The organism is Bacillus sp. TH17, assembly GCF_016651125.1.
Lineage (GTDB): Bacteria > Bacillota > Bacilli > Bacillales > Bacillaceae_G > Bacillus_A > Bacillus_A mycoides.
The window spans coordinates 288,358-403,700 of record NZ_JAEKEN010000003.1; the positions used below are offsets into that span (position 1 = coordinate 288,358).

Here is a 115,343-nt window from a genome sequence, read left to right on the forward strand (position 1 = left end):
TCCCCTTAAGCTCGACTGTTTTTGTTATTCGCTCATGTTTCAAATTATCTGTGAATATCGTTACCTTTTGTCGCTCATTTCCATCATTGGAATTCAATTTCACTTTTATACTCAAGGTATATTTAGAGAATGGTAATACTTGATCTTGAATATAAGTCCAAGTATCTCCATTTGTACCAATCATACCAGCTTTCCCTGTGATACCTCCATTTACAATACCACCTAGGTTAATCCAATTTAACCGTTGATCGTCAAAATTATCCCGCGCTATCACTTGATCCCGTTCCACAGGTTCTAATTCAATTTGATCTAAGGAGAATTTACCTTGTGAATTTTCCAATTTCAAATCATGTGCACCTTTTGTTAACTTAACAATAGGGCCTTCTACAATCTTGTAAGAACCATATTCTCCTTTAACAGTGTCCGCTGAATTTCCAGTAATAGGAATATTAGTGTCATCTATTTTTGCATAGTTACCACCAGGTTTTCTATGTGAAAGACTGATTTTAGAATTCTCGTTAGCTGCAACCTTATATCTAATTTTATATTCCTGTTCTTTAGAAATTTCGACGCCATATGCTAAATAAGAATTGGTAGTATCAGTTTTCATCGCTTTTTGCTTAGCATGTATAGATTCCACTTGTGGTTGAAAATTGCTCATTCCACGGTTATACTTTGCAGCTGGGATTGTTGTTATCATATTTGTCATTAGATAAGTGGACGACTGTGTAAGATTCTTGTCGACAAACCCAAATACTACTGCATCAATACCTTCAAATCCTGGATAGGTACTTCTGTTAAATGCGTGAATTTGAGAAAGTTTTTGATTCGGATATTCAAAAATATCTTCTTTGTATGATCCGCCTGAAAAATATCTACCAAAGTAAGGGTTATCTCCCCCAGTATCAAATTTAAAGTCAATATAATTAGGAGTACGGCTTGATTGCGCCTTAACTCTAGTAATCGGATTATCAGAAGGATTTATAAGAGTCTTTAAAGCCCCCCCACTTGTATTTCCAGTCCATCCAGGAGTAGTCCAATTGGAACCACCATTCTGCTTATCAGAAAACCATGGTTGAATAGCATCAATACGATCAAAGGATCGTATATCAAGCTTGTGCAGATCCCCTTTATATTCTTGAGAATCTAGGATCTTTTGTATGTTTTCCCATGTTGTTCCTTCCCCTGTTCCTCCTTGTGGTATGACTGCGCCTTTAATAGAAGAATAAATTTGCCTAGAATTTTCTTGCATTACGCCTTTAGAATATGTTTCAGGATTTGTTGCTGGAAACAAGTCTACAAAATCTAAAACGCTTAATGTATATTCCCTTACATAATCATTAATATGATTCCATCTGTCAGTATTTCTATTTGGTTGTTGCGTATTAATCTCTTCAGCTTCTTTTTTCCTTTTTTCCAATCCATCATTATATACTTTCATAGCATAATTCGTATATTCTTGAATAAGTTTTTTCTGATTATCCTTATATCCTTGCCATTGATCTTTATCCATTCCCCATTCTTCACCATATAAAATCATATCTCTCTGTAATAAGAGATGAGCATTTGCAGCTTGCACAAAGATTGGAGCTGTTATTTGTTGATATACAGAATCATTTGATTTTTCAGGCGTTTGAATAACAGCAATAAACTCTTTCAACTTCCTATCTGCTGCTCGGACAGCTTCAATCACTGGTGTGCCAGGCTCTTCTACTCTTTTTAAGCTATTTTCACTGTCATTATATATTTGGAGAACCCGTTGATACTCTTTTATCGCTGACATAGCCCCATTAAATTCAGCACCCATAAGATATTTATGATAATCATTTATTTTACTATCTATTTTTTCATCGATGTATGTTTCTAATTGCCTCCACATATCCGTTCCGTTAGCATCATTAGTAGGAATAAACACACTCCAAATACTTGCTAAAAGACTAGCTGGTGGTGGTAATAATGATAATCCTGTTGTCATCATGCCTTTTAGAAAAGAAATAGTACCCGAACCAGCATCCCCTTTGTTCTTAATATTGACTAATAAAGGTTGCCACTGATTGTTATTAAATGCATCTATAAATTGTGAAAAAGTTACTCCCTTATAAGGGTTCTCAAACCAACCATATGAATCTATCGGAAGGCTATTTTGATTAATATTTTTTGTTTGATTTTCTTGTAAATCTTCTTTTTGTTCATTTTCTGCAAATGCCGTATAAGCAGTTGGAATGTAGGTTCCAGCAAATACACCCGTAGCTAATGCGATAGATAATATTTTCTTTTGTTTCTTTGTCATAAAATCCCCCGTTCCCATAAGTAAATCCCCTTATGCTTTGTTCTTTGGGTGCTTCTGATACAAAAATTCAGAAATATTTTCTTGTCAAATTCATGCCTATAGTCTTGAGAATAGAAGAAGTATACTCTAATTTCATTGGGATATAGTCTTAATAGTAATGATTGACACAACATTTAGCAATTCTATGAAAATCCCCGCCTTTGATAGCTATTATGTTTATTTAAAAGTGTATTTTTAAATATTCCTCTTAATAAACGTAGTAAAAAAAGAAAATTTAATGTGAAAATCATACACTAAAGGTTAACTATCATTTAAAAAGACATAATATTATAACTTTTCTTACATTTATTGAGTTTTAATAAAAGGGCTAGCGACTCGTTGACTAATCCAGATATAAATGGTGGCTAAATCTGACCCAGAAAACTTACGTTTCTGCTTTACAAACCCAAGTTCTCTTGCAAGTTCTTCTAAAAATACAGGTGTCACATATCGTTGTAATTCCTCTACAAATGGTTGTAGTTCATCTTGAATCGAGAGATTCATCAAAAAAAGTCATCCTTTCTAAATAAGCTAGATTAGAAAGGATGACTTTTTTTGGTACTTGAGGGTAGTGAACTACTCGCCACTTAGCAAAGCTTGAAGTGGGAGCTTCTCAGTTCCACGACGAAAGTACCCTTTCGTCTCCCTGAGCGTTACTTCGGGGTGTTCCACCCCTAGATGTCCAACGCTTGGACGCTCTTTTGGTACGGTTGATATTTTACGCAGGAACCGAATGGCTTGGTTTTCGCACTCTATTTTCTTCCTGCAACCTCATATATCAAGTTATCAAAGAACTTCATATAGCTAGTTTATCAAAAGTTTTTGGATATGCCAAACCGAAATTCATCTCCCACCTACCGTTGGGCAACGCCCTTCACACGCTTGAGGAAGGAGAATTCTTTCGGGGAATTCATTAAAATATTATATTTTTAAAAACAAATAACATCCAGGCTAACTAAAAAAGATAGATGTAAGTTAATATACTACTTTTACGTTTTTATATAATTCTAGTTTTTTATTAGTCCAAACATTTCATATTGTTACCACATACAATATGAAATGTTTGAATTGTATTATATTAATCAAAACTTAAAGTTAGGAGGGCTTAATATGGCAGAATGTACAGGTTTGGCTTGTTTTTTATTCTCTTCGTGGCCAACAGGAACGGTTGTTACAATTACCACTAAATCAGGACAAATTATTGGACCTGCTACTTTTTCATTGTTCTTTCCGACTATTTGTGCGGTTGTATTAGTTGAAGAAGATGTGATAACCCCCTCTTCTACCAATACCATATTCATAAGTTGTGAAGATATAGAAAGTGTTACTTTAACCACCCCTTAAGATGCTTCAAGTGGTTAAAGTTCAATCCATAGTTAAGACATTCTAATGAATGTCTTAACTATGGATAATCTAATCAAAATGCTCCAAAATGTATTGTTCCATTGTATCTATCATTTCAATAAGTTGCTTTAAACTGAATTTTTTCCCTTCTAAAGGTTACTTGTCTACACATCCCTCTACATACTTTCATATGATATAGTATATTGTTTAAAGGAGGGATAAATTTGTTCTTATGTAATTTATTTCGTTGTTCAGGTGGAGTCTGTAGTATTTTTAAAAATTTACAACCAGGCGAAGTCGTTACTGTGACTGGTAAATCTGGAAATATTATTGGACCTGCTATTTTTACAAATTTTAACCCTAATACTTGTATCGTCACATTAGAAGAGGAAAATTCAGTTACTCCTCCTACTACAAGTATTACTAAGATCAGTTGTAAAGAAATAGAAAGTGTTACATTTATCTCATAATATATTTTAAACCTAAAGCAGGGATTGAAATATGAAACTCTTATACATTACTTCTGGTTACTCAAAAATCTATCAATATCTAGATCAAAGCATACAGAGAACACTTATCGATCAAAATTTCGAATGGTTAGCAGTACAGCCGAGTGAATTAATAGAGCAATTGGATTTCATTACAACAACGTTTCATCCTGATATTGTTTTCACCTTATTAGGTAATCATCTACCACAAAAAGCAATTCAATATTTTAAAAAAAGGAACATTAAATTAGCTGTCTGGTTAACAGAGGACCCATTTTATATAGATACCTCTCTTCTTCTATTAAATAACTTTGATTTTATATTTACTATTGATAGTGAAGCACTTAAATATTATTCAGGTTTAGGATATACCAATGTATACCACTTACCATTAGCAACTAATATAGATGTATTTAAGCCTGGTCTAAAAAATTCGAAATATAAAAGTGAAATATTGTTCATTGGATATCCTTATCCAACCCGAGTAAAATTGATGCAGTTTCTTTTGGAAAAAACCCCTTATCACTATACTGTTATTGGTCAACACTGGAGAAATAAGTTAATTAAAAAATGGAAAAATCACCGAAGAATTAAAATTATAGAAGAATGGATTCCACCTCAAGAAGTTGCACTCTATTATAATAACGCTAGTCTTATATTAAACCCTCATCGTAGTCATCTATTTTCACAGAATAAAAATAAAAATAAAGTAAAAAATAATACCATTAATAATCGTACGTTTGATATTGCAGCTTGCCAAGGCTTTCAAATTATTGAAGAAAAATCTGACCTTTCATCTTTCTTCAATAAAGATGAAATTATATCCTATAATAGCTTTGAGGACTGTTTAAATAAAGTATTTTTCCATTTGAATGATACGATTTCGAAAAGATTAATGGTCGAAAAAATTCATACAAAAGTTATTACACAGCATACTTTTCATGAGAGAATCCATTTTATTACGACTATTTTACAATCACAACTTCATTAGGTTATTAAATTAAAAATATCTTTTCTTCTATAATCATTCTGAATAAATTAAAATGCCTTTTCATTAAATTGAAAAGGCATTTTAATTTATTCAACGAATTCCTAGTAGTATCTAATTGTACCCTATCAAATAAGATCCCACGAAACAGGCGTTCCTTTTTCAATGTCCTTATTCGCTTTCTTTCCGATAATTTTGGATAGGTGTTTTGGTAATAAGCCATTACCTGGTCTAATAGCTTTAATATTTTCTATCGTGAAAGCCTCTCCCGCCTTTATGTTTTCTACAACATATAATGACCTTCTAAATTTTAAAGAATCTTTTTCTAAATCAGTAGGGCCATAATATACTTTCCCCAAAGATTCCCATGCTTTTTCAGTTTCGCTTACTAATAATTTAAATTCAGCAGGTTCCATTGAAAAATCAGCGTCAACTCCTCCATCCGATCTCGAAAGCGTTAAATGTTTCTCAATTACTGTGGCTCCCAAGGCGACACTCGCTACAGATACTCCTACCCCAAGTGTATGATCAGACAAACCTACTTCACATTTAAATAACTCCTTCATATGAGGTATCGTAGCTATATTTGTAGATTTCGGAGATGCAGGATACGTACTTGTACATTTTAATAGAATTAATTCTTTACATCCCTCTTCTCTCGCAGCTCTTACTGTTTCATCTAATTCAGCAATAGAAGCCATACCTGTCGAAATGATTATTGGTTTTCCTGTCGTTGCTACTTTACGTATGAGGGGAATATCAGTATTTTCAAAAGATGCGATTTTATAACAAGAAACATTCAATGATTCTAGAAAATCTACAGCAGTTTCATCAAATGGAGTACTAAATGGTATCATTCCTAATTCTATACAGCGATCAAAAATGGGTTTATGCCACTCCCATGGTGTATATGCTTCTTTATATAAATGATAAAGTGTTTTACCTTTCCATAAGCTTTTCGTATCCTGAATTAAAAAATCACCATTTTCTATATTTAAAGTCATTGTATCTGGTGTATATGTTTGAATTTTAAATCCTTGTGCTCCAGCCTCTGCTGCTGCCTCTACAATTTGCAAGGCTCTATCTAATGATTGATTATGATTCCCTGACATTTCTGCAATAATAAATGGTGGCGAGCTATTGCCAATCTCTCTACCCCCGATATATAAATTACTCATATTTTTCACCTTCAATTTCTGTTTTTATAGCTTCTTTCCTTTCCATCCATTGTTCATAAAAAAGGGTCATTGTAATAACGTCGATAAATTCATTATCCCTGAAAATATGGTTCACATATCTTCCATCTTCCTGGAAGCCGAGTTTCTGATGAAAGTTTAAACTAATACGATTTGATTCTAATATTTCTGCACATACTTTTTGTATGCCATTTGTTTCAAAAATATAGTCTAATGCTACTATACCTAATACAGTTCCAGCACGCCTTACACTCTGTTTATCTCCTATATAAAATCCCCAATTACAAGTTCGATCTATTTTATTTATTTTTGTAAAATTAACAAATCCAATTGGCTTTTCTTTATATATTAGTAATCTTGCAATCATTGTTTCATCATATTTTAGTTTTTCAAACCATTTATAGTGTTCGTCTATTGTTATTTTATGATCTTCGTACATAACAGAACGAATTTCTTCTGTATTCCTCCACTTTAAAATAAGATTTAAATCTTTCTTTTCTATACATTTCAAATGGAATTTTTCAATGTTTAACATACTATCCTCCTAAAATAATTTTTGTTATTTCATCCGAATTACTGGCACACTTTATGGCAAGAGCCTTATTAGACATTTCTCTCACTTTATCTGAATCTGTTAAAAGTTTGTTTAGACATTTCGTAATGGTTTCATCTGAAACACTTTCAGCTGTACCGATATTCCATGTAGCTCCGGCCTCCGCCACAGCTTTGGTTACTTCTATTTGATTTTGTGCAGTTGTAATTGTTATAGAAGGTAATCCAAGAAAACAGCGCTCCCATGTTGTTGTGCCCCCAGCTCCTATCCCTAAATCCGCTCGTATCATAAACTCTTCAATATTCTCTATTTGACAATAAAATGAAGCGTTTGAAATGCTCTTGCAATAATTTTGAATATCTTTCTTATGAGGATTTTGGCTTCCTACCACTACATCTATTTTTAAAGTATCACTATTAATATTTTGTATAGCTCTTAACGTTTTTAATGTCTCATTCGTTACATCGTGCCCACCAAAAAATATAAAAATATGTTCAACCGCACCCGTTCTTTTTCGTAAAAATTTCTTAGCAGAATGGAACTCTGGCCGTAATATGGCATATTTAGGTCCTAATTTTATTAAAGAGTGCTCTGGTATTAATTCTTTATAGCGTTCATTAAGACTCTCGTATAGATTTTGATCTAATAACAATTCACAATCATGTACTCGATCTGCAAGATCATCGATTACCATAATCTTTTTTACAGTTTTTCTTAAAGCAGTTTCCCACTTTTCATCTAATCCATAATGATCAACAATTAACCAATCAAAATTGGGAAGTTGCGACAAAATATCCTTGGTCTGTCGTGCATCAACAAACCAATGACATTTTAACCAATCCAAATAACTCCCGTGTACTGTACTTAAGAAATTCGTATTTTCACCATCTGCATCTAACAAAAACACATGAAATCCCTTATTTAAAATATATTGCTGCAAATCACCTTGCAGCTTACGACAAATGAAATAAACTTGAGCACCTTTATTCCGTAACTCATGGGCCAGTGTTAAGCAACGCATAATATGACCGGTACCTATTTCAATAGATGCGTCGGCGCGAAAGGCAATTTTTTTCTCAAGCAAGTTACTCCCTCCTCACTAAAAGCACTACAATTTATTAATTTATAATTTCGTTTCTCTATTTAACTCATCCACTAATGATTGTTGATTTGCCCATTTCAATTTCACATGACTATTGATTTGAATAAGTTCAGGATTTCGAAGGATATAATCTTTTATTTGATGAAAAAATAAAGGTTTAGATTTTACATTCAGACTTTTATAAAGTTCATTGAACATATCTAAATCTGGTTGTTCATCTAATGTTAACCTCCAAGTAGGGTAACAAAATGGCGGAGGGAGTTTTACTATATTGACCCGGAATAAATGTGGATTATTAATAAAATAAAACGGAAGGTATTCTGCATAGGTTAAAGTTTTTGGGGTTTGTAGCAATCGTTCGATTGCCTCTAAAGTAAAAATATCGCCTGCTGTTCCGACAGGTAACGTACTTAACTCTGCCTGTGTATAGTCTGCACCGCTTTTCAAATGTTGATCTAGTAAAAAAGTATTAATTTCTGGTGATACAACTGGGCAATCTCCGGTAATCCGTATTACAATATTTGCCTTTTCTTGTTTTGCAGCTTGGAATATGCGATCAGCGGTATTTTCTGGATCACCCCTGAAAATCTTAACTTTCCCATCTAAATCAAATTTTTCCAAAGGATCATCTTGTGCAATATCTGAAGTAGCAAGTATGACCTGGTGTTTCCCTGGAATAGCTAATGTATTTATAAGACATCGTTCAATGGAAGGAACTCCATGTATTGGCAATATTGCCTTTAAAGGTAACCTAGTAGATTTTAACCTACAAAGTACAATAATTACTACTTTAGGAGGTTCAATAACCTCTTTCGTTAATGGAGTTCCTGCTTGCAAATTATATAAAGCTACTTGAGGTAATAATTCCTCAAACTGAAGCTGGTTCAGTGCATTTTCAACGATACCTAGTTCCATATCAACTTTATTAGCTGTAATGATTTCTCCTTTTTTTATATCAACTTTTGTTACTGCTCTTAACAACTTTTTGTTTCGCAATTCTAATAACACCCCTTTCATTTAATGTTTAGCAACTCTATAAAACGAAAGAACTTTTCTTACTGCTTTTATTACATCCCCTACATCACCTTTTGTCATTTTAGGAAATAGAGGAAGTGTAATAATTTCCTCATATAAATTTTCGGCTTGTGGACAAAGGCCTTTTCTATAACCCAAATTTTGATAAAACGGTTGTAAATGTACGGGTATATAGTGCACATTCACACCAATATTTTCTTTTTGTAATGCCTCATAAATTTCTTTTCGATTACCCTTTAATAATTTAGTATTTAACCGAATGATATAAAGGTGCCAACTTGAGTGGGTTTGGGGCAATTGCTTTGGTATGATGATTTCAGGTAAACTATTAAATTCTTTATTATAAATGTCTACATATTTCTTTCTAATCTTAATAAAAGAATCTAATTTACTTAACTGTGATAAGCCAAGAGCAGCCTGTATATCAGTCATCCTGTAGTTGTAACCCAAAAATTGCATTTCATAATACCAAGGCCCATGATTATCAAGAAGTTTTTGAGGATTCCTTTCAATTCCATGTGTACGAAATTGAACAAGCTTTTCATAAAGCAAAGTATTATTTGTAGTAATTACTCCACCCTCTCCTGTTGTAATATGTTTCACAGGATGAAAGCTAAACATTGTCATATCACCAATTGAACCAATCTTTTGGTTTTTATAAGTGGCTCCTAATGCATGTGCTGCATCTTCAATGATAATCAAGTTATTCTCATTTGCTATTTTTTTTATTTTATCTAATTCTACAGGCTGCCCAGTAAAGTGTACGGGAATAATAGCCTTTGTTTTGTTTGTAATCTTTTCCTCTATAGACTTAGTACTGATATTGTATGTTTCATAGTCTATATCAGCGAAAACTGGCTTTCCACCCTGGTATAAAATACAATTTGCACTTGCTACAAATGTCATTGAGGTTGTAATTACTTCGTCTCCCTCTGTGATTCCAGCTGCATAGCAGGCAGCATGCAAAGCAGCTGTACCACTTGAAAAAGAAACAGCGTAATTTGCCCCAACGTATTTTGCTATAGCCTCCTCAAACTGTTGAATCGTTGGTCCTGTCGTTAAAAAGTCTCCTTTTAATATATCTATAACTGCCTGAATATCATGGTCATCAATTTGTTGTTGACCATAAGGCAAATATGTTCCTCTAACAGGATTTCCCCCATGTATACCGAGAATTTCCCTGGCCATTATTCTTTCTCCTTAGGGTTAATTTTTAAAGATTTAATCCACTCTTCTGTTTTAATAACTCCATCTTCTAAAGAAACTTTCGGTTCCCAATTTAATATTGTTTTTGCTTTTTCATAGTTACATAATAATTTTTGAATTTCACTTTGTGGATGGATATGAGTTACATGTTGAATACTTACTTTATTTCCCGAAATCAATTCTGCTAATTTATTAATTGATATATCTTGTCCTGTTCCTGCGTTGATAATATGACCATTTGCTTTAGAAGAATAGCCTGCTTTCACAACGAAATCTGCACAATCTTCAACGTATAAAAGGTCTCTCGTTTGTTTCCCATCTCCATAAATATTTACTGGTATTTTATCTAATTTATTATTTATAAAAATGGCAACAACCCCACCTTCACCTCCAGTTTTCTGGAATGGTCCGTACGTATTAAATGGACGAATTACCACAACTGGAAGCTTATAAGCATAATAGTAAGATAGAACCATATTTTCAGCAGCTATTTTTGATCCAGCATATGGAGAAGCTGGTTTAATGGGGTCTAATTCTGATATTCCTTGTGCATTAGTAGCTTTATCATATACCATACAAGTACTCATAAAGACCATTTTGACATTATGCTTATGACATTGTTCTAACAAATTAAAAGTACCTATTGTATCATTTTCAAAAGTCGTTCTAGCATCATCTATACTATCTTGAACATTAATACTTGCTGCTAAATGATAACAAAGGTCAAATGAATGATTTTTAAATAATTGGTCAACCAATTTTTTATCTTTAATATCTCCTTGTATACATTGCTTCAAGTTTAAATCATAAACGAACTCGATAATATTTGCTGTAGTTGAATTCGCTAAATTGTCTAATATCCATACTTCATGCTTATCTTGCAATAATCGCTTTACAACCCACCTACCAATAAATCCTGCACCACCAGTTACTAATATTTTCATAATTTCTCCCCTCCTGCTAGTAGTTGCTGGTTTATAATCAAATTTCTAAGTTCTTCTTTTGAAATCGCATCTTGATGATCTGAGCGATAAAATCCTGGCTTCGCGCTATTGGCATTTTCATATTGAGCACCTTTTTTTAGTGGACTTGGTATGATAAACATATCCGGTAATTCAAAAGCCTGTAAAGATTCATCATGTGTCATAAGTTCTTCATACATTTTTTCACCAGGTTTTAATCCAATTTCTTCAATCTTAATACTATCTTTGGACAAACTATACAACTTTGTAACTTCTTCTATCATCACTTCACTTAAATCTTTTAATGAAATAACTGGCATTTTCAATATGAAAGTTTCACCGCCCTTTGCTATTTTCATTGCTTCAATGGTTAACATCGTTGCTTGTTTCAGTGTCATCATAAATCTGCTCATACTAAGATCAGTTACAGTTATTTTGTGATTTTCTTTAATTTGATTTTCAAATAAGGGAATAACAGAACCTCTCGATCCCATAACATTTCCGAAACGTACACTTGCAAATATTGTTTCACTAGATCCTTTTGAATATTCCGCTGATGTTATCAATCTTTCAGCTGTTAGTTTTGTTGCACCATAATTATTTGTTGGTGAAATTGCTTTATCAGAGCTTGTGAAAATCACCTTTTTTACTTTCTGGGCAATTGCTGCTTTTATTACATTTTGTGTTCCAAAAATGTTGGTCAATACCGCTTCAAACGGATTATATTCACAAAATGAAACATGCTTCATCGCCGCAACATGGAACACATAATCAATATTTTCCATTGCGCTATATAGGCGATCATAATTTCGAATATCCCCAATTAAATAGCGAATATTTTGATTTTTACCCCTAAACTCTTCTTGTAATAAAAATTGATTATATTCACTTCTACTAAAAATTCTTATAACTTTTGGCTTTCCCTCTAAAACATTAGAAAGAATGCTTTTTCCAATTGTTCCTGTTCCACCAATAATTAAAACGTTTTTATTTTTAAAAAACATAGATATGAATACCTCCTCTTTTTAAAATAATGTTTATCCTTGTGCGCTTTGAATTAAGCCTTGCAACTTTTTGGTGCTTACTTCTTGTGGATAATTTTCACTAATAAATTGTTGTCTTAATTCTTTTGCTAGACTTGACTGCAAAGAATCGTTTAGGACCTTTTCAATCGTGCCCACCATATCTTCAATAGAGTGATTTACAAGCCAATCTAATTTATCGTAATACTTATAATCTCTATCCTCTAATAACGATTTATAAACAACTACAGGTATATCTAATAACATTGCCTCTAACCCAACTGTTGAATTAGAAATAACCACAAGATTCGCATGTAAAATAACATCATACATGTTCACTTCATTTGTTATATATTTAACATTAGGATATACGTTACTTAACCGAACATATTCTCCCACTAGGTTACGCCCTTTTTCCCAAGGATGAGGCTTTATAATAACTGTGATATTTTTATCTTTAACTAATTCTTCTGTCAATTCGATATAAAATGAAGTTTTAAATGGCTGGGTTGCAATAAAAACTACTTTTGTAGAGGGGTCTATTTTTAATTGTTTAAAAAGATTCTTTTTATCCATATATACCCTATCGAAGATATCATCATATCTGGGATGCCCTATAACCTCAATTTGAGATTCACTGACCCCTTTTTGAAGGTACCAATCTCGTTCATATCTTCCATATACAACCTGTTTTGTAGCGAAAACTGGAAAGTATGCTTCTTCACCCATTATCGCACCATGCTGAAGACAATAACTCGGTATCCCTTCACTTTTAGATAGAAAAGTAAGAGCTCTGCTTGCTATATCCTCCGTTGTGCCAACAATCACACCAGAAATAACTTGTTCTTTAAATATGAAATATGCCATATTAAGTTTCTCAATCATAATAGGGAGGTCACTGAGTAATTTTTTTTGAAAAAACATGTTTGAAAATAGTGGATGTTTATTAAACTTTGAATAAATTTTTTTAGCCTTTTCGATGAAAACATGTGCAGTATTAGGGGCTTTATTTATATAATCTGGTGCACAAATTGTAGGAAGACCATAAAGTTCTGTCTTTTTTGATCTAGTTAATATCTTTGTATGATTTGGATTAAAGTGAGTAAAATTACTTACTGAAAAACGGAGATAATCTGAATTCAGGAGAATCACTCCATTTTGATTTATTCTTTTTATCTTTGATTGAAATGAAGACATTCTTTTTTCAAACTCTAACTGCAACTGTGTTTCCTCTATAGGTTCAATTGACAGTTGTTTATAAAAATCTTTTTCTTTCATTTTATTTTTTACATCTTCGTCCAAATATTGATAGAAATTACTCAGTAATGGTAAAGGAACATTATAATGCTTTAATTCAGAAAAAACATTTATATATTCTAGATTTAATAACCAGTAATTTTTCAAATAGATGTCACTCAATATTTCACCCTCTTTTTTTCTTAAGTCTTCTCTTAATTCTTTACATGTTCTTTGTGATGGTAATAATTGTACAAATTCATTTTTTTCTTCCGCAAATAACTGCGCATGTATTGAATGTGAAGTAATATAATTGATATCTAAAATTTCATCTAAAGGATAAAAATCCCAATAATGATTTAATCTCCAAAAAAGCGTGCATCTCCTATACGATAAAACTGAGGGTCTTCATCCCAGTAAGTACTCCACCTTTTTTCAAGAATCGGCAAAACAGATGCTCTATGCATTATAGAACAATGATCAATTGCGCATGGCGCATTATTAGTGACTTTTTTTGCAGGCCTTTCAACAGTTTTGATAGGTAAATCTGATTCATCTAGATGGATCGTTTTTGATGCAGAATATACAATTTGAACATCTTTATTCTCATCAAGATAACTAGACATCATTTTAAGTCGCTCTTTTTCGTATTGATTATCATCTGTAATATAAGTAATATACTCCCCTTTTGCATGTTTAAGTGCCTCGTTAATTAAAGCAGCATATCTGACTTTTTTGTTCGTTCAGAAATATGGGCTACATTACTTTTATAAAAGTGTACATTTTTCTTGTTTATGAATGGTTGAATCACTTTCTGAGTCAGTTCGTTAGAATCATCATCCATAATAAAAAGTTCAAAATCTTGGAAAGTTTGGTTTAATACACTTAATATCGATTTTTCTACAAATGTGGGCTTATTATAACTCGTCATAATAACTGTAATTTTAGGCAAATATTACTCTCCTCCTTATCATTAAATAAAAAATAGTTACGTTATTATATAAAGAGAAAGGACGAACCGTTCCGATAATTTTAAAAAAGATTTATATATGTAATAAAATGATAAAGTAGCTATTTTATTTGCCCATGCATCTTTTTTATAATCCGCTATAGTCTATACCATATCTATGAACAAGTAATAAACTATTTAAGTACAAAAAAGAAAATATCAATAGTTAGAAACAACTAACTCCAAAGATTCAATTAATATTCACCTGAAAATATTAAGCTATCCAAAATTCTCACAAGAGGTGACAACTTTGAAACCCCTAATTTCAATTATCCTCACTAGCTATAATAAACCTTCTTTAATTAATCAAGTTATTGAAAGTGTTCAGATGCAAACTTTTAAAGAATGGGAACTTTTTATTATGGATGATAACTCTTATCCAGATACTATAAATATCATAAAAAAGTATTTAGATGACCCTCGAATTTATTATAAGAATAGTTTTATACAAGGTAATGAAAGATATAAAACCACAAGATATGCAACGCTCATTAATGAGGCGCTTCCATTAACATGCGGAGATTATATTTGCTATTTAACCGATGATACTATGTACGTTCCAAATAGATTAGCTGAAATGTTATCTTTCTTACAAAAAAGTCCTGAAATAGATGTGGTGTATTCTTCTCAGCACGTAAAATGTGTTGATTATAATCTACAACCTACTCATGAATATGTAAGAAAAGCCTCGGAAATTTTATATACAGCTGCAAATGTTGTGGATCACTGTTCAGTTATGCATACAAGAAGAATTTTATTAAAGGTTTATCAAAAATACAGTAATTATTGGGAGACCGATTCTCTATATTGGTTTAACGGAGATGCAATGTTTTGGAAACGTCTAAATACATTCCAACCTTTCTATCCTATTAACAAAGTGCTCGATATTACTTTCAAAACACCTTTTTCCTTCCAAAATCTATATGCCAACCTCCCATCTAAAGATTTAAATGGTATATTGCTTAGAAATTCACAAGGTGACGTATTTTTAGTTGATAATTATAAACGTAGGCCCATATCAAAAGAAATGCTTTCTTACTTCAAATATAATCAAAATCAAATTGTCCCAATACCTGAACCATTTATTTACAAATACACAGAAGGACCACCTATATCTCTTACAGAACCCATTCCAAATTTACGTGTTGTAAAAAATGAAAAAGGAGAATTATTTTATATAGAAAATAATCAAAAACGTCCATTTATTAACACTACAGCATTTCGCAAGTTTAAATTTTCAGCTCAAGAAATTATTAAAGTTTCGCAACGTAATTTAGATGAATTTTCAGATGGACCACCTATTTACCCGAAATTATCTAATTACACGATTCTACCTGAAGGGAAAGTATTTATCTATCATCACAATTATTTCATTATGACAGATCGCATGCTTCACCCAATAGATAAAGACATGTTACAAAAACTGTATCTATTAAAGAACTGTATACCGATTTCAAAAACTAGCTTATCCTACTTTAAAATTGGTCCTCCTATTTCATCATATCCATCTCACTTAGCTGAAGAGTACCAAGAAGACTGACAAACGAGATTGTGCCAAGAAGTACTATCCCCATGCCCATCAACTTAAGAAAAGTAAGCACCCCAAAACCAAAAAATGAGCTGTTTTCTCAAAATATCTACCTGTAGAGAAAGAAAGTTTTCATTTAGGGGGTACTTCAAAACCTTAGCTTGCTAGTAGGGGTCACCATCTATCAATATTAGTAATGCAGATAACATCATCCTATCGAATAATAAGAAATATATATAATGCCATACTTCATCATTATTGCATGCTTGTTTCTTTCATCTTTCACAACAAATTCTATATGATAATAGGTGCACTTCTTCTCTTCATGAAGTTTTGATGTACCATTATGACTCTCTCAATTCTGTCAAAACAGTCACTTCTTTTTTTTATTTTTTCTTTCTCAAATAGTTCTGATTTTCCCATTGATTCTTTTAGGTTCTGGTGCAAAAATAAAGTAAAAGAGAATAAAGCATATATATTCCTAACAGAATCGTATCTTATGCTACAAGTCCAAACAATTGATGGACGAATTCTTTCTGATTTTGGATAGACTGGTTCCGTAAATTAATCTGTTCTTTTTTAATCATATGCATGGCTTCTACTCCAGAAAGAATGGATATAGCTGTGTCAAAAGATTTGAGCCCTAGCATAGAACGGATACGCTTCTTTATAAAGCGATGATCTTGTTCTACTATATTATTCAAGTACTTTTGTTGTCTAAGTTGCATACCATCAGGTATGCTTTTTTCTTTTTTCAACAGTTCAATTTCTCTTGGATAAGCCGGATTCTTATCGACTGTTATCACACGTGGCTTTGATACATGAAAAGACCGCAAAGCTTTCTTGAAAAAGCGCTTTGCAGCCTTTCGGTCTCTTGTTTTGCTTAGACAAAAACCGATTGTGTTTCCTTTCGAATCAACAGCACGGTACAGGTACATCCATTGCCCTTTAACTTTTATATATGTTTCATCAACTCTCCAAGAGTCATTGGTTTGCTTAAGGTGACGACGAATTCGTTTGTCCAATTCCGGGCCATACTGATGAACCCAACGCATAATCGTGGTATGAGAAATAGATAAGCCCCGTTCCTTCATCATTTCCACCAAATCACGAAAACTGAGGTTATACCGTAGGTACCATCACCATCTTACCGTTAACAAAATTATATCAGGCTGATAATGCTTCCATTTGAACAAATTTTCCTTTTTCATACTGATCAAACACCTTTTCTAGAGTAGTAATATCAGTATGTCCAAGTTTTATAGATTTTTTGCACCAGAACCAGCCAACCCGTTCCTAATTCAAGTGAAAATACTGGAATCCCTATAGGAAGTAGTGCTTTGAAAAACTCCCACTTGTAGTACCAAATAATCTCTAAAACATCCTTAAAACTTGTTGGACCCCACATTCCCCTCACCCCTTATCATCCCCTTAACAACAAACAAGACGGCAGCGCCTACGATAATTGCTATTGGTTTCATCACTACTTCACCAACAATCCTAATTCACGTAGGATTCCTGAGAACTAATAACCATACGCAAAACCTACAATACAAATTCCTGGAGTGTATCTATGTTCTAAATCTTCATTGTACGTTTTCTTATAATAAGCTAGTTTAGAATCAATGTTATGTTTGTCGCTAATAATTACTTCCTCGCTAGGAAATCCATCCATTTCAATCTGAACAACTACATACTCTGCTTCTTCATTTACAGCTTCATTAAAACACTTTTCTAATTCCTCTAATGTTACACCCACCATTAACCTTCTATTTAAATGTACATTTTGCTCAATAAAAAAGAGCACCCACGTCAGTAGATGCTAAAATATGTGAATGGACTTCTCGATGAGCATTGAATAGGATATAAGCGGTTAACTTGTCCTACACTATACTATATGATTTCTTTATCAAAATAGTTCATCAAAAAGGCACCTTATCCAGGTGCCCTTTCGTGAACATAGAGGTAACACTAAAACGCAGCAATAAACTTGATATCGTGGTGTGTCATATCATTCTATGCTCGATATTCCCTAATATGCTTAATGGTTAATGTGTAATTTCTATATAACAAAGAAAAAAGTACCCTTTTTGGATGCTTTTTTTGTATTTAATCCTTCTTCTCTTTTACCACTAAAGAGAATACATTGTCCAAATTAACCATACGATCTCCAAATCTGAAGAATCTTGCTTCTCTTGCTTGTATAGAATTTTCTATAGCAGCAACTGTTACTGTCTTTTTATACTCAATTTCAAATTCGTGTTGTTTACCATCGACTGCTTCTATGCTTATTATAAATTTTTTCATTTACTTATTCCCCACCTCTCCCAATCTATCTATTCGACAGAAAAGAAGAATATCCTACAAAACAAAAAGCCATCACCGAAGTGACAGCTCCTGAAGGGGAAGAGAGAGAACAAATGGCAATAAGTATCTCTTCAAGCCTCTGCTATTCTAGATACTCTCAGTCTTCTCGTTTATACTCCGTAGAGTCGGCTACTTAATGTCATTTTCGCCAATTTCGAATTATAAAAGATTTATATCCAAACGCATATGTTTCTTCCTACGCCTTGTTTGAACCAACACATAAAACTGAGGGGAATGTTCAGCTGTATTGGCTCAAACAAAGAGCGGAAGCTCTCTGCTCGGTTAATCGTTTAAGAAGAACAGCCTGACTTATATCGGTGATTGTCGGTAGCAATTACTAATATAATTTAGACTTTCCTTCTTTTATGACATGCAGTTCATTCAATCAAACCATCATATCCAATTGGTGCCGATCTAGTTTTAACGAATTCCTTGAAAGAATTCTCCTTCCTCAAGCGCGTGAAGGGCGTAGCCCAGCGGTAGGTGGGAGATGAATTTCGGTTTGGCGTAGCCAAAAGGCTTTGCTTTTTATTCTGCCTCTGATATAATCAGTCTTATAAAGTACAAAGGTTGGTATATCAATGAAATTATACAGCAATAATCATTCAGTGTTCTTGTTGTATTATCATCTTGTGTTGGTCGTAAAATACAGAAGAAATGTGTTTGATGATGTTCATATTTTGTTCAAGGCACATCCGAATACAGAAATGACAAAATTCATCAATGCTTATAAGAGTGCAAGTTCTCGAATAATCAAGAGAGACTTTCCACAAGTGAAAAAGAAACTTTGGAAAGAGTTGTTTTGGTCAAGAAGTTTTTGCTTACTAACTACTGGTGGTTCTCCAATAGATGTAGTAAAGAAATATATTGAAAAGTGAGGTGAAATGATATGATAAAGCATATAAATTCCGTTTGTATCCAACAGAAGAACAAGCATATCTTATGCGTAAAACCTTCGGTTGTGTACGTTTCGTGTATAACAGAATGTTAGCTGAACGGAAAGAAGCGTACGAAAAATACAAAGATGATAAGGAACAACTAAAGAAACAAAAGCTTCCAACTCCTGCGAAATATAAAGCAGAATTTGAGTGGTTAAAAGAAGTTGATTCATTAGCTTTGGCAAATGCTCAACTACACTTGCAAACTGCCTATAAGAATTTCTTTAGTGGTCAAAATGACTTCCCAACATTCAAAAGTAAAAAAGACAGAAAGTCTTATACAACGAATGTAGTAAACGGAAATATTATGTTGCTTAATGGTCATATCAAATTGCCAAAACTGAAAATGGTACGTATCAAACAGCATAGAGAGATACCACAAGATTATATGATCAAGTCATGTACGATTTCTATGACACCTACTGGTAAATACTATGTGTCCATCTTGACTGAATACGAAAAAGAGGTTGTACAAAAAGAAGTAGAAACAGTTGTTGGATTAGACTTTGCGATGGATGGATTATATGTTAGTTCTGAGGGTGAGAAAGCCAATTATCCTAAGTTCTATCGTAACATGTTAGACCGATTAGCAAAGGCACAACGAGTATTAGCAAGACGCAATAAAGGGTCTGAGCGTTGGAATAAACAACGTATTCGTGTAGCTAAGTTACATGAGAAAGTAGCTAACCAACGTAAGAATTTCCTTCATCATGAGTCTAAAGAGTTGGCTACTCATTTTGATGTTGTAGCTATTGAAGATCTAAACATGAAAGGAATGTCGCAAGCACTTCATTTTGGAAAAAGTGTCGCTGACAATAGTTGGGGAATGTTCACTTCTTTTTTAGCTTATAAACTATACGAACAAGGAAAACAACTTATGAAAATAGACAAATGGTTTCCTTCCACAAAAACATGTAGCAGTTGTGGAAATGTAAAAAACATGTCATTGTCTGAACGAGTATATTCTTGTATATGCGGTGTAAATCTCGATAGAGATTATAACGCAGCTATCAATATCAAAAATGAAGCAATACGTCTATTAGTGTTAGCGTAAATAGCAATAAAATAACCTTTGGAACAAGGGAGTTAGCTCGGCTGTCTTAGGACGAATTCGTTAGCTATCAAAAGTAACGACTAACCGAGAAACCCCCACTTCAAACAGTCCGTTAGGACGTTAAGTGGCGGGTAGTTCACGTACATGTAATACTCCGACTCAGTTTTAGAATCAAACTATATACCATCAATCGTGATCGGCTTGCTCTTAATCTTCGGTTTCCTCTTTTTCTGTACTTTCACTTTTTGTTTATTTTTAAGAGGTTTAGTCTTTTTCTTTTTAATCAACTGCTAATCTCACTTTCTAATAGTTGCGATAGGTAAGACTTTGAAGTTATCTCCATCTTTTCCCCCGCTTAGCACTGTACGTGCGACTTTCATCGCATACAGCGCCCCATCTTATCCTTTTATACTAAAGTAACTAGATTACAAGCTTTACGGAGTTTGTTTATTTTCTTCAATTGTTTATCGTTCAATTGAAGAATTCTCATATATGTTCTAATCGTCTCGTCATTTGTAGCGTGAATCAATCTGTGGACAAATTCATGTACAATAATCAGGTTATTAAACTCGTCAGTTCCTCCCATACCTTTCGGTATTTTATGGTGACAGTGCACATCTTCAGCTATTAAGAAGATTCCGATGACAGCGCATTTACCATTTTGCATGGAATACCTGGATATTCTGTTATCTGTATACTCCATGCTTTGTCCTTTATTGGAGGATAGCAACATCTTTTGCATTTCATTGGCAATGTTACCTTTTAGGATTTTGATGAGTTTTTGTCTTCCTTGCTTAGTATAATTGCATATGTCTTGACTAAAACTTTGAGGGAATCGTGTTTGTATGTCCGCTAGTGGATATACATGATTGCCTGCTATTTCAAAGGTTCTATAATTGTTCCTATGAGTTCTTTTGTATAATGCATTCGCATTGGTAGGAATCTTATATTTCCCTATTGACTTTAGACGATTAAACAAAGTTTTCGAGAGACGAAAGGCTATTTCAGCAAAGTCTATAGTTACATGTGTTGCAATTTTGTAATAATTTTTTATACCAAGCACATAAGAGTTATAGTCCTGTACTGTTTTCCCTGATGGGCTTTTTTGAATTGCTTTAATCCTTGTCTTTGCTTTTTCAAGGATATCCTTTTTCTTTTTCTCGCTTACATGTGTGTTTGCCACATATCTTTCGCGCTTTTTAACAGATTTGATAGAGAACCCCAGAAAATCGGAAGATTTTCTTTTTAGGTTAGTTATAGTCGATTTTTCATTAGATATATTAAGGTTTAATTGATTTTTAAGATAACCTTCTACTGCATGGAATATTTTGATTGCAGATTGATGATTGTTAGTAAATATTTTAAAATCATCTGCGTATCTAACGATATGCATTTTCTTCAATTTTGTTTTTATCAGCAATGGATTTTTGGTTGCTGTTGTGTATGGTCTTCTTGTTTTAATATTCTCCCATTGCCTAGATATCCACCAATCCAAATCGTTTAATACAACATTACTAAGTAATGGGCTTAGGATTCCTCCTTGCGGAGTTCCTTTTGTAGGAATACCTTTTCCTTTGATTGGTGCTTTTAACATTTTAGAGATAATTGTCAGCACCCTTTTATCAGTTATGCCTATGTTGTATAGTTGTTTTAATAACTTGGAATGGTTCACGTTGTCAAAGAAACCTTGTATATCAATGTCTACTACGTGACTAAATCTTCCTCTGTTTATCAGATATTGACACCTAGCCATTGCATGGTGTGTTGACCTGTTAGGTCTGAATCCATATGAATGCTTGTGGAATTTTGCCTCGCATATTGGTTCTAGAACCTGTTTGAACATTTGTTGAATCAATCTATCTCTCATTGTAGGGATTCCTAATGGGCGTTTCTTCCCATTAGGTTTAGGTATTTCTACCCTACGTACCGTATTTGGTTTGTAATTTGTGAGAGTTTTTCTAATATCGTCAACGAAGGAATTTACATCTTCCATTTTATAATGGTCGATTGTGATACCATCTGTTCCTTCAGTTTTAGAACCACTGTTAGCCTTTATACTTCTATATGCCAATAGAATATTTTCTTTTGATATGATGTATTTATATAGATTTACACCTTTAGTAGCGTTATTTTCACTACGTTGGTATAAATCATCGAACACTTTTTGTATATCGTAATATTCTGCATGTCGTAATGTTGTACTCACCGATGTATTATTTCCCCTTTCTTACGAAAAGTCCCATCATCTTACTCGATCCTGTGAGTTACATCTAGTTAATTTAGTTTTCAAAGAACAAGACTAGGGACTATCCCTCCACATTCGTTACATGCTTCGTCGGTACTTTGTCCCCACCTTCACAAGAATGAAGCAATTTCGGTTCGTTAGAACCTTATATGCATCTGTCCGCTAGTAGGCGTTGGTGACAGTTTCTTGCTTACCACGTTCCGATTGACTTAGCTATACATATATCCTTAGGTGCTTGCTTTAAGCCTGTTATCTTTACACCCTCATCGTTAGATGTTCCGAATTTCGTATCCTTTACTCTTACTTTTCGGTAGATAACGTCATCATTGACGACATACAAATTTCTATTGTATTAATAATTTAGACCCGTACATTCGCAAGTTCGCCAGTCCGTTATTTTAGACATTCTCACCATAGATATTTTGTAGCATCCCGACCTATCCATTACCATATGATTTCTCACTTAGGTTTTGTTCAGCCGACTTCACCTAGCTTCATACAATTTGTGACTACTATCACGCCTTGCATGTAGGAGTATTAGATAAGTAGTTTCAGCTCAACCTGACGGCTTTCATTCCTACTTTCAGTCAAACAGTTGTTGTTATCAAATTAATAACCCTCCTACTTCGTGTTTGCACACTTATGAGGAAACGTGTCGCACAAAGGATTATTTTATTAAGTTCTCTATGAATTATTTTCTTCTATCTCTTGGCTTTCTTCTCTTATTTGACCAATTAATGAAACTACTGAACCGACTGCTTGGACCCAACTCCCCGTAATCACTATAAGTTGTCCATCCTCCTCATCACCTTCCGAAATTTCCTCCACTTTATCCCGACTAGCTTTCAATTCCTATATCCCACCTATTGATGTAACACCACCTAATGCTTGTATCCAATTCCCTGCAATTACTAATTTTTTTTGTGTTTCATCTTCAAAGTCTATAATGAGTCCTGTTAGAACCGTTACATTACCAATTGATTGGATTTCGTTACCAATCAATTCAAGGGATATTTCTCCTTGTCCATCAGCTTCCAGACCGTTCCCCGTTGCCTGTAATACATTCCCCCATATGTTCAAGTCTTTTCTTAATTCGCTTTTCAATCTTTTTAAAGGTGTACTCCCAATCGCAGCAATAATTGTCCCTACTGCAACAAACCAAGCGCCAACTATCTCCTTAATCGGATCATCCATTCTCAATCTACCCCGTCATTAATTTATTACTTACAGGATATGAATTTGCGCATATCCATGTTAATATCCTACTTCTCTCCCCTTGAATAAAACTAAATATTACGTCAATAATATAGATGACATTAGATTTTTCTCCTTGTTCCCCCTTGGAGATGAGCAGTTAGTTTTTGCTAACTGCTCTTATATTTATAACAAATATAAGATTCTTTAGAATGATTCTTCTTTATTTCTCAATATAAGGAGCCTTGGATTTTCATTAAAACTCCTGTAGTATATGAACAAAGAGTAAGGTAAGAGTTACTCTTTGCCATTTTAGGAGAGGTTCTGTTGGAGACAACAGGACCTTTTTTCGTAAAGAGATGGTTTTGTTTAATTTTTCACCACTAACCACAAAAATATCTTATAATCGTTATATACTGAATTAAATTAAAAGATTAGGAGTAGATCAAATGCCAGTTACACTAGAACTTATTCTTTTCATTCTTATAGCAATTAGTGCTGTTGGCTATTTAATAAAAAAATTTCAAAAAACTAGGAAAAGAAGACTTGGAATTTCAATAGAATTTTTGGTTCTTTTCTGGTCAATATGGAGAATATCGACTATCATAATCTAATTTGTAAAATATAATCTTCCCTGAATAAAACTTAATATTCCGTCAATACTACAGATAGGCTGTTAAACAGCCGGAAATCTCTTGTGTGTAACCTTACTAATCGAGACTTCCTTCAAGACTGAGCAGTTAGCTTTTGCTAGCTGTTTTTCATTTGAAATCAAATAGTGTTTTTGTTCAAAATGATGCCCCATTCATTTGGACACATTTACCACTATTTTTACCAAAAAATTCATGATATGGTTAATTAGTCGAGTACGTCATTACTTGACGATTGCCCTTAGAATCCCCGCAGACAAACGGGGTTTCTTTTATTTAAATAGCTTTTTGGTTAAAAGCCTTTCACACTTAAACTAGACAAGCATATGTTATTGTATGGAGACCTTCCAAGCATAGCAATCTACCTTTCAAGGAGCATACTTATTAGTGTGCTCTTTTCATTTGCTACTAAATAACGATTTTGTTAAATTTTTTCGCCTTTTAACTGGACAAGCATATGTTATTGTATGGAGACTTTCCACTCATAGAAATCTACCTTTCTTGTCAAAGAGCATACTTATATGTGTGCTCTTTTTCGCTTGTTATGAAATAAAGATTTTGTTCATTTTTTTGATACATTTATGAAACATTCATGTGTTATCTTCAGTAAGTCCTTTTAAAAACAGAAAAATTTATTATGTAAAAGACCCTAGTCCCCTCTAGGGCTTTTTACGTTCAAATAAGGATTTTATTAAAAAACTGCACATACATTAATCATGATAGGCTTTTCGATATGAGTCTTGGTCATAGGGCGCCTTAAAAAGCGCTCTTTATTTTTATAGTGACAGGCTCAATAACTCCAAGTAACAAATACAATATAAAAAATTCACTCATGAAAATCTGATTACGATTTTTTGAATTTTTTATATCTCATGAGACATTCACCTATCTTACTAAGAGTGCATATAAAAATGTGCTCTTTTTATTTGTTGTTAAATAAGAATTTTGTTTAATTTCCATTAACCGTTTTATCCACTTTACATATAGTAATATCACATGGAATTTCATAGGTTTCTCTGGACCAGTTACCTTGTATTCCTTGTGAATCTTGTGGAAAGAATCCGTTTATGACTAACGGATTCTTTTATTTATTTTTCATACAACGATTATGCGTTGGGTTCATCAGTATGGTCCTGAATTGGACAAACGAATCCGTCGTCACCTCAAACAAACAAATGACTCTTGGAGAGTCGATGAAACATATATCAAAGTAAAAGGTCAATGGATAACTTATTCCTTACAATGGTAAAAGTGCTATAGGAATCTCGCAAATCCAAAAGTTATATGAATCATATTTTGAAGTTTTACCATATGAAATAAATGTCCTTGGATGGAAAGCAACCGAATTAAGACATCTTATAGGTCGTCTAGGTGAATTCTTTTGTGTTCTTTATACGAATGACGAGCTATCCAAAGTGACTAATCAGCATGGATATGATGTCATCAAAGATGGGAGAAGAATAAGTGTTAAAACAACTGCCCAAGGAAAAGGTTTTATCACGATCAATCAAAATACATTCTACCAATTCGATGATTTCTTCGTAGTTCAGTACAAAGATGATGATTTGAAACTATTATTTTACGGGCCAAAGGAAGAAATTCCATCGCTTAGACCATATGGGAATAATTATGAGGTCAATATAAGTTCTTTAATGAGAATAGAAAAGACACTCCTTTAAGAGTGTCTTTTCCTATATTTTTTAGCAGAAGCAACTGCATCCGATAATGATTAATAGTATAAAGAGTACAACGAGTAAAGCAAATCCGCCACCAAAACCGCAGCCTTCGCCGCAACTACCACCATAGCCCATAACAATAGTTCCTCCTTTAGATAAGAGGGTGAAACTAGGGTTCATTCCATGTATTTTAACGGGTTCACTTTACCTTATGTTTTTATGCCTGAATTGAGCAGGTCCTAAAAAAAAGACGCCATAAGGCGTCCCCCACAATTGGGTAGATAAGGTTTAGTTTTCTAATTTAAAGAAATTATGTATCACACCTTGAGAGTATATCATAATATCTATTAAATTTAATATTATATGCATTATTACATAAAAGAAAAGAGACCCTAATGTGCCTTTCTACTCTGTAACAAATTTAAATACATAGTACATAAAAAATAAACAAGATAGATATGCTAGTCTGCCAGCAATCAATTCTTTCATAAATTTCATAAGTATCACTTTGACAAGCAATGCTAAGAATAACGGTATAAACAGTACCATAGCAAGTTTGATCGCTATGGCATTTATAGTTGGGTTAAACGGTTCAAAATTAATTATGATATTCACTTACCTTTCTCTTTATGCTTTTATTTTTATAATACAATTTATATTGTTTTGTCTACTAAAAAATGACACTTTAAGGTGCCTTCCTCTCACTTAAACCACCCAAACTTGAAATTTTTACATTTTAATAGGAAATATCAGGAGGTGAATTTTCATTTTTATGTTAAAATATTCAATATTCGTATTGATATTAGGGAGATGAATAGTATGTCTGGTGATTTCAACATGGATTCTAATTATTATGTAAGTGGTGCTGAAATCTTAGAGTTATTAGGTAGTTTAAGTCGTTTATTAATTGTACGTGAATTGGTTGTAAGTGGGACTTTAACAGTTTCTCAGTTGAGTGCTGCGACGCATATTTCGGAACCTATGATTTTACAACACTTACGCAAACTAACTATAGGTAATATTGTAATTAGCGAGCGCAAGGGTACAAGGCTTTATTGTAGAATAGAAGATAAGAAAGTTATTGATATTATCAATTTATTAGGATTATTATATTAAGTTTTATTTGATGTCTTTTTTTGAATTTAAGCACTTTATAATTGAAACAATAACAAATAAAAAAGACACCCTAAGGTGCCTTCCTGCGACTTGAACCATCGTATTGTAATATGGTATCGGATGCCAATCCAATTATTATTTTACCACGTTAAATAATTTCGGTTATTGAGAAATAATAAAAGCCCTCTTTTGAGTGCCTGTTTCTAATTTATTACATCCTTAATTGATTGTAAATTGATTTGAATACGTGAATTCACCACGATATTTAATTGCAGCTACATAAGTACCACTTGTATAGCTATCTGTGATAGGAGTTTGCCAAATTTCTGTTCCAGGAAGAAATTCTGGTTCTATTGTTTGGAATCGTTCTAGGGTACCATTTGTGTGGACTTTAAAAATTTTCATTTGCGCACTAAAATGTTCTCTACCAAAGTGCTGTGTTAAGTAAAATGTATCACCAGTTATTAAATCCCCAATTTTCCAATCAGGTTGATATGTACTTTCCACGGAACTTTCCAGATCCACAATGGTTTTAAATCCCCAATCATCATTAAATGGATCTGAGTAAGCTGCAGTAACTTGTGAGGTAGGCTTAATCATTTCTATTGCAGTAAACCCGCTAAATGTTAACGCCCCAATTAATACTAATTTTCCTAATTTCATTATTGTTTCCCCCTATTAATTTTCAGAAATATTAAAAATCAGAAGTCATACACACATAATAATATAATTTATTGTATTATATTTCAAATATTTTCTAAAAAAATCCATAAACATAAAAAAGACACCCTAAGGTGCCTTCCTCCGACTTGAACCATCTGAATTTTAATAATATGTATTGGACTCCTATCCGAATATTATCTTATTATTTCTCATGAAAAGACACTCTCAGATTTCATCTGATGACCATATTTTGTGTGATTTTGTAAAAAAATGTAGAAATTTAAGTTGAAATATTACATTATTGTTAGGACTTATTTTTTATATATTAGGGGTTCTACCACATCGCTATCAAGCTAAACTTACGCAAAGCCAATTTTAGGCGAGATTGCTTCTTTTTTCTAAAGGGCAAGTGTAGGTGATTGAAAGATTTGCATACGAAATAAACCCTAACGGGTTTTACTTTTTTGAATTAAGCGGCTTGATTATCAGACATGGTACAATTGTAAACGACACCTAATATATCAAAGACCGTTTTTTTCTCATATCGATGAGATTTCCGCCCGTTTTGCTGTAGGAGATTGAACAGGCGAAGTAACACCTTTGATAGCTCTTGGGTGTCTTTTTGAATAGTTTGGAATAGAAGAAGAAAATAGTCTTTAATCATATATATTGCTTTATACTCACTAAGCTCTCGTTTTTTCTTCATGAGGAGTAATTGGCGCATTTGAAACATGATAGAAGAACAGAGTAGAATGGCAATCAATTGACCATATAAATGGCACTCCAATCGTTCTGATTTTATCTTTTTACAATGATGAATTTGAAAGAATGATTTCCACGTTTTAAATAAAATCTCGATTTGCCAACGTAAAGAATACCAGTCATGTACCTGTCCCATCGGGACAATATCTGTAGGGGTGTTTGTCATATATACATTGATACCACTGAGTCGTTTACTACGAGGAGAATACTTCATTCCTTTCTTTTTTTCTCTTACAGCTTGATCTTGTAATCGTTTTTGTTGCTGTTGTTTTGTTAATCGGTGAACAATTACACGAGCTGGCACTTTATCAATCATTCCTACATAAGCATCAGCTATTTCACATGTTTGTCCTGGTTGAAGGGAGCTCATTAACGTCTCCATATCTATCTGTATATACTCTGTACCTTTCTTAATTCTTCCGTCTTGAAAATAATCAGGGTTAGGATTTTTTTGATAAATACGTGTATTCGACTTGATACGAGAGATATAGTAGGCCTCTTTATCTTGTATATATTTAAGGTCTTTTAAATGAAAATAACCTAAATCTCGGATACATAAATCATTCGCTGTCACAGTTGGGGCACACAGAGAGCCGTAAGTACGATCATGTTGTTTACCTGGACCTGTATGAATATGTAGGAACTGTCCACTTAACAAATCATACTCAAGTTGAATTTTTATCCCAGCCGTATGACTGCATCCTCCTGCACCCGGATAAACAGATGAAAATACATCGGGAATTTGAAACCCAGTTGAATCTAGGATACGAATACGCTTGAACATAGAAGTGTATGGAGAAAAGGGCAGCTTAGTTGAAAATAACTTTTGGTTGAGAAGTTCGGCTAACACTTGTTGTAGAAATTGCACGGCTGTGGCATTAAATCGTTGATTCAGTCCTTCAGGACTGATGAGCACTTCTGTTGACGCTTCTAAACAGCTACATAACTGAGTTAAAGAGGTTTTAGCAACATTTTGACTAATCCATACACATAAAGCTACTAAATCTTGTGCTTGATACTTACTGGTTCGTTGTACAAAACCAACATCTCTAGCAAGATTTCGTAAGAAATTTGGAGATAAAAAACTTTGAATCTCTTGAGCAAATAGTTGTAATTCGTCGGACACAGAAACAGACATAAAAAACGCCATCCTTTCCTATGATTCTATAGAAAGAATAGCGCATTTTTTCATTTGAGGGGAGAACTTTGTTTTATTAGTTTGATAGCTATTGAGTAGCACCAAAGTGTTTAAGAATAAAACTGTACAACAGTTATTTGTTAGGTATTCTATATTTCAGTTAAAAAGAATTTTTAAAAATCAGTACGTTTATAAATTCTCACCGTTAAGAAGTAAGAACCGATAAATATAAGCATGGTAACGATTGAAGCAAGTGTAATTAGTTGATTAATAGTAAATTGTGTAGTAACGCTATATACAAGGTCGGTAATATTTACATATTCCTCAATTGGTCTCCATAAAACAACACATACAGGGAAAATAATGCTGACAGCAGCCATCAAATATTTATTGGTGAAGCGATAGAAAAATGGTAAGTAGATAGACGTAAACAACATGACAGTAAGAACACTAACCACAATTGTCTGTGGAGTTTCAATTTCAACTCCATAAGTCGGGGATGCAACTTGAATTACTACTTGTATCAATAATGAGAATAGAACTACTAGAATTGTAAACAACACTGTACCAATATATTTTGACATAATAATTTTATTTCTACTATAAGGCAAGCTATTAATAAATTTGTGACTATTATTCTTTTCGTCGTAATAATGTAGATTTATCATATAAGAACCAGCCACCAAAACGACTATGAACCCAAAACTTCCAAACGTCCCTATAAAAAAGCATATACCAAGTAGATAGAGTAAGATCAATAATTTTTGCAATCTAAAATCCTTTAATATTAAATTATACATATTGAACATTCCCCTTTTTTGTATAATACATAATATCTTCTAATGTTGCTTCTTCAATTAATACATCATTCCCTAATTGCGTACGTGAACGGCTGGCGTTACTTGTGAGTGCTTCAAACCCCATGTTTGTTTCACGAATCCCGATTAATTGTTCTCTGATTTTAGGCGTAAGTAAGGATTTATCCCCTTTTACAGTTGCATATTCTTCAGAAATACTATGTATATCTTTTTCAAACACAATCTCACCATTATGAATAAATACAATATAATCAGCAATACGATCTAAATCAGTGGTAATATGTGTGGAGAAAAAAATTGTTTTATCTTGATCGACCATTAAATCATAAAGGATGTCTAAAAGTTCTCTTCGAAATACAGGATCGAGTCCAGATGTCGGTTCATCCATAAGTATAAATTCGGCATGGTGTGAAAGTGCAAACGCTAGGGAAGTCTTCATTTTCATCCCTGTAGACATCTCTTTCATTTTTATGTTAGTCGGTAACTCAAAGCGCTGTAAGTAGGATTGGAACTGATTTTCATCCCATTTTTTATACGCTGGAGCAATGAATTTTTTCAGTTGATGAATTGTCATATCTTCATAATAGATATTGTCATCGTATACGAATCCTATACGCTCTTTAATAGAAACTTGGTCCTTTTGATGATCTTTACCGAAAACTGTGATATCTCCGCTATCCTTGCTAATAAGATCCATAATAAGTTTAATTGTCGTACTTTTCCCAGCACCATTTGCGCCAATAAATCCCGTTACAAACCCCTTTTTGATGTTGAACGATGCATTTTTTAAAGAAAATCCCTTATATGTTTTTGAAACATTTTTCACTTCTACAATGTTCTCCATTTTTATTCCTCCTCATAAATATGATTAATAATTTGTATTAACTCATCCCTTAATAAATGATTAGCCTTACTCTCTCGAACGATTGTACTGAACTTTTCACGTATTGGATCACTTGGTTCATCCGCTCGTTGTTTCTTTGTTTGTTTTGCAACAAACGAGCCTTTCCCTACTATAGAGTAGATGTAACCCGCCTTTTCAAGTTCTTCGTACGCTCTTTTTGAAGTAATAACACTTACCTTCAAGTCTCTTGCTAATGAACGCATAGAAGGTAACGAATCATCTACTTTCAATGTTTCATTTAATATTTGTAATATAATCTGATCAATGATTTGTTGATAAATAGGAGACTTAGACTTATTAGATAGTAAGACCCTCATGATTCAACTCCTTGCGTCTTAAATGCTTATGAACACATTATACACAATGTGTACAATATATACAATATATACATTTAGGACGGTGTTAATTTTTCATATAGGATACCGTCATATTGATATAAAGACGTTATCCTTTCCTAAGATTTCTCAGAAAGAATAACGTCTTTTTCATTTTAGAGGGTATTTTGTTTTGATAGCTTGATAGCGATGGGGTTCTACCACATGCCCATCAAGCTAAGAATTTAGGACTACCCCCAAACGATAAATCTGTACAAATTGCTCAATTTTATCATTTTGAGGTAGTTTATTTGTGTTAAGTTGATGGCGATGTGGTGCTACCCCGTGTAGGAAATTTAAAGATTTGCATGCGAAATAACCACTATCTGTTTCTTTTTTTATGGTTTACTAAATCCTAATAACCCAAAAATAATTACTAAACTTTCATCCATTGGGCATTTCTTCCTTTTGAGATTAACTTAATATAACCAAATAATTGTAAGGAGCTTAAAGTTTTACTGATTGTACTTTCGGCTATATCTGGATGGATGCTACGGATACATTCTTTAGTAAAAGGATGTTTTTGTTTAAGTATAAAATTTTGAATGCGTTCAACCTTAGTATTGTTACATATAGAATCTCGGATTGTAGAATGCAAGTCTTGGTAGGCCTCTAATATAATATTTAAAAACATTTTTATCCAAAAACTAATATTGTGCTCACCACAGTACCAATTAACTGAAGATTTATATATTGAATCGTAATATTCTGATTCTTTCTTCTTGATATATTTATCTAAACAAACATATTTTACAAATGTGTGTCCGTTTTTTACTAATAGTAATTGCATTAGCATAAGCGCTAGTCTACCATTTCCTTGACTAAAAGGGATTATGCAATAAAAATTTAATATAAAACGAGCGATTAATAAAAGGGAATGTAGTTCCTTTTTATTGTTTACTGAATTGTATTGATTACATAATTGTTCCATAGCCTGTGGAATAAGCTCGTGTGGGAAAGGACGATAACTACTTGTATACATCCCACTTTCCGGAATTCCTGGGATGTAAAATGGTTTTTTGCGCCATTTTGCACTATCAGAGGTACTATAATGTATTAATTGAAAATGCAATTCTTGTATAGTTTCTGGGCTAATTGATAAAGTACAAGATCTTTTATGTACAAGTGACAAAGTTTTAAAATAACAAAAAACGGCATCTTCTTCGATGTTTTGAGGCACTATATCATCTAAAATAAGTTCTTTTAATCTTTTATTTGGAACTTTTATATCTTTATATACAGTAGTAAAGTTTTTTATGTAGTGCAAAGGTATATTCTTCTCTAAATTAATGAATATATCAGGCTTTTGTTCTTGATAGGCAGCTAATCTTCCCTTGTATTCACTAATTTCACTTACTAAGTTTATTAATTTTCTTTTAAGCCCAATATTTTTATAATTGTCTTCAAAAAAGTTTCTCATTTTTCCCCCTGGTACTACCCCTAACTTGTTGCTACATAAAATCATTCATTCCAAAGATATATTACAATAATAACATTGAGTAATGCTATAGTTTTTTATTTTTTAATTTATTTTATTGTTTTTTAAATATGAACCCCCATAAAAAACTATAAAAATTACGTTTGTAGGAAAGTTGATTGGGTGTACATAAAAATGAATAATGAAAAATCAGTTAAATTTTATCGTATAATGAGAAAGATAAGATATTAGAATGGATATTTTCCCCACTCACTCGAGAAGGAGGACTAAGAAAACGTATTGTGAAAAGTCCTTATTTATAAGAATTTCAAAATATATACAAATTGATAATATATCTCCAATATTATCAATTTGTATTTTTGAAATAAAAAAGGCTAGGTTTTCATCTGTGTCATAAAGTGCATTTTTTTGACATGATGTATAAATTTCTAATGAATTAACTTAATTCCCCCGTTTCGGAGATTTGGGCAAAAACACCCAAGAAAAAGATAATGTACTTGATACATTCCGCATCTAATTTAAATTAGATGTTTTTTTGTTTTGTCGAAAATATATGAGGTACCATCAACAAACATTAAAATGTTTGTTGATGGTACCTCATATATGGCGGATTAGCATTTTTCTTAGTCCTCTTTATAGGGTGTTTTTTATAAACTGGACTGTGACTTAAGACTCTTTTTCATACCTCTTTCGGACGGAAACACCAATTGACCATTTGTAATCAATAAAAAACGCTCCATTTGTGGAATTAGTACATGTATGATTTTTATACCATTGGAAAACTCTTTGACTGGAGAATAATAGATAGAAAAATGTTGTTGGTGTAATCGCTCTTGCAGTTCTTCGATGTAAAGTATTAAATTACGTTCTGAAAATCTCGGTAAATCCTCAAATGAAACATAAGTGGCTGGAAATTGATTAAATACGGAACACATATTCATTTCTGCACAAGCATAGTGACGAGGATACGGCTGTAATTGATTCAAAAAATGCTCTCGATGTGCTAGCTCATCACCAATATTTGCAGAGGCAATATGATTCACCTGAACCAATTCTGTAATACTTCGCAAGATAGCATATTCAGGGTATAAAGATGTGCCTAGCCCGAATATACCAGTATGCTTTTTATTTTTTGTAACAGCTAATATAGTTGGAATTGCAACTTCCGTTGTAATATCCAATAGTATAATTTCCTCTTGTAATTCCCCTTCTGCTTGTACAATTGTTTCTTTTAGTGATGATGGAAGCGTATTTGGATGAATTATCTTTAATGTATGATCTGGTATATCATAGTAGAAATGTCGAAGTAGGAATAAAGAAAAAGCATCCCGTTCAATGACTTCATTCGTTGCATGAATAATCGCTTCATGTAAAGTGGAACCAATGGCTGTGCCACTATTAGAACTGTATCGTTGTACTTTCTGATACTGATAAGTATCCGTTTCGATTGGATGTTGCATATAATGTGGATTGGCAATGAAAAATGGATACCATATATGTTGTTGTGTATCATTCAAAGCATAGTATTTTTTACAAAGTAATTGTTGATCGGGTTCTTCTACTATCAATTGCATAACACGTTCTCCGTCAAGTATTGGGTTCTTCGCAATATGATGAGACGAGAAAAAATCACAATCTTTCATTGTTATATTCTCCAGAGTATAATGCTCTAAGGCCTCAAACAATGCTCCTAATTCATTGTACTTCCCTTTTCCTACGCCGAATGATTCAATCTGCTGATTTGAATTAAATAATTCCACGTATGTGGTTTGTATTTTATCTCCAAAAACTTTTTTTTCCACTGAAAAACTTAATTCTTTGAACGTATCCATAATACGTTGACGCGCAATTTCTTCTATGGTTTCTCTTTCCCAAGAATATAGCATTCTAATAACCTCCAGTTAAATAAAATAAAGTAAATGAATACAATCTTTCATGGATTTATGTATAGATAAAGAGGACATCATAAGACTGTCCTCTTTATCTTCTTTATTTTTTTTCTTGTAGTTTCTGTAATTCTTTTGCTTCAGACACTGTTAATTTAGGTTCATGACTTTCACTTGTTACTATAATCCAACGTCCCATTATGAACTCCTCCTTCATTATATAATCATGTGGTACATCCAAATTATAGAGAGAAAATATTGAAGAAACAACCCGTTATTATGAAAATTCAAATTTCTCAATAAATTACGGTTCTATAATTACACTTTTGAGTGTAATTATAATTTTTATGTATTTAGTGATACAGAGAACTCTCAATTTGGGAACATCCCTAAAAACAGACACCTTTAGACACACATTCGCGCGTTCCAAAAAACATCTGTTTATAAAGGTATACCTTTTTAAACATCATGACTAAGTATTTGTATGAATTTTTCACAGGTAAAACACATGTGCCCCAGAACCAATAATCGTATACGTGTGCTTTTTTGTACTTCTTATAAGTGGTTTTATGTAAACTAGATGTGTATATGGGATATATTTTTGAGAACAAAATAAGAGTTAAGCAGCCTTATAATTTAATCATAACTCAGTTGATTGTAATTATCATGTTGCGTTGGTTTGGAAAACTTTTTTAGTTTAAATTATAAGGAGTAAGGTGAAGATGGTTATAAGGAAAGGAAGGTAGTGTCAAGATGCTATTTAATATTCTAATTGCATTTGTGTTACCTTGGACTGTTGGGATTTTTCACCTTTACAAAAAAGAGAGAAGAATTATACCTCTGATTGGATCATTTTGTTGTGTCGTTGCTTTTGTTGTAAATGAATTCGGCTTTTATTGTGATTTTTGGAGAATTGCTCCTTTCCTTGATCAAAAAACTTTGTCTGCTTTACCCTTTAATATAGGACTTTATCCGATTTTGGCAAGTTACTTGATATTCTTTATAAAGAAAACCAAAAGACCTTACTTGATGGTCTTTTTCATATCCCTATTTACTACCCTTCTTGAAATGACATTAGTTTTAATTGGAGAAATCGTATATGGTAACGGCTGGAATATTATTTGGACATTTTTTTCCTATATCATCCCTTATATGTGGGTGTACTGGTATTACCTCTATTTAAGAAAGTTACAAGTCATGAGCTAAATCCTGAAGGCAACATAATAGAATTCGAATGTTTTTGATTTTCGATAACGAGATTTATTTGAACTAGTAGTAAGTATCCCTAAATTGTTTGTTTACAGTGTTTTGAATGTATACTTTTGTTATTGATTTTTCTAAAAATAGATAAAGTCGGATAAGATTAATGAAATCAATGTTTTGAATGTACACTAATATTCATTAGTTTACATTCAAAACATGAAAAATAAAGAGATTAGAACATCTAAAAAAACTAGATCTATGCTAGCTTTTTTTACATAGTTTTCTTTAGAAGAAATCACTATATCTAAAAACCTATAAAAATCCCCTCAAAAGATTTAAAGGGACTTTTATAACATTTCCCTTAACTTTATAGTTATAGCCTACAACCTATGCAATTCTATTTTTCGCTTTTATCTAAGTCGCGTAATAACAAGATGTGCTGAAACAGACTCTGTTCCTCCAGCCAGAGGAGTGATGGTTAGTGCTGTGGATTCGCTAGCAGGATTTCGTACAGTAAGTATTGAATTGATGACTGATGTTTGCACAAGAGCCATTCCTACTATCTGAGAAGTACCAGTTGCTCGACCAACTACCGTATAAGCTAATTCAACAGCTCCTGCTCCGGAATTAAGAGTTAAAACTAGTTGACCCGCTTCGGTCACACTCACCTGAAACAAGACCTGATAACTACCGATTGCAGACAAATTAAATGTATCAGCACCAGTACGTGCAATCCCCGCCCCACTAAAAGGTCCGTCTCTTGGAAAATCTACGTCTCCACCGACTGCAACTGTTGCAGCATTATCAGGGGGCATCAACGCATAAAAATCCGCAAAATCTAATACTCCTCCTGTCGGGCCTGTTGCTCCCGTTAGACCTATGTCTCCTGTCGGGCCTGTTGCTCCCGTTGGACCTATGTCTCCTGTTGGGCCTGTTGCTCCCGTTGGACCTATGTCTCCTGTTGGACCTGTTGCTCCCGTTGGACCTATGTCTCCTGTCGGGCCTGTTGCTCCCGTTGGACCTATGTCTCCTGTCGGGCCTGTTGCTCCCGTTGAACCGGTTGCTCCTGTTAGACCTGTTACTCCTGTCGGACCTGTTGCTCCTGTCGGGCCTAACTGAGCCAAGGGCAAAATAATCTTTTGTATTAATTGTATTTGTGCCTGTCTTGTAGTGTTATCAATAACAAATAAATTAATAAGGGATAATAAATTATTTACTAATGTTTGTAATTCAGTTGTTAAAACAATAAAATTTAGTTGAGATATATTTAAAATAGTAATTAAGTTCTTAGTAATAGATACAAGATCTGCTTGTTGTTGTTGATTTAAAAATCCCGCTTGTGCAAATGCTAATAATTGATTTAGAATAACAACTAATTTCCCTATATTTTGCGGTGTGGGTACTGTAAGTACTGCTGGTATTGATACAATGAGCTCATTAAGAATATTGGTCCAATTAGTCAATGCTGTTAATGTCAAAGGAATTATATCTTGTCTTTGAATTGGAGGACAATTACAAAAGTTAGGTTGGCAACCCCTCCTGCAATTTACCATATTTATCACGTCCTTAAATTTATAAATACATATACAATATATTTAATGAATCAATAATTTCTTTTGAACCTATCAAACATCTATAAATTACAAAAAAGGCTCACTCCTTATCTATTTTTATATAGGAGTGAACCTTTTTTATTATTAAGTATTTAATGTAACACTTTCTATATCTTCACAACTTATGAAGATAAAACTAGAAGATGCCGGTGTTATTATACCTTCCTCCTCTAATATAACTATACAAAGTGTTGAAATGAATTGTTGTAATATAGCAGGTCCAATAATTTGACCGGATCTAGTTGTAATTGTAACCACAGTTCCCAATGATCACTAAGTAAATCATATTCCAATTGGATTTTCACGCCTGCCTTATTACTACTCCCACCTGAACCTTGATAGTCAGTGGCGAATTGATCAGGTAGTTGAAACACTGTTGCATCTAGAATACGGATACGATTGAAAGTAGAGATTATATGTGCAGAAAGTGAGTGATTTGAACAGAGTTTTTGTGTGAGAAGAGAAGTAAAGACTTCTCGAAGAAATGCGACAGCTGCTGGAATAAAGCGTTGATTCAGTCCTTCTGGACTCATGAGTGTAGCTGTATTTACATAAAGCTGACTACGTAAGAGAATCACTTGCTACATGTTGACTAATCCAAATACATAAAGCGGCCAAATCTCGTGCACCAAACTTACTTTTACGTTTTGCGAAACCCGTTTCCTGTGTGAGCTGTTGAAGGATACTTGGAGATAGATATCGCTGTAGTCTTCAGCGAATAAATGAAACTCAACTTGAATCGATAGAGTCATACAAAACGCCATCCTTTCTGTATTTTTCTACAAAAAGAATAGCGTTTTTTTGATTATATGGATACAAATTTATCTTAGATTGATAGCGATGTATGGTGACCTCTATTAGAATATTTAGGAAATTGTTATTTAAGCTTTTTTCGGAGGAAGTTACAATATATTTTTCTTTACGTATTGGTATATGGATAGTTTTAAATTATTTTTAGAAATTTATTTTATGTGTGGAATATAAAGTAGGAGCTGGTGTATAACAGTACAAATACAAAAAGCGTGAACAGTTTAGCATTTTCACGCTTTTTGTATGGAATAAATCATAAAAAATGTAGGGAAATGTCGAAAGGATTAAATTGATTTTAAAAATTGAAGGTGATACCATAAAATTAAACAACGTTTAAAACATTGTTTAATTAATAAATTCTAGAGGGGAGATAAGTTGAGGGAAAATGAAAAAATATCAACGAAAGAAAAGATTTTAAATACAACATTGGAGTTAATTAAAGACGAAGGTTTCGAAAGTGTAACAATAAGAAAAATTGCGGCATTGTCAGATACAAATATCGCGCTTGTAAATTACCATTTTGGTTCAAAAGAAAAATTGATTAGTGAGACGATTAAAGTCTTATTAATTAGCTTTCAAGGTACTTTTTCTATTTTAGATGATATTAAAGTGCCAGCGAAAGAAAGATTAAAAATATTTTTATTGGATTATGTACTAGTAATTCAGCAATACCCTGAGTTAGTTAGGAAAATTATTGCAATGGGAACTACGGTATTTACATCTCAATACGAATATGGAGATTTTTTGAAGAGGCTCGGTTTTAGTAAAGTGAAGAATATTTTGAGCGAAATAACAAATGAAACGGATCAGGAAGTTTTAATGATGATGACAGTGCAAATATTTGGATCCATTTTTCTTCCAGCATTAATGATGCCAATTCTTGAATCAGGGGCAGATATAAGAGTACTGCCTGTAGAAAAACAGATTGATTTCCTATTTGAACGCTATTTTTATAAAAATTGAGACAGTGGGTGATAGAGATGGTTAGTTTCTTTAGAAAGCATTGGTGTGATATAGGGTTAGTTGTGGCTATTGTTGTCGCAGTTTGTTTAGTCGTGAATTTGGGAGAAATGAGTGAAATAAAAGTACTGTTAGCGTTAAGTTTTGTGGCCATTTTATTGCATCAATTTGAAGAGTATCGTTGGCCAGGTTATTTTGCCGGTCTGTTTAATGTAGTTATATTTAAAAGTGATATACCAGATCGCTATCCATTAAATACGCAATCTGCTATGGTAATAAATATTTTGATTGCGTATGTTTTTTATTTACTTCCGGTTTTCTTTCCAAATATAATATGGCTTGGGTTGGCACCTATTTTAATGGGATTTTTTCAATTCATATGGCATGGTATTTTTGCGAATATAACAGCTAAAACAATATACAACCCAGGATTAGGTGCGGTTATATTACTACATGTTCCGATTGGTTATGCATATATGAGATATGTTCTTTTACACAATCTAGCTACAAATTTGGATTGGATATTAGGGCTAATCTATTTTCTAGTAGCTACCTATTTTTTAATTATAAAAGGAAATATGTTACTGAAAAGTAAGGAGACAAATCATTACTTTTCTAAAAAGCAATTAGGTCCGTACAATGATGCATTAAAGTGATTCAGAAGGAATTTTGGATGCTGAAGAGAGTACAAGTGAATTACAAAAGAAAGGTGCGTAGGCGCCTTTCTTTTTTTTGAAGGAGATTTTTGTATTTTTGGGTAGCACCACATGCCCATCAAGCTAAGATTTTGAAGCACCCCAAAACGATAGAAATAAGTCTAATTATTATAAAAGATAAAAATATTTGTTACGAGGGCGTCTAAGATATCAATTTAATGGCTATGCAGTAGTCCCTATACCCATTAAACTACATATAAAAAGTACCGCTAGAAGGTTTACTGTTTAATGCTGACGAAATTTATGTAGAAAATTTCGTCGTGAGGAGAAGATAACTTGAACACAGAAAAGATTTTTGAGTATGAAATGGATCAAGAGTTAAGGCTGGCTATTCAAAGATTATTAGTAGAGTGTTTTGAAGAAAGTTACCCGCGGGAAAGAATCTATTTTAAACAACTCCCGCATTTTAGAATATTGGCTTTAACTGAGAAAAATCAACTTATTGGTCAGGTAGGTTTAGATTATAGAGTGATGAACTTAAATGGTATGCCTATAAGAGTTCTTGGAATTATTGATTTATGCGTATCAAGAGAAGCTCGTTCTCAAGGAATAGGAAACTTATTGCTTTCGGAAATAGAAAATTTCTGCGAGGGTAAGTCTATTGACTTTCTACTCTTATTTGCCGATAACAAAAACTTGTATTTGAAAAAAGGATACAAATCGGTAGAGAATAAATGCAAGTGGCTTAAAATAGATGAACAAAATCAGACTACTTTCAGCATAGGAAGTGAAGTTGTAAACGAACTTATGATTAAGGAAATGGGAAATGTAAAATGGCAGGATGGAGAGTTAGATCTATTAGGCTATCTTTATTAGACTAAAGGTACGTAAGTTAAAAAAGGTGTCCTAACTCATCGCGATCAAGCTAAGGTTTCACACTACCCATAAAGCAAAAAAGACGTTATCCTTCCCTATGATTCTATAGAAAGAATAGTGTATCTTTGCATTTTAAGGAAGTTTAGTTTTGTTAGTTTGATAGGGATGTGATGCTACCCCAAGTCCATCAAGCTAAGCTTATATAAGTTTAGCTTGATGGGCTTTTTTCTTTTTTCTTTTTTCTAAAGACCCAGTGTAAGTTGGCGGTACGCCTTATTGCGTAAAAAGTTCCATTGCTACACAAACTCTCTAAAACGTGAGATGAGTGACAGCAATAAAGATGTAATTATTGAATCATTGAAGCGAAGAATCAAGAAAATTGAAGAAGAAAACAAACAATTACGGAATCAACTAAAAGTGGCATACGCAGATATGTATAAACAACTCTAAAAAATAATGGGATTGTAAGGTGCAAATTTAGTAAAAATCCTTCACATATTAATACCTTTTCATAATTTTATTTGTGTTTAAATTTCTTGCATAACATATACTGTAACAAAAATATCGCGTTTTTTAATGAAATTTAGTTTTCATAACTCCACAGTTGAAACTTAAAGGAATGATTTAAATATGAATAGGTGGATTGCTCTAGAATTAGAAAGAATTTTAGAAACTAACAACCCTCCTCAATCTAAAAAATGGCAAACTACTCCCCCTTTTTGTCTATTTAATTATAGCGGAAAGTTAGTATCTTTAGCAGGTAACGTTAAGAATGGCAAATTTACCACTCCCTTTTTTACAGTTAAAGCATTAGATACTAAAAAGAATTGTGCCCTACTTGAATTATTATTTCCATCTCCGGTTATAGAAAATGAAGATCCCACGAAATTTCCGCTAAATAAATTTTGTTGTGTAAAAAAATTATTTCATACAAAAAGTCAATTGTTTGTAAACCTTGCTGACTTTTGTGGTTTGATTTTTGTAGACATCCCAACTTTTGATTGTTTGATAAAATCAAGAATGATAAAAAATAGCTTTTGTTTAACTTATTGTTTAACCAAAAATTGTCCGCCTCGAATTATATGGAAAAAAAGTGAAAAATATCTAAATAATACAGCTACCATAACAAGTTCGTATAACAATGGAACAGATCCAGAATTACAAATATTTTTATATACTAAAACCAAAACATATAAAATGTTTATCCCGAAGGGACATTGTAAATCACTTACTGTATCAGATTTAGAATATATTAAATTCCCCACTCCACAAAAACTTGTCACAGGTACTATACAAATACAACTTAATTATTATTACAAAGAAAAATATTATTTTTAAAATCACAATAATTACGCTTTTTTGTAATTATTGTGATTTTATTTTTTCTATTTATTCATGGCCACAATATAAAAAAGGACATACACTATTAATAAATTAACTGCACTATTCATTGAAAAGGGGCGTTTATAAATTGGCAAACAAACTAAATTTCACTGGACCACTTGGCTGTTGCGGTATTAGTGGAAAAACAGGTCCTACTGGATCAACTGGTTCTACTGGACCAACAGGCTCCACTGGACCAACTGGTTCCACTGGACCAACTGGTTCTACTGGATCAACTGGTTCTACTGGATCAACTGGTTCTACTGGACCAACTGGTTCTACTGGACCAACAGGCTCCACTGGACCAACAGGTTCCACTGGATCAACTGGTTCTACTGGATCAACTGGTTCTACTGGATCAACTGGTTCTACTGGATCAACTGGTTCTACTGGATCAACTGGTCCCACTGGACCAACTGGTTCTACTGGACCAACTGGTTCTACTGGACCAACTGGTTCTACTGGATCAACTGGTTCTACTGGATCAACTGTCACCACTAACTCCATGTTTGCTTCTAATACAATTGGTAGCGTCATAAATGTTGCATTAGGTGGAGCTACTAGTATTCCTCTTCCAAATAATCAAGATTTAGATGGTTTTACAGTCAATGGTACAAATACCACTTTTACAGTGCCACAATCAGGCAGATATTATATTACTTATCAAATTAATACTACAGCTACAGTTGGTATTGGTGCTGGTTCAAGAATTTTATTAAACAATACCACTCCTATTCCCTCCACTATATTAAGACCAACTATAAGTGTATCTGCTTTTAACAATGATGTTATTGTTAATTTAAGTACTGGAGATACCATCCAACTACAATTATTTAGTAGTATTCTTTTAGTTGCAACACTTCTATCAATCGCAGGTTCAGTTGGAGCTGCCTTGACGATTATCAGAGTTTCGTAATATGTATCCATAGTAAAATTTTTTTAAATCTGTAAAGTCAATTGTCCAAACAAAATCGAAAAATTAAACATACAATAATGTATCTTGTTTATAAATTTAGGAGGAATTAACATTGGCACAAATTGGAAATTGTTGCAATGATCAACTATGTTGTGTAAATGATGCTGTATGTTGCAATATTATTTTAGATGATACTGGTGGTACCGCTACACCTATTTGGGATGATGCTACTACTTTTGTAATAAATGGGACAATTATGGTAGAAAATAATGGAACTGTTGGAGTAGGGCCAACGGCAGCTCTCACTGTAAACGGAACAGCTGTTGGAGGATTTGTAGTCGCACCAAGCGAATGTAGATCCATTACGATGAATGATATAAATTCAATTGCAATTGTAGGGGCTGGAACAGGTACATCTAGTGTTAAAGTTTCTTTCTCGATAAATTATAAATTCTAATATAATGAACAAAAGGTGATACATATTAGTCATGATTAATATGTATCACCTTTTGTTTTTCATAACTTTTAACAAATTAGGTCTTGATATATCATTCTGCTCCTTTTTATTTCTAGAGGTAATAATCGTCCTTATGGATATTCTAATTCAATTCATATAATTTCGAATGGATAACTTCTGCATCTATATTAAATTTTTCTAGAACAACTTTCACTACGTCCACAAACCAAGGATCTGCATCAGGCGAAACATAAACACGTTCGATAAGGTTAGAAATATCCACGTCTATATTCCGCCCCAAAATATATTTATATTCTGATGAAAGGTCTTTGTTATTAGCTGTTTCTGAATAAACCAATCTAACTTCTTCTTCATGTTTAAACGATAGTCTCTTAGTAAAATACTGATAAATCATAGATTCACGATAATTATATTCCTTAATATGATCTATGCAATCCACTTTCCCCATCGGATCAAATTCTCCAGTTTGGAAGTCTTTTTTGTTTTTTTGACATTTTTAGTATTCTTCTTGTTCTTCTGCTTTTTAAGTTTTTTATTCACCTTGAGAACCCCTTCTATAACATAGTAAAGATTATTAATCTTCCACTATGTTATAGAGCGTATCTAACAAACTTCTATTCCTCCACGAATTCATTATCAACCATATAATCTATTATCACCCTTACATACCACTATCACCTTTACACACTACTATCCTCCCTATTTTTAATAAGGTGTAAAACACCCTTTAAAAAAAGGAATAGATGTGACAAAATGGCATTCACATCGTATTCACCTAAATTTTGATATTCCAAAAAGGTACACCTTTTGGGAATATCAAAACCACATGAAATATTAGTTCCAAAACCTCAAAAATCCATTTTTGAAATGCATCTTAAATACGGACACCTTTTGAAACAGATTTGCTCGTTTCAAAAAAAATCGACCTGTTTATGAAGGTAATTAGGATTATTTTATATACGTTTATTTTCAACGAATACCCTTATAAACGAATAGGGTATGGAAACGGTTATGAGATTCAAGGGTCACTCTGGGATTAACAGCTTTTTTTGTATTCATTTCCCAGGGTTTCCTTCATACCTAGAATCGTTTCCGTACCCCCTATTTCTTTATTGTATAGTTTTTTAATAATTATTCGATATGTGAAGTTATATATATGTCTTGTAATTTTTTTGGTTTTATTACCTAAAATTTATATAGTATTTTATATGGATTATATGGTAATATATAAGTAGAAAATTTGTTATCCATTGTTTATCTATTGTACGTAGCGTGAAGGACAAACCTTACGCCCTGTTAACTCGGGCGAGGTTTGTCCTTTTTTTATTTTAAGAAGGAGGAATTTAAAATGCAAAAAGTTTATAAAATTGGAGCAGTTGTAACAACCTTAATCGTTGCTTGCATCGCGATCTTTACTTTAACTAAAAATGAATCAGTCAAAACAGAAACTGCAACACCAGAAAAAGCGATTGTATCTGCTGCAGATGCAGAAAGGGTACCAAAATATATAAAAGATATTTCAAAAGAAGAATTAAAACAAAAAATAGAATCTCAGGAAGAGTTCATTGCCTATTACTATCAACCAGCATGTCAATATTGCAAGAAAGCTGCCCCAGATATCAATAGTATGTCGCAGAAACATGATAGAACCATTTACCGTATTGATATCTCTACACCAGAAAATCAAAGTGCATTCCAAGATTTTAATATTCCTGGTACTCCAGTTGTTGTAGCTTATAACAGAGGAGAAGAGGTTGAACGCCTTGAAGGGGCAATGTCAGCTGCTACATATGATGGATTCTTTGCAAGACGTAATTCGAGCGCTAGCTAATATAGTGCTCGTTTTTCTTTTATTAAGAAAGGAGAATTAACATGCAACAAAACGCTCGTATTCATTCTTTAGACATAATAAGAGGTATGGCCATACTATGTATCCTATTTGCTAATCTACCTACTATGACGGGACTAGATCCCTTTAATCAAGCAGGTTACTCCGGTATAGATAAAGTAGTTCGTTTTCTAGTAGATTTACTGATATCATCAAAGTTTTATACCATTTTTGCATTCTTATTCGGCGTGGGATTTTATATCTTTATGAGAAATACAGAAAAAAAGGGGTATCCCATATATAAACTATTTAGTCGTAGGTTATGTATTCTATTACTATTTGGTGTAAATCACTTTATCTTTCTGTGGTATGGAGATATTTTACATGCATATTCTATAGCAGGTTTTGTTCTATTGTTCTTTTATAAGCGGTCTACTAAGCTTATTTTTATAACAGGTTGTAGTTTTTTACTTGCTAGTTATACTCTACATGTTATTTTATTTTTACATGCAAGCCCTTCTATTCCTGAAGAGATACCAAAATACTATCAATATATGTTTACAGGCAACACTACTAATTACACAGTGAATCTATTTTCAAATTATTTACATCAAGTAAAAGCTCGTTTGTTCTTTCTTATGACACAAGAATTTCAGCAACTTCTAATAGGGATCCCGGAATATATTGGGTTATTTTTAATAGGTTTATGGGCTGGAAAGAAGAATATTTTCAAACTTGTATCGGAACTTGAAAAGAAAATTAAAGTCTTACAGTGGAGTTCACTATTTATTTCATGCTTACTCTCTCTGCCTATTATCTATTATTTTATAGAAACTGATGTTTATTACGCTAGCCATATCCAATTATGGATTCTTTTTGGGGGGAAAACGCTAGCTATATTCTATATTTGTTCCTTACTTTTAATTTGCGAGAAGAAAGGAAATGTAAAGTGGCTGCACCCCTTTATGAACATAGGCAAGTATGCTTTAACTAATTACATCACCCAAAGCATACTAACGCTTGTCATTCTTTCGTGGTACTTTAAAGATATCTCACACGTATATTACTGGCAACTATGTATCTTCGGACTTTTTATTAGCTTCGTACAAATTATATTCAGCAAGATTTGGAGTAAACACTTCCGCTATGGTCCTATTGAATGGGTATGGAGAAAAGGAATTTACAAGGGATAACCTTTTTTACTAATTAGATGCCATTAACTGAAAAATGTGATAAAATATTATATGAAAGATTAAGGATATATTTGTGGTTTTAAAATGATGTTATTAAAATTTAAGTGGTTCAAGTCAGAGGAAGACACCTTAGGGTGTCTTTTCTTTATAGAATTTATGATTTACCCCTATAACGAATTGTAAGTACGAATCTGCTGCCTTATTATCCTGTAAAAGAAAAAATAAGTTAAATTCGCATAGATATATATCTTATAGTTAATTACATACACAACTCCACGATATAATTATATCTATATATTCCACTTGAAGGGTGATAATGATGAATTCATACACAAATAAGCAAAAAACAGTATCCCTTATAATAGCTTCGTTTATCTTTTTCAGTTTTGTATTAACTGGTATATACAATTTTAAACAACCAAATTTCTTTTACGTAAATTTAGGAGGTTTAGCCCTCAACAGTTTCATGTTATTTGTAGCAGCTAAAGCATTAATGAAACAAATTAAAGACTAAGTATATAAAACGATAAAATAAATTTAAGCTTATTTGAGGTATCGCCACATCACGATCAAGCTACTAAAATAGAGATGGAGGATTCAACATGAATAATCTAAAAAATTTCTTAAACGAGAATCTTTTTATTAAATATTCTATATATATAATATTAGGAGCTGGATTAATAAGAACAGGTTATGAATTTGGCTATTTCATTACAAACTTTATGTTGTAAAACAATAAGAGGTTCAGCCCAGATACGTATAAAAACGGGACATATACTAGGATTTACTTCCATGATATGACCCATTTATTTTTATACAGGTATAGTCTCTTCTAGGGGTACCGCCATATACCCATCAAGCTAAGAAAAGCAATTACCCCAAAAACGAAAATTTTGTATTTTTTATATCCCTGCATTCTCATTTTTATTTAATGAGAATGCAAGGATACTCGATTTGTAATATTACCGCGAAAATCGTAATTATTATTCGGAAAATCAAAAACACAACTCTGCTTCTAGGGTTATTTCCTATTACTAGATTGGATTTTGAGAAAGTGTAAGGTAAATACTTTTAAAACAATATAAAACAACGTGGGGTAAACCAAATCCAAATACTGTATTCTAAGCTCTATTTTTTTACTTTTCTAAAACAATTCCTGCTATTTCATTAGCATATTTTTTGGGGTCAAGCTCGTCATAGTTACTTAATACAGCAACAGACAAACGCTCTTCTGGGAACCGCATGAAGTGTGAACTATAACCTGCCCAGCCTCCTGAATGTTCCAAGTATCGACAGTTAAAACCTTCTGCAAACCTAAGCCCCAAAGCATAATCTTCATTGTCAATAATCGTCTCTCCAGTTGGAGAAATTTTCGGACCTATTTCGCTCATTCTTTTAACAAGGTCTTTTCCACCAACGGTACCTGTAGTTAAATTCTCTCCCCATTTTACCAGGTCTTCAACTGTTGTATGAACTGCCCCATCCCCTGTATGTTCCCAAGGACTTTCATAGATTTCATATATTCCTTTTTCATTCTTCAAATATCCACTAGCAATTGATATAGTAGTTGGGTAATAATCCACAATTGTTGTGGCCCTCATATTTAAAGGATCAAAAATAAGATCCTTTGTAAATTGACGTAGAGACTTGCCACTTACCTTCTCTATCACTTGTGATAATAAAAAATATCCTGTATTGCTATACTCAAATTTTGTGCCAACTGGGAACCTTGCAATTTGATGACTATTAAGGTGTTCTAGCGATTCTTCCACAGTTAATGTATCAGTATATTTAATATTTGCTGCTTCAGCCAATTCCATATAATCACCTAGTCCACCCGTGTGATGAATTAGGTGTCTCAATGTTACAGGTTCAGCATATGCTCCTATAGAAGGGACAAACTTTACAATTGAATCGTCTAAACTCAATTTCCCCTCTTGCTCTAAGAGTAATATAGAAAACGCTGTAAATTGTTTAGAAACTGAAGCAATATTAAAAATGATTTTTGTAGTTATGGGTAGATTTCCCTCTATAGAAGCTAAGCCAACTGCACCTTTATAAGTTACTCCGCTATCGAAACTAGCAATATATGCAAAGCCAGGAGCTTTTGGTGAAAACTTGTTAATTAATTGATTAATCGATGTATGTGTCTTTTCATTATATGTATTATTCATCTCAATCACATACCCTTCCCTTTAAATGATTAGAAATATATTAACCTGTTATCTTTCTTATATTGAATCCAATTGGCCCTCTTTTGTATTCCCTACTCCAAATAAAAAAACAATACTACATATAAAAATATCAGTGAGAATGTAAGCGAAAAAGTAAGCGTTTAATTGTTTAGTTTAGCCAATGAGACCCCGTATCGGATTATGAAATCCAACAATGGATAATCATTTTCAAGCTGGGTGCGCAGACCTACTTGGATACTTCAGTTTTGGATTATCTTTTGCATCATTCCAATATAATTTAAATATAGAATGGTTCATGTACCCTAGCAGTTGACTACATTCCCTCTTACAAAAGTATTCCTGTTTCTTTTGCCTTTTGCACGGCTTCTTCTCGATTTTTGACTCCTAGCTTCTCATAGAGATTCGAAGCGTAATTTCTTACTGTTCCGTTTGACAAGTAAAGTGTCGAAGCTATCGTTTTATAACGACTGCCTTGTGATAATAGTTTCAAAATCTCTAGTTCGCGTTTCGTTAAGCCATACTCTTTTCCAATTGATTTTGATCCAAAAGGTTCTGTTTCTTTATTTTCTTCCCACACTCTATGGAACAAATCATGATTGATCAGCGTACCTCCCCGATAGATCAGACGAATTGATTCGGCTAGTTCACGCGAATCCATGGATTTCAACAAATATCCATCCGCACCATTTCGTATGATTTCCTTTACCTTTTCTGTATCCTGAAATGTTGACAGAATGAGTACACGAATGTCCGGCCATTTTTCCTTAATCATTTTTGTCGCATTAATTCCATTCAGATTGGGCATCTCTAAATCCATTAATATTACATCTGGTTTCAACTTTTCACACAATTCCACAGCCCGGTCTCCATCTTCAGCCATTCCCACTACTTGTAAATCCTCCTGACCATTCAAAATTGTATGAAGACTTTCTCGAATAAAAGAATGATCATCGACAATACACAAGCGGATTTGCTCATTAGACAGTTGTACTTGTTTCGGTAATACACATGAAATTAACGTCCCTTCCCCTTTTTTGGAGTAAACAATGACTCTTCCTTGCACCTGACTCACGCGCTCTTTCATTGCAGTTAATCCAAAACCATCCTTCCATTCTTCCGCCCCACATCCATTATCCTGTACATCCAATCTTATCTGTTGTGGTTCAAAGTGAAGTGACACAGTGATTTCTGTGGAATGCCCATGGCGAACAGCATTTGTTAGTGATTCCTGCAAGCTCCGATATAGTGTCATTTTTGATTGTTTGGAGACCATATACTCATCCCCTATTATTCGAGTACGTACATTTACCTTTGCATGTTTCTTAAATTCCTCTGTCAATTGTTGTAATGTGATAGGTAAGGGAAGCGACTCTTGTGATAAATCTATTTGATGCAAATACAGTCTTACTTCTTCCATACTGTTACGAGCCAATTGTAATAATGAATCGAGCTGTTGCTCTCCTTCTTTAGTCTTTAATTCCGTACGTAATGTTTCCATACCCATAATAATTGAAGTATAGGAATGTCCCATTGTATCGTGTAAGTCTTTTGAGAGCCTGTTACGTTCCTCCAGTAATGTAATCCGCTCAACTTGGGATACGTATTGTTCTAATACACGTTTCTGGTTCCGTATGGTTTCACTTTGACGGTAATTAATAGCCAGTAAACGAAAGAAAGAACCCATAGCAAAAGCTAAACTGAGTTGTAGGATGATTACCCATAAATCTGTTACTTTGGAAAATATCGCTATAAGCAACGGGAACAAAATAATTGTGATAGGGCCTGACCAGCGGTAAGATTTATGCGCGCTATTTACCGCAATCATAAAAGTTGGCATTAAAAAAGCAAGATACGCTGACGGAAATAATAAAGTTAAATAGAAACACACTCCGCCAAATAATAATATTTCAGTAAACAAATAATAGCGATAACTAAACATTAAACAAATCCAAGGTACTGAAAATGAAACAACTTCCCAAACAATTATGATCCAAGGTGGTACTGTCAAATGATTTTGTTGTTGGATAGTCGTAAATATCAATGATAGCCAAACGATAAAACGTATACAAAGTAAGGCCCAATCATACCAAAACCATAGTTTCAAAGTCTTAAACAAATTATCACTCCTTTATAGCTTTAAACATGGAACGCGTGTACATTCCAATCATTCGAACTAAGCAGTTTCCAATAAGATTATGTATCCAGATGAGAATGAAACCAGCAATCATGACAAAAATTGCTGTCTCCCATGAATTCAAAGCAATGCCCAATAAGTATATATTAAAATATTGAAAAAGTAAGGGGTTAACGATACATACTAGTGGCATTACATACAGTAAAACAGCACATATAAGGCTCAATATTCCGACGAAAAATTTCTGCATGAGCCAAAAAATAGCCCTCCAGTTGCTATTATTAAGGATTGTATCTCTTGCTTTAATCCATTTATTTCCCTCCTCTCTTATTCTTGGTTCGAATAAATCTATCGATATATCTGTATAAACTTTCGTCTGAATACGTTCATACTGAATAAACGTATGAGTTGTTTGTAGCACCCATGACAACAAGGGAATACCCAAAAAGATAATCGTCATTACTAATGCAAATGTAATGCTGACTAGATAGAAACAAAAGTAAAAGAATCCGGATACAAAGGTAAATAACAAGAAATAAAAATCTTGCAAAGTTTTTTGAGCTGATGCTTTCGTCATTAAAATCTTTCCTCCTCATTCGTTGCTAATGCGTTAAAAGTCACTTTTTAATTCTAAGTATTTTTCTGTCACATACGGTAGTGTCAAAATGTCATGGTTTGTATGACATAACCATCAATACATCCTTATCCACTCAATTTTTATTATTATTTATAAATATGACAGAAGTTCACTATCTACTATGACTCGCCGCTTGCTACACTCTGTTCATAAGCTAGCGAGTCGCTAACTCGTTGAGCTAACAAAAAATCCTAATTAAATAAAGGAGCGTTCAAAAATGAAACAAGCAATTAACAAACTGGGGATCGTTGCAATTCTTCTTTCTTCTTCAACCATGATTTCTGCATGTTCCCAACAATCATTAGAAGGAGAAACATCAAAACCATCGGCATCCACAACTAATATTGAAATGCTGAAAGGACCCAATAATAAAAAAGAAATAGAATCTTTTGCTGATCCATTATTTGAGGAAAAAATGAAAAAGTATAATGTGAATGGTTCTAGCTTTGTCGTCGTTCATGATGGAAAGGTTGTTGTTAATAAAGGGTATGGATATGCTGATAAAGAAAAGAAAATTCCCGTTACTAAGGACACGGTCTTTCAAATTGCTTCAGTCTCAAAAACTTTTACTGCCTTGGCTGTGATGCAACAAGTCGATAAAGGAAATATTAAACTAGATCAAGACGTACAAAAATATCTTGGTGGATTACAAATACCTAATCAAACAGGGAAACCTCTAACACTGTTTGATATGCTCACTTATACCAGCGGATTTGATTTTCCTGACCTTACAAATATAACCGGACCCGAATATATCGATAATGAAAACAGCATAACAATGAAGGAATTTTTCTCTAAACATATGCCAACGGTGGTACGGCCACCAGGGGAAGTTTATACGTATGATAACGTCTCATTTGCGCTCGCAGGGTTTGCAGTAGAGAATGTTACTAACAGCCCTTTCTCCAAATATATGGAAAATAATATTTTCAAACCATTAGATATGAAATCTACAAGTATAAGCTTCACGCCTGAACTTCTAGAAAGAATGGCTACACATTATGGTCCCACTGGCGAACCTATCCCAACAAGTGGGAGCGGTTTAAGGGATACACCACAAGGAGGCATTTTATCTACTGCAGAAGACATGTCAAAATACATGATTATGCAACTACAGAAAGGAAAGTTTAAAGACAAAGAAATTGTAAGTAAAAAAAGCATAGATATGATGCATGCCTATCAAGTTTTTGACGATAAGACCAACCCTGTTGCGACAATTGGATTTGAAACGCCTTTTAATAAATTTGCTAACGGTCAACACGTTGTAATGAAAGGGGGAAGTATGCCTGGACATCAATCACTGATGATTTTAGTGCCTGAACAAAAAACAGCATTCTTCATGTCTTATAATAATGATTCAATGATGAGTATAGACGTATATGAAGCACTCATGGATCACTATTTCCCTGCTAAGAAGAATGAAGTAAAAACAAGTTATCTCCCGTTAGAGGAAAAAGAAGCTCATAAATACCTGGGCTTATTCCAAAATACGCGTTTCGCTGCAATTCGCACTCATTTTACTTATGAAAATGGGAATTTAGTCATGGAGGGTGGAATAACTGGAAAACAAGTTCTCAAAATGATTCATCCGTTGTTATTTGAAGATTCGGAAGGCAATAAAGTTGCTTTCAAAAAGAATTCAGCTGGAGAAATCACATATTTTCACTACGATTCTCCTAAAAGCCTTGATTTTGTAGCAGATGCCCAGAGAATTAACAACAAACCATCTTTTGATGACATTCCACAAAAGAGTAACTATAGAAATCACATTGATAATCTTCATGCCCTAAATATTATGGGTGCTAAAACAGGTAATCTATTCAATCCGATGGAAACCATGACACAAGGAGAGTTTGCGGATACGTTGTTACTTGCTCATGGATGGAATGGTTTTCCAGACGAATCAAAAGAAGCAAGGGAAAAAGTTATGAATGGAATTCCAGAGTATAACCGTGCTACTCCGATTACCCGACAGGTCGCAGCAACCATGATTCAAAACGTAAAGCAAATTCAAGACTTGAAAACGATTCAACCTGACAAAGCTATTAAAGTTAAATTACTGGATGCCGCAGATGACTGGGCAGTCCAATCGATTCAGGCACTTGCCTCCCAAGGAATTCTAGACCCTGCTACTTCCATTAATGCTGACGGATCCTTTATGTTCCGTCCGAAAGACCTGTTACTGCGTCAAGAAGCAAGCGCTTTGCTGGATTTAGCTTTTAACTATTATGCACCGCCTATCAAACGACAGTAGATATTGATCCTAAATTGAATCATAAAAAAATTGGATGATGGTATCTCATCAGCATCAAGCTAAAATATAACAAGAAATTCAATTTTATAAGATTTTTATGAAAACGGAAACGATTCGAAGCATAATCCGATGCATTTGAAGTTTTTGTATTTAAAATAGGAACCTATTAGAAAATATAATAGGTTCCTTGTTTGTTATATAGGGGGTACCATACATACCCATCAACCTAAGAATTTGAAAGTAACCCCCAAAACGAAAAAAGATGAAAAAAATAATAAAAAAGCTTATCATTAAGTGCTAAAAGATAAGCTTTTTTGTCTATACTTATTGAATTTTATTGGATTTATTCCATGCTAATATAGTAATAAAATATTGAATACCAAACAAAAGAGTAACAAGTAGAATGAACTTTATACATACTAGGATCCATCCAACAATATCTTGAGGTAATTGATTATGATATGTAGTGTATGCTACACCAGAAAAAGATAAAATAAGGGTATAAGATAATTTATCTTTTAATTTTTGTTTTAATTTTTCCTTGTTATCGATTTCTGGTTCGTAAACACCAGCTAAAATGGATCTAATAAAGAAGAATACCATATAACAGATAATGATACCAAGAGCTGTAGCCCATTCTAGAAACGGTCTTTGTAAGTATACGCCCCTTATTATTAAATCTATGAAGGCTAGCAATAAAACCACAATTCCAGATTGGGCCCAAATTTTCATTTCAATTTGCTGAATTCTTTCATCTGAATGTGTACTGAGTGAAAACCAATTTTTTAGTTTTTCCATTCTATTTTTCCTCCCAAAATAATTCATCTAAAGTTTTATCGAGTGATTTAGCTATATCAATGCAAAGCTTTAAAGATGGATTATATTTATTAAGTTCAATAAGACCAATGGTTTGTCGAGTAACATTTACAAGCACAGCTAATTCTTGTTGAGTTAGCCCCTTTTCTGTTCTTGCAATTTTTATTTTGCTTACTGACATTAAATACACCCCGTTTGTAAAGATAATCTTTATACTTTTCATCTTATATTCTATATATTAAATTATACGCAGTATCAATGCAATATATAATTTGCATTAAGACGTATATAGATTGCGCTTGTCCTTTCCTTTTTTCCATTTCTATTATTTTTGTCTCTAAAACTATCTCACAAATATAAAAATACGCTATGCTTTCTGTAGAATTATTGGAAAGGATGGCGTTTTTGTATGTCTATTTCTGTCTCTGATGAATTACAACTATTTGCTCAAGAAGTTCAAAGTTTTTTATCTCCAAATACCTTACGGGATCTTGCTAGAGATGTTGGTTTTGTACAAAGAACCAGTAAGTACCAAGCAAAAAATTTAGTCGCTTTATGTGTATGGGTGAGCCAAAATGTAGCTATGACTTCTTTAACTCAGTTATCTAGCTGTTTAGAAGCATCAACAGGAGTACTCATCAGTCCTGAGGGACTGAATCAACGATTTAATACGGCGGCCGTCCAACTTTTACAACACCTACTAGCCGAACTACTAAGCAAAAAATTGGCCGCATCTATGCCGATTTCTTCTCCATACACTTCTGTTTTTAAGCGTGTTCGTATTTTAGATTCAACTGCATTTCAACTCCCGGATGTATTTTCATCGGTTTATCCAGGTGCAGGAGGATGCAGCCATACAGCTGGGATAAAAATTCAACTTGAGTATGATTTGTTAAGTGGACAGTTCCTACATATTCATACAGGTCCAGGTAAGCAACATGATCGCACTTACGGCTCTCTGTGTGCCCCAACAGTGACAGCGCGTGATTTATGTATCCGCGATTTAGGTTATTTTCATTTAAAAGACCTTCAATATATACAAGATAAAGAGGCCGACTATATCTCTCGTATCAAGTCGAATACACGTATTTATCAAAAAAATTCTAACCCTGATTATTTTCAAGACGGAAGAATTAAGAAAGGTACAGAGTATATACAGATAGATATGGAGACGTTAATGAATTCCCTTCACCCAGGACAAACATGTGAAATAGCTGATGCTTATGTAGGAATGATTGATAAAGTGCCAGCTCGTGTAATTGTTCATCGATTAACAAAACAACAGCAGCAAAAACGATTACAAGATCAAACTGTAAGAGAAAAAGAAAGGAATGAAGTATTCTCCTCGTAGTAAACGACTCAGTGGTATCAATGTATATATGACAAACACCCCTACAGATATTGTCCCGATGGGACAGGTACATGACTGGTATTCTTTGCGTTGGCAAATCGAAATTTTATTTAAAACGTGGAAGTCATTCTTTCAAATTCATCATTGTAAAAAGATAAAACCAGAACGATTGGAGTGCCATTTATATGGTCAGTTGATTGCCATTCTACTCTGTTCTTCTATCATGTTTCAGATGCGCCAATTGCTCCTCATGAAGAAAAAACGAGAGCTTAGTGAGTATAAAGCCATATATATGATTAAAGACTATTTTCTTCTTCTATTCCAAACTATACAAACAAACACCCAAGAGCTATCAAAGGTGTTACTTCGCCTGTTCAATCTCCTACAGCAAAACGGGCGGAAATCTCATCGATATGAGAAAAAAACAGTCTTTGATATATTAGGTGTCGTTTACAATTTTACCCTGTCTGATAATCAAGCCGCTTAATTCAAAAAAGTGAAACCCCATCGCCATCAAGCTAAGATTAAGTAAAAGTCCGTCAACTAGACTTTTTCTATTTTCTAAAGAGTTGATATCAGCTTTCTAAAAATCTGCATACCAAATAAACCCTAACGGGTTTCATTTTTTTAATTAAGCTACATGATTGTGAGTAACGAAATAATTGTACACGACACCCAATATATCAAAGACTGTTTTCTTCTCATATCGATGAGACTTCCGCCCATTTTTATGCAAGAGATTGAACAAACGAAGGAAGGTCTTTGATAGTTCCTGGGTGTTTTGTTGTAGAGATTGATATATAAGTAGGTAGTAATCTTTAATGATATAGACCGCTTTATATTCACTTAATTCTCGTTTCTTTTTGACGAGGAGTAAGTGACGCATTTGAAACATAGTGGAGGAACAAAGAAGGATACTAATTAATTGCCCATATAAATGACACTCTAGCCGTTCTAATTTTACAGAATTACAATGATGAATACGAAAAAATGATTTCCATGTTTTAAATATCAATTCAATTTGCCATCGTAAGGAGTAAAAATCGTATACTTGTTCCTTTGGTAGATATTCCGAAGGGATATTCGTAATGTAAAAGTTTATTGCACTAAGCCGCTTACTGCGTTCTTTATAGGTGATTTGTTTCTTATGTTCTTTAGATGCTAAATCTTTTTGCCTACGTTTCATTTGTGTTTCAGTTAATTTATATAAGATAAGTCTTGCAGGAAGTTTTTGATACATTCCGATATAAATCTCAGGAATCTCATATGTTTCACCAGACTGTAATTGGTCAATAAATTGCTCCATATCTAGTTGAATGTACTCAGAATGCTTTTTTATCGTTCCATTGTGAAAGTATTCAGGTTCCTTATTCTTTTGATATATACGAGTATTGAGCTTTAATCGTGAAATAAAATAAGCATCACACTCGCTTATAATATGTAGATCTTTTAAGTCGAAGTATCCTAAATCACGTATACATACATCGTGTGGTTGAAGAGACGTTAGGCAAGTGGATCCATACGTTTTATCATTGTGTTTTCCCGATCCTACATGAACATGTAGAAATTGACCACTTAGTAAATCGTACTCTAATTGAATTTTCACACCAGCACTTTGACCACTACCTCCTGAACCTTGATATGTAGAGGCAAATTTATCTGGAACCTGAAAATGTGTAGAATCCAATACACGAATCCGACGAAAATAGTTTGTATACGATGTTGGAATTTGGCTAGATAAACAAAATTGTTGATGGAGTAAAGAGGCTAATATTTGTTGTAACAACTGTACAGCTTGGGAATTAAAGCGTTGATTGAGTCCTTCTGGGCTCATAGAAATACCTGTGTTAACTTCTAATCGGCTACATAGTTGTGTCAATGAAGTATTTGCTATATTTTGGCTTAACCAAACACATAGAGCCACAAAATCCTGTGCGCGGTATTTACTTTTTCGTTGAACAAATCCTATCTCTCTAGCTAACTGTTCCAAAGCATACGGTGACATATATCGTTGTAGTTCTTTAGAAAACAATTCTAGTTCATCTAAAATCGATAAATTCATACAAAAACGCCATCCTTCCTGTATAATTCTACAAAAAGAATAGCGTTTTTTTCGCAATTTGAATACAAATTTATCTCAGCTTAATGAATATAGAATGGATTTTCTTAATTTAAATAGTCATCATAAGTAAAACAGCAACGATATTGGCAGATGCATGAGCTATCCAAGAAATATAGATATTCTTCGTTTTATAGAAAATAACCCCAAAAATCATACTATCTATGAATACTGTTATTAAATCTATTAAAACCACAATAAAATTCCCAATAGATATATGCATCAATGTGAAAATGATAGATGATAATAAAATCGAATAAACAGGTTTTATAAGCCAGTTAAGTCTTCCTTGCACTAAACCTCTAAAAGTAATTTCTTCTCCTAAAGCTAATATTAGTAAAGTGAAAAGTAAATTCCCATTAATTGCTTCAATGAAATCAGCTCTTTCTAATACATGATCTAACACTTCTGGAAATATATTTTTATACAAAAGGAAATAAATCACTTGTAAAATCACGCCAACCAATATTACAAGTGGCCAAGAATGTTTCAAATCGCTCAAGATATTTTTTCGATTAAATCCAATACTTTCCCTTGTCCTTTTTCTAGCCATTCTCTCTATTAAAAAATATACAATCGGTAGTATGAATACTAATCCTTTTATTTGTGGAATAAAAAAAGTACTGACTAACATAGCGACTACAAAAATCACCATTTCAAGAAAGGGACGTTTCTCGAACAAAATTGTCTTCATTTGAACCTCCATTAACTAAAGATGTTACTTACATGTATTGTTTTTTCTTTTCATAAGATATTCTAGCCAGCTTATCTCCATTTCTAAATGACGAACGCCATAATCGAGGAGTGAAGAACGATGGTAAAATTCTTCAGAATTACTTGACTGAGACGTTTGTACTGCAACAATTTCCTCGACTTGTTGAAGCTTAGACTTTTGATTTTTTAAATGATAATAAAATTCTTTTAAAAGATTCGAGCGTTTGTCTTTCTCTAGATAATCAATAAAGAATATTTTTACTAAGTGTTCATTTTTAGTAGTTTGTAAAGGCTGCTCAAGCCATTTGAAAAGTGCAACTTTTCCTGCATTCTGTATCGTATAATTTTTTTTGTTTTTACTATCACCCTTCACATTTTTTACACTTACCCATTCTTTTTCCTCGAGCCTTTTAAGTGCGGGATATAGACTACCAAAACTGGACTTGTAGAAAAAACCGATAGAGTGATCGATATTCTTCTTCAAGTCATAGCCGCTCATCGATTCCTCATGTAACAAACCTAATATGATATATTCAAGCATTTTATCACCTCAACTTTATATCTAAATTATATATCGTTTCGATATATTGAGCAATAACTTTTTATTTGAATGTATGAAATTATACATTATGAATCCCCTAGTTTTTTGTACTTGGGCTTAAATTTTTCAAATATAAAAATACCACTATTTATAAGAATTGGGATTATTTTTTCGTTATGGGGAGAAAAGAATTTCTTAGGTTGATGGGCATGGGGTTTCAGGATGATGTACAAACTCAAGGCATAGTTGATATCCTTTTAAAAATGCATTCTTGGCTGCTGCTGGGAATAGAGTTTCAAAGCGCTTTACATTGTTCTTAAATTTCTTTTCTTCAACTTCGTTATTAAACTCCCTTTCTTGTAGGATATTAGCTTTGTTACCTAACAATAAAAAGTAATGATTAATGATACGACTAATACTTTCTTCAAACGTTGAATTATCCTCACAATACTTTGCAAATCTCTCTTTACTCATGCTTACAATTTCATTCATAGTTCTGATTTCTCCCTTTCAAATGTTATTAATACATAAAAAAAGACACACCGATGGCAGGTTATGTGCCTTCGGTGTGTCCGTTTAGCTAAAGAATTTATCTATTAATTTGTATATTTCTCTTAGTAAATTGTTGTTCATGTATTAGAATACATCTCTGAATTTTAAAAGTCAACAGTTTCAAAAAATCCTAATACTAATATATTCACTTATATTTTTCTTATTTTTTATGTATCTAATCTAAAGAAAACAATATTTCAAATAAAAATATATTCAAGTATTTTATATAAATAATACAAGAATCATATATAACTAAACTCAATTATTAAATATAAAGAGAAAATACAAGTGCTTATGAATCCTTATATACCATACGTTCTTTTATAATAAACCAAATTACATATCGTACTATCCCCATTACATACAAGTAATGAATCATAAAAAACACAAATTAAGAAGCTAAATATCATATTACTAAGAATTCACAGGTTTTTATATATAGTATTAAGATAATCACAAGTATTGAATCGAATTATAAACAAATTGAATCGTATCCAAAAGCAGCATAAAGTGTTTATATATTTACGTAAAAACGCCGGTAAAGACATTTCCTTAATAAAAAAACATGTCAAATAACCCTTGCTTTTATGTGATTTTTTAACAAGGGCTGCTGCTTACTATATTTTTTAAGATTTTATGAAGTCTGGATAGGCACCATTTTGATTATAATAATTCATCATTACATCGTGTTTTTCTTCTACAGACAAGCTTTTTTCCGTAAAATCAGTCCAGAATTCTCTAAATTGCACTCGCATAAATGCAGGAATAGAGAATATTTCTTGCTCTTTCGTATAATTTTCAACCTGATCTAATGCATAAGTCATTGCAGTAATCAGTAATTCGTTTTGTTTTTTCTTTGTTGGCATGTATGCAGCAATGTCCACAATTTCCTGTTTAAATGCAATTATCATATTTTCACGATCTTTCTTTCGTAATGATTGTCCCATATACTTTAAACGAGATACTGCTTCCTTTCTGCATTTCGCTACTGGCCTATGTAAATCTTTTTTATCATTCTCCATTACACAGTTTGAAGAAAACACCACATTGAACTTTTCAATGATGACTTGCTTCACCTGTTTTCTAACACGCGCTATGCGAGAGTCGCTAGACTTCTTTTCCTTAGAATCAATTGCTGTAAATTGCACAATTGGTTTTAAAATTTCTATGTATTGTCGTACCTTCTTTGCATTACGATTCAATTTATCCTTTAAAAAAGCCATTCTTCTTGTAATCTCGAACTCTTGAATCTGGTGCTTATAATGCTCCATACCAATTTTTCTCGAAAAAGTATTTATTAATTCTAATAGGAACATAATCCCTCTGTTATCACGAGCCTTTACAAGACTACTAAGTATAGTTGTTTGAATAAGATGAAATGGAATTCGGAAATATGATAGTGATATATCTGTAGTTTTTGCAGCAGTATGGTTATACAAGGCATAATCTACAACCTCATATACAGTACGATTTCCAACAGGTGTCTCTTTTACGAGCCTATGCTCCAAGCAAACTTGAAACCCCGTATAAATTGTTGTGTAGGGAATCCCACTTTTCTTAGCAAGATCCATGATTTGAAATTCACGTGGTAGCATACCAATATCATTACATTCAAAGTGAAGCAAGATATAAGTAGCTAAAGCTGAAGATGGTAATTCTTTTCGTTCATTTTCTAGTTTCACGATGTTTAATAATCCATCGAAAAACTTAACCCCATGAACCTTAAAGTTCTGTTGGGAAAAAGCCATTTGCGCATTCATAGTCTTCTTTTACTCCCCTCCCCAAAAACACAAAAAAGACACACCGCTGGCAGGTAATGCGCCTTCGGTGTGTCCGTTTAGCAATTTTTTTATTTATTTGTATATAACTCTTAAACAATTGATATTCATGTATAGATTATCTTTATAAAATTAAAATGTCAATACATTTTCTCATTTAAATTTTATAAGAAATAAAACCTATAATTGATTTAATTAGAAGTTGTACCGTAGATATCTTCTTACTGTTAATAATATGCGTTCGACTTCCTATCATTTCCATTTGAATAGACTTTCCCCATAACAACCACACTTTTTTTAGCGTAACACTATCAGTATGTCCAAGTTTAGAAGATTACTTGCAAAAACTTTAGAGTTTTTGCACCAAAACCTTTCAACCTTTATATACAGCCGGATTTTCAAAACTACTTAGTACATAATTAACTCACATATTAATGTTATGTAAACAATTAAAATTCATTCCAGAGAATGCATTCACATTAACATATCAACTGACATTAACATGTAATCAAATTCCCGCTGTTAAATGTTGATTTCATATCAATATTTAACAGCGGAGAACAAGTATACACACACATTCATTTGAAATCATTAACAACCTTATAAGAAACATTTCTAAATGACTAGAATTATAAATACCTATAGAACCTGCCCAGGCTTGCACCATAGTTAAAAGCTAACAAAATATAATAAAACTTATAAACCAATACATACTTCAGTGTATTAATAACCTCTATAACAAATCTCAATTATTTTTTTGATATATTCCACCTAAATAAACACTACTTCGATGGAGCTTCAAAATTCACTCTTAACTCTATGAAACTAAACCCTTAACAAGTTGTCCTTTTAGTTGATACAAAATTAACAACAAGTATAGCATCGTATTCAAATATCAATCTCTTGTTAATAGCATTATAGTTTCATGTTAATGATAATAATATAGATATTCTTAACAATATCACTCAATAACCGGTCAACATGTTAATTTCATTCTCTTTATTCATTTTGTTATTTGCATACATAATTAATCAATTAACACCGAAAAGGTATTGATCGACTTATTTAGATGATCAAAAGGAAACTTTAGCATATTTAACCTTCATATCAAAGTGTTCTATAAAATCCATCACTATATATTTATTTTATTTATATATTAATCAAAGCGATTATTGAACATTCTATGTTGAAAGCGCCCCTTTATGGAAGACCACCATAGATACAGCAGGCGCCTATGGTTATTTTAGTTGATAAGACATTAACATTGATAGGAGGCTGTTCTTGTGAAATTTGTTTCATATCAATGTCACATTCTATGTTAATGTCAATACAAACCCAAGATTCGCCCCTGGATCGGATGATTTTCACCTTTATTAAAAAACAAGGCGTTTTATGTTAGATAAATAACGTCTTTAAGTTGTTTAAAAGCTACCAGTATTAAATTAACTATGCAAATCCAACCAAGTATCCTATACCATATTAAAATACTCGTACATTTCACATTAATGGCAGCGTAGAGTGGGAATTAACTCTTACAGTTTATTTATCTTGATTCTGCTCCTATATCGCTAAGTACATTTAAATTCACCAAATAATACTAATGTAGTAGTATTATTACCTTTTTCTCTAGTTTTTATACATTATAATTTAAATTCCTTAGTTTAGTATGCTTGTTTTTCCATAGTATACTTTAATTATATCCTTATAACTTATTTACAAAACACCTATATTTCCTTATCATTAATATTAAGTGACATGATTTGTTAATCTCATGGCAACTATCATTAATCTTACTAACATAAAAGATAGGTATTTTCATCGATAGAACATTACCATTTAGACACTTAGAGTTAACAGTAATATCAACAAATCAAGCATATTACGTGTTAACAGTTAATGTTTTGTTAACAAACATTCGGTTACATGTTAATTTTATATTTCATGTCAATCACTGAACAGGTAGGGATTTACATGATTATTATCGAATTAATGCCTAACATGTCAATTTCGGTTTACATGTTAATTACAAATAGGGTGTTTATGAGTTGATTTTTAAGGAGGTAGTTACAGTGATTGACCAAAAAAACGAATCACAAGACCATCAAACTAATGATGATGACATATTAAATGATACTGTTTTTGAAAAAGCATGGCGAATAACTGAATTTTCTAAACTAGTCGGGCGTCATCATAATACTGTTTATAATTGGTTCAACATTCTAGAGGAAAAAGGGCTTCACGAAACTTTAAGAACCCAAAACACAAACGAAAAACTCTATAATACGTTAGATCTTGAAATTGCTCTATTTATAAAACAAAAAAGAGATGAAAAATGGTCTTTAGATGCCATTATTGACCTTTTACCACACCAGTTTGATTTAAGACCAGTTTCACCAGAGAATCAAACAAATGAAGTATCTACCGAATTAAACCTTCAAGCCGCTGCAGAAATTATCGAAAAAATGGTAACTAAGCAGTTAGAAGAAAAAATAAAACATATTGAATCTCATTATGAAGAAAGGGTTGAAAATATACTAAAACAGTTACCACAACCAGAAGATGTAGAAACCATAAAATTACGCCAACGCCAAGATAGACTGGATAATTTCATTATTGAGCATAGAGCACGTCAGGAATTAAGAAAACAAGCAGAAAGCCTGTGGAATAGTAAACCTGAAGAAGAGCGTACTAGAAAAGTAGGGTGGTTTAAAAAAGAGGAAGATTTGGGTAGAAAACAACTCTTCATTGAGCAGTACATACAGGATAATATTATTGATTATATAAAATCTCTTATGAATACTGTGGAATAACAAAAAAGTCTGGATCTTTATCCAGACTTTTTCTTTATTTTGTAGTACCGAACATCTTATCTGGATCTAGGAAATCCGCAAATTCATCATCTTCATTTGCTCCAGCATCTTTATTTTCTTCATCACTACCCATATCAATAAAATCTCCAAATGCAAAGCCTAAGTCGTCATCATCATCTACATTCTCTATTGTACTAATTTGAGACTTTGTGTACTGAATTTGGCTTTGTCTTTCTTTAAACTCATTAAATTCTTCAACTAAACCTTTAGATAACCTTGATGGTAATGCATCAGTTTTATAGAACGTATATACACTTCCTAAGAAATCATTCTTACTTACTAAATACCCGTTAAAAACGGTACCATTTATAGGTAGATTATTTGAAACTTCTACTTTAGCATCATCCATAAAGGAATCATCAATGTTTTTTTGCTCATCTAAGATAGCCAGCATGCCAAAATGATGTACTCTTGACGCTTCAACAGAACCATCGTTATTTTTCTTCATCAAATCAATTGGAGGATGGAATGAGCTTCCTCTTAATGACTCTTGGAACATCTCTATAATTGCATGGCTATTTTCTATCTGGTTCATATTGCGTGAAACCTTATTAATAACTAAACAGCCCGTTTTCTCAAGTAAAATACGTTTAAAGTCTTGAGAATCAAGTATTACAGATGTACCAGATCCATTGGCAGCAGTATTTAACTCATGAATAATCTCACTAATGCGTTGATTTGCATAGTCTCGTGAATTGGCAATACCTTTTTTCTCATTTTCATTTAATTTCTTAAATTCATCATAAAAGTGCTGGTTATCAGCAAATACTACAAATGCTACACCTTTTGATTTATCATTTGCTAATTTCCAAATCTCCTGTGAAAATTTATTTACTTGTCGTAATACATCTGGCCCATCTGCTCGGACAGGCAGTGTTACAACAATCCCCATTTTTATAAAGTCTTTGCGTTCAATAGCATTTTCAAAGGCGATTCTCGTAAACTTCGCTTGATTTGCTTTTATTTCAGCCATTGGGTATTGCTGTGCAACTTTTTGTAATTCTTGTCTAATTACTGGCTTATTATGAAAAGCCGAAAACTCTTCAATGGCCTTAATGATTGTAGAGGTTCCTGTGCCTCCACCAAGTCCTGCAAAAAACAAAACAAGTTCATCAGATGGTCTTACACGTTCAGTTATAAATTCTTTTAATTTTTCTTTTGCGTCATCATTTGAATCAAGAACCTTTACCGCACGCTCAGGGTTTTTACCTAAACCACCTAATTTAAGTGAAACTTGATTGCTTTTTGGTACATTTTTTAGTTCGGCTAGATCCCCATCATTACTATTTAGCGCTAAGCAGTTATATACTGCTGTTCCGTCTGTATGTTTATATTCCGCAAATTTATCTACCATTCTAGTACCAGCTTGACCAAAACCAATCATCGTCATTTTAACTGCTACTTCATTCTTCAAAAAGTTCTTTGCCATTATTTTATCTCTCCTTATTCACTTTTTTTTCTTTTTCCTAATTCAATAAGTACTTGTTGTCCTCTATAAGTTAAGATTAAAAATTTATATGGGTGCATAGTCTTTTCATAAATTAAAGACATTGATGATAATGTACTCACACTTATTTCAGCCGAACGCCTTGATATATTTGTACGTTCAACTTCTAATGAATAAGATTTTCCTTTTGTTTTCTTTACTCTCCTGTCTATAACTACATTTTCCACTATTTCATTAATGGATATGCCCCTCATATATGTTGTCTCTTGAAATTGTTTGTTTACTACGTTTCCTATGTATAGAAATACACTGTATAGTATCTCATCTTGTTCAAGAATATCAGCAAACATGTTTACTACTTCATCTGCAAACTTGATTGTTTGATATTTTTCACTTAAAACCTCGTTCAAGTTGTCCCCCCCTTAAAGCATTGGTTAATTATTCCTAGAAACATAGTACATCATTATACGTCGTATATCAAGTCATTCTATATAAAACTTATATATAGAACTTATAAGTCTCTTAATAAAAGAAATCCGTATTTTACATAGGTTCTTATATACGATGTATATATAAAGCGTATATATGATATATCAATCTCACACTTCATGTAATTCACATTTTAACAAGGATTGATTTACTATCATGACTACATGAAATGAACATATCAAAAAATAGCTCTATTTTATTAATATAAAACTTATAAATTATCAATCCAAAACCTTGTGCATTTTATATATACACTTTGTATATACAGCGTACATTAAACACTATATATATCAATAAATTCCATTCTTATATATATCAATTTCACATCAACACTACATAGTAAGCGGTACATGTAAGTTGTGTGTATAAGAATTATATGTACCGCTTATATAATAATGAGGGAAAAGTTCTGTATTTTAATAATTAACATTGCACTCATCTATTTATATTGATTAAAAGCTTCCATTAAGTTTCTATAAAAATTCATACTTCATTTTCCCTTCATTAACAATTTGCTTTTACATGATTCATCTCTTGTTAGAAAAGGGATTGTTAATGTTATGTTAATGCATTTCTTCACTTAACTTAACTCTTTTATTAATTCGCACAACTGTGTATGCAGTAAAAACAAGGGTGCTGCATGTGAATCCAATTTCTTATCAATTTCAGTCATTCCTAAAAATCTATTAGGGAAGATTGTTAATTTCATATCCACAAAATTACTCAATCATTTTAAACACTTTGTAGTTTAAAATGATTGAGTAGTTTACTTCGATCGTTCTGACATTTTCACTCCATTATTTTCATATGAACAAAAGACGGTATCTCAAAATTTATTATGTAGTTTTATGGTTTAGTGAATGGGGATCTAAATTAAGGTAAAGAGCCCATGGACGTATTTATACCATGCCGTTGATTCAGAAAGAAATAACATTAATTTTCATCTAAGTAAGTTGATGATTCAACACAAAAGGAAAAGCCTACAAAAAATTGAATCTCGCACTGAACCAGTAATAGAAGTAGACACTCAATCACAAAAAAGAAATTAATAATCTAATAACGAGGAAAGAAAATCACTCTTTGTTATCAAAATCCTTTTTATAATTCTTGAATAATTTCAATCCATAAAAATCTTAATATTCCTATCTACGTCTTGTTAGGGCGGTATAACATCACTTTATTAGTAATTTTTCTTTTGAATGCTTGTTAGGTATCTAGCAGTACCCCGTCCTAACAATCAGAACAATCTCGTAAATCCCATTAAATCAATAATTTTCTACAGATTTATAAAGCAAGTTATCATCCCAACTTTGGAGTACAAGAGTAGGTATCTCTAGAAGGCAAATCCTCTCATTCATTTTTTCTTGTTTTACAACCAATATTTAGATGTACTAGTATATATAAAATGATACTTATTTAGTTTTAGTTTAATTTAAGATACGAGGTGTATATAATGTTCAAAAAACTGTATAAATATAAACGACCAGGTACCCAAAAATATTTTCATCTAAAAGAAGCAGACATATTTGTTTTTACAGTTTTATATTACAAAAGAGCCCTTACAACACGTCAAATCACTACGTTATATAGTGCATTTGAGGGGAGGGAATGTTCAGAAGCAAGCGTATTTACAAAACTCGACCGATACTCCCAATATGGTGCTATCCTAACTAAAAAAATAGATAAAAGGGATGACAGTATAACAAAACGCGCTTTATTTTCCTTGAAAGAGAAAATAATTGAATTCTTAAAAGAGATAGGGAAGCTCCCACCTGGCGCTTCAAAAAAAAGATATTCACGTATAAATTCACTTCACACTTTATGTTCACGTGAGGTTCTTGTTCGTACTCTACTAGCTACTACAGAGAAGACACAAAATAATGAGATTTTATATAAATTAGATATCCGCTCTTATTACCTGAAGAAAAATATGAAAATTGAGGATGGCCAGTTACCGGTGATACCTGATGAACACATTTCATATCAAGATAAAAATATCTATATTGAAATGGATATGTGTAAAGAAACCAATTCTACCTTAGTTGAAAAAGTAGGCAAGTATGTAGAATATGCTCAAAAAACGAAGGACAATGTTTCAGTTATTTTTGTCATGTACGACAAATCAATGTTCCTTGCAGAAGAAGCAGAACCACCATACGTACGTATGAAGAATCTATTATTTTCTATGAGGGAGTATCACGAACTTTTAATGACAATACCTAATCTAAATATGTACGTCTGCTCACTTAAAGATGCTGGAGACGTTATTTCAGATATCATTCTTGGAAAAGATGACAACCAAAATTTCGAACAAGATATTCTTGTGCCTTTATCTCAACGTACAGTAGGAGATGCTGAATGGCGTTATGCATTTGTTGAGAACGTACAAATATTTAAGGAGCCAATAGATGGCGGTCTACGTCGAACTTATAGGCGAGACAAAGACGTTATACAAGATTTCTTCTTTATTTTTGGGAACGAAAATGATTATCGAATGATCGCTAGATTAGATGACGTCGTGTTTTCAAGAAGAGAAGGGGATGACGGTGTTCCACTTGTAGTTATCTATCCTAAACGTGAAAAGCCCAGAGATATTCTTCTGATGGACACTTATGAAAATGTACGACTGCTATCAATCCAAAATAAAAGTATCCATATAGACATGGATGAACAGATCATGGTACGTACTGCAAATAACGTTCATCCGAAAAGACGTAAACTTGTTGAGTTATATTAATCTATTATTTTTTATATAACACTATATAATTTTATTGATTTTCATTATTTAAGGTGGTAGAATAACGTTTGAACATATAATTAAAACTACAATCAAATCAGAACATATGAATTAAGGCAAGCGACACACGCTGTTTTTACAGTGGGTGTCGCTTGCCTTTTTTTATTTGGAGAAAGGTGGAAAATGAAAATGAATTTGCAATTTACAACTGCATCAACAGCCAATGGGGGAGTGCTTTCTGTGAGAGAGGCATTAGCAAATCCAGAACTAGTACTTGAACATATTACAGAAGAAGGTGCGGAGTTCAGCGTTTCACTACAAGATATTCAAATACCTGGTAAGCCTAATTATTATTGGTACGACGTATTGATTGAAACTGCAACTGCTAAGAAAATAGAAGTGAATATTGCTGTACTTTCTCAAGAAGAATATGACAAGCTTTGTGAAAAAGCTAGTATCGACCTATATTTAAAACAGACTGAAGATACAGCAAAGTTCTTTCTAGAAAAGTCAAAAGAGCGATTTAATCCAGAGTTACAAGAACGTTTTACATTCCGCCATAAAGCTCAGCTGTTTCTGTAAGGAATAGGTGAGCCTTTATGAATACGTTTAAGCAAAGGTTGCCTTTATTTACAACTATTACACTAATTAGCGCATTTATTATTTCTTTTGGAGTCGGTTTAATAAACTATATAAAGTTACTATACTATGCATTTGAACTACCGTCTTATCCTATAGAAATTACATATGTACCACTTATCTTAATGTTCTTCTCTTTATTTCTAGGAGAATTTAGTTTTCGTTTCTACAGCCGTATTCCAGCTTTACATGTGAAAAATGGGAAACTTTTCATTCTAATTGCTTCACACATCGCAGTTGATATCCAATTCTTATGGTTTGCAACTGCTCCTATCCATGCAAAGGTTATCCCTTATCTCACGGATAAAGCAACGCATGTTAATTTTGGTGAATATCAGGCAGTAGGCCATGTATTAACGGGGAATTTCCACACATTAACCATGATATTTGTGTTTTTACCTACTGTATTTATGATCTTGTTTACTCTTTGGTATAGCGGGCATATTGTTCGTTACCGGGAAGAAATTTTAAAATGGGTACAAAAATATGAGTACAAAAACCACAAGTTACAAAAATGGTTTAATAGTCAGGAACAACAAATATATCCTGATGTAGAAATTGGTCCTCATATTGAGCATAAAGAAATGGTTCGTATCAAAGGGAAAGATAGAACATTAAATGGAATCATTATTGGTCCAATTGGTTCTGGTAAAACATCTAGTTTAATCATTCCAATGATTAATCAAGATTTACACTGGATGGTACGTTTCATTAATAAGTTCGAGAATGCTTATAAAAAAAATGATTATGATACGGAAGAAGTAAAAGGGACGTTTTTAAATGGTGTCACTGTTATTGAACCGAGTAATGATTTATGTCAAAAAGTATTTAAGTTAGTACAAGCACACAAAATTCCTGAAAGCTCTGTTTACTATATTGATCCAACTAACCCTGATACAAAAAACATAAACATTCTGCGTGGACCAGTTGATAAAGTAGCAGAGGTTTTCGCAATGGTTATTCAAGGTTTATCTGAATCCAATAATGCATTCTTTGAACAAGCACAGCGTAACCATCTTAAGCAACATATCTATTTATTAAAGCTGCACAACCCGCAAAAAGATGTAACCTTCGACGACTTGATAGAGATGTATGATGATGTAGAACGTGTCCATCGTATGCATAAACTGTTAAAAGTACAGGTGGAAAGGTTATACGATTTTGTTCAAACTGGCACTGCTTCGCGGGACCAGAACAACGAATATAAAATTATAAAAGGGATAGATGAGTGGTTTGATAATACAATTCGAGAAAAAACAGATTCTCAAGGCGAACCTGCGGTTTATAAAAAAGGGAAATACCGCGGGCACCCCATGCATTATGATAGAGAAGAAGAATATGTAAAAGGATTACGTAATATTTTAAAAGACCTTGCTTCGAACGTACTAATACGACGAGTTTTATTTGGTAAATCCGATTTCGATTTTGATGTACATTTAGAACAAGGTGGAATTTTATTAGTAAATACGGCAAAAGGGGAATTGGCAGACCTTTCTAATGTATTAGGAAAATTCGTCTTACTTAGTATGCAGAATGCTGTATTCCGTAGAGAACCAAACGTTTCACCATACCACCATATAATTGTCGATGAATTCCCAGATTACGTTGTCCGCCCGTTTAAAGAATTCCCTGCACAATCTCGTAAATATAAAGTAATCCTGACAATTGCAAGCCAAACACTATCTCAATTAGCTCTCGATTTCACAGAGCAGTACATGTTTACCTTGCTGGGCTCATTCCGTAACAAAATGATATTTGGAGATGTTACGCCATATGATGCAAAGATTTTCTCTGACATGTTTGGCGAAAAAGAGGAATTTAAAGAATCTGAATCTGAACAAGGCATTTCTCCTATGCAAGAGAATCCCGTTAGTCGTTTAGGATCAACCTATCAAAAAACAAAAGAAGTGGTTATGTCGCCAGGGGATATTATGGCACAAGGTGCATTTATTTGTGCTGCTCGTATCGTACAAGATAATCATGTGCAGCCTGTACAACAAATCACAAGTAATTTTGTACCCAAAGAAGAGTTTGCTAAAGCAATTATTCAAGTTGACGAAAAACTAGGGCAATATTGGGGAAATGAGCGTCTCATTCTAATTAAGGAATCTATTACTAAAGCAAATCCAATGAAGCACGTAGATGCGGAGAATATGAAAACAAAAGAACCATTACCACCTATACAGATTGATACGATGGAGCAGAACAATTCTATAGGAACAGACGAGGGACAACAGCAAATTGTCTCATTGGATAATTATAAGGAGAATAAATCTGAACCTGAAACAAAAGAAGTCGAAGATATAGTTGTATCAAATACATCCATTGCTAATGAACAACAGACAAGCCACAACGAGAAAGATGAAGAGGACACTTCTCTATATGAAGAGATTAAAAGCTTCGTAATTGAATCACAGCAAGTCTCGCCATCCCTGCTGCAAAGAAAATTTAGGATTGGCTATATGAAGACAGCGCGATTAATTGAGAAGTTAGAACAAAATCTAGTTGTCAGCTCCTATACAGGAAAAGAACCTCGTAAAGTTCTAATTTCAAAAGACAATAGTAGTCCACTATCGCCAGAGGCGTCTGATATAAATTCTACCGTCTTGTACGAAACAAATTCCGATAAAAGTATTCCTCAAGAAGTAGCCATTCCAAGCGAAGACAAGGAGGCCGCGCTTGAAGAGACAAGCTTTTTTAAAGATATCTTATATGATGATGTTGTAATTTTTGTGAAGCAATCCAGGGCGGCTTCCCTATCGGCATTGCAGGATAAATTTAATATTGGTTCTACACGTGCCTCACGCTTACTAGATGCCTTACAACGTCATGGAGTCTTAAATGACATAGACACGCAACAAAAGTTGGAATGTGTAACACCTGAAATACATGAAGAGGTAGTTGAAGAAATAATCAAGGAAGTAATTGAGCTAAAGCCAGAGGATATAGTAGATTCCTATGAAATAGATATGGATGTGGCCGAACTTAACAAAGGTTTATCCATTTCTATAATGGAACAAGAGTGGAACACAGATGCTTCAATTGAGACGGCGCTTTCAATTAAAACCGAACCATTCCAAGAGGAGTTACAAGAAGAAATAAATACACTGCAAATAGCGGAAGAATCAGAAACAGATATTGGTGAAAAGCTCATTCCAGTTATAGAAGCAGTAGATTTTACAGAAGAAAACAAACTAGATGACGAAGTTGCAAAAGTTTACGAATCAATTAGTGCTACTGTTCATAAAAACTTAGAAAAAAACATGGTAGAAAACACAAAAAACACTGAAGAGCAACAAGAGTATAGCCGTATGACCTATAAAGAACGTCAAGAACGCCTCAAGGCTCAACAGAAAAATAAGTATAGTGGTGCACAGCCACTGTCATATAGAAATGAACAACCTAAGAAAAATACATCTAACGTGATGAGTAAGGAATTAAACGATATATTTGATTAATATAGCCTTTCAATTAGAACAATACTTTGAAATTAATGAGAGATGTTGACTTGTAATAAAATCACGATGTTATTAAAAAAGCTTTATTGCCGATTAATAAAAGAGTTGTTGCTAAAGATGATGTGAATTGGAATTTCACTCCATCTTTTTTATCTTGTTATAATGAATATAATGATATTTATATTTCACAATCAAATAGGAGGAATAAATGATATGTTAGATAAATTAAAAAATCATTTTAAAGATGTAAATTTAGTGTGTTCACAATGTGATAAAACAATCGAACATGGTGAACGATTTGCAGTTTCTTTAGTATTACCTGAAGAAAAAAATATGCCTGTTGGACAATTAGATAAAGTATTAGCTAAGAGAGCAAACGAAATTTTATGTAGTAAATGTAGATAATTTTATAAAAACACTATATGTAATAGAAGTTATTTTAATCAAATTTTTTACTGTAAAATAAGAGTTTGGGTACATTATTTAATCAAACTTTAATTCAAAGCTACAAGAGATTTGCCAGAAAACATTTGAAGTTGAACCAAATAACACTTGCATAAATTTCTAAATACCATTATATTAAAATTAATAATTATATAAATAAAACATAACTTACGTGAAGGACACACCTTACGTACCATTCCAACGGTACAGGTGTGTCCTTTTTTACGTTCTAGGAGGAAAAATAGAATGACAGTAGAGAAAGAAACAACACACGTTGCAGAAGAACTAGGGATGGCTTTTGGACAAGAAATCACAGTAGGAGACACACAAGTAGAAACAAACTTTAATCAATTTGAGCGAGTACGTGAGCATGAATTAGAAGAGTTAGCTCGTATGAAACGTGAACGTATTATAGGTAAAGGCTTAATTACAGTAGTCTCTGAAAAGTTGTTCCCAACTAAAAATGGTAAATCAGAACGCATACCCGTACTTACGATGCAAATTGGTACCCATACAACTGCATACTGCCCAATTACAGAGGCAGGGATAACAATTCCTAAGAATCCTCAATGGCTAGTTGGTAGAACAAAACCTGTTATCATTGAGCATTTCCAAAAGACAGAGGAAGGGAACTTTGCCGTTGTATCAATCACAGCAGGAGAGCTCGCATTACAAAAAAGATTATATGATGAAGTAACCTCACAAGGTGGGAATAAAGTATACACAGGAACAGTTTCAGGTCATATTCCAACTGCACAAACCGTTCTGGTTGAAGTCCATGGTGTAACTATAGGGGTAAGGTACTCACATTGGTCACATTCATTTGTACGTCCGGAGGATATTATTATTGGTGATGTTGTAGAGCTCATTATCGATAAAGTAGTAGAAAAGAACGGCCGCTATGAATTTAGAGGAAATAAAAGAAACTAGAAACAGATCCAATGGAAAAGCTATTAGAGCTTAAGAAACGACGTGATCGTTTTGTAGGTAAAATTGTAGGTGTAGATGCCATTGCTGGTATTTTCGTAGAAGTTGCACCTGGTATTCAATTTAAAGGATTAAAGAGCCGTAATCTTGCTAATCCAACTCCAGAAGATGCAATTAACCAAACAATCGTTACATGTGAGCTGCTTAATATTGATCCAAAAAATCGCAGAGGAACTGTACGTATTTTAAATTATCCTCAAGGCCAAAGTAAAAAATCTAGTTCTGCAATCTTTCAATTTTAATGAATGACTATGCGTACAATAGAGAATCAAATGTCTCCATATCTCCCTTCCGTCCCACATTTATCAAATGAGGACGCACAGGGACTTCAGGTATATCGGATACATAGTCTGGATAAAACCTATGTATTCCATTCCTATGACGAATTAGTTACGTTTAAGCAGCGTTTAACAGAAGAACAGCATGCAATACTAACTTTCATCGGTATTCATACATCTGTTCGTTTTAATCATTTATTATATCTATTCAAAGATAAGTTTTCGCGTAAGAGAATTAATGATGCACTTCAAGGACTACTTTACTATCGTCTCATTGAAAAATGGCAAGTAGAGAATTTTGATATGGAAATTCTTGAGGAGGCTTATACGTTATCCGATAATGGGTTTAAGCTCTTAAAGTACTGGCAAGGAAATATGTTTTACTTTGCTCCAGAGCGCCTTGATAATCACGGCAAATACGTTCACCTACGTTATTGGCATGATATAGACTTACTCTGCCATCTACGCTATGCTCCGTCCTTTGTGGGGCATATTATGCATCCATCTATAAGTAAAGGGGTTTTTACCCCTCCTTTAAGTTTTGTAGTAAGCGGTGGAGAAGATCGTAAATTTAATTTTGTTGTATACTCCACCTTATTATCAGATACAAAGGATCGATTAAAGCGGATTATCGCTAGATGGAAGACTTTTGTAGAGTCAGGGAAAGATGTTATTATGCAAGACTTAGGGAATAATCCTACAATCTTAGTTGTTTATGTTTCTACTGAAAAACAGGCAAAGCAAATTAATAATGATCTACTACTTGATTTAATTCCTGGTAAAGTATTGCTATGTATAGGAGAAACCTTACATTCTCAAGGATTACAACATGCTTTTTATCAGCCTCTTGCAGAAGGGGAGATTAAACAATTAAATACAAAGCTATTCGCAACAAACTAAGCCATCCTTACAAGCTATTGCTTTCTTTTAAAGGGTGGCTTGTTTACTTTTACAAATAGAGATGATTTGCGTGTTTTATCATTTGAAATCATCAAAAACCACGATGTTATCGGTATAGAAGATTTGCAAGTATCGAATATGCTAAAGAATCATAAGTTAGCAAAAGCAATTAGTGAGGTATCATGGTCACAGTTTTGAACCATGTTGGAATATAAAGCAAAATGGTATAGCAAACAAGTCATTGTCGTATCGAAAACATTTGCTTCAAGCCAATTATGCTCTTGTTGTGGATATCAAAACAAAGACGTTAAAAACCTAAACCTACGTAAATGGGACTGCCCTTCTTGTCGTACACACCATGATAGGGATATTAACGCAAGTATCAATCTAAAGAATGAAGCAATACAGCTTCTAACCGCAAGGACTGCGGGGATAGCCTAATAAATTAGAGTTCGATAGAACTCTTTACTTAGGAATCCTCCACTTCTAAACGAAGTGAAAGTGGGGGTAGTTCAATGCTTTGTATTCGCTGCTTAAACTCTTTCGGTAAACAGTTATTTTCTTTTTTAAACAACTTATAAAACTGTGACATGTTTGCAATTCCAACTTCGCATCCGACATCTGTAATACTAAGGTCACTTGTTATTAATAAACTTTCAGCTTGTTTGATGCGCTTATAATTCACATAATCTAAAAAGGAAATACCCATAATTCTTTTAAAGTATTTGATGAAATAATGATAGCTTAAATTTATTAATGCACATGCTTTGGTTACGGTTATCTTTTCTCCTAAATGATCTTCTACATAATCAAGTACTGGTTTTAAACGAGCAAAGTCGTCTTGTTCACTATAATTTAATATGTTATGTGTGTCATTTCTTACTAGTAATAAAAGTAATTTCTTAATGGCAGCACTAATTGCGATTTCATATCCGTTCATTTTCACTTTTGATTCTGTAAAGATTTCTGTAATAAGAGCATAAGCCTCATGTTTCACCACTTCATTTTGTTCAAAAATATAGTTTAACTCATTTAAGGATTTTGTTTGTTCTGAAAAGCAATGTAAATATTGTATAATGCTTCGGTCAAAGTGTTGTTTTAAATTTACTTGAAACACAACGTATTGTAACGAACCTGCAGAAGGTTTATGTGACCGATGCAACTCAGATTTCCCAAAAATAAAAACATCTCCAGGGCCAAGAACAATATACTTATCTTTATTTTGTATACCTAAATATCCTTCTATAATTGCTAGAAACTCAATCTCTTCATGATAATGCCAAGGGGCACTCTCAATTTGATTATTATAAGAGGTTTCCATAACAATGTCCCATACTTTTAAAAATAGTAATGGATTTTGATAAATAACCTTTTCTTCAATTGCTTCAGCAAGCTTATTACAAATTCCTTCTGACATAGACGTTTACACCTCCTTATTAGGAATATAACACCTTTATCAAAATGCGATAAGTAAGTTGCCTTATTTCTTATAGAAAAAGGCAACTTTTGATAAAAACATAACGATATATAGCATATTTTTTCAGTGAAAAAATTTCTATAATAATTTTAAATCAAGCAAAAGGAGGCTATGATAGTGAATATTTTAAAAGTAGGTGTTATTGGCTGCGGAAGCATCGCACAGTATCGTCATTTACCAGAATACGAAGCAAACCCATATGTACAGATTGTGGCTGTTTGTGACAGTAATAAAAAGCGCGCAAAAGAAGTTGCCAATAAGTATGGTGTAAATATGTACACTGACTATAACGAGCTTATCAATTGTGAAGAGTTAGATGCAGTGAGTGTATGTACACCAAATGATTTACATGCATCAATTTCTATCGTTGCTTTACAATCGGGTATCCATGTACTATGTGAAAAGCCAATGGCGACGTCAAAAAAAGATGCGGAAATGATGATTGAAGCTGCTGAAAAAAGCGGTAAAAAGTTAATGATTGGTCATAACCAGCGATTTGTTACTTCTCACCAAAAGGCAAAACAATTGATTGAAAATGGAGAAATCGGAAAAATATATAGCTTCCGTACAGCATTTGGTCATAGTGGTCCTGAAAATTGGAGTGTAGATGGAAAAGAGAGCTGGTTCTTTAAAAAAGATGAAGCGTTTCTTGGTGCAATGGGTGATTTAGGTGTACATAAAGCGGATTTAATTCGGTATATTCTTAATGAAGAAATTACAGAAGTTGGTGCCTTTGTTGAGACGAGCGCAAAAACATTTTCGAATGTAGATGATTGTGCTGTATGTATGTTGAAAAGCGAAAGTGGCATTATCGGAACACTTGCAGCAAGTTGGTCTTACGTTAGCAAAGAAGATAATTCAACAATTATTTATGGTGAAAAGGCCACTCTTCGACTAGAAGATGATCCGACTTACTCACTCATTCTTCAATATAAAAATGGTGAAGTTGTAAAATATGAGCTTGATAAAATTCAATCGAATGCTGCAGTTGGTCAAAGTAATTCACATGTAATTGAGCAGTTTGTAGAGTCTATCCTTTCTGATAAAGAGCCGTTAATTAATGGTGTAGAAGGAATGAAATCGTTAGAAGTCATTTTAGCAGCCATACAATCCAGTGAAGCAAAACAAATTGTTACAATTCCATTATGAGAAAAGGTGAAGACATGAAGAAACTACGCATTGGAATAATAGGGGCCGGAGGAATTGCACAAGGTCGCCATATCCCTGCATTTGTAAAATTACATCAATATTGTACGATTACGGCTATACATGATAGAAACATAGAACACGCAAAACAAATCGCTGAAACATATAACATTCCTTATGTATTTGAAACCTATGAAGAAGTCTTTAAAGAAGTTGATGCTGTTTGTATTTGTACACCTAATAAGTTTCATGCTGAGATTTCTATCGCAGCATTACAAGCAGGGAAACATGTATTATGCGAAAAACCGATGGCTTTAGCAGCGGCAGAATGCAAAAAAATGATAGAATCTGCAAAAAACAACGGTAAAAAACTTGCTATCGCTTATCATTATCGTTACATGAAAGAGTCGCAAGTTGCAAAACAAATGATGATAGGTGAGATTGGCACACCTCTTGTTGTTCGTGTAAAAGCACTCCGTCGCCGAAAAGTACCAGGCTGGGGCGTTTTCACAAATAAAGAATTACAAGGCGGAGGAAGTTTAATAGATTACGGTTGTCATCTTCTTGATTTAGCACTTTGGTTAATTGGAAATCCAAAACAAACAGAAGTCATTGGTAGTGTCTATAATGCCGTTAGTAAGCAACCAAATCAAGTAAATATGTGGGGAGAATATGATTATAAAACGTTTCAAGTTGATGATCATGTTACCGCATATATAAAGTTTGAAAATGGGGCATCCTTGTTATTTGAAACTTCTTGGGCAGCAAATATTAAAAATGATGAAGAACATGTGAGTATTTCCGGAGTAAACGGTGGAATAAATGTTTTTCCAATTGAATTATATACAATAAAACATAATATGATATTAAATAGTGAACCAGTCTGGATAGCAAATAACGGCGATCCTGGAATTTTGCAAGCAGAAAACTTTGTAAAAGCTTGCTTATACGATGAAGAATTAATTGTAAAGCCTGAGGAATCGCTGCAAGTATCGCAAATTATTGATGCAATTTACGAAAGTAGTAACACACATGAAGAAGGGACGGGAAGATAAATGAAATTAGGAGTATTTACAACACTTTTCTCTCACATGGAATTTGAAGAAATGCTTGATTATGTACAAGCAGCCGGTTTGCATGCAGTAGAAATTGGTACAGGTTGTTATCCTGGAGGTTCGCACTGTAACTTAGATGTATTATTAGAAAGTGAACAAGCCAGAAGCGTATATATAGAACATGTACAAAAAAGAGACTTAATCATTAGCGCTTTTAGTTGTCACGGAAATCCATTATCCCCAGATGCTGCTTTTGCAACAGAATCTCATGAAACATTGTTAAAAACCATTCAACTAGCTTCACTACTAGACGTACCTGTTGTGAATTGTTTTTCAGGCGTAGCAGGTGACCATGAAAGCGCAAAATACCCGAATTGGCCTGTTGCACCATGGCCAAATGAATACAATGATATTTTAAAATGGCAATGGGAAGAAAAGCTCATTCCTTATTGGAAACAAGTTGGTGAATTTGCAAAAGAACATGGTGTAAAAATTGGTTTAGAACTTCACGGTGGTTTCTTAGTACATACGCCATATACATTACTAAAACTACGTGAAGAAACATGCAATGCGATAGGTGCTAACTTAGACCCTAGTCATTTATGGTGGCAAGGAATTGACCCTGTCGCTGCTATTAAGTTATTAATGAAAGAAAATGCAATTTATCACTTTCATGCAAAAGACACTTACATCGATCAAGATAATGTAAATATGTATGGTTTAACAGACATGCAGCCCTACGGTGAACTGAAAACAAGAGCTTGGACATTCCGTTCTGTTGGCTGTGGTCATAGCTTAGAAGAATGGTCGCAAATGATGAGTGCACTTCGTACATATGGATATGATTATGTTGTAAGTATCGAACACGAAGATCCACTCATGTCTATTCAAGAGGGATTTAAACGTGCCACAAAAAATCTTCAATCTATTTTAATTGAAGAAAACCCTTCACAGATGTGGTGGGTGTAACTTCGTTTAAAAAAGAAATAAGTTACATTTTTTTCAGAGAAGCCATTCGTAAAAGAATATTAGCTTCTCTTTTTTAAAAGAAACGTTTAAAAAAGGACGAAATATTCAAAAATAAATTACGAAAACTAATTATCCTGTATCTACCTCTATACAAAGTATGGATTTTACGAAATAATATTGTTTGATGCCTGTTTCAACAATAATGATATATGCAGATGTAATTATTGTTGAAATAGAATATGTAAGAAAGGAGTAATACATTGCTACGTATACAAAGAGGGTACATGTACAATCCAGATGATAATAAGGTAATTGTTAATGAAATTTTCTACGATGCTACATCAGAACAAAAGCTAGGAAGCAAAATGGGTGTGTTCGATGCGGTTAAACTACCTACTGCTATTTTTCAAAAGGTCCAAGAAACTGAAAGTATGTCCTACATGGAGACTGTTGAAGTTGAAGCAGAAACCATTAAAGAAATACTTTGTTATTTAGACCAACATCAAAAGCCAGAAAAACTATATTTTGAAATGCAGTATATGAAGTAACACCAAGAAATGAAAATAAGAGGGGATTTATAGCAGGGGAAACAGGGGTATTATTATACAATACATATAACATCTGCATAATAAATTCCTTCTTATCTTCATTTCATTAAAAACAATTGAATATAATATAAAAATAGTTTAATATAAATTTATATTTATTGTTTAATTGATTCCGTTTATTCCCACACCTTATGTGTTGTGGTTGAGTTGTAGAAGCAAGTTGTGTTCTTGTTTCAATTATGAAAGGGCTTCTTTGAGCCGATTAGTGTATATATAGCTTATTTTGCTATGCACATTTTAATCGACTTGAAGAAGCCCTTTTTGTGTTGTCTTTAAGTTAGGAAGCACATGTAAATAGACCTTCGGGGCTAATAATATGCTAAATGAAAAAGCACTTATTTTGTGCTTTTTTTGTTTAATTAAGAGGAGAGATAATATGAAATTTTACAAGATAGGAAGTTCAAAAGAGTTTATGAGAGTAATTTATGCTCGAAATTCATATGAGGCAGCTGGGTACTATTTATTAGAAACAAATCACAATTGTACAGACTTAAATGAGTTATTCATTCAAATAACGGGCCTCTCAGAGCATATTCAGGTTCTGTACAATGGTTATCCTGTTACTAAATCTTTACAAGAAATCTCTAAAGAGAAGCGCTTTACAACATGTCCTTGTACTGTAGTAGAGATACTAAACTAAGCAAGAATGAGAAGGCTAGATATTTAGGTATTATAACTAAAAAATACTGTGAAGAAATAGCACATGATTTGTACTTTTTTTATTTGGAAAAGGAGATATTTATGATGAAACATGAACATGCAATTACATTAGATGAACTAGCATTATCACTAGGGGAACTTATATTAACCTTTCAAAATAAAGAAATCACCGAACCCATTAAAAGTCGTTTCCTGCACACTTAGGTGTACAATTTTCTTATAAAAAAGAATCGCAGGAATTCTATTTCTATTATGGAGAAAAACACTTACCAGGTCTTTATCGTCTCTTACTATTGTTAAAGATTTTTGAATTTGACAGCAAAGAAAGAGATTAATTTCTAATTTATAGTAAACTAGATAAAGAATGGAATATAAAAATTAAGAACTAGAGTATTTATATACGTAAGATACTTGTTGCAATGCTAAAAGCACAAGGGATTAGAATGTGAAACTTGAGAGGAGTACTTTAATATGATTACAGTTAACCGAGGATATATGTATGATCCAGATGATAATGAGGTCTTAATTACCGAAATTTATTATGAGGCTGCTACAGATACTAAATTAGGAAGTAAAATGGATAGCTTATCTTACGCAGTTATTCCTAATGAAATTAAAGAAAAAATAGAAGCAGCTGCTTCATTATCCTATATGGAAAGCATTGAGATGTCTCAGCAATTAGCTGTCGTATATCAAAATGAAATTAACATGTATGGAAAACCTGAGAAATTGTACTTTGAGTTAAAGAATATATAAGAGGGAAAAAGGCATTGGACGAATTTGTTCAATGTCTTTTTTATTAATCTGCAGAGGAGCATATATAATGAATGTTGTAACTGAAATTAAAACGAGTCTTTTGACAATTTGTGTAGGGGATGTTTTTAGCAATGGCCGTATGCCGTACCATCTAAAAGTTGTAAACATTGAAGTAGAAGATATGACGAAACCAGACGATGCAAAGATATTAGCCATGGGACTGAGGAACAGCTTAATCGCTGGTTATCTACCTATATAACTGGCGATATCACGTCTTTTAGAGAATGGTTACTTCATGGTCATGCAGAAGCCATTCATCAACTCATAGCAAAGTAAAAAAAACAACAAAGTGCGTAAAGCTTTGTTTTATAGCAGGGAAACGAATGAACAGGATATGAAGTCTGTTCTTTTTTTATTACTTTTTTGGAGGGTAAAATTATGAAATTTACTATTAACCGTACTTTATTTATCGAAAAATTAGAGAAAGCTAATGCTACTGTAGACGTTAAAACAGCTCTTAAGCTCTTTAATCGTGAAACAAATTTACAATTAAAGCTCATTAGTGATACACAGCTGTTAATACGTGGCGAAAGTATTATCTATCAGCCTAGATTACTAGCTGGTACATATCCTGATACGGCACGTATGGTGCCCGGCCAGTTCAAAAGTGAAATACAACTATCACTTAAAAACACGTTGGAACAGCTTTCTGCCTTTTCTTCACTAATCGTGCTTACGTCAGAAGGAAAGGAAAGCATTCACCTTAAACCACAAAATTCTCAAGTAGGTACTGCAAGTGTAGAAATTCCATGTAATCAAGTAGAGGCATTTACATTGGCTTGTAATGTGGAATATCTGCTGCAAGCACTACAAACGATATCTTCTGAAAAAATCGCGATAAAAATGATTAGTAATCAGAGACCTATTGTGGTAGTGGGAGCAGAGGATACAATTCATTCTAATTTGCAGTTAATCCTACCGGTTCGTGTGTAATGCGGCATTCAAATGATTATGAATCACAGTGACTTCTTTGACTTATTACAGTCAAAAGAAGTCCTTCCTAATAATCAAGAACTTCGTCAATCCTTTGAATTGCTTATCAACGGATTTATTGCAAACGAAATGCCTGATTTAGAAAACAGTGGTTATAACGGACAAGCAGTATGTGGAGTGGAGTTAAATTGAATGGCGAGGTCATTCTTTCACCGCTTGGCGATTTATTTCCAGATGCTTTTACGAAAAAGAAACGGCTCCAAGTCAATTAAGTTGTTCCGAATTAGCTGCTTCAGAACCACAGCGCGTTATTACAAATAAGTTCGCTGCCATGACTGTTGCATAATTCGTCAACGAACTCTTTGATGAAGGTACTGTATCGAATCACTATATCATTTTCCAAGCTCAAAAAGCGTTTATGAAAGCTGCACCAATTGAGGAGTAATGATATAGGAGGGAACAAGATGAGAGTGTATCAATTAGATTCCACTCAATTACAACACACTTTAACACCAACAAACATGTGTAATGGTGTTCTACGATACTATCAATATAAGAATTATGCGGTTGTATGTGTACTTAATTTATCAAAGCATACTACTGAAATGATTCCATTGCTTCTGGCTTGTATAGCAGAGGCTCTGATTCATTTCCATCCGGATTCTTTTTTAGCTAAGGATGAATCTAACCTCTTATATTGGTGTAGAAGGAATTTTAAAGGATTTCATAATATCTCTTGCGATGGATTCTTACAAGATTTCAAGCAGGTATATGAATGTTACCAAGCATTGCAGAACGTTGGGAAACAAGAGAACAATATAAAAATAAATATGTAATAGCAGGGAGCAGAGAAACGCATGTATAATATAATCAAACGTCAATATAATTCAATTATCCAAGAGGTGATTCGGATTAACGAAGAAGTACAAAGGGAATTAAACCTATTAGTACAAAAAATTTGTGAAACCGTGTCTTCTGTCCAAAAAATTATCCTTTTTGGCTCTCATGCTTATGGCACACCAAATGAAGATAGTGATTTTGATCTTTGTATTGTTGTGGATGGTGTAGGAGCAAGAAAAAGGGAAGTCATTAACCGTATTAATTGGGGTATTTACGATGTAATGGAAACACCAGTTGATATTTTAGTGTATGGACCGGAAGAGTTTCAAGAACGTGCTAACCGCAATGTAACCATGGAGCACAAAATTGCACTAGAGGGGAAAGTTTTATATGAAAAATACTGAGGATCTAAAAGAGTGGCTATTCATTGCAAAATCTGATTTAGATTCTGCTAGGTACTTAACTCACATGAAACCTTTCCCTACTGCAATTATTTGCTATCATAGTCAACAATGTGTGGAGAAACTTCTAAAAGGATTTCTTGCACTAAACGGTAGACCAGTCCCTAAAACTCATAACCTTTTAATGCTGCACAAATTTTGTCATAGATTAAATGAGGAGTTCTCATTGATTTTAGAACAATGCGTGCAGCTGAATGGTTATGCTACAGACATTCGTTATCCGTATTTCGAAGCCCTTACCGTTCAAGATGGGTTAATGGCTATACAACATGCTCAAAAAGTAATGAGTTTTTATAAAGAGGCTTTAAACAAGCTAAATATAAATGAAATCGTAATCGATTAAGAATAGAGGAAGTACGTAAAAGAGAGTGCCTTTAATGAGGGACTCTCTTTTTCTATCTAAAAAAAATAGAAATGACTCATCCCAAGGTGTTGGGTAAATACCCCATTCGAATAATATTAACTAAGATTATTTTTGTTAAATATTTAACCGTTTATAATTTCCCCACCATTCACGTGCAGAATTTGCCCTGATATGTAAGATGCATCATCAGAAGCCAAGAATACATAAGCAGGTGCCACTTCAAACGGTTGACCGGCTCGCTTCATAGGAACGTGGTCTCCAAATGTGGCAAGCCATTCTGGAGGCAAAGAAGATGGAATTAATGGCGTCCAAATTGGTCCTGGGGCCACACCATTAACTCGAATTCCTTTCGGTACCAGTGATAATGACAGCGAACGTGTAAATGAAACAATGGCTCCTTTAGATGAAGCGTAGTCAATTGCATCTTGATCTCCATGATAGGCACTAAGGGATGTTGTATTTATTATAGAGCTCCCTGAATTCATGTATGGAAGAGCGGCTTTCGTCAAAATAAACTGCGAAAAAATATTTGTGTGAAAAGTACTTGCTCGTTGGTTTGAATCTACATCAAGTAGATCGTTCTTTATGTATAGTACACCGGCATTATTCACCAAAATGTCAATACGACCATACTGGTGAATTGTTTGCATTACTGCTTGTTGGCAATGCTGCTCATACCCAATATCACCTGGAATGGTAATGCAACTACGACCATACTTTTTGACATAGAACTCCGTTTCTTTTGCATCACTATGTTCATTTAGGTATGAGATCGCTATGTCTGCACCCTCTTTCGCGAAAGCCACAGCGACAGCCCTTCCAATTCCACTATCCCCACCAGTTATAAGCGCTACCTTATTTATAAGTTTACCAGCTGGTTTATAATCGGGGTTATCAAATATAGGTCTAGGTATCATTAATGATTCAATGCCAGGTTTACTTTGTTGTTGAGGTGGGAAACCCATCATAATCACTCCTCTCTGAATTTTCATGTAATAAATGAAATTCTGGTATAGGTTATGATTATCATCAGGAAAATATATCCTCCACAAGGAATTAAATAGAGGAAGTGAAGGGGGCTTAATACTGAGTGAAGAATAATGTACGACTATTTCATGAATATCGTTCCATAAATAGATATTTATATTTCTCAGCTGATATCTTAATATACAATTTATAATTTATTGTCTTAAACAAAGATAGTAAAATAAAATACAAAACATAAAAAATATATGGAGAAGTAACTCACTATGAGGGCAAAAATCGAAAATGGATGTAAAAACACTTTTGTCACAACAATGGGCAAGCTGCTTAGATGAAGAAGACTGGTTTCCGCCACTTGAAAAAGTGCTAAAGAATATTACTTTTGAAAAGGCAATTTGGAAACCGGAGGGGGAAATGAATTCCATTTGGGAATTAGTTTGTCATTTATTTTTCTATAAAAAGAGACTTCTGATGCGATTTCTTGGTAAAACAGCGAATGAACCCCAAGCAGAAGATAATGAATCTACATTTCGAAGACTATTTAACATCTTTTTATTGTAGTAAATGAACAAGAAAGAGGTTATTTACTACAGATTATCTAAACCATCAAATCAAAATGAGAGTTGTAAAGTGTTTAATTTACATGTAGAAAAATAAAAAACCACTTAGAGTGGTTTTTTATTCGCGCATTGCTCCTGCCTCACGGGAGGTCATTGCTCCTTGCCCTTGGCTAACATCTTTTTGAATTTCTTGTTTTACTTTTTGTGCATCAGTTCCCGCAAATTTTTGTTTCATATTAGAACCCAAATTTTCTTTGTCTTGTTGATTCTGTAGCATAAAAGTCCTCCTTTATTTATTGATTTAACAATCCTATTATTTACAAAAACACTTAGTATATTCCAAGGATTCGATTGAAATTCACTTAAAATAAAGGGACTTTCGTTTGAATAATAAACATATATTCGTTGTTCAACTAACGTATGCGTTAGTTGAATATGACAAATGCCTTAAAAGATAGCCTGTATCAATAATTACTTGGTAATCATCGATACAGGCTTTATATTTCAATAACTAATCGTCTTTCTATATATTTAATTTAATATCCTTACTATCTTTACTGTTAATATTCATGTGTCTTTAATCTGTTGTATTGTTTTGAACGTGCTTGAGTGGAACTTGTTGTAAATATCGGAAATATCTTTTTAGAGATATCTTAGTTTTGAACCCCATTCTACTTACCAATTCATCTTCATTTATTCCTTGCTTAATAAGACGGAGAATAAATGTATTCCTCATCTGCTGTGCAGAAATACGCCTATTTAAATCTGCTCGTTTCACTTCAAGTCGTATCATTTTTTGAATAGCAACCTCAGACAATGCCTTTGGTGCATCGATTTCGTATACCCATCGGTATGTTCCACGATTAAAGTCAAATGCAACAAAGAAGGGATTATCTGTATAGTGCCGAGGCCTTACTGGTTCCGGAATCATTTTATAATATTTATATAGTTGTTTTGTATCCTCTCCCGTTAAAGAGATAGATCTAGTCATACCATTTTCCACTGGAACAATTAAAGTATTACTAGCAAACTGTATATGGCTCATATTAAGCGATACAAGCTCTTGCAAGGATAAACCATAGTTTACTACTAAATTTATTATACAAGCGTTTCTATCCATAATAAGAGGGCGATATTTAGCTTGTCTTTCTGTTAATCCCTTTGTTGAAAGTATCGTTTGTTTTAAATGCTTTTCTTCCGTTGCAGTAATAAAATCCTTATCACTTAGTGATTGATCAGGAATTAAGGAGAGGTGAAACGCATCTAATGGACTATCTATCCCTAAAAACATGTTCAATTTCTTTAAAACCACCCATATTCTGTGCCTTGTTTTCTCGGAATATTTGCGCTTGCTTTCTAACTCAGAGAAATACCCCTGATAATCTTTTGGAGATAATTCATTCCACGATTTGATATGAAAAAGTATCTCATTTACTTCTAACCATTTAAAAAAATCCTTAATATCGTAAGAATAACGTTGTATCGTAGAATGTTTTCGACCTTTTTCAATTAAGTAATTAGAAAAAGCTTCTAATGTTTCTTCTAACCTAATTGTCTCGTTCATTATAATCACCTAATTTCTTTGGGTATATTATAACAGAAAATAGGTGAAAGACCTGCTACCGCCCTCTGCTATGCACGGTTGCTGGCATATCAAAAACGCAAACGGACAAACAACCCTTTGCATTTTTGATATGTTGATTATTATTTACAAAGCCAAATGAATAAGGCTATCATAATACTCCAAAAAGGGAGTACAAGTAATAATCCCCAAAAAACCCCTTTAAAAAATCTAATTTCGTTATATTCATTCATTGCTATATTAGTTGTATTTTTTAGTACGACCATGTTTAATCCTCCAATTATTAATTGATTATAAAATGAAAAAAGGACAAACCTCGTCCTGGTAGGGATACGTAGGTTTGTCCTTTTGTATGTGGGTAATGATATGTTTAATTACCATTATTATAACTGAATTAACAAATATTTTCAATTAGGTCATACTTCTTATTAACAATCATACTAGTAATAATAAAATCTATTATAAATATATATCTTATATATTAAAAAGAAATAAAGATAAAACTTTTATAGGTTATCAAAAATAGGGAAAAGACCTACTCCTACAAGGGATAATTTGATGTTAGAACGTAAAAAATCATAAATAGTAGAAAATGTATCCGTAGATTCAACGATTGTTAGACTTTCAATTCTACAAAAAAGCAGAAAGGAAATCATATGTTACTACATGAAATCGGAAAGAAATTGATACAAATCACATTATATTTATTCAACTGTGGAAATAGGGCTTATTTTCTTTATTTTGGTAAATAGAGCAGTATTTAACGTGCAATTATCCACATTTTGTTCAGATAATGCAGCTATTTGTTAACATTACTCAGTATTTACACATAACTCACATTATTTTTGATGATTTTTATTAGATATATTCAACGACACTAGTATTCTCAAGGATATTGGGAAAATATTATTCACATTTGATCATATTTGTCCTCATATCCACTATTTTTATAAATATCCTTCTGATTTTTTGTAGATATAAAATCAGATGTTTTACTATACGTGAAGAATATTCAATATGTAGTGTGGAGATTCTTCTATAGGTAGAAGAGGATTTGTATAGAATTGTATAAAAAAAGACTCCATTTTACATGAAGTCCTTCTGATTTGGTATTTATAAATAGGGTAGTAGAAAAGGGGGGTTAATCAAACAAACACGAATAGCCCTCTACTTTCGATTTTTTCAAAAATAGAGAGCTTGTTGCTATTATTTTATTTCCATTGCGGTTAGCACCTGATCTGGAGCTGTTATTGTTACACCAGCACGTACTAAACGTTCGAAGGTACGCATAAACTCTAGTAAATTAAACTGCTTTGGCAGCTCAATAACACGAAGTTTTTCTTGTGGCAGCTTATCAATTGCCTCGATAAACCATTCACGTACATCACTTGGAATCGTGCGTTCTTTATGGCCACGAACTTTTAATTTTTCACGCATTTCAATTTCTAAAGCGATATATGTATGGAGATTCACTCCCTGATCATATGCATATTTTCTAAATAACGTTTCTTCCTGGTATTTTAGATAATTACGGTGATAAGACTCTTCCGTCACTGGTATCGCAAACTTCTGCTTCAGTAGTGCATGCACATTTTTAAACATCTTCTTAATGTTGCGAAGAGAGTACATGGAATAATGTAGACCAAAATTAAAGACAGCTTGTTCACGGTCACTATTTCTCTCTTTTGGTACATGTTGCGCAATAAGAGGGTAGATGCCTTCTTTCGCCGCTGTATCAAGAATTTGATATTGAGATGTTTGATGTAACAGTTTTTTCAATGTATATACAATTTTCGTTGGATATCCTTCTTTTCGATCAACCATGTCACGAAGTCCACGAATTACACCACGAATTTGACGATGACAAGTATGCTTTAATACATGAATGAACTTATTCATGTCTGAAGACAGTTCACCGATATTCATTTCTTGTAGAACTGATTCGATGAATTTTGCTTTACGAGCATAGGTAGCTTTTGGTGTAAATGGATCCCTGTGTTGCTCTTCTCCAGATTCTTTCGTACATAAGAAGTCCGAATGGATAGATAGATATAAGGTTGTATATCGTTTTGTATGCCTTACACCTTTTTGCATTTTGCAAATTTTGAATAGGGGATTACCCGTACATGGTAAAGCAGTTGTTAATTCTTCGATAACCGCACGGATTTGGTGCGGATATTTTTTATGTAAGAAACGATACATCCCACCAAAGTGAGTTTTGTTGCCCCTTTCGTCCTGCTTGTCCAAAGAACGCTTTAAAGTTGTTTCTGTATGTTGTTGCATAGCAATGTCTAAGAATAGTTTCTTAGCTGCTACAGATAGCTTAAAGAAAGCCTTTGTAAATACAACAGGACTAATATATACGTATGGATTAGCCTTTTCTGTTTCTTCATTCATAAAATGAGTCAATTTGATTGTATATCGACCATCTACGCCATTTTCGATAGAGATTATGTTATGTATACTTAATTTCTTTAGAGCAATATAGAACTGAGAATGCTGGATGTATGCAAATTCTTCTTTATATTGCTTGTAATCTTCCCACATCATATGTATCGTTACATTTGGAATGACACCATTAGTAAAGCATTTTTTATGTAGATATAAGAACACTTCAAGATCTGCATTCGTAATACCATATAACTTATGTTTTCTTCCTGTTTTTTCTGCAAGTGCAGACATTGCTCGACGTGAAAAAGATGGTTTCGCTTGTTCGACAAAGCCTTCTACATCCGCAATACGTTCTTCGTATGTCATGTGCTGCAGAATATCTTCTAAATATGTATCTTTATAGCTGTAGTACTTCTCCTCAAATGTTGCAACAAACTTCTGCCAAGATTTTAGTGTAACTAAAACAGCATTTGTTGTTTTTCCATTTAAGCTACGCTGATTTTGAATAATAAATGATTTCCCCATCTTTTTCACCTCCGTTCTGCAAATTCAGAAATATATGTCAAAATACTATAAAATGTACCAATTTTGATTATAGCAAATCGAAAATTGGCGAAAGGTGCTCCTTTAAGAAGAAAGATAGCAACTTGCAACAGCTTATAAAGCTAGGTGTATCAAGGGATATGAGAATTCTATTAATTTTTTTTGTGTTAAGGATACCGCAAACGTGTTGCAAGTTGAATTATATGTATAAGAATAAGTAAAAAGTCATCTCCCCACTTGATATATAAGGGATTAGATTGAAAATGACAAAAAAGTTAGGGTAAGGATACCGCAAACGTGTTGCAAGTTAAGAAGTACGCTTATTAATCATGAAATATAACGATTATCGTTGATGTGATAGGTTTAATTAGATTTGTATGGATTACGATAGGGTGAGGATACCGCAAACAGTGTTGCATCTTATGCGAAAAATAAGGGTAAGGATACCGCAAACGTGTTGCAAGTTGAATTATATGTCTAAGAATAAGTAAAAGCACCTAATTCCTTGATATATAAGGGATTAGATTAAAAAAGACAAAAAAGTTAGGGTAAGGATACCGCAAACATGTTGCATTTTATTTGAGTAACTTGTTGTAAATATAAAAAAATCACTCAAAAATTTAAAAATAGAACGATTTTTTGTGTAATGTATTAGGTTGAGAAAAAAATATACTGTTGCAAGTTAGACGAAATAGGGTAAGGATACCGCAAACATGTTGCAAGTTGTAGAGTAAAGGAAAGAAAAGCGCAAAAGGAATGCAAGTAAAGAGGTATAGGGAAAAGCAAGAGCAAACGTGTTGCAAGTTGAAGAGTAAAGGAAAGAAAAGCGCAAAAGGAATGCAAGCAAAGAGGTATAGGGAAAAGCAAGAGCAAACGTGTTGCAAGTTGAAGAGTAAAGGAAAGAAAAGCGCAAAAGGAATGCAAGTAAAGCGGAATAGGGAAAAGCAAGAGCAAACATGTTGCAAGTTGAAGAGTAAAGGAAAGAAAAGCGCAAAAGGAATGCAAGTAAAGAGGAATAGGGAAAAGCAAGAGCAAACGTGTTGCAAGTTGAAGAGTAAAGGAAAGAAAAGCGCAAAAGGAATGCAAGTAAAGAGGAATAGGGAAAAGCAAGAGCAAACATGTTGCAAGTTAAGGAATTAAGGAGAAGAAACCGCAAAATCTTGTAAATATCTGTTACAATAAATTAAATATAATAGTAGTAAAGATTTTTATGATGAAAACTACTTTGTTGTGATCCATGGTTTAGGGAGGAATATAAAGTGGATAACTTATTACAAATGTTCCGAGATGCATTGCTAATCTCTGAGCCAATTTATAAAACGAACGAGCTATTATGGAACAAGTGGAATGCGTACTTTAAAGATGTTGAAAATAATAATAACAAAGTACTAACCTCACACTATGCTTCTCCATCATTTACTGCATTAGTATCTTGGTTAGAGAAAAAGCAAGAATCCGGAATTACATTAGTACAAATTTATGCGAAGATTGATTCTTATAAGGAAGAAATATATAAGGAAATTGAAGAGTATATAGAAAAAGAATTTCAGAATGTAGCGCATTCAAATTCCATAATATTAGAAAATGATCAAAATATAGATAAGACAAATATAGTGAACCATGAGGATTATTACGAAGTAAATAATTCTGCTGTTTATTATAAACTAAGAGATGGAATTGCAAAGAATCAATTTGAAGAAGATGAAAAAAGTAAAGTCCTACAGTATCCCATTGAAACGAAGTCTTCTAATGGTGTAGCTCAACTTTCTTCACACAAAGACGAGGATTTAAGACTTACAAACAATGAAGAATCAGCTCGATGGAATACCCTTGTTGATGATGTAATGAGTAATATGGATGATTTGACGGCAGACTGTTTAGATGCAATTACAATACAGTGGATAAATGAGGCGAAATCTCCAGATGAATTCATTGATTTTTCATACGAGCAAGTTTTAGAGATGTGCAATATTCCAAAGACAGTCGTTAAAAATAAAGAATATTATCGAGCGGAAGATAAAATTAAAATAGCGAAGAGGATTGCGGCTTTAGCAAGCATTTTTATCTATTTAAATGATGATAATGAGGTCGTAGTACTAAACGATCGTGATGACGAAGGAGAACGAGTAGAATTAAAGCGTGAGGTTATTAAAAGGTTATTTGTTTTAGATTCGGTTGTATTGTGGAGACATAGTGTTACAAACGAATATATGGGGATTGAATCTTGTCGTATTAAGCCAGGTAGTTTTTTAACGAATTATTTATACGGATCAAATAATACAACAGCATTATTGTCTAAAAAGGCCCTTGAATACAATAGTTATAGACATAAATATCATAAAAGGTTAATTCGATACTTAACATGGCAATGGAGAATTAGACAAATGTATTCATCATTGAAAAAGCCCTATTCCATAGGAGGGGATAAGGGGCTACTAGCAGTAATGGATATTCCAAAAGATTGGAAGCCGAATCGTATTAGAGAACAGCTAGAGAATGTTTTAATGGATTTAGAAAATGAAAAAGTAATCTCTCATTGGGAGTATAGTGACCCGCTTGATGAACAACAAATTGGGAAACGTAACTGGTTTAAAAATTATTACGCTAACTTAGGGATAACTATTTTACCACCTGAGGAAATGCTACAGTCAATGGATAGTGGAATAGGAAAGAAATTTATAGAGGAACCACAAGAGCAATTACCTGTAGTAACAGTTGTTGAAGAGGTTAGGGAGACTGTGGAACCAGTCGAACAAAGAGAGAAGAAAATTCGGGATCAAATACTGAAAGTGCATAATGAAAAAAATGTAAGTATTCGTGAAATAGCAGATGAAGTTAGTATTTCGCCATCTACGCTGTCTAGATTTTGTAATTATAAAACAAAACGCTTGTCTAAAAAAGCATTAGAAAAGTTAACAAAATGGTGTGAAAGACAAGAAATATTAGAGAAGATGTAACGTAGCCTAAAAACTACTTTTTTATTAAGAAATAGCGAAAATGAAAATACACATACATTATGTATGTGTATTTTATTTAGAATAATAGATGATAGGAACCAACTACTGCATTTTAAAATAACTGTTGATATTGTTTTGTGAGAATGAATTCATTTAATATATTAGTTAAAAGGGGGAGTATTGAAAATGAAATTAAATAATTGGGATGAAATTAGTATTGAAAAAAGTACAAGCATTGATAAAGAAGAAATGGAGTTATTATTACTAGCTGATCCTTCATCAGAAGTAGTTAATGGATACCTTAAACAAGGGGACTGTTTTGTTTTAAAAAAGGATACTATTACTGTGGGGATTATGATTTTAATTCCTACTCGTCCTGAAACAATTGAGATTATAAATATAGCAGTTTCTGAAAAAGAACAGGGAAAAGGATATGGAAAATATTTGCTGGGGTTTGCTATAGACTATGCTAAAAAAGAGAAATATAAAACCATAGAAATAGGGACGGGAAATTCTAGCTTAATGCAATTAGGCCTTTATCAAAAATGTGGGTTTAGAATAACAAATGTGGATAGGAATTTTTTCTTACGCAATTATGAAGATGAAATATATGAAAATGGTATTCAGTGTATAGATATGATTAGGTTAACGCAATATTTATAAAAAAATTAAAAAGTAATCATATATCAAAAATCGTAACTCTCAGTTGATTGATGAGATGTTACGATTTTTTTTGAATAATGTAAACCTTAACGCTTCATTAAAAAATGAAGTATGTGAGAAGGCCTGAATTGAATTGTAAATTCTTTTATTGCAAAGTTATTTTTAGAAAAGGTATATCATTTATGGTTTGAATTTAAAAATATTTCAAAATGTTTTTTATTATTCAGATAGATGTTTCTCTATTAATTTCAATAAAAAGTAAAAACAGTAAAAAATATTACAGTTAATAATAATTGAATACTCTTATTAACAAATTGATGAGTTATATCTTTCGAATTAAAAGAAGGAAAATTCTTTCTTTTTTTGGGGGGATTAAAAAAATGCAGCTATAACAAGTATCACGTCATTTTTATAATATAAAAATATAAGGTTTTATAGATTATTATTTTTATGATAACAAATTTTTTTCTATATTGAGAAAGTGAAAAAAAGAAAAAAATTGATTGAATCCCATAAAATAACATGTGAACATTATAGATATAAAAAAATACCTCGAAATTCTAGGGTTTTTTTTGTGAATTTAAATATGTATCTTATTAGGAGGAATGATAGTGTTAATAATTTAGTTTGTTCCATTGTTTAATAATTTACGTGCATCTATGGGCTTTCATAACGCGCAATTATCAATTACTGGTAAAAATTTTGATATTAAATTTCTGGGGAAGTGATAAGTAATGGTCACTGCATTAAATAATGAAATTAAAAAATCATTAGTTGAAAAAATTGTGAATAAAAGTGCGTGTATTGGATATATTGGTCTGGGATATGTTGGACTACCATCGGCTCTTAAATGTTTAGAAGCAGGTTATGAGGTAAGAGGATTCGATAAAAGCACAGCTAAAATAGAAAAATTAGAATGTGGAACAAGTTATATCAGTGATATACAGGATACCGAAATCCAAGATGCTTTACATACAAATAGGTTTTTTATTAGTACAGAAATGAAATATATAAATGGATGTGATGTTGTCGTTATATGTGTTCCTACTCCTTTAGAAAAAGATAGTAAACAACCAGATTTAACATATATTCATTCAGCAGCTAATGAAATAGTCAAGTACATTAGAAAGGGTACATTAGTCATTCTAGAAAGTACTACTTATCCAGGTACAACAAGAGAAGAGATTTTATATAAATTAGAACATGAAACCAATTTTGAAATTGGTACAGATATTTTTGTAGCGTACTCTCCAGAGAGGATTGACCCTGCGAATAAATCATTTTCAATCCAAGATATTATTAAAATTGTAGGTGGAGTTACGTCTAATTGTACAGATTGTGCTGCAGCCTTTTACAGTAACCTAATTAATGGGATCCATAAGGTCAGTAGTCCAGAAGTGGCAGAGACAGCGAAGTTATTAGAAAACACTTACCGTTTTATAAATATTGCATTTATTAATGAAATGACACAAATATGTAATGAATTAAACATTAATATTTGGGAAGTAATTGATGCCTCTGGGACTAAGCCGTTTGGATTTCAAAAATTCTATCCAGGTCCTGGTGTAGGAGGACATTGTATTCCAATTGATCCTATATATTTTAAGTGGATTGCAAATAATAAAGATTTGGCAACAAGAATGATTGATGTAGCACAAGAAATTAACGAAAACATGCCAAATTATATTATTAAAAGGGCATTACAGTTACTACAAGATGAAGATGGAAAGAATGTTCTTATGATTGGCGTAGCATATAAGAAAAATGTTAATGATGCTAGAGAATCGTCAGCTTTGGATATTATGAATGGTTTAATGCTAGAAGGGTATAACGTCGATTACCATGATCCATTTATTGAGGATCTAATTGTGGACAATCATAATTTGAAAAAATCTATCGATTTAACTATGAATGCATTAAATAAATACCATTTAATTATTGTTCATACGGATCATGATTGTATTAATTTTAATTTGTTCAATGAGGCAAATTGCTTAATTTTAGATACAAGAAACATATTTAAAGATGAATCAATATATAAAAAAAATATTATATGTTTGTAGGTGATTATATGGTAGAATTTATTCCTTTTTATCGACCAGAAATAAATGATGAAGATGTTGAGGGAGTTATTCGTGCTCTTAAGTCTGGATGGCTTTCAAAGGGGCCAAAAGTGATAGAGTTTGAAGAGAATTTAAAAGAATATCTAAATACTGAACATGTAGTAAGTTGCAATTCAGGGACTGCGGCGTTACATTTAGCGTTATTGTCTTTGGGGATTGGATTAGAAGATGAAGTAATAGTTCCAAGTTTTACTTTTTGTTCAAGTGTAAACGTTATTATGCATGTAGGTGCAAAACCAGTATTTGTAGACATAGATGAAGAGGATTTATGTCTTGACCTCCATGATGTTAAAAGAAAAATCACTAAAAAAACTAAAGCCATTATTGCAGTTCATTTTGCTGGATACCCAGCCAAATTAAAAGAACTTCAAAAGATATGTAAAGAACACGGGTTATTTCTGATAGAGGATGCGGCTCATGCATTAGGAACTAAGTATGATGATACTTTGATTGGTACACATGGAGATATTATTTGTTTTAGTTTTTATGCTACTAAAAATATAACAACAGGTGAAGGTGGAGCGTTAGTCACTAAAAATGAGGAGATTGCTGAAAAAGCTAGATTATATGGTTGGCATGGCATCACCAAGAATGCATGGAATCGTTATGGCGAAAAAGGAAGTTGGCGTTATGATGTTCTATTACCTGGATTTAAGTATAACATGATGGATCTACAAGCTAGCTTAGGTATTAGTCAGTTAAAAAGAGCTGATGAAATGATTGAAAAACGAAAGAGAATAGCGGAAATATACCAGGAAGAATTAAAAGAAATCCAAGAGTATATAACATTACCTAACTATGTAAACAATCCAAGTATAAAACATGCATGGCATTTATTTGTTATAAAGATTAATCCTAATTCTCCTATCAGTAGAGATCAGATGATTCAAGAAATGAAAAAGAGAAATATTGGGCTGAGTGTTCACTTTATTCCCGTTCATATGCATCCATATTATCAAGAGAGATTTAATGTACATTTACCCAAAACAGAAGAAGTATTTGATCAAATTATTTCATTACCATTGTATAGTGCACTTACAGAAAATGAGGTTGAACATATCGTTACATCTTTAAAAAGTTTATACCAATTAAAGGTAGGGAGGTAAATATTTATGAAGATAGGAGTTATTGGTGGCGGTGGATTTATTGGTAAACATGTTACAAAGGAGTTAATAGCAAGAGGTTATGAAGTAATTATATTTGATAAATTTAAACCAAGTATTGATGTTCCTTTTGAAGAAATTGATATCTTAGATATTGCGACATTAAGAGAAAAGCTTATTAATGTGGATGGGGTCATACATTTAGCTGCATTAGTAGGTGTTGATAATTGCCGTTCAAATGAAGAAGATGTAGTCAGGGTGAATTTTGAAGGCACGAAAAATATTGTAGAAGTTTGTATAGAAAATGGAATAGATAAGTTATTATTTTCTTCTAGTTCCGAGGTGTATGGGGATGGTGTGAGTATTCCGTTTAAAGAAAATGATGTCAAAATTCCCAAATCAGCTTATGGAAAAGCCAAATTAATGTCAGAAGATTTTTTGAAAGAATATGCTAATAATAGTTTTAAAGTCAGAGTGGTACGTTATTTTAATGTATACGGTTCACAACAAAATGATAACTTTGTGATTTCTAAATTTTTAAAACAAACTCATAACGGCGAAAATATTACTATTTATGGGGACGGACAGCAAATTAGATGCTTTAGTTATATTAGCGATATTGTTAACGGAACTATATTAGCATTTGAATATGAAGGAGAGAATTTTGCTGATTTTAATATAGGAAATAACAAGCCTATATCTATGGAGGAATTAGCGGGAAAAATCAATGAGTTAATGGGAAACAAAAGTGAAATTGAATTTCTTAATTTAGGAGATAAGGGAGTAAGAGATTCTAACATAGAAATATTCAGAAGAATCCCTTCGATAGAAAAAGCTCAATTATTATTAAACTATCAACCAGTTATTTCATTAAATAAAGGGTTAGAGATAATAATAGAGGAGAAATATGGAAACACAGTATCTATATCCTAAAAACCCAAAAAAAATTAAGTATCCAATATATCCTTCTTTTTGGAGTATATTTGATCATATATATTTTTTGAAAAGTATATATAGATCCAATCATTCTAATCTAAAAGAGAGTTTACAAACTCTCTACCCTAATTCCGAAATTATATTAACTAATAGTGGTTCGTCGGCATTAGTAGCAGGGTTAAAGTATCTAAAGATAAAAAAAGAGGATGAAGTAATTTTATCAAATTTTAATTGTCCTAATGTAATAGAGGCTGTATTAACAGTAGGAGCAAAACCTGTATTAATTGATTTGACTACTGATTACTCACTTTCTCTTAATAAAATAAAAAAATACTCAAATGAAAATACAAGAGCAATTATTCTTACACATGTGTATGGATGTCATGAAGATTTAGAGGTTATTAATTGGGCCAGAGACAATGATATTTATATAATTGATGATGCAGCACAAGCAATGTTCTCTTATCAAAACGAAAAATTAATTGGTAGTTTAGGTGACATTGGAATTTTAAGTTTTGGGGGAACTAAACCCATCCCAAGTATAGGGGGAGGAGCATTACTTCTTAATCGTACGGTAAATGACTCGTGTGATATGGATGAAGAAAAGAAAGAAGAAGTGCTTTTAGATTATAAAAACCACCTGAAAACGCAATTAGCTTTAAGAATTAAGAAGAGTAGGCTACTGAGTTTATTTACTGATTATTGGGAAAAGCCAGGGATTCTTCCTTCTTATAATGATAGCAAATTGGATTCTTTGCCAGAGGAAACGGAAGTTATATATCCAAAAACAATGTCCACATTACGCTCATTGTTAATTGATAAACACTTAAAGAGAACGAAAAAGATTTTAGAAATTAATATATGTAATGCCAGTTTGTGTTATACGATGCTGCAATCAATTGAAGAAAAGTACGGGGTAAAGATTATATATTCAGCTCAGAATGTCTATTTGAATTATTTTACTATTATATTCAAAGAACTATCTGATAGATATGAGTGTTCTGTATATTTAGCGGAAAAAGGAATACAAACTTGTTGGAACTATCTACCTTTGAGTGAAATTCCTATTTTTTCGAAGTACGCTACCGAGTCAGAAAATATAGATTTTTTATGGCCAAGAGTATTATCAATACCTTTTAAATATCCTTTAGGGAATAAAGACCTTAAGTATATATGTAGTCAAATTCTAATATATTTAGAGAAAAAGAAATAAAAGGTGATTATATGGAAATTGAAATATGTACTGATGCCCAATATTGGGATGCCTGTATGGAAGAATACAATGGTTCTGTATTTCATTGTTATAAATGGGGAAAATTAATGGAATTATTACCTGGTGTTCAATTTCTTCCAGTACTAATAGAAACAAGAGATACAGTAGTTTTATCTCCTATGTATGTACAGGATGGTAGACTGCTAGGAAGTTTAATTGGTTATGGAGGCCCAATAATAATTGGCCAAGATAAAATAGATTTTTCATTTTATGAATCAATAATAAATAGAAAGTTTGAAAATAAAATTCAAAAACTTTTATTACCTATAACGATAAATCCTTTTCAAAGTTATAGTAATGAAAAGTGGGATTATAAAGAAACTTATATGTTAGACCTACCAAATAGGTTTGAGGATTTATGGACGTCGTGTTCTGGAAAAGCTAGGACAAGTGTAAGATATGCACGTAAACAAAATGTTGAAATTCGGCCTATAGCTTCTGAGGAATTAGATGAATTTTACAATTTATATCAGGAACATAATAACAGTATAGGAGCGAGTTACTCATTTAGTAGAGAGTTTTTTAATCATTTATTTCTTAACTTACAAGAAAAAATACTTTTCTTAGGGGCATTCTTAGAAGAAGAACTAATTAGTTCCAGCATTTTTATAATGGATAAACAAGTTTTATATTACTGGATCAATATTAATAATACCATAGGGAAAAATTCACAATCTTCATATTTGCTACTAAATGATGCGTTTGAATTAGCAATTCATAATAAATTAAAGTATGCGGATTTAGGATATTCGCATAATAAAGGAATTGCTAGACCAAAGATATACTGGGGAGCAGTTTTGAAAAAATGTTTTTGTTTAAAAGAGAGGATTTAAACTATGATTATTAGTGGCCACCAACCAAGTTATTTACCTTGGTATGGTTTTTTTGAAAAAATTCATAAATCGGATGTGTTTGTATTTCATGATATAGCACAATTTGAAAAGAAAGGTTTTTTAAATAGAAATCGTATTAAAACTTCCCAAGGAGTATCCTGGTTAACGGTTCCGATGCAAATGAAAAATTATAAAGAAATCCCATTGAATAAGTTAAAGATAGACAATACACAAGATTGGGAGCGAAAGCATTGGAAGACAATAAGAATTAATTACTCTAATGCGCCCTATTTCAATGTATACAAGGATTATCTAGAAAATTTTTATTCAGAAAAATGGGATAATCTAAATAGTATGAATATGAACTTTATTCATTTTATTATTCAAGAATTAAATATTGATACGGAATTATATTATGCATCAGAGCTAGAGGGGATTACAGGGAAAAAAAGTGATTTTGTATTAGAGCTTTGTCAAAAGTTTAATGCCAATACTTATTATTCTGGAAGTTTAGGTCAAGATTATTTAATAGAAAGTGATTTTGAGCATGAAAATATAGAAATCATATACCAAAGGATAAGAGAGTATTCTTACCCACAGTTATTTGGAGAGTTTATACCGCATTTATCTATGCTAGATGTTTTATTAAATTGTGGTCCAGAGGAAACAGAAAAATTTATTAAAGGAGTTTAAAATCATATGAATGTACTTGTATTTGCTGCACACCCGGATGATGAAATTATTGGTGTTGGTGGAACAATAGCAAAACACGTGAAACAAGGTGATGATGTACATGTTGTAATCCTTGCAGAGGGGAAATCTTCGAGATCTAAAGAATACAGAGAACTAGATTTAGAGGTTAAGAGCCTGTCTTATAAAGAAACGGAGGGGGCATGTACTACACTTGGTGTAACAAGTTTTGCGAGATTAGATTTTCCTGATAATCGTCTTGATACATTGCCATTACTCGATGTTGTAAAAGAAATTGAAGAGCACATTAATAAAATAAATCCTACGATTATTTATACTCAATATGGTGGAGATATAAATATCGATCATACTGTTGTTTATAGAGCAGTGATGACAGCTACACGGCCTCTACCAAATAGTAATATTAAATGGGTGTTTGCATATGAAACCTTATCTTCTACTGAGTGGAATTATAATGAGAAAGATAAGTTTCTTCCTAATTATTTCGTAAATATTGAAGAACATTTGGAGGCAAAATTAAATGCAATGAAACATTATGAATCGGAGTTAAGGGAATTTCCTCACCCACGTTCAATAGAAGCAATGAAGCACAATGCTTTTGTATGGGGAGCAAAGTCAGGATATAAAGCGGCTGAAGCATTTATGTTAGTAAGAGGAACATGGTAGGTGAAGAGAATATGTTAATACCGCAGGTACCATTCTTTGGATTAGATAGCAAACAAATTGATTTAAAATGGGTTGAACAAGGTTATGGATTAGAAGCAAATATTTTTGATGGAGAATCTTTACATGATAAGTCATATACAACAAAGTTTTCAGATGTACTTTCTTTTGTTCAAACACTTAATCCATCTTTATTAACCTTGCATTTTCCAACTGATAATGCAGACTATTTAAATAGTGAATTTATAAAAAAACAGTTATATGAGTTTATTAATCTTGCTATAAAATATAACGCAGCAGGTATAACAGTTCATGCTAATCAATTTATGAACATAGCAGAATTTCAAAAGTATAATCTTATTGATAATAGAAAAAGAATTATAGAGTTCTTTAAAATGATAGATGAGGAAATAAAAGGAACCAATATATGGATAGGTGTTGAAAACTTACCCATCATTGGAAACTTAGGTGATGACTTTGATCCTATATTTGTATACCCAGAAGATTTTAATGACTTGGTAAATTTAGATTTATCTAATGTTGGAATAACGTGGGATATATGCCATTGGTCTATCACTTATCTTACACGTCTAGGTATTTCTAAATTATTAAGACAAGAGGAAATTGAGTATAAAGACTTTCATAAGTATATAAATTTAATGAATCATATCAAACATTTACATTTTAGTTCTTTTAAACATTTGACGATTCCTTATAGTGAGGTACGCTGCTTTGAGGGAGAAAGTCCGACTAATGGTTCTATTAATGAACATTTATTACATGAAACTTTATTAAAAGTAAAGAATCAAGTTTCACGTAGAAATATAGGAATTGTATTCGAAGTACAGGAGACTGATTATACAAATAGAGTGAAATCATGGGAGACTCTTAATTGGTTCCAAAAGAATATTACTGGCATACAAGCAAACTCGAATTTTTTAAAGATATAAAAAGAGTTACTGCTTTAATATCATAACAAGTAGTTTGAGTTAGAGATGATTTTAATGAACCTTTTCTTCTAAATAAGTATGTTAGGAGGGAAGGTTTTACTATTAATGTTTCCTAATAAAAGGGAGGACAAATGAAAAAATTAACTATTATCCAAAAAAACATTGTAAGTTTTGGAATTCTATTTCTTTTCTTTTTTAGTAATCCATCTGGAGAACCAGTAAAAGTAAATGCTATGGTTAATAATAATCTGTATTCTCCTGTGACAGAACAAGTTCGTGCTAATCGTGCCATTGAGCATATACGTTTTCTTTCTGAAAAAATTGGTCCACGGCCAAGTGGGACTATGCAAGAACATAGAGCAGCTAAATACATTGGAGATACATTGCAGAAATTAGGATATGAGGTTGAGTATCAAGCATTCCCTGTACCTGATCAATATATTGGAAGTATTTCTTTTAGTATGTATGGGGAAAAAGATTGGCAGGTTGGGGCAGCATCTAATGCATTTATATCTACAAATCCAGTGGTTGGCTCAGTAGTTTTTATAGGAAAAGAAACCAATATTAATAGTTTATCTGAGTCGATCCATGGGAAGATAGTATTATTAGAACAAGCCGATACTATTGAAAAATATAATGAACAGGTTGAGCATGTAGCAATAAAGGGAGCAAAGGGTGTGTTGTTATATAGTACGATTGGGGATAGAGGGAACTATGGAGAAGCTTTTAATCCAGTTTTAAAAAAGAAACAATCGATACCTGTATTTGGGCTTGCCTATAATCAGGGGATTAGAATGAAAGAAAAGTTATTACATAATCACAATGTAGTCAGTTTAAAGGCAAAGCAAGAAGTAAATTTACGCTCATCAAATGTTATTGCGAAAAAAAAGCCTAAACATACGACAGGTGATGAGGAAGTAACAATAATGAGTGCTCATTATGATAGTGTTATTGGGGCACCTGGAGCAAACGATAATGCTTCTGGAGTAGGGCTTTTATTAGAGTTGGCTTACAATTTTAAGGATATAGAGACTAATAAAGAAATTCAATTTATTGCTTTTGGAGCGGAAGAAAATGAATCTTTAGGAGCTTATCATTATGTTAATCAGTTATCAGCTAAAGACAAAACACGTATTCGAGGAGTGTTTAATGCAGATATGATTGCAACAAGTTATCATCAGGCTAAGAATTTATATGCAATGACGTTAGATGGCTCTCAAAATGAAGTAACAAATACTGCTGTAGCTACTAGTAAAGAATTGAGGAAATCGGTTGTGTTAACTGGAAAGTTTGATTCTAGTGATCATGTACCATTTAATCAAGCTGGAATTCCCTCTGCTTTATTTATATGGATGGATGTAGAGAGTTGGGATCCTCTTATTTATCATGTTGAAAGGGTTTTCCATACACCTCAAGATACCGTTTTAGAGAACATCTCGGCTCAACGTATGCAAGATGCACTGGAGATTATTGGTACGAGTTTATATTATTTTATCAAAAGATAAGTATTTTTATGAATTGGTAGCTTATTTTGCTAAATTTAGATTTTGGTAAAAGTGTTATAAAGCTCTTTACGTAATAAAAAATATACAGTGAGCATAGGTGAGGTATATATGAGAAGTACATGGAAAGAGTTCAAGGGGATGGACCTTAATGTATGGATCCGCTTTATTGGAGAAGCTTTAAATGGTATTGCAATGATGATGTTAATGCCATTTTTCGCATTATATTTAAAGGATAAAGTGGATTCTTTGCTTGAGGTAGGTGTGATCATAGCTTTATCTCCAATTGCAGCAAGTATAGGCTCGTTAATTGGAGGACATATAGCAGATACTTATGGCCGGAAACCAACTATGGTACTCTCTATGGCTAGTAATGGGTTATTAATGCTGTTTTTTTTGTTCATAGATGGTTTTATAGCATATGCAATCTTATCTATCGGTTTAGGGTTATGTAACTCTTTTTTTGAACCAGCCGCATCTGCGATGGTTACGGATGTAACAGAACCAGAAAAAAGAACTGAGGCATATGGATTACTTAGAATGGCTCATAATATAGGAGCAGCGATAGGTCCTATAATTGGCGCAGCAGTTGTAGTTGTATCAAAAGATGTCATCTTTTTGATTACTTCTGGAACCATGCTGTTTTATACAATATTAATGGTACTGTTTTTAAAGGAAACAAAACCTAAAAATGTCATGATACATGAAGAAACACCTGGAAATTCAATAAGATCCACATTAAGAGTTGTTATAAGGGATAGGATATTACTTTTCTATATAGTTACAGGAATCATTATATTTATGGGATTCTCGCAATCGGAAGGTATGTTACCGCTTCATTTTAGTAATGAGAAGACAATGATTTTTGGAAATAGTAATCCATTCCCATATTTAATGACGTTAAATGGCCTATTAGTTGTTTTTTTTCAATTTCCCATTTCAAAATGGTTAACTCACAAATCGATTGGGAAATCAATGCTATATGGCGCAATTCTTTTTGGTATTGGTCTTTTGGCAATAGGATGGTTACCAAAGTGGTTTCAAGTAATAAACACAAACGATTTAGTTATTTTAGTTTCATTATTAATAGCTTATACAGTTTATACTTTAGGAGAAATGATTATGTCACCTGTCCAAATGACTTTCGTTGCTAATTTAGCTCCAGAACATTTGAGGGGTACTTATATGGGAGCCGCTAATCTGCAGTGGATTACAGGTAATATATTAGGGCCTCTTTTAGGCGGTTTATTACTGGAGCATCTTCTAGGGCATATATTATTTACAATCTTAGGTGTGGGATGTGTTATGTCTGGATTTGTTTACTTATTATTAGATAAACTTGTTGAGAATAGAAGTAAACAGATACCTATAAAACAAACATCTTAATTTTAAAAGTGTTATCAAGTTGAAAAAAATTTCTATTTTATGAATTAAGTAAAGCGCACGTTTATTAACAATAAACGTGCGCTTTGCTTATTATCATTTATAATGTATTGAAATTAATTCATACATAGTAACTTTGACAGGCTACGGTTTTAATACGATAAAAATTAATTTGATTCTTCTTAGTCGACTACAATCAGATTTCTTGTCTTATCAATATGATTAAGTAGCATATGATACTCTTCTTCATACATAGTTAAACGTTGTAGAAGGGTTTGATTCTCTGCTTCTAAATATTCAATTTGCTTTTGTAAATTTGTCAATTCATTCACTTCTTTATAATTTTGTAGAAAGATAATAATGTCATCTAATGTAATAGATAAAGAGCTTGTTTCTTTTGTTTGTTGGATGGGGGACTTGTTATTTCCAGTTTTTTGATTTTGTTTAGCCTGTTGTATTTCTTCTTCGTATTGTTTTCGTACGCATGAGTTCCAACGAAATCCGCAAGCAGCAGGTGTCCTAGCTAATTGCTTAGCTACCTCTTTAAATGCAGCTAATTGTGTTCCACCGTCACGAATATTTTGAAGTACTATTGTTGCGAGAAGTGAATCGTTATCGTTAGTCCAGGAATCTTGTCTTGAAATTACCATTTTTCAATCCCCCTTATATGCCTTTAATTACATATATGCAATTACTTAAAATGATAGAAGCCCAACTTCTCTTAAAATGTAAAGGTTTTATACTTAAATAAGAGATCGGTTTAATATGAGGAGAATAAGACTCAAATTAAAATAATTAGGAGTAAGTTGATAGAAGTATACACTCTGTGAACTACCCGCCACTTAACGTCCTAACGGACTGTTTGAAGTGGGGGCTTCTCGGTTAGTCGTTACTTTTGATAGCTAACGAATTCGTCCTAAGACAGCCGAGCTAACTCCCTTGTTCCAAAGGTTATTTTATTGCTATTTACGCTAACACTAATAGACGTATTGCTTCATTTTTGATATTGATAGCTGCGTTATAATCTCTATCGAGATTTACACCGCATATACAAGAATATACTCGTTCAGACAATGACATATTTTTTACATTTCCACAACTGCTACATGTTTTTGTGGAAGGAAACCATTTGTCTATTTTCACAAGTTGTTTTCCTTGTTCGTTTAGTTTATAAGCTAAGAAAGAAATGAATATACCCCACCCATTATCAGCGACACTTTTTCCAAAATGAAGTGCTTGCGACATTCCTTTCATGTTTAGGTCTTCAATAGCTACAACATCAAAATGAGTAGCCAACTCTTTAGACTCATGATGAAGGAAATCCTTACGTTGGTTAGCTGCTTTCTCATGTAACTTAGCTACACGAATACGTTGTTTATTCCAACGCCCAGACCCTTTATTGCGTCTTGCTAATACTCGTTGTGCCTTTGCTAATCGGTCTAACATGTTACGATAGAACTTAGGATAATTGGCTTTCTCACCCTCAGAACTAACATATAATCCATCCATCGCAAAGTCTAATCCAACAACTGTTTCTACTTCTTTTTGTACAATCTCTTTTTCGTATTCAGTCAAGATGGACACATAGTATTTACCAGTAGGTGTCATAGAAATCGTACATGACTTGATCATATAATCTTGTGGTATCTCTCTATGCTGTTTGATACGTACCATTTTCAGTTTTGGCAATTTGATATGACTATTAAGCAACATAATATTTCCGTTTACTACATTCGTTGTATAAGACTTTCTGTCTTTTTTACTTTTGAATGTTGGGAAGTCATTTTGACCACTAAAGAAATTCTTATAGGCAGTTTGCAAGTGTAGTTGAGCATTTGCCAGAGCTAATGAGTCAACTTCTTTTAACCACTCAAATTCTGCTTTATATTTCGCGGGAGTTGGAGGCTTTTGTTTCCTTAGTTGTTCCTTATCATCTTTGTATTTTTCGTACGCTTCTTTCCGTTCTGCTAACATTCTGTTATACACGAAACGTACACAACCGAAGGTTTTACGCATAAGATATGCTTGTTCTTCTGTTGGATACAAACGGAATTTATATGCTTTATTATGCTTTGTCATATCATTTCACCTCACTTTTCATCTTGATTTTCAATATATTTCTTTACTACATCTATTGGCGAACCACCAGTAGTTAGTAAGCAAAAACTTCTTGACCAAAACATCTCTTTCCAAAGTTTCGTTTTCACTTGTGGAAAGTCTCTCTTGATTAGTCGAGAACTTGCACTCTTATAAGCATTGATGAATTTTGTCATTTCTGTATTCGGATGTGCCTTGAACAAAATATGAACATGGTCTACATCATGATTCCACTCTACCAGTGTTATGTTGTAATTCTCGGATAACCTGATAAACATGTCTTTTGCATAATCTGACATATCATCATCAAACACATTTCTTCTGTATTTTACGACCAACACAAGATGATAATACAATAAGAACACTGAATGATTATTGCTGTCTAGTTTCATTAATATACCAACCTTTGCGCTTTATAAGACTGATTATATCAGAGGCAAAATAAAAAGCAAAGCCTTTTGGCTACGCCAAACCGAAATTCATCTCCCACCTACCGCTGGGCTACGCCCTTCATGCGCTTGAGGAAGGAGAATTCTTTCGAGGAATTCGTTAAAATGCGAAATTGCATAAAAAATAAGGTTGACTATTTATCAAGGTTGTAACTATACTGGTTACAGCTATGCGACTAAAGTAATAGATTTGATGGCATGAACTAGTTGTATTAATGATATATAAGTGAATATAAAAAAATGAATGGAGTTGAAAATATAACCCTAAATATAAGACGCTTGTATAAAAAAGAAGTTAGGTAATCTATAGTTTTTTATAATCATATATAAATTAAAAGAGGTGCACGATTTGAAAATTTTTAAGGGAATTCTAGTTTCTTCAATTGCATTAACAGCATTTAATGGGGTGGGCGGACTACTCCCAAGTGAAAAATCAGAAGTTGCCTACGCAGCTAGTTACGATTATTCAAATAAGCAATTGAATTCTATTGTACATAAGCAAGTTACTAAACAATTAATTTTGAAATTTAAAAATGAAGCAAATTTGCCATATCAGGATGGGATAGAAAAATTCATTAAAGAAGAAAAACAAGACCCTGAATTAAATGGAATTTTAGCCAAATATCAAAATGTAACTATAAATCGACTTTTTAGTTCTTTAAATCCTAAAGAAATTAAAAATCTAGGTAAAGAAATAAAAGACTCTGATCATATTTCTTCTAATTTGCTAAACTATTATATTGTAGAAACCCAAGGTGATATTGATGTACAAGCATTGCTTGTACAATTTGAGAAATCATCTCTTGTTGAAACGGCATATTTACAGGAAGAAGAAGCTCCACCTGAAGAGCGTTTATCCAATTTATCAGTTAATCCATATGATGAACCTAGACTTACAAGGCAAGGTTACCTTGAACCAGCACCATTAGGAATCAATGCACCTTATGCCTGGAGTATAAAAGGTGGAGATGGAAAAGGAACAACTTTTGTAGATATGGAGTATGGCTGGTTATTTAGTCATGAAGATTTAGTGAATCAGAAGATCGAATTGATGTCCGGACAGAACAAGAGTGAACACCATGATCATGGTACCTCAGTCTTAGGAATAGTTTCTGCAGAAGATAATAAAATAGGTGGAATTGGGATTGCACCAAAAGCTAAGGTAAAGGTTGTATCTCAGATTAGAGACAACGGTATGTATAATACAGCTGATGCTATATTAAGTGCGGTTAACAATATGCAAGCTGGAGATATTCTTTTATTAGAAGCTCAAGCAACTTATGAAGGATATGGAGATAAGAATTATCTTCCTGTAGAAGTAAAACCGGATATATTTGATGCAATTCGTATGGGAGCAAATAAGGGAATTATTATTATTGAAGCAGGTGCAAACGGCGGAAATGACTTGGATCAATTTAGAGACCGTAATGGTAAACAAGTTTTAAATCGTAATAGTCCTGATTTCAAAGATTCAGGGGCGATTATGGTTGGAGCAGCTTCTGCAAGGGTCCCTCATAAACGTTCATATTTCTCTAATTATGGTAGTAGGGTAGATGTATATGGATGGGGGAATGCAGTGGATACAACAGATGCTAAACCACGTGAATTTATGATAAATCTATATACTTCTAGCTTTAGTGGAACATCTAGTGCATCACCTATCATTGCTGGTGCTGCTGCATCAATTCAAGGAATTACAAAAACTAATCTGGGAAAAGTATATACACCAAGCCAGCTTAGAGATATTTTAAGTGATCCTAGTACAGGAACGAAATCCAATGATCCAGCCTCTGATAAAATTGGTGTTTTACCTGATTTAAAAGCCATTGTATCTAAACTTGGCTTTTCACCAAACTTAAGCAATGATTCTTCCATTGTATTCCCAGAGGAACAAGAAATAAATAAAGGGAATGAAGGAACTACTATTACATTCCCGAAAGAGGATTCCGCTAATAGTGAAGGGAACTCTAACTTCATTTTCCCAGAATAATTGTAGAAATACCTTTTATTTAGTATGAAAGAATCTTATATAAGTAGTTGTTTATAATACTAGTGAGACAGGCTCTTATGTGTAATAGCATAAGAGCCTATCTGTTGTACTTTTAACTATATGAGGAAGGTACTTCTGGGGATATTTTAATTGCTTTAACAAATAAAGCGTTAAATTGAATTTATTTACAAAATATACAAGCCGTTTAAGAAGATTTAAGAAGGAGGGCAATTTAATATTCTTAATGTATTATACTGCGTAGCTGAAAAGGTTATATAATGGTTATGATATAATAAAATTCAAGTACAATAAGGAGGGGGAAATTAAATGATTTTTCAAAGCATGATTACAGCTATTATAGAAAAATTACAAGAGACTGTGAATCCCTATTGGATAATTGTATTTGGATCCATAGCAGAGGACAGAGAACGAGATGATAGTGACATTGATATAGCTTATTTAAGTGACATAAAATTAGGGAATTATGAACGTTTTTTATTAGCACAGGAGTTAGCGGATATTGTTCATAGAGATGTTGATTTAGTTGATTTATCAGAAGCTTCTACAGTTTTCCAAGCTCAAATTATACATACAGGAAAGACAATATTTTGTTCGGATGAAGAGCGAAAAACAATTTTTGAAATAAAAACTTTAAAAATGTATTCAAAATTGAATGAGGAACGCAAAATCGTATTTGAGGATATAAAGAAAAGAGGTTCTATATATGAAGAATGAAGTTATTTTGAATAAAATTTCTACAATAGAGCGTTGTATAAAAAGAATTCAAGAGGTATATGGAAATAACCCTGATAATTTAGAGGATTATACAAAGCAAGATTCTATAATATTAAATATTCAAAGAGCATGCGAAGCAAGTATTGATTTAGCAATGCATATTGTTGCAGGAAAGAAGTTGGGACTACCTCAATCTAGTAGAGAGGCATTTGATTTGTTGGTTGATGCAGATCTACTTAGTACCGAACTGGCAAGTAAGTTAAAAGCAATGGTTGGGTTTCGAAATATTGCTGTTCATGATTATCAAAGTGTAAACTTAGATATTGTTCGCCAAATTATTGAAAAACATCTAAAGGACTTTAAACTATTTACGAAAGAAGTTATGGGAATTCTAGAACTATAAAAGTACAAATCTTAGAACTATGATTAAAGTGGAGAACACTGTAGTAACTGTATATCATGAGGAGGAAAGTACTTCAGTGGGTTCTTTACTTGCTTTAACAAGTAAAAATAAATTAAGCGTTACATGGACATATTGAAAAAAGGCATCTTAAGGTGTCTTTTTTTGTTTTGGAAATTATTCGTATATTTTATTATAAACGGAACATAATATTACTAAAATCAGTGGAGGTGTGTATGAAATGCAAATTCGCGAAAATAATAATTCGAACGAAATCTTGATAGCAGCTGCAGCAAGTGCTATTGAGCAAATGAAATATGAAATTGCTCAGGAGTTTGGTGTTACACTTGGACCGGATTCAACAGCAAGAGCAAATGGTTCAGTAGGTGGGGAAATTACAAAACGCTTAGTGCGTATGGCGCAAGAACAGTTATCAGGACAATATAAAATTCACTAAGAGAAAATATGTGTTTGAGCCAAAAGATAGGGAAGGAGTGTGAAAGTATTATTCACACTCCTGTTTTATCGTGTATAGGTAAAGTGTTTAAATCAACTAAATGGCTAACGTTGCTCAGTTGATGGCAGTTAACTTTTTAGATGTATTCCCACAGTAGAGCAGTTAATTCATTTAATGTTTTATATGGAGATAAATTAGCATTCATATGCTAATTTTCATGGAAAATAGAAAAACCACCCTTATAAAAGTGGTTTCTAATAATTATTTTGGATTATACATTTACAATTAGGCGATAAGATAATTGGGCAAAGTTAAATTAATAAGAGATACTTTATACATTTCTATTATTTTGGTTCTGGATAATGATTGTAGTACGAGATTCTAATAAATTCTTGGTAGACATTTGTTAATTTAGCATCTCTAAGAGCATCGTTGAATCTTTGCATACGTACACTACCTTGAGCGTATCCTCCACCAGGAGTATAAGGATTTCTAGCTTCAAAGTCATCCATAAATACTTTTAATTTTTTATAGTCTTGAGATTGATAGAAAGCAGCGGCTTCTTCAGGTGTAACATCAAAGTAAGAAGATGATGCTGAGTTATAAGTAGCTGCTTGAGCAGTAGGTGTCTCTAGCATAGTTGCAGCCCCACCAAACATAGTAAGCGCCATAGAAGACACAATGATTTTTTTAAACATAATAAAACCTCCATATAGAATATTTGGATTAAAAATCATCCTGTAATCATTATAGTTACAACGGAAATGATTATCAAATGCAATGGTGCATAATTTATGATGTGAACGAGAAGTCCCTCCATCTCTATATGAAGGAATGTAATAGGAAATTAATAGATTGAAAGAGGGATATATACTATTGGTGTTAACAAGGAAATAAAAAGGCTTTTTTTAGTTGGAGGAATTTAAAAGGCCCCGTCATTACAGACAGGGCCTTTCAAAAGGGCATGACATTTAACAACTGAAGGTACCATTATACTACCATTAATGGGATTGAAATTCCATTTGTTTGGTGTTGAGAAATAAAAAATATATGTTGTAGGAGGAGAGATGAAGAGATGTTTCTTATAGATTTTGAAATACGAGAAAGCAAATGCCGAATTTAAATCTGTCTTTAAACAAAGGGATAGAAGTATTACTTTTGCTTAGCAAAGCGTGTTAAGCCTCATTCAAAGTCAAGTAATTGACTACAAAATAATTCTCTCAACACAAAATATAGTCTGGTTAAAAAATTAGGGGGATCAAATCATTGAAGCAGTAAAAAAACTGTTTTCAGGATAGGTAACCTTTTTGTTTTAAAAAGAGAATATATTTTCTCAACAGGACAAATGGTAATCATCTATAAGTACTAATTATAAGGATAATAGGAAAATAGAAATTAATAATAAAGGAGAATGCGAAATGAAAACAGTAGTATCTGATAGAAATCTAGCTGAAATCCGCGAAGAAGATGTAGAAGTCTTAAAGGTAATGGCACATCCGGTTCGGTTACAAATTGTAAATGAATTAATGCACCATAAAAAGTGTAATGTTACGCAGTTAACGGAAATATTAAGACTCCCACAATCTACTGTTTCACAGCATCTATCAAAATTAAGGAGAACCGTACTCCGTGCAGAAAGAAGAGGGTTAGAGATGCATTATTATATAGATAATGCTAAGGCTCGTCAGATTGTAGGAATTTTAGGTTTGTGGGGAAGTGATAAGTAGCGGCTACATTACATTTTAAAATGAAACACATTTGACACTCCCACCCCTAAAGGGGCCAGCTGACTAACGTCAGTGGGATTCTTGCTACCAAAGGCGAAGTCCATTTCTGGTATCGCTGACGTGCAAGATTGCGGTGTGCCATCACCACTCCCACAACAGACCATATAGGTTCGTGGGCTACGGTACTGTGACCATACCGTACAGATTGTTGGTTCTCAAATTACAAAAACAATTAAATTGATACATTTAAGGTGCAAGTTATAAAAAATATTAAAGGGGGGATTTTTATGTTTAAGAAATTAGTAGTAGGGGCTTTAGCAACTGGGTTTATGCTGTCTGGTGCTACAGGAACATCCGCAGCTGTAGACACTGATAATAATTTGAATAACAGTAATAATTCAATTGCCGCAACATGTGATTATAAGGCTTTTCCTTATAATAGTAAAGATGATATGCCTATGGTAGTGATTAATGGTAGTGATTAAAGGGGGAATAAAGCATTATTTAAAAGGAACTGTTATAAAC

Annotated in this window: 97 protein-coding genes and 16 pseudogenes (2 of these 113 only partly in view); 62 read left to right on the top strand and 51 right to left on the bottom strand. The window is 32.9% G+C overall.

The annotated features are described in order from the left end of the window. Together JFT95_RS27880 and JFT95_RS27885 are read right to left on the bottom strand one after the other, a co-directional pair. On the bottom strand, positions 1-2,290 hold the 5' portion of the coding sequence (locus tag JFT95_RS27880) for an insecticidal delta-endotoxin Cry8Ea1 family protein (protein WP_201053874.1). Its footprint begins 140 nt before the window's first position; only the first 2,290 of its 2,430 coding nucleotides appear in the window; it begins with the start codon at positions 2,288-2,290; its stop codon lies off the left edge, out of view. A gap of 366 nt (positions 2,291-2,656) precedes the next feature. Continuing rightward, positions 2,657-2,833 (bottom strand): annotated as a pseudogene (locus JFT95_RS27885) (IS4 family transposase); the annotation flags it as partial. A gap of 606 nt (positions 2,834-3,439) precedes the next feature. Here JFT95_RS27885 and JFT95_RS27890 point away from each other — a divergent pair. From JFT95_RS27890 to JFT95_RS27900, 3 genes are all read left to right on the top strand, one after another. Next, positions 3,440-3,673 carry a hypothetical protein gene (locus tag JFT95_RS27890; RefSeq protein WP_002016601.1) on the top strand — a complete coding sequence of 78 codons (234 nt, stop codon included), beginning with the start codon at positions 3,440-3,442 and terminating at the stop codon, positions 3,671-3,673. Positions 3,674-3,897: 224 nt separating this feature from the next. Beyond that, positions 3,898-4,143, top strand: a complete 246-nt coding sequence (locus JFT95_RS27895; protein ID WP_002169373.1) for a hypothetical protein — start codon at positions 3,898-3,900, stop codon at positions 4,141-4,143. Positions 4,144-4,174: 31 nt separating this feature from the next. Then, positions 4,175-5,152 (top strand): CgeB family protein, encoded by a 978-nt coding sequence (locus tag JFT95_RS27900; protein ID WP_201053875.1) that lies wholly within the window; start codon positions 4,175-4,177, stop codon positions 5,150-5,152. A gap of 125 nt (positions 5,153-5,277) precedes the next feature. Here the strand turns inward: JFT95_RS27900 and pseI are convergent, their stop codons facing one another. From pseI to JFT95_RS27945, 9 genes and pseudogenes are all read right to left on the bottom strand, one after another. Beyond that, positions 5,278-6,327, bottom strand: coding sequence for a pseudaminic acid synthase (gene pseI, locus JFT95_RS27905; RefSeq protein ID WP_002169371.1), 1,050 nt, complete (start codon positions 6,325-6,327; stop codon positions 5,278-5,280). Then, positions 6,320-6,880, bottom strand: a complete 561-nt coding sequence (gene pseH, locus JFT95_RS27910) for a UDP-4-amino-4,6-dideoxy-N-acetyl-beta-L-altrosamine N-acetyltransferase (RefSeq protein WP_002069616.1) — start codon at positions 6,878-6,880, stop codon at positions 6,320-6,322. Before pseH ends, pseI begins: the two co-directional genes overlap by 8 nt. A gap of 1 nt (position 6,881) precedes the next feature. Continuing rightward, the gene (gene pseG, locus JFT95_RS27915; protein WP_201053877.1) at positions 6,882-7,982 is read right to left on the bottom strand and encodes a UDP-2,4-diacetamido-2,4,6-trideoxy-beta-L-altropyranose hydrolase; all 1,101 of its coding nucleotides are present in this window, start codon (positions 7,980-7,982) and stop codon (positions 6,882-6,884) included. A 39-nt stretch (positions 7,983-8,021) separates the two neighbouring features. After that, entirely contained in the window at positions 8,022-9,017 is a 996-nt protein-coding gene (locus JFT95_RS27920; protein WP_151304150.1) for a cytidylyltransferase domain-containing protein, read from the bottom strand. Beyond that, positions 9,018-10,223, bottom strand: a complete 1,206-nt coding sequence (gene pseC, locus JFT95_RS27925) for a UDP-4-amino-4,6-dideoxy-N-acetyl-beta-L-altrosamine transaminase (RefSeq protein ID WP_002069610.1) — start codon at positions 10,221-10,223, stop codon at positions 9,018-9,020. It abuts the gene before it with no gap. Beyond that, a complete protein-coding gene (locus tag JFT95_RS27930; RefSeq protein WP_201053879.1) occupies positions 10,223-11,185 on the bottom strand; it encodes a dTDP-glucose 4,6-dehydratase in 963 nt (320 codons plus the stop codon). The genes pseC and JFT95_RS27930 overlap by 1 nt, the downstream gene beginning before the upstream one ends. Continuing rightward, complete coding sequence (locus JFT95_RS27935) at positions 11,182-12,207, bottom strand: SDR family NAD(P)-dependent oxidoreductase (RefSeq protein ID WP_201053881.1); 1,026 nt, start codon at positions 12,205-12,207, stop codon at positions 11,182-11,184. The genes JFT95_RS27930 and JFT95_RS27935 overlap by 4 nt, the downstream gene beginning before the upstream one ends. Positions 12,208-12,240: 33 nt before the next feature. Continuing rightward, the gene (locus JFT95_RS27940; protein ID WP_113938470.1) at positions 12,241-13,644 is read right to left on the bottom strand and encodes a CDP-glycerol glycerophosphotransferase family protein; all 1,404 of its coding nucleotides are present in this window, start codon (positions 13,642-13,644) and stop codon (positions 12,241-12,243) included. 6 nt (positions 13,645-13,650) lie between these two features. Next, positions 13,651-14,413 (bottom strand): annotated as a pseudogene (locus JFT95_RS27945) (glycosyltransferase family 2 protein); the annotation flags it as partial. A gap of 307 nt (positions 14,414-14,720) precedes the next feature. Here JFT95_RS27945 and JFT95_RS27950 point away from each other — a divergent pair. Continuing rightward, positions 14,721-16,010 (top strand): glycosyltransferase family 2 protein, encoded by a 1,290-nt coding sequence (locus JFT95_RS27950; protein ID WP_098168522.1) that lies wholly within the window; start codon positions 14,721-14,723, stop codon positions 16,008-16,010. A 485-nt stretch (positions 16,011-16,495) separates the two neighbouring features. Here JFT95_RS27950 and JFT95_RS27955 read toward each other — a convergent pair. The 4 genes and pseudogenes from JFT95_RS27955 to JFT95_RS27970 form a co-directional block, all read right to left on the bottom strand. After that, a pseudogene (locus tag JFT95_RS27955) lies at positions 16,496-17,209 on the bottom strand (IS6 family transposase). A gap of 32 nt (positions 17,210-17,241) precedes the next feature. Further along, the gene (locus JFT95_RS27960) at positions 17,242-17,406 is read right to left on the bottom strand and encodes a hypothetical protein (protein WP_201053883.1); all 165 of its coding nucleotides are present in this window, start codon (positions 17,404-17,406) and stop codon (positions 17,242-17,244) included. Positions 17,407-17,523: 117 nt separating this feature from the next. After that, positions 17,524-17,757, bottom strand: coding sequence for a hypothetical protein (locus JFT95_RS27965; protein ID WP_098169172.1), 234 nt, complete (start codon positions 17,755-17,757; stop codon positions 17,524-17,526). A gap of 350 nt (positions 17,758-18,107) precedes the next feature. Next, positions 18,108-18,305 carry a hypothetical protein gene (locus JFT95_RS27970; protein ID WP_002069589.1) on the bottom strand — a complete coding sequence of 66 codons (198 nt, stop codon included), beginning with the start codon at positions 18,303-18,305 and terminating at the stop codon, positions 18,108-18,110. A gap of 641 nt (positions 18,306-18,946) precedes the next feature. On the opposite strand from JFT95_RS27970, the gene tnpA (JFT95_RS27975) reads away from it, so the two are divergent. Together tnpA (JFT95_RS27975) and JFT95_RS27980 are read left to right on the top strand one after the other, a co-directional pair. Further along, positions 18,947-19,243, top strand: coding sequence for an IS200/IS605 family transposase (gene tnpA / locus JFT95_RS27975; RefSeq protein ID WP_098169173.1), 297 nt, complete (start codon positions 18,947-18,949; stop codon positions 19,241-19,243). A 10-nt stretch (positions 19,244-19,253) separates the two neighbouring features. After that, positions 19,254-20,357, top strand: a pseudogene (locus tag JFT95_RS27980) (RNA-guided endonuclease TnpB family protein); the annotation flags it as partial. Between the two features lie 406 nt (positions 20,358-20,763). Here the strand turns inward: JFT95_RS27980 and ltrA are convergent. Together ltrA and JFT95_RS27995 are read right to left on the bottom strand one after the other, a co-directional pair. After that, on the bottom strand, positions 20,764-22,563 hold the full coding sequence (gene ltrA / locus JFT95_RS27985; RefSeq protein WP_201052093.1) for a group II intron reverse transcriptase/maturase: 1,800 nt from the start codon (positions 22,561-22,563) through the stop codon (positions 20,764-20,766). 723 nt (positions 22,564-23,286) lie between these two features. Then, positions 23,287-23,796: pseudogene (locus JFT95_RS27995) on the bottom strand (DUF6944 family repetitive protein). A 1,734-nt stretch (positions 23,797-25,530) separates the two neighbouring features. On the opposite strand from JFT95_RS27995, the pseudogene JFT95_RS28000 reads away from it, so the two are divergent. Together JFT95_RS28000 and JFT95_RS28005 are read left to right on the top strand one after the other, a co-directional pair. Next, positions 25,531-25,674 (top strand): annotated as a pseudogene (locus JFT95_RS28000) (IS6 family transposase); the annotation flags it as partial. Positions 25,675-25,693: 19 nt separating this feature from the next. Further along, positions 25,694-26,125, top strand: a pseudogene (locus JFT95_RS28005) (DUF6998 domain-containing protein); the annotation flags it as partial. A 21-nt stretch (positions 26,126-26,146) separates the two neighbouring features. Here JFT95_RS28005 and JFT95_RS28010 read toward each other — a convergent pair. Together JFT95_RS28010 and JFT95_RS30060 are read right to left on the bottom strand one after the other, a co-directional pair. Further along, positions 26,147-26,257 carry a YjcZ family sporulation protein gene (locus JFT95_RS28010; RefSeq protein WP_078401698.1) on the bottom strand — a complete coding sequence of 37 codons (111 nt, stop codon included), beginning with the start codon at positions 26,255-26,257 and terminating at the stop codon, positions 26,147-26,149. Between the two features lie 270 nt (positions 26,258-26,527). Then, complete coding sequence (locus JFT95_RS30060; protein ID WP_235702244.1) at positions 26,528-26,737, bottom strand: hypothetical protein; 210 nt, start codon at positions 26,735-26,737, stop codon at positions 26,528-26,530. A gap of 204 nt (positions 26,738-26,941) precedes the next feature. Between JFT95_RS30060 and JFT95_RS28015 the strand changes: the two genes are divergently transcribed. Beyond that, positions 26,942-27,238 carry a metalloregulator ArsR/SmtB family transcription factor gene (locus JFT95_RS28015; RefSeq protein WP_151304160.1) on the top strand — a complete coding sequence of 99 codons (297 nt, stop codon included), beginning with the start codon at positions 26,942-26,944 and terminating at the stop codon, positions 27,236-27,238. A gap of 219 nt (positions 27,239-27,457) precedes the next feature. Here the strand turns inward: JFT95_RS28015 and JFT95_RS28020 are convergent, their stop codons facing one another. The 7 genes from JFT95_RS28020 to JFT95_RS28050 all read right to left on the bottom strand — a co-directional run bounded on the left by JFT95_RS28020 (position 27,458) and on the right by JFT95_RS28050 (position 35,221). Further along, positions 27,458-27,901 carry a DUF5065 family protein gene (locus tag JFT95_RS28020; protein ID WP_201053885.1) on the bottom strand — a complete coding sequence of 148 codons (444 nt, stop codon included), beginning with the start codon at positions 27,899-27,901 and terminating at the stop codon, positions 27,458-27,460. Positions 27,902-28,370: 469 nt separating this feature from the next. Next, entirely contained in the window at positions 28,371-29,801 is a 1,431-nt protein-coding gene (locus JFT95_RS28025) for an IS4 family transposase (protein ID WP_149191163.1), read from the bottom strand. 173 nt (positions 29,802-29,974) lie between these two features. Beyond that, positions 29,975-30,610 (bottom strand): ABC-2 transporter permease, encoded by a 636-nt coding sequence (locus tag JFT95_RS28030; RefSeq protein ID WP_307838418.1) that lies wholly within the window; start codon positions 30,608-30,610, stop codon positions 29,975-29,977. Beyond that, entirely contained in the window at positions 30,594-31,463 is an 870-nt protein-coding gene (locus JFT95_RS28035; protein WP_097914508.1) for an ABC transporter ATP-binding protein, read from the bottom strand. Before JFT95_RS28035 ends, JFT95_RS28030 begins: the two co-directional genes overlap by 17 nt. A gap of 2 nt (positions 31,464-31,465) precedes the next feature. After that, positions 31,466-31,840 (bottom strand): GntR family transcriptional regulator, encoded by a 375-nt coding sequence (locus JFT95_RS28040; protein ID WP_201053889.1) that lies wholly within the window; start codon positions 31,838-31,840, stop codon positions 31,466-31,468. 433 nt (positions 31,841-32,273) lie between these two features. Next, complete coding sequence (locus tag JFT95_RS28045) at positions 32,274-33,317, bottom strand: Fic family protein (RefSeq protein ID WP_201053891.1); 1,044 nt, start codon at positions 33,315-33,317, stop codon at positions 32,274-32,276. A gap of 665 nt (positions 33,318-33,982) precedes the next feature. After that, positions 33,983-35,221: a YcaO-like family protein gene (locus JFT95_RS28050; RefSeq protein WP_201039828.1), complete on the bottom strand. Its 1,239-nt coding sequence runs from the start codon at positions 35,219-35,221 to the stop codon at positions 33,983-33,985. A 753-nt stretch (positions 35,222-35,974) separates the two neighbouring features. Between JFT95_RS28050 and JFT95_RS28055 the strand changes: the two genes are divergently transcribed. Further along, a complete protein-coding gene (locus JFT95_RS28055; RefSeq protein ID WP_201053893.1) occupies positions 35,975-36,427 on the top strand; it encodes a CBO0543 family protein in 453 nt (150 codons plus the stop codon). Positions 36,428-36,834: 407 nt separating this feature from the next. On the opposite strand, the gene JFT95_RS29935 is transcribed toward JFT95_RS28055, so the two are convergent. The 3 genes and pseudogenes from JFT95_RS29935 to JFT95_RS28065 all read right to left on the bottom strand — a co-directional run. Further along, on the bottom strand, positions 36,835-37,902 hold the full coding sequence (locus tag JFT95_RS29935) for a collagen-like repeat preface domain-containing protein (RefSeq protein WP_201053895.1): 1,068 nt from the start codon (positions 37,900-37,902) through the stop codon (positions 36,835-36,837). 219 nt (positions 37,903-38,121) lie between these two features. Further along, complete coding sequence (locus JFT95_RS30065) at positions 38,122-38,304, bottom strand: CGEA protein (protein ID WP_151304230.1); 183 nt, start codon at positions 38,302-38,304, stop codon at positions 38,122-38,124. Next, a pseudogene (locus tag JFT95_RS28065) lies at positions 38,247-38,789 on the bottom strand (transposase); the annotation flags it as partial. The pseudogene JFT95_RS28065 and the gene JFT95_RS30065, both read right to left, overlap by 58 nt. Before the next feature lie 433 nt (positions 38,790-39,222). On the opposite strand from JFT95_RS28065, the gene JFT95_RS28070 reads away from it, so the two are divergent. The 7 genes and pseudogenes from JFT95_RS28070 (at position 39,223) to JFT95_RS28100 (ending at position 44,095) form a co-directional block, all read left to right on the top strand. After that, on the top strand, positions 39,223-39,810 hold the full coding sequence (locus JFT95_RS28070) for a TetR/AcrR family transcriptional regulator (protein WP_201053897.1): 588 nt from the start codon (positions 39,223-39,225) through the stop codon (positions 39,808-39,810). A 17-nt stretch (positions 39,811-39,827) separates the two neighbouring features. After that, a complete protein-coding gene (locus tag JFT95_RS28075) occupies positions 39,828-40,463 on the top strand; it encodes an HXXEE domain-containing protein (RefSeq protein ID WP_201053899.1) in 636 nt (211 codons plus the stop codon). Between the two features lie 336 nt (positions 40,464-40,799). Further along, a complete protein-coding gene (locus tag JFT95_RS28080; RefSeq protein WP_201053901.1) occupies positions 40,800-41,339 on the top strand; it encodes a GNAT family N-acetyltransferase in 540 nt (179 codons plus the stop codon). A 309-nt stretch (positions 41,340-41,648) separates the two neighbouring features. Then, a pseudogene (locus tag JFT95_RS28085) lies at positions 41,649-41,789 on the top strand (DUF6262 family protein); the annotation flags it as partial. Between the two features lie 180 nt (positions 41,790-41,969). Beyond that, positions 41,970-42,677 (top strand): CotZ-related putative spore coat protein, encoded by a 708-nt coding sequence (locus JFT95_RS28090; protein WP_201053902.1) that lies wholly within the window; start codon positions 41,970-41,972, stop codon positions 42,675-42,677. 133 nt (positions 42,678-42,810) lie between these two features. Then, on the top strand, positions 42,811-43,638 hold the full coding sequence (locus JFT95_RS30270) for a BclA C-terminal domain-containing protein (RefSeq protein ID WP_201053904.1): 828 nt from the start codon (positions 42,811-42,813) through the stop codon (positions 43,636-43,638). Positions 43,639-43,750: 112 nt separating this feature from the next. Beyond that, positions 43,751-44,095 (top strand): DUF3992 domain-containing protein, encoded by a 345-nt coding sequence (locus tag JFT95_RS28100; protein WP_201053906.1) that lies wholly within the window; start codon positions 43,751-43,753, stop codon positions 44,093-44,095. Between the two features lie 142 nt (positions 44,096-44,237). On the opposite strand, the gene JFT95_RS28105 is transcribed toward JFT95_RS28100, so the two are convergent. Then, the gene (locus JFT95_RS28105) at positions 44,238-44,564 is read right to left on the bottom strand and encodes a DUF2971 domain-containing protein (RefSeq protein ID WP_201053908.1); all 327 of its coding nucleotides are present in this window, start codon (positions 44,562-44,564) and stop codon (positions 44,238-44,240) included. 900 nt (positions 44,565-45,464) lie between these two features. Here JFT95_RS28105 and JFT95_RS28110 point away from each other — a divergent pair. The 3 genes from JFT95_RS28110 (at position 45,465) to JFT95_RS28120 (ending at position 47,651) form a co-directional block, all read left to right on the top strand. Beyond that, positions 45,465-45,947 (top strand): thioredoxin family protein, encoded by a 483-nt coding sequence (locus tag JFT95_RS28110; protein WP_201053910.1) that lies wholly within the window; start codon positions 45,465-45,467, stop codon positions 45,945-45,947. 41 nt (positions 45,948-45,988) lie between these two features. Further along, positions 45,989-47,137 carry a DUF418 domain-containing protein gene (locus JFT95_RS28115; RefSeq protein ID WP_201053912.1) on the top strand — a complete coding sequence of 383 codons (1,149 nt, stop codon included), beginning with the start codon at positions 45,989-45,991 and terminating at the stop codon, positions 47,135-47,137. Positions 47,138-47,456: 319 nt separating this feature from the next. Continuing rightward, positions 47,457-47,651 (top strand): hypothetical protein, encoded by a 195-nt coding sequence (locus tag JFT95_RS28120; protein WP_201053914.1) that lies wholly within the window; start codon positions 47,457-47,459, stop codon positions 47,649-47,651. A 622-nt stretch (positions 47,652-48,273) separates the two neighbouring features. Here JFT95_RS28120 and JFT95_RS28125 read toward each other — a convergent pair. The 3 genes from JFT95_RS28125 to JFT95_RS28135 all read right to left on the bottom strand — a co-directional run bounded on the left by JFT95_RS28125 (position 48,274) and on the right by JFT95_RS28135 (position 52,043). Next, positions 48,274-49,311, bottom strand: a complete 1,038-nt coding sequence (locus JFT95_RS28125; RefSeq protein ID WP_201054009.1) for a serine hydrolase domain-containing protein — start codon at positions 49,309-49,311, stop codon at positions 48,274-48,276. A gap of 346 nt (positions 49,312-49,657) precedes the next feature. Further along, a complete protein-coding gene (locus JFT95_RS28130) occupies positions 49,658-51,448 on the bottom strand; it encodes a helix-turn-helix transcriptional regulator (RefSeq protein WP_201053916.1) in 1,791 nt (596 codons plus the stop codon). Positions 51,449-51,452: 4 nt separating this feature from the next. Beyond that, a complete protein-coding gene (locus JFT95_RS28135) occupies positions 51,453-52,043 on the bottom strand; it encodes a sensor domain-containing protein (RefSeq protein WP_201053918.1) in 591 nt (196 codons plus the stop codon). Positions 52,044-52,320: 277 nt separating this feature from the next. Between JFT95_RS28135 and JFT95_RS28140 the strand changes: the two genes are divergently transcribed. Next, the gene (locus tag JFT95_RS28140) at positions 52,321-54,357 is read left to right on the top strand and encodes a serine hydrolase domain-containing protein (RefSeq protein ID WP_201053920.1); all 2,037 of its coding nucleotides are present in this window, start codon (positions 52,321-52,323) and stop codon (positions 54,355-54,357) included. A 324-nt stretch (positions 54,358-54,681) separates the two neighbouring features. Here JFT95_RS28140 and JFT95_RS28145 read toward each other — a convergent pair whose 3' ends face one another. Both JFT95_RS28145 and JFT95_RS29765 read right to left on the bottom strand, forming a co-directional pair. Then, positions 54,682-55,155: a DUF6773 family protein gene (locus JFT95_RS28145; RefSeq protein WP_242487650.1), complete on the bottom strand. Its 474-nt coding sequence runs from the start codon at positions 55,153-55,155 to the stop codon at positions 54,682-54,684. Between the two features lies 1 nt (position 55,156). Beyond that, a complete protein-coding gene (locus tag JFT95_RS29765; RefSeq protein WP_000116561.1) occupies positions 55,157-55,354 on the bottom strand; it encodes a helix-turn-helix transcriptional regulator in 198 nt (65 codons plus the stop codon). 228 nt (positions 55,355-55,582) lie between these two features. On the opposite strand from JFT95_RS29765, the pseudogene JFT95_RS28150 reads away from it, so the two are divergent. Beyond that, positions 55,583-57,011, top strand: a pseudogene (locus JFT95_RS28150) (IS4 family transposase). Positions 57,012-57,155: 144 nt separating this feature from the next. Here the strand turns inward: JFT95_RS28150 and JFT95_RS28155 are convergent. From JFT95_RS28155 to JFT95_RS28175, 5 genes and pseudogenes are all read right to left on the bottom strand, one after another. Beyond that, complete coding sequence (locus JFT95_RS28155) at positions 57,156-58,586, bottom strand: IS4 family transposase (RefSeq protein ID WP_201053872.1); 1,431 nt, start codon at positions 58,584-58,586, stop codon at positions 57,156-57,158. A 109-nt stretch (positions 58,587-58,695) separates the two neighbouring features. Further along, complete coding sequence (locus tag JFT95_RS28160) at positions 58,696-59,337, bottom strand: CPBP family intramembrane glutamic endopeptidase (RefSeq protein WP_016093796.1); 642 nt, start codon at positions 59,335-59,337, stop codon at positions 58,696-58,698. Positions 59,338-59,361: 24 nt separating this feature from the next. Further along, the gene (locus JFT95_RS28165) at positions 59,362-59,898 is read right to left on the bottom strand and encodes a PadR family transcriptional regulator (RefSeq protein ID WP_016093795.1); all 537 of its coding nucleotides are present in this window, start codon (positions 59,896-59,898) and stop codon (positions 59,362-59,364) included. A gap of 204 nt (positions 59,899-60,102) precedes the next feature. Continuing rightward, positions 60,103-60,390, bottom strand: a pseudogene (locus JFT95_RS28170) (hypothetical protein); the annotation flags it as partial. 686 nt (positions 60,391-61,076) lie between these two features. Next, positions 61,077-62,210 (bottom strand): hypothetical protein, encoded by a 1,134-nt coding sequence (locus JFT95_RS28175; protein WP_201038245.1) that lies wholly within the window; start codon positions 62,208-62,210, stop codon positions 61,077-61,079. Positions 62,211-64,297: 2,087 nt separating this feature from the next. Here JFT95_RS28175 and JFT95_RS28180 point away from each other — a divergent pair. Continuing rightward, a complete protein-coding gene (locus JFT95_RS28180; protein WP_002069459.1) occupies positions 64,298-65,038 on the top strand; it encodes a MerR family transcriptional regulator in 741 nt (246 codons plus the stop codon). Positions 65,039-65,072: 34 nt separating this feature from the next. On the opposite strand, the gene JFT95_RS28185 is transcribed toward JFT95_RS28180, so the two are convergent. Continuing rightward, positions 65,073-66,527 (bottom strand): FtsZ/tubulin family protein, encoded by a 1,455-nt coding sequence (locus JFT95_RS28185; RefSeq protein WP_002069458.1) that lies wholly within the window; start codon positions 66,525-66,527, stop codon positions 65,073-65,075. 14 nt (positions 66,528-66,541) lie between these two features. Then, positions 66,542-66,955 carry a hypothetical protein gene (locus JFT95_RS28190; protein WP_078205620.1) on the bottom strand — a complete coding sequence of 138 codons (414 nt, stop codon included), beginning with the start codon at positions 66,953-66,955 and terminating at the stop codon, positions 66,542-66,544. A 1,532-nt stretch (positions 66,956-68,487) separates the two neighbouring features. Here JFT95_RS28190 and JFT95_RS28195 point away from each other — a divergent pair. The 7 genes and pseudogenes from JFT95_RS28195 to JFT95_RS28225 form a co-directional block, all read left to right on the top strand. Continuing rightward, positions 68,488-69,771, top strand: coding sequence for a replication-relaxation family protein (locus JFT95_RS28195; protein ID WP_078205621.1), 1,284 nt, complete (start codon positions 68,488-68,490; stop codon positions 69,769-69,771). A gap of 189 nt (positions 69,772-69,960) precedes the next feature. Continuing rightward, a complete protein-coding gene (locus JFT95_RS28200; RefSeq protein ID WP_201053922.1) occupies positions 69,961-70,353 on the top strand; it encodes a hypothetical protein in 393 nt (130 codons plus the stop codon). Positions 70,354-70,370: 17 nt separating this feature from the next. Continuing rightward, positions 70,371-73,868 carry a DNA translocase FtsK gene (locus tag JFT95_RS28205; RefSeq protein WP_201053924.1) on the top strand — a complete coding sequence of 1,166 codons (3,498 nt, stop codon included), beginning with the start codon at positions 70,371-70,373 and terminating at the stop codon, positions 73,866-73,868. Between the two features lie 213 nt (positions 73,869-74,081). After that, complete coding sequence (locus JFT95_RS28210; protein ID WP_078205626.1) at positions 74,082-74,273, top strand: hypothetical protein; 192 nt, start codon at positions 74,082-74,084, stop codon at positions 74,271-74,273. Positions 74,274-74,558: 285 nt separating this feature from the next. Beyond that, positions 74,559-75,541 (top strand): annotated as a pseudogene (locus tag JFT95_RS28215) (RNA-binding protein). A gap of 9 nt (positions 75,542-75,550) precedes the next feature. After that, positions 75,551-76,477: a hypothetical protein gene (locus tag JFT95_RS28220; protein WP_033707477.1), complete on the top strand. Its 927-nt coding sequence runs from the start codon at positions 75,551-75,553 to the stop codon at positions 76,475-76,477. 75 nt (positions 76,478-76,552) lie between these two features. Beyond that, positions 76,553-76,918 (top strand): annotated as a pseudogene (locus JFT95_RS28225) (RNA-guided endonuclease TnpB family protein); the annotation flags it as partial. 28 nt (positions 76,919-76,946) lie between these two features. On the opposite strand, the gene JFT95_RS28230 reads toward JFT95_RS28225, so the two are convergent. Continuing rightward, the gene (locus JFT95_RS28230) at positions 76,947-77,894 is read right to left on the bottom strand and encodes a helix-turn-helix domain-containing protein (protein ID WP_201053927.1); all 948 of its coding nucleotides are present in this window, start codon (positions 77,892-77,894) and stop codon (positions 76,947-76,949) included. Between the two features lie 177 nt (positions 77,895-78,071). Between JFT95_RS28230 and JFT95_RS28235 the strand changes: the two genes are divergently transcribed. From JFT95_RS28235 to JFT95_RS28290, 12 genes and pseudogenes are all read left to right on the top strand, one after another. Further along, a complete protein-coding gene (locus JFT95_RS28235) occupies positions 78,072-79,103 on the top strand; it encodes a Gfo/Idh/MocA family protein (protein ID WP_002069438.1) in 1,032 nt (343 codons plus the stop codon). Positions 79,104-79,117: 14 nt separating this feature from the next. Then, positions 79,118-80,155 carry a Gfo/Idh/MocA family protein gene (locus tag JFT95_RS28240; protein ID WP_439823223.1) on the top strand — a complete coding sequence of 346 codons (1,038 nt, stop codon included), beginning with the start codon at positions 79,118-79,120 and terminating at the stop codon, positions 80,153-80,155. Beyond that, a complete protein-coding gene (locus tag JFT95_RS28245; RefSeq protein ID WP_078205631.1) occupies positions 80,156-81,124 on the top strand; it encodes a sugar phosphate isomerase/epimerase family protein in 969 nt (322 codons plus the stop codon). It abuts the gene before it with no gap. Positions 81,125-81,384: 260 nt separating this feature from the next. After that, positions 81,385-81,672 (top strand): hypothetical protein, encoded by a 288-nt coding sequence (locus JFT95_RS28250; protein WP_016096929.1) that lies wholly within the window; start codon positions 81,385-81,387, stop codon positions 81,670-81,672. A gap of 436 nt (positions 81,673-82,108) precedes the next feature. Next, on the top strand, positions 82,109-82,372 hold the full coding sequence (locus JFT95_RS28255; RefSeq protein ID WP_201053929.1) for a hypothetical protein: 264 nt from the start codon (positions 82,109-82,111) through the stop codon (positions 82,370-82,372). Between the two features lie 491 nt (positions 82,373-82,863). Next, on the top strand, positions 82,864-83,148 hold the full coding sequence (locus tag JFT95_RS28260; RefSeq protein WP_016095224.1) for a hypothetical protein: 285 nt from the start codon (positions 82,864-82,866) through the stop codon (positions 83,146-83,148). A 67-nt stretch (positions 83,149-83,215) separates the two neighbouring features. Further along, positions 83,216-83,407, top strand: coding sequence for a hypothetical protein (locus tag JFT95_RS28265; RefSeq protein WP_201053931.1), 192 nt, complete (start codon positions 83,216-83,218; stop codon positions 83,405-83,407). A 245-nt stretch (positions 83,408-83,652) separates the two neighbouring features. Further along, positions 83,653-84,141 (top strand): annotated as a pseudogene (locus tag JFT95_RS28270) (DNA polymerase III subunit beta); the annotation flags it as partial. 135 nt (positions 84,142-84,276) lie between these two features. Continuing rightward, positions 84,277-84,586, top strand: a pseudogene (locus JFT95_RS28275) (ThiF family adenylyltransferase); the annotation flags it as partial. 19 nt (positions 84,587-84,605) lie between these two features. Beyond that, the gene (locus tag JFT95_RS28280; RefSeq protein ID WP_201053935.1) at positions 84,606-84,977 is read left to right on the top strand and encodes a hypothetical protein; all 372 of its coding nucleotides are present in this window, start codon (positions 84,606-84,608) and stop codon (positions 84,975-84,977) included. Between the two features lie 21 nt (positions 84,978-84,998). Next, positions 84,999-85,385 (top strand): nucleotidyltransferase domain-containing protein, encoded by a 387-nt coding sequence (locus tag JFT95_RS28285; RefSeq protein ID WP_016102723.1) that lies wholly within the window; start codon positions 84,999-85,001, stop codon positions 85,383-85,385. Beyond that, complete coding sequence (locus JFT95_RS28290) at positions 85,372-85,785, top strand: HEPN domain-containing protein (protein ID WP_201053937.1); 414 nt, start codon at positions 85,372-85,374, stop codon at positions 85,783-85,785. Before JFT95_RS28285 ends, JFT95_RS28290 begins: the two co-directional genes overlap by 14 nt. 143 nt (positions 85,786-85,928) lie before the next feature. On the opposite strand, the gene JFT95_RS28295 is transcribed toward JFT95_RS28290, so the two are convergent. Then, positions 85,929-86,771: an SDR family oxidoreductase gene (locus JFT95_RS28295; RefSeq protein WP_193653448.1), complete on the bottom strand. Its 843-nt coding sequence runs from the start codon at positions 86,769-86,771 to the stop codon at positions 85,929-85,931. Positions 86,772-87,075: 304 nt separating this feature from the next. On the opposite strand from JFT95_RS28295, the gene JFT95_RS28300 reads away from it, so the two are divergent. After that, positions 87,076-87,351, top strand: a complete 276-nt coding sequence (locus JFT95_RS28300; protein WP_242312071.1) for a DinB family protein — start codon at positions 87,076-87,078, stop codon at positions 87,349-87,351. 117 nt (positions 87,352-87,468) lie between these two features. On the opposite strand, the gene JFT95_RS28305 is transcribed toward JFT95_RS28300, so the two are convergent. The 3 genes from JFT95_RS28305 to JFT95_RS28315 form a co-directional block, all read right to left on the bottom strand. Then, positions 87,469-87,627, bottom strand: coding sequence for a hypothetical protein (locus JFT95_RS28305; RefSeq protein WP_201053938.1), 159 nt, complete (start codon positions 87,625-87,627; stop codon positions 87,469-87,471). A 300-nt stretch (positions 87,628-87,927) separates the two neighbouring features. Next, positions 87,928-88,914, bottom strand: a complete 987-nt coding sequence (locus JFT95_RS28310; RefSeq protein WP_201053941.1) for a tyrosine-type recombinase/integrase — start codon at positions 88,912-88,914, stop codon at positions 87,928-87,930. 1,224 nt (positions 88,915-90,138) lie between these two features. Further along, the gene (locus JFT95_RS28315; protein WP_201053942.1) at positions 90,139-91,848 is read right to left on the bottom strand and encodes a hypothetical protein; all 1,710 of its coding nucleotides are present in this window, start codon (positions 91,846-91,848) and stop codon (positions 90,139-90,141) included. A gap of 774 nt (positions 91,849-92,622) precedes the next feature. On the opposite strand from JFT95_RS28315, the gene JFT95_RS28320 reads away from it, so the two are divergent. The 13 genes from JFT95_RS28320 (at position 92,623) to JFT95_RS28380 (ending at position 106,966) form a co-directional block, all read left to right on the top strand. Beyond that, complete coding sequence (locus JFT95_RS28320) at positions 92,623-93,006, top strand: hypothetical protein (protein ID WP_201053943.1); 384 nt, start codon at positions 92,623-92,625, stop codon at positions 93,004-93,006. Positions 93,007-93,125: 119 nt separating this feature from the next. Next, on the top strand, positions 93,126-94,823 hold the full coding sequence (locus JFT95_RS28325; RefSeq protein ID WP_078205758.1) for a helix-turn-helix domain-containing protein: 1,698 nt from the start codon (positions 93,126-93,128) through the stop codon (positions 94,821-94,823). A 186-nt stretch (positions 94,824-95,009) separates the two neighbouring features. Further along, on the top strand, positions 95,010-95,486 hold the full coding sequence (locus JFT95_RS28330; RefSeq protein ID WP_201053944.1) for a GNAT family N-acetyltransferase: 477 nt from the start codon (positions 95,010-95,012) through the stop codon (positions 95,484-95,486). A gap of 734 nt (positions 95,487-96,220) precedes the next feature. Then, positions 96,221-97,549 (top strand): nucleotide sugar dehydrogenase, encoded by a 1,329-nt coding sequence (locus JFT95_RS28335; RefSeq protein WP_201053947.1) that lies wholly within the window; start codon positions 96,221-96,223, stop codon positions 97,547-97,549. Between the two features lie 8 nt (positions 97,550-97,557). Next, positions 97,558-98,715: a DegT/DnrJ/EryC1/StrS family aminotransferase gene (locus JFT95_RS28340; RefSeq protein ID WP_002068789.1), complete on the top strand. Its 1,158-nt coding sequence runs from the start codon at positions 97,558-97,560 to the stop codon at positions 98,713-98,715. A 6-nt stretch (positions 98,716-98,721) separates the two neighbouring features. Next, positions 98,722-99,645, top strand: a complete 924-nt coding sequence (locus JFT95_RS28345; RefSeq protein WP_201053948.1) for an NAD-dependent epimerase/dehydratase family protein — start codon at positions 98,722-98,724, stop codon at positions 99,643-99,645. Further along, on the top strand, positions 99,620-100,861 hold the full coding sequence (locus tag JFT95_RS28350) for an aminotransferase class V-fold PLP-dependent enzyme (protein WP_201053950.1): 1,242 nt from the start codon (positions 99,620-99,622) through the stop codon (positions 100,859-100,861). Before JFT95_RS28345 ends, JFT95_RS28350 begins: the two co-directional genes overlap by 26 nt. A gap of 11 nt (positions 100,862-100,872) precedes the next feature. Next, on the top strand, positions 100,873-101,754 hold the full coding sequence (locus JFT95_RS28355; protein ID WP_201053953.1) for a GNAT family N-acetyltransferase: 882 nt from the start codon (positions 100,873-100,875) through the stop codon (positions 101,752-101,754). A 3-nt stretch (positions 101,755-101,757) separates the two neighbouring features. Then, positions 101,758-102,447, top strand: coding sequence for a WbqC family protein (locus tag JFT95_RS28360; protein WP_002204149.1), 690 nt, complete (start codon positions 101,758-101,760; stop codon positions 102,445-102,447). A 6-nt stretch (positions 102,448-102,453) separates the two neighbouring features. After that, the gene (locus tag JFT95_RS28365) at positions 102,454-103,131 is read left to right on the top strand and encodes a PIG-L deacetylase family protein (protein WP_078205764.1); all 678 of its coding nucleotides are present in this window, start codon (positions 102,454-102,456) and stop codon (positions 103,129-103,131) included. Between the two features lie 11 nt (positions 103,132-103,142). Then, positions 103,143-104,078 (top strand): apurinic/apyrimidinic endonuclease family protein, encoded by a 936-nt coding sequence (locus tag JFT95_RS28370; RefSeq protein WP_078205766.1) that lies wholly within the window; start codon positions 103,143-103,145, stop codon positions 104,076-104,078. A gap of 131 nt (positions 104,079-104,209) precedes the next feature. Further along, on the top strand, positions 104,210-105,583 hold the full coding sequence (locus JFT95_RS28375; protein WP_201053955.1) for a M28 family peptidase: 1,374 nt from the start codon (positions 104,210-104,212) through the stop codon (positions 105,581-105,583). Between the two features lie 108 nt (positions 105,584-105,691). After that, on the top strand, positions 105,692-106,966 hold the full coding sequence (locus JFT95_RS28380; RefSeq protein WP_085313271.1) for an MDR family MFS transporter: 1,275 nt from the start codon (positions 105,692-105,694) through the stop codon (positions 106,964-106,966). Positions 106,967-107,145: 179 nt separating this feature from the next. Here JFT95_RS28380 and JFT95_RS28385 read toward each other — a convergent pair whose 3' ends face one another. The 3 genes from JFT95_RS28385 to tnpA (JFT95_RS28395) form a co-directional block, all read right to left on the bottom strand. After that, on the bottom strand, positions 107,146-107,613 hold the full coding sequence (locus JFT95_RS28385; protein ID WP_002144287.1) for an RsfA family transcriptional regulator: 468 nt from the start codon (positions 107,611-107,613) through the stop codon (positions 107,146-107,148). Positions 107,614-107,929: 316 nt separating this feature from the next. Beyond that, the gene (locus JFT95_RS28390; RefSeq protein WP_201053957.1) at positions 107,930-109,042 is read right to left on the bottom strand and encodes an RNA-guided endonuclease TnpB family protein; all 1,113 of its coding nucleotides are present in this window, start codon (positions 109,040-109,042) and stop codon (positions 107,930-107,932) included. Between the two features lie 11 nt (positions 109,043-109,053). Next, a complete protein-coding gene (tnpA, locus tag JFT95_RS28395) occupies positions 109,054-109,452 on the bottom strand; it encodes an IS200/IS605 family transposase (RefSeq protein ID WP_113937393.1) in 399 nt (132 codons plus the stop codon). 406 nt (positions 109,453-109,858) lie between these two features. Between tnpA (JFT95_RS28395) and JFT95_RS28400 the strand changes: the two genes are divergently transcribed. From JFT95_RS28400 to JFT95_RS28415, 4 genes are all read left to right on the top strand, one after another. Further along, positions 109,859-111,499 (top strand): S8 family peptidase, encoded by a 1,641-nt coding sequence (locus tag JFT95_RS28400; RefSeq protein ID WP_078205921.1) that lies wholly within the window; start codon positions 109,859-109,861, stop codon positions 111,497-111,499. A gap of 327 nt (positions 111,500-111,826) precedes the next feature. Continuing rightward, the gene (gene mntA, locus JFT95_RS28405; RefSeq protein ID WP_002204144.1) at positions 111,827-112,234 is read left to right on the top strand and encodes a type VII toxin-antitoxin system MntA family adenylyltransferase antitoxin; all 408 of its coding nucleotides are present in this window, start codon (positions 111,827-111,829) and stop codon (positions 112,232-112,234) included. Beyond that, positions 112,224-112,637, top strand: coding sequence for a type VII toxin-antitoxin system HepT family RNase toxin (gene hepT / locus JFT95_RS28410; RefSeq protein ID WP_002204143.1), 414 nt, complete (start codon positions 112,224-112,226; stop codon positions 112,635-112,637). Before mntA ends, hepT begins: the two co-directional genes overlap by 11 nt. Positions 112,638-112,875: 238 nt before the next feature. Beyond that, positions 112,876-113,091, top strand: a complete 216-nt coding sequence (locus JFT95_RS28415; protein WP_001167047.1) for an alpha/beta-type small acid-soluble spore protein — start codon at positions 112,876-112,878, stop codon at positions 113,089-113,091. Between the two features lie 344 nt (positions 113,092-113,435). On the opposite strand, the gene JFT95_RS28420 is transcribed toward JFT95_RS28415, so the two are convergent. After that, a complete protein-coding gene (locus JFT95_RS28420) occupies positions 113,436-113,789 on the bottom strand; it encodes a hypothetical protein (protein ID WP_002090455.1) in 354 nt (117 codons plus the stop codon). Positions 113,790-114,509: 720 nt separating this feature from the next. Here JFT95_RS28420 and JFT95_RS28425 point away from each other — a divergent pair. Both JFT95_RS28425 and JFT95_RS28430 read left to right on the top strand, forming a co-directional pair. Further along, complete coding sequence (locus JFT95_RS28425) at positions 114,510-114,818, top strand: ArsR/SmtB family transcription factor (protein ID WP_078205906.1); 309 nt, start codon at positions 114,510-114,512, stop codon at positions 114,816-114,818. 287 nt (positions 114,819-115,105) lie between these two features. Continuing rightward, positions 115,106-115,343 (top strand): annotated as a pseudogene (locus JFT95_RS28430) (hypothetical protein); it runs 42 nt beyond the window's last position.

What these genes read in the sequence shown, in the direction of transcription:
- JFT95_RS27890 (WP_002016601.1), top strand. Translation starts at nt 3,440, where the DNA reads ATGGCAGAATGTACAGGTTTGGCTTGTTTTTTATTCTCTTCGTGGCCA.
- JFT95_RS27900 (WP_201053875.1), top strand. Translation starts at nt 4,175, where the DNA reads ATGAAACTCTTATACATTACTTCTGGTTACTCAAAAATCTATCAATAT.
- pseI (WP_002169371.1), bottom strand. Translation starts at nt 6,327, where the DNA reads ATGAGTAATTTATATATCGGGGGTAGAGAGATTGGCAATAGCTCGCCA.
- pseH (WP_002069616.1), bottom strand. Translation starts at nt 6,880, where the DNA reads ATGTTAAACATTGAAAAATTCCATTTGAAATGTATAGAAAAGAAAGAT.
- JFT95_RS27920 (WP_151304150.1), bottom strand. Translation starts at nt 9,017, where the DNA reads ATGAAAGGGGTGTTATTAGAATTGCGAAACAAAAAGTTGTTAAGAGCA.
- pseC (WP_002069610.1), bottom strand. Translation starts at nt 10,223, where the DNA reads ATGGCCAGGGAAATTCTCGGTATACATGGGGGAAATCCTGTTAGAGGA.
- JFT95_RS27930 (WP_201053879.1), bottom strand. Translation starts at nt 11,185, where the DNA reads ATGAAAATATTAGTAACTGGTGGTGCAGGATTTATTGGTAGGTGGGTT.
- JFT95_RS27935 (WP_201053881.1), bottom strand. Translation starts at nt 12,207, where the DNA reads ATGTTTTTTAAAAATAAAAACGTTTTAATTATTGGTGGAACAGGAACA.
- JFT95_RS27960 (WP_201053883.1), bottom strand. Translation starts at nt 17,406, where the DNA reads ATGTGGGGTCCAACAAGTTTTAAGGATGTTTTAGAGATTATTTGGTAC.
- JFT95_RS27970 (WP_002069589.1), bottom strand. Translation starts at nt 18,305, where the DNA reads ATGAAAAAATTTATAATAAGCATAGAAGCAGTCGATGGTAAACAACAC.
- tnpA (WP_098169173.1), top strand. Translation starts at nt 18,947, where the DNA reads ATGAAATTATACAGCAATAATCATTCAGTGTTCTTGTTGTATTATCAT.
- JFT95_RS28010 (WP_078401698.1), bottom strand. Translation starts at nt 26,257, where the DNA reads ATGGGCTATGGTGGTAGTTGCGGCGAAGGCTGCGGTTTTGGTGGCGGA.
- JFT95_RS28015 (WP_151304160.1), top strand. Translation starts at nt 26,942, where the DNA reads ATGTCTGGTGATTTCAACATGGATTCTAATTATTATGTAAGTGGTGCT.
- JFT95_RS28020 (WP_201053885.1), bottom strand. Translation starts at nt 27,901, where the DNA reads ATGAAATTAGGAAAATTAGTATTAATTGGGGCGTTAACATTTAGCGGG.
- JFT95_RS28025 (WP_149191163.1), bottom strand. Translation starts at nt 29,801, where the DNA reads ATGTCTGTTTCTGTGTCCGACGAATTACAACTATTTGCTCAAGAGATT.
- JFT95_RS28030 (WP_307838418.1), bottom strand. Translation starts at nt 30,610, where the DNA reads ATGTTCAATATGTATAATTTAATATTAAAGGATTTTAGATTGCAAAAA.
- JFT95_RS28035 (WP_097914508.1), bottom strand. Translation starts at nt 31,463, where the DNA reads ATGGAGAACATTGTAGAAGTGAAAAATGTTTCAAAAACATATAAGGGA.
- JFT95_RS28040 (WP_201053889.1), bottom strand. Translation starts at nt 31,840, where the DNA reads ATGAGGGTCTTACTATCTAATAAGTCTAAGTCTCCTATTTATCAACAA.
- JFT95_RS28045 (WP_201053891.1), bottom strand. Translation starts at nt 33,317, where the DNA reads ATGAGAAACTTTTTTGAAGACAATTATAAAAATATTGGGCTTAAAAGA.
- JFT95_RS28050 (WP_201039828.1), bottom strand. Translation starts at nt 35,221, where the DNA reads ATGCTATATTCTTGGGAAAGAGAAACCATAGAAGAAATTGCGCGTCAA.
- JFT95_RS28055 (WP_201053893.1), top strand. Translation starts at nt 35,975, where the DNA reads ATGCTATTTAATATTCTAATTGCATTTGTGTTACCTTGGACTGTTGGG.
- JFT95_RS28075 (WP_201053899.1), top strand. Translation starts at nt 39,828, where the DNA reads ATGGTTAGTTTCTTTAGAAAGCATTGGTGTGATATAGGGTTAGTTGTG.
- JFT95_RS28090 (WP_201053902.1), top strand. Translation starts at nt 41,970, where the DNA reads ATGAATAGGTGGATTGCTCTAGAATTAGAAAGAATTTTAGAAACTAAC.
- JFT95_RS28105 (WP_201053908.1), bottom strand. Translation starts at nt 44,564, where the DNA reads ATGGGGAAAGTGGATTGCATAGATCATATTAAGGAATATAATTATCGT.
- JFT95_RS28110 (WP_201053910.1), top strand. Translation starts at nt 45,465, where the DNA reads ATGCAAAAAGTTTATAAAATTGGAGCAGTTGTAACAACCTTAATCGTT.
- JFT95_RS28115 (WP_201053912.1), top strand. Translation starts at nt 45,989, where the DNA reads ATGCAACAAAACGCTCGTATTCATTCTTTAGACATAATAAGAGGTATG.
- JFT95_RS28120 (WP_201053914.1), top strand. Translation starts at nt 47,457, where the DNA reads ATGAATTCATACACAAATAAGCAAAAAACAGTATCCCTTATAATAGCT.
- JFT95_RS28125 (WP_201054009.1), bottom strand. Translation starts at nt 49,311, where the DNA reads ATGAATAATACATATAATGAAAAGACACATACATCGATTAATCAATTA.
- JFT95_RS28135 (WP_201053918.1), bottom strand. Translation starts at nt 52,043, where the DNA reads ATGACGAAAGCATCAGCTCAAAAAACTTTGCAAGATTTTTATTTCTTG.
- JFT95_RS28140 (WP_201053920.1), top strand. Translation starts at nt 52,321, where the DNA reads ATGAAACAAGCAATTAACAAACTGGGGATCGTTGCAATTCTTCTTTCT.
- JFT95_RS28145 (WP_242487650.1), bottom strand. Translation starts at nt 55,155, where the DNA reads ATGGAAAAACTAAAAAATTGGTTTTCACTCAGTACACATTCAGATGAA.
- JFT95_RS29765 (WP_000116561.1), bottom strand. Translation starts at nt 55,354, where the DNA reads ATGTCAGTAAGCAAAATAAAAATTGCAAGAACAGAAAAGGGGCTAACT.
- JFT95_RS28155 (WP_201053872.1), bottom strand. Translation starts at nt 58,586, where the DNA reads ATGAATTTATCGATTTTAGATGAACTAGAATTGTTTTCTAAAGAACTA.
- JFT95_RS28160 (WP_016093796.1), bottom strand. Translation starts at nt 59,337, where the DNA reads ATGAAGACAATTTTGTTCGAGAAACGTCCCTTTCTTGAAATGGTGATT.
- JFT95_RS28165 (WP_016093795.1), bottom strand. Translation starts at nt 59,898, where the DNA reads ATGCTTGAATATATCATATTAGGTTTGTTACATGAGGAATCGATGAGC.
- JFT95_RS28175 (WP_201038245.1), bottom strand. Translation starts at nt 62,210, where the DNA reads ATGAATGCGCAAATGGCTTTTTCCCAACAGAACTTTAAGGTTCATGGG.
- JFT95_RS28185 (WP_002069458.1), bottom strand. Translation starts at nt 66,527, where the DNA reads ATGGCAAAGAACTTTTTGAAGAATGAAGTAGCAGTTAAAATGACGATG.
- JFT95_RS28195 (WP_078205621.1), top strand. Translation starts at nt 68,488, where the DNA reads ATGTTCAAAAAACTGTATAAATATAAACGACCAGGTACCCAAAAATAT.
- JFT95_RS28200 (WP_201053922.1), top strand. Translation starts at nt 69,961, where the DNA reads ATGAATTTGCAATTTACAACTGCATCAACAGCCAATGGGGGAGTGCTT.
- JFT95_RS28205 (WP_201053924.1), top strand. Translation starts at nt 70,371, where the DNA reads ATGAATACGTTTAAGCAAAGGTTGCCTTTATTTACAACTATTACACTA.
- JFT95_RS28210 (WP_078205626.1), top strand. Translation starts at nt 74,082, where the DNA reads ATGTTAGATAAATTAAAAAATCATTTTAAAGATGTAAATTTAGTGTGT.
- JFT95_RS28220 (WP_033707477.1), top strand. Translation starts at nt 75,551, where the DNA reads ATGCGTACAATAGAGAATCAAATGTCTCCATATCTCCCTTCCGTCCCA.
- JFT95_RS28230 (WP_201053927.1), bottom strand. Translation starts at nt 77,894, where the DNA reads ATGTCAGAAGGAATTTGTAATAAGCTTGCTGAAGCAATTGAAGAAAAG.
- JFT95_RS28240 (WP_439823223.1), top strand. Translation starts at nt 79,118, where the DNA reads ATGAAGAAACTACGCATTGGAATAATAGGGGCCGGAGGAATTGCACAA.
- JFT95_RS28245 (WP_078205631.1), top strand. Translation starts at nt 80,156, where the DNA reads ATGAAATTAGGAGTATTTACAACACTTTTCTCTCACATGGAATTTGAA.
- JFT95_RS28255 (WP_201053929.1), top strand. Translation starts at nt 82,109, where the DNA reads ATGAAATTTTACAAGATAGGAAGTTCAAAAGAGTTTATGAGAGTAATT.
- JFT95_RS28260 (WP_016095224.1), top strand. Translation starts at nt 82,864, where the DNA reads ATGATTACAGTTAACCGAGGATATATGTATGATCCAGATGATAATGAG.
- JFT95_RS28265 (WP_201053931.1), top strand. Translation starts at nt 83,216, where the DNA reads ATGAATGTTGTAACTGAAATTAAAACGAGTCTTTTGACAATTTGTGTA.
- JFT95_RS28280 (WP_201053935.1), top strand. Translation starts at nt 84,606, where the DNA reads ATGAGAGTGTATCAATTAGATTCCACTCAATTACAACACACTTTAACA.
- JFT95_RS28285 (WP_016102723.1), top strand. Translation starts at nt 84,999, where the DNA reads ATGTATAATATAATCAAACGTCAATATAATTCAATTATCCAAGAGGTG.
- JFT95_RS28290 (WP_201053937.1), top strand. Translation starts at nt 85,372, where the DNA reads ATGAAAAATACTGAGGATCTAAAAGAGTGGCTATTCATTGCAAAATCT.
- JFT95_RS28295 (WP_193653448.1), bottom strand. Translation starts at nt 86,771, where the DNA reads ATGGGTTTCCCACCTCAACAACAAAGTAAACCTGGCATTGAATCATTA.
- JFT95_RS28300 (WP_242312071.1), top strand. Translation starts at nt 87,076, where the DNA reads ATGGATGTAAAAACACTTTTGTCACAACAATGGGCAAGCTGCTTAGAT.
- JFT95_RS28305 (WP_201053938.1), bottom strand. Translation starts at nt 87,627, where the DNA reads ATGCTACAGAATCAACAAGACAAAGAAAATTTGGGTTCTAATATGAAA.
- JFT95_RS28310 (WP_201053941.1), bottom strand. Translation starts at nt 88,914, where the DNA reads ATGAACGAGACAATTAGGTTAGAAGAAACATTAGAAGCTTTTTCTAAT.
- JFT95_RS28315 (WP_201053942.1), bottom strand. Translation starts at nt 91,848, where the DNA reads ATGGGGAAATCATTTATTATTCAAAATCAGCGTAGCTTAAATGGAAAA.
- JFT95_RS28320 (WP_201053943.1), top strand. Translation starts at nt 92,623, where the DNA reads ATGCAAGTAAAGAGGTATAGGGAAAAGCAAGAGCAAACGTGTTGCAAG.
- JFT95_RS28330 (WP_201053944.1), top strand. Translation starts at nt 95,010, where the DNA reads ATGAAATTAAATAATTGGGATGAAATTAGTATTGAAAAAAGTACAAGC.
- JFT95_RS28335 (WP_201053947.1), top strand. Translation starts at nt 96,221, where the DNA reads ATGGTCACTGCATTAAATAATGAAATTAAAAAATCATTAGTTGAAAAA.
- JFT95_RS28340 (WP_002068789.1), top strand. Translation starts at nt 97,558, where the DNA reads ATGGTAGAATTTATTCCTTTTTATCGACCAGAAATAAATGATGAAGAT.
- JFT95_RS28345 (WP_201053948.1), top strand. Translation starts at nt 98,722, where the DNA reads ATGAAGATAGGAGTTATTGGTGGCGGTGGATTTATTGGTAAACATGTT.
- JFT95_RS28350 (WP_201053950.1), top strand. Translation starts at nt 99,620, where the DNA reads ATGGAAACACAGTATCTATATCCTAAAAACCCAAAAAAAATTAAGTAT.
- JFT95_RS28355 (WP_201053953.1), top strand. Translation starts at nt 100,873, where the DNA reads ATGGAAATTGAAATATGTACTGATGCCCAATATTGGGATGCCTGTATG.
- JFT95_RS28360 (WP_002204149.1), top strand. Translation starts at nt 101,758, where the DNA reads ATGATTATTAGTGGCCACCAACCAAGTTATTTACCTTGGTATGGTTTT.
- JFT95_RS28365 (WP_078205764.1), top strand. Translation starts at nt 102,454, where the DNA reads ATGAATGTACTTGTATTTGCTGCACACCCGGATGATGAAATTATTGGT.
- JFT95_RS28370 (WP_078205766.1), top strand. Translation starts at nt 103,143, where the DNA reads ATGTTAATACCGCAGGTACCATTCTTTGGATTAGATAGCAAACAAATT.
- JFT95_RS28375 (WP_201053955.1), top strand. Translation starts at nt 104,210, where the DNA reads ATGAAAAAATTAACTATTATCCAAAAAAACATTGTAAGTTTTGGAATT.
- JFT95_RS28380 (WP_085313271.1), top strand. Translation starts at nt 105,692, where the DNA reads ATGAGAAGTACATGGAAAGAGTTCAAGGGGATGGACCTTAATGTATGG.
- JFT95_RS28385 (WP_002144287.1), bottom strand. Translation starts at nt 107,613, where the DNA reads ATGGTAATTTCAAGACAAGATTCCTGGACTAACGATAACGATTCACTT.
- JFT95_RS28390 (WP_201053957.1), bottom strand. Translation starts at nt 109,042, where the DNA reads ATGACAAAGCATAATAAAGCATATAAATTCCGTTTGTATCCAACAGAA.
- tnpA (WP_113937393.1), bottom strand. Translation starts at nt 109,452, where the DNA reads ATGAAACTAGACAGCAATAATCATTCAGTGTTCTTATTGTATTATCAT.
- mntA (WP_002204144.1), top strand. Translation starts at nt 111,827, where the DNA reads ATGATTTTTCAAAGCATGATTACAGCTATTATAGAAAAATTACAAGAG.
- hepT (WP_002204143.1), top strand. Translation starts at nt 112,224, where the DNA reads ATGAAGAATGAAGTTATTTTGAATAAAATTTCTACAATAGAGCGTTGT.
- JFT95_RS28415 (WP_001167047.1), top strand. Translation starts at nt 112,876, where the DNA reads ATGCAAATTCGCGAAAATAATAATTCGAACGAAATCTTGATAGCAGCT.
- JFT95_RS28420 (WP_002090455.1), bottom strand. Translation starts at nt 113,789, where the DNA reads ATGTTTAAAAAAATCATTGTGTCTTCTATGGCGCTTACTATGTTTGGT.
- JFT95_RS28425 (WP_078205906.1), top strand. Translation starts at nt 114,510, where the DNA reads ATGAAAACAGTAGTATCTGATAGAAATCTAGCTGAAATCCGCGAAGAA.